This is a genomic window from Alteromonas nitratireducens (genome assembly GCF_040812025.1).
GTDB classification, from domain to species: domain Bacteria; phylum Pseudomonadota; class Gammaproteobacteria; order Enterobacterales; family Alteromonadaceae; genus Alteromonas; species Alteromonas nitratireducens.
This window is the reverse complement of record NZ_JBFNPK010000011.1, coordinates 1-115,343: the sequence shown is the minus strand read 5'-3', so window position 1 is coordinate 115,343 and position 115,343 is coordinate 1. Positions and strand designations below refer to the sequence as shown.

Below are 115,343 nucleotides of genomic sequence, written 5' to 3'. Positions count from 1 at the left end.
TGCCATAATGAAAATGTCGCTTGTACTGGCGCAGAAACCACCAACGTCATTTTCCGTTCACTGAGCAACAGTGACATCGAACGCTATATAAAAGCAGAAACACCCTATGACTGCGCAGGCAGCTTCAAATCAGAAGGTCTCGGCATTCTGTTGTTCGAGCGCATCGACAGCCGCGACCCCAACGCCCTGATTGGCCTTCCCGTCATGCTGCTACGCGATATCCTGGCATCAGAGCTTGAAATCGACTTACTTAAGCTGGCGACTGAGGGCTGACATCTGTAACGCTGGCGCTGGGGGAGAGTGGTCACCGACAAGGCCCTCTGCCGCAGGGATGCGGCAGTGGAGCCCCCAAGGATGGGTGTACGGCGTGCCGAGGAGATGACCACTCTCCCTCGGGGTCAGCGTTGTCCGTCGGTGTCAACTCCCTACGCGCCCAGCACCTTGCTGAGTTCGGGGACGGAATGAACAATATCAAGGGGGTTATGGCGTTCAAGGTGCACCTGGGCGTGGACGCCGTAGGACACGCCGATTCGGTCCATACCAATGGCTTCCGCCATTTGCATGTCGTAGATGGTATCGCCAATCATTACTGCCTCGGACGCATGCACGTTGAGTTCATCCAGCAACTGCAGCAGCATGTCCGGTGACGGTTTTGACTCGGCGTCATCAGCGCAGCGGGACGCCGTGAAAAAGTGCCCGGTGTTCGTGTTTTGCCAGGCCCGGACCAGGCCGCGGCGCGCTTTTCCGGTGGCCACCGCCAGTGTGCGCTGCTGGCGCACCAGGTCTGACAGCATTGACTCTACCCCGTTAAATAAGGGACAGGGCGTCGCGTCTTTTTCCAGGAAAGCCTGTTTATAGGCCTGTACCAAGCGATCTGCCAAGGCATCATCGTTAATCTCAAACAGCTGCTTAATGGCTGGCTTGAGGCTGATGCCGATAATATGCCCCACCGCATCGGCATCGGGTACCGGCATACCGCAATCACGGGCGGCAATCTGCATGCAGTTCACGATTTTACCGGCTGAATCCATCAGGGTGCCGTCCCAGTCAAAAATCACCAGTTTATGACGCATTGCGCAATACCTCGAGCGTATGAGTCAGGTTGTCATCGAGCGGCGCAGTGAATTTCACTGGCTTCTCGTCACGCGGATGTAATAGCGAAATACTGTGGGCATGCAGGAACAAACGATTCAGCCCTGCTTTTTGCATTGCTTCATCAAAGCTGGCGTCACCGTATTTTAGATCACAGGCAATAGGATGGCCTGCGTGCAGACAGTGCACCCGAATCTGGTGCGTACGACCGGTGATCGGTGACGCTTCAACCAGCGTAGCACCAGCAAAACGCTCCAGGATCCGATAGCGGGTTTCTGATGGTTTGCCATCGTCACTGACACTGACCATGCGCTCCCCTGACTGCAACACATTCTTTTTCAGTGGCGCCTTTACTTTAAACCGGTTCTCCGGCCATGTCCCTGAGACCAGCGCCTGATAGCGCTTGTCCATTTGCCCGGCCCGCAGTTGTTCATGCATATGCCGCAGCGCGGAACGCCTCTTTGCAATCAGAATACAGCCCGATGTATCACGGTCAAGACGATGCACCAGCTCCATGAATGTGGCAGAGGGGCGCAGTGCACGCAGCCCTTCAATCAAACCAAAACTCAAACCACTGCCACCGTGCACGGCCATGCCAGAGGGTTTATTCATAACAATGAGCCGGTCGTCCTCAAACAGGATATGCGCTTCCAGACTGGCAATTATGTCCAGCTTTGGTGACGGCGCAGGTGCGCCTTCGGCAACGCGAACGGGCGGTATGCGCACAACATCGTCGGCGCACAGTTTGTATTCTGGTTTTACCCTGCCCTTGTTGACCCGCACTTCGCCTTTGCGAAGAATGCGGTATACCATGCTTTTCGGTACACCTTTGAGACAGGTACGCAGAAAATTGTCGATACGCTGACCGGCCTGATCGGCCTCAACGGTGACAAAACGGACTTTTTGATGTGCTTCATTTTTCATGGCGCGGAGTATACAACAAGCCTCATCTGAACTCACCGCCTTCTTAACACAAAGATAAAAAGCAGCGACTCAGCGCAGTCCATACCAATAACCGCTTGCCTGAGGGCCTGTATTAGTGCGATAATTTGCGACCAACAGCCTGATTTGAAAAGGTTGTTGACGATCGGTTTGAACTACATTGTCAAACGAAACAGTAATACTATCAACACATTGAGATAACTGTATTAAGGCCGTAAATGAGTGCCTTGCAGGTCCCGTCGAAACCGGTAAAACCGGCAGACGCCACCGTTATTTACAGGTATTACAACGTAACAATACAATCGTTCGCCGTTTAGCCAGACAGAATTGAATTGACTATCATCCCGGTGCGCTAGTAATGCCGGGGTGGTGAAAATGTAAAAAATAACAGGGGCTGTCGCTCCCGACACCGAATAAACAGCATCGCCCGAGGAATGTTCCGGGGATACTTACGGTAATGCGGCTTACAACAAGATCCCCGCCCAGTCGTGAGACTGCACGGTGAGATATTGCACACGTCATTTTAATTTTGTGTCTGAACGGCTGTGAATTAACAGAGTTAGATACAATGAAAAGAATGCTAATAAATGCAACTCAGCAAGAAGAGTTGCGCGTTGCCCTGGTGGATGGGCAGCGGTTGTACGATTTGGATATCGAAAGTCCCGGGCACGAACAGAAAAAAGCGAACATCTATAAAGGAAAAATCACCCGCGTAGAGCCGAGCCTCGAAGCGGCGTTTGTCGACTACGGTGCTGAGCGCCACGGTTTCCTTCCCCTCAAAGAAATTGCCCGTACCTACTTCCCCAAAGGTTATAAATTCGAAGGCCGTCCAAACATCAAAGATGTGATCAAGGAAGGCCAGGAAGTCATCGTACAAATTGACAAAGAAGAGCGCGGCCAGAAAGGTGCAGCGCTTACCACCTTCCTGTCACTGGCCGGAAGCTATCTGGTGTTAATGCCAAACAATCCGCGAGCGGGTGGTATTTCACGCCGTATTGAAGGTGATGAGCGTACCGAACTAAAAGATGCGCTTAGCCGTCTCGACCTGCCAGAAGGCATGGGCCTGATTGTCCGTACCGCCGGTGTAGGCAAATCCTATGAGGAACTTGAGTGGGATTTACGTGTTCTGCTGACACAGTGGGAAGCCATTTCTAAAGTTGCGGATGAGCGCCCTGCTCCTTTCCTGATCCATCAGGAAAGCAATGTTATTGTTCGCGCAATTCGCGACTACCTGCGTCGTGATATTGGTGAAATCCTGATTGATAAAACCAGTATTTACGAGCAGGCACTGCAGCATATCCAACTGGTACGCCCTGATTTTGCCAACCGCGTAAAACTGTACAAGGGTGATGTGCCGCTGTTCAGTCACTATCAGATTGAAAGCCAGATTGAGTCGGCATTCCAGCGTGAAGTGCGCCTGCCATCAGGTGGCTCTATCGTCATTGACCCTACAGAAGCGCTGACGTCGATTGATATTAACTCGGCGCGCGCTACTAAGGGCGGCGACATCGAAGAAACGGCTCTGAATACCAACCTTGAAGCGGCCGATGAAATTGCCCGTCAGCTTCGTCTGCGTGACTTAGGCGGTCTGGTGGTGATTGATTTCATCGATATGACGCCGGTACGCCACCAGCGCGAAGTAGAGAATCGTCTGAAAGAAGCAGTGCGAAGCGATCGCGCTCGCATCCAGCTTGGCCGTATTTCGCGCTTTGGTCTGCTGGAAATGTCACGTCAGCGTCTGCGCCCATCACTCGGTGAGTCAGCGCACCATGTCTGTCCGCGCTGTTCAGGGCACGGCACTATCCGTGGTACAGAGTCACTCGCGTTGTCAATTCTGCGGATCCTCGAAGAAGAGAGCATTAAAGATAATACCGGACAAATCGAAGCGCAGTTACCGGTGCCGGTTGCCACTTATCTGCTGAATGAAAAGCGCAAAGCCATCCAGACACTGGAAAAGCGTCATGGCGTGTCGCTGCTGTTACTGCCAAACGCAAACCTCGAAACGCCCCACTATCAGGTGACTCGCCGTCGTCAGGACGAAGTGGTCTCTGACGCGAGCTATAACCTCGAACTGATTGCGCCGACGGATGCCGAAAGTGACAAACCGGCAGCCACAGAGATCAAGCGTGAAGAGCCAGCGCTTCAGGGTCTGATTGCACCAACACAGGCGCCAGTTGCAGCACCCGCTCCGGCCGCGAAAGAGACTGTCCAGGCACCTTCACTGATCGCCAAACTGGGCAAGTGGCTGAAGTCTCTGTTTGCAGAAGAAGAAAAAGAACAGGATAAAAAGCCGCAACGCCGGAATAACCGGGGTGGTCAGAATCGCCGCAATGACGGACGCAATGATAACCGCCGCCGTAATAACCGCAAGGGTGGCCGTCGCAACGATCCACGGCAGAACAAGGCTGAAGACGAAGACAATCGTAAGAAGCCGGTAACTGAACAGGACGATAAGCAGCGTAAACCATCACGTAAGCCGCGCAAGCCGCAGCAACAGCGTGATGACAACAAACCCAGAAAAGAAGAGGTTGCTGAGTCAGTCCCGGCCAGTACCGACAATGACGCTGGCAACACGAAAAAACGTGAAGTCGCTGAGCGCCGCAAGCGCCGTAACGTTCGTCGCAGTGTACGTGTTCAGAAAGATGGCGACGCGCCATCGGTCGTGACGACGCAGGAACAGCAGACAGCGACCAAGCCGGCTGAAAAGCAGACACCGGCGCCACGCAAAGAAAAAGCCGAGTCGCAAAAAGTCGATGAAACCCTCGTCAATGATGCGACTGACAGCGTCACCGAGGCAGCGGCATCAGCGCAGGCGACTGAAGACAAGCCTGCGTCTAAGCCACGTCGCAAAGCTGCAGCGTCAGCGGATGACACCGACAAACAGGTGCCGGCGCAGACAGACAGTGCTGACAGTGAAACGACAGAAGCAGAAAATGCAGTGACTGACTCTGCTGCAAATACCGACACAGATGATCAGGCACAGAACAAGCGCGAGAGTCGCGGTCGTTCACGTCGCTCTCCCCGTCATGTTCGTGCTGCGGGTCAGCGTCGTAAGAAAGAAAGTCAGCAGGCTGATGAGAATGCTGATGACAATCATAGTGTGGCTGCACTTCAGGATGAACTGCCGTTTGATGCACCAGAGGCACCATCTGAATCTGCTAAGGAGACGTCACCTGCAAGCCAGGACGACGCGGTGAGTGCCGACGAGGCACGTTCTGACAATCAGTCGTTATCCGGTCAGGTAGAAATTGATCTTGACGACAACGCGGCCCCGGAACCTGTTGCCGAAGCACCTGCAGAACCAGCAGTTACGCAAACAGAAAATGTGGCAGAAGCACAGGCGGACACCGCAGCGCAACAGGACGTCAAGGCGGACGCTTCGCCAGACACTGCCAGCGCAGAGCAGGAAAAAGCGCCAGTATCTAAGCCAGCTAAGACTGCGACCAGTGCGACTCAACCTGTTGTTATTGCCAGCAGTCGTGGGCGTGTTAACGTCTCACACCCGATGGCAACACCACAGAGCGTAGAAGATGAGCTGGGCAACCTGACAATTGTCGCGCGTGCTGATGAGGCCCGCCCTGCAGTTAACGTGTCTGGTCGCCTGGCAACACGTGCCAGTGCAACATCTTCCGCTACGGCGCCGGCAACGCTGCCCGCTTCCGTGGAATAACGCGGAAATCGTTAAAAAGCCGCACCCTTGTGCGGCTTTTTTGTCGCTATGACACAGCCAGCCTCCGCACACTACCTTCACGATGCTGAACAGCATCTGTCCGCCCGCTGTCTTCGCAGTGCCCTTATTCAGCCGCTGTGGAGTGGCTATGGAGAGTGCTTTCGCGCGTGGTTTGAGGGTTACCCGACACCGTTGGTCGTCAAAGCGGTGCAGCCACCAGATACTGCCAGCCACCCAAGAGGCTGGGACCATCAGGATGCACACGACCGGAAATGCCTTTCTTTTCAGATAGAACGCACCTTTTACCAGTTTTATCAGCCTCGTTTACCTGACACCTGTCAAACACCGGCACTGGTGACAAGCAGTGAAAACCACAAGGACGGACGGCTCAGCGCATTGGTGCTGATCATGGATGACCTGGATGCACAGGGCTTTTACCGACGTGAGCAAACCCTGTCACCCGAGGCATGCCGGCCGGTACTTAACTGGCTCGCCCACTTTCACGCACACTGGCTGCAGGACTCTGCTGATAATTTATGGCAAACCGGCTGTTACTGGCACCTCGCAACACGCCATAAAGAATGGCAGGCCATGCCTGCCGGCAATCTGAAAATGCAGGCCAGCGCCATTGACAAAATGCTGGCTGACTGCCCTTATCAGACGGTACTACACGGTGACGCAAAAGTAGCTAATTTTTGTTTTAACGAAACCTTGAGTGACTGTGCTGCCGTTGATTTCCAGTACACCGGCAAAGGCCCCGGAATAAAAGATGTTGCCTATTTTCTGGGTAGCGCTCTGTCATTACAGGATCAGATGGACGCGACGACCTTCTGCCTCGACATCTATTTTACTGCGCTGGACAAGGCGCTTGACAATGGACCTTTCGCGCCGCAGCGTAAACACATTATTGCCACATGGCGTTCACTCTATCCGTTTGCCTGTGCCGATTTTCATCGCTTCCTGTCTGGCTGGAGCCCCGGGCACCATAAAATCAATCCGGCGCTTGAACAACAAACCCACGTCGCACTGTCAATGCTCGTAAACAGCTGAACGCCGCAAAGGCGGGTTTTTAGTATACTGACTGCGCAATTTACAGTAGCGTAGTAAGCGGACTAAAACACAACAATAAAAAAGGTTTATCAGGCCATGGAACAACAATCCTCCTCGCTGGTTCAGCGAATTCTCAACCGTGTTGAAGTATGGGGTAACAAGCTCCCCGACCCGGCAGTGCTGTTTTTGATGTTGCTGGGTATTGTCTGGCTACTGTCTTTTCTGCTGTCAGGGGTTGATTTTGGCGTCGTCGACCCACGTAACGGCAACGCACTGACCATTAATAATCAGTTGTCAGGTAGCGCGCTGACGCAGTTTATGTCGTCCATGGTGACCAATTTTTCCCACTTCCATCCGGTTGGTGTCGTTCTGGTTGCGATGCTGGGTATCGGAGTGGCTGAGTACTCGGGTTTTATCAATGCCGGTCTGCGCGCGTTGTTGTCTGTAACGGCAACCTGGTTGCTCACGCCGATGATCATTCTCATTGGTATTGTCAGCCACTCCGCGGTTGATGCAGGTTATGTTCTGGTTATTCCTCTCGGTGGGGTTATTTTTTATGCTGCAGGCCGCCATCCGCTGGCGGGGATCGCCGCCGCGTTTGCGGGCGTTTCAGGCGGGTTCTCGGCAAACTTTGTGCCCTCGGCGCTGGATCCGATGTTGCAGGGCATTTCACAGGCCGGGGCGCAGTTGCTCGACCCATCAGTCACGCTTAACCCGCTCAACAATTATTATTTTACAACCGCGTCGGCATTGGTCATCACCCTGCTTGGCTGGTTTATCACCGACAAGCTGGTTGAACCCAAACTTAACAACAATCCGTTAGATGGCGATTTGTCCGACCTCCCCTCTATGGAGCCATTGCAGGACGGCGAACGCCGTGCGCTGCGCTGGGCATTGTTTGCGGTGGCAGGAGGTATTGTGTTACTGGCGGTCACCGCCTCGCTTGATACCTCTCCCTGGCGTGGTGACGACGGCTCTCTAACGTCATTCAGTGCACCGCTGATGCGCTCTATCGTGCCGCTGATTTTCCTTTTATTCCTTATTCCAGGCCTGGTCTATGGTGTGGTAATAGGCACTATCCGCACTACTGCACAATTTGCCGAAGGTATGACCAAAGCCATGCAGGGCATGGGCTACTACCTGGTCATTATGTTTTGTATCGCCCAGTTTATTTATGCGTTTGGTCAGTCAAACCTGGGGATCCTGCTGGCGGTGAAAGGTGCAGCGGCTCTGCAAGCCATGGCATTACCGGGCAGTATTACCATTACCGGTATTATTCTGCTGACAGGGCTTATTAACCTGTTTGTCGGTTCAGCCTCAGCAAAATGGGCGCTGCTTGCCCCCATATTTATTCCGATGCTGATGCAACTGGGTATTTCACCGGATCTGGCTCAGGCTGCCTACCGGATTGGCGATTCCTCGACCAATATCATTACACCACTGATGCCCTATTTTCCTCTGGTGGTTGTCTTTTGCCAGCGTTACGTCACCAACACCGGCATTGGCACCCTGACCTCCATGATGCTGCCATTCTCGGTAAGCTTTATCATTGTCTGGTCGCTGTTTCTGATTGCTTACTGGAGTCTGGGGATCCCGCTGGGGATCCAGGCGTCCTACCAGTATATCGCGCCTTAACGTCCCGCCTGTGCCCGGCGTGTTCCGGGCACACATTTCCTGTACCGGTTTCTTGCATTTCATACTGGCAATCCGCTAACGTGTGATGACAGCGCTTACAATTGCACGAGGTTTATCTATGCGTCCAGTTTTCACCCCTCTGATAATAGGCATCGCTCTGTTTGTCGCACAGCAAACAGCGGCAAAGTCTGGCGATGAGCCCGTGCCCGTCAGCCTGCAAAAAAACGAACACGGGTATCAGATTGTGCGCGGGGGAACACCGTTTTTCATCCGCGGCGCGGGCGGAAGTTCACGTCTGGAACAGCTTGCCGAGTCTGGAGGTAATGCCATTCGCACCTGGAGTAGCGATAATGCCGAAGAAATTCTTGATCGCGCACACAAGGCAGGTCTGGTGGTTATGCTCGGTCTGCGCCTGGGTCATGAGCGTCATGGTTTCGATTATAACGATAAAACCGCTGTCGCCGCACAGTTCGAACGCGTTAAACAAACCGTCCTACGTTATAAAGACCACCCGGCGTTGCTCGCCTGGGGGATTGGTAACGAGGTTGATCTGTTCTACACCAACACTAACGTCTGGTTCGCCGTTGAAGAGATTGCCGCATTTATTCAAAAGCATGATCCTCATCACCTGGTGACTACCGTCACGGCGGGTATCGACAAGCCAAAGCTTGACCTTGTTCTGTCGCGTGTCCCCAGCATCGATTATCTGAGCATTAATATTTATGGCGGGCTGGAAACCCTGCCCGCCACCTTGCTTGATTATGGCTATGACGGTCCGTTTGTTGTGACAGAATGGGGGCCAACCGGTCACTGGCAGGTTGAAAAAACCGCCTGGGGAGTGCCCATTGAACAAACCAGCACCGAAAAGGCAGCCTCTTATCGCCAGCGCTATCAGGATGGTATTGTTGCGGCGCCGGGACGGGCGCTTGGATCGTTTGCTTTTCTGTGGGGACAGAAACAGGAAACAACGCCCACCTGGTATGGCGTGTTTACTGAAAATGGACAGCCAACAGAAGTCGTGGATAGCCTGACCTACAATTGGACCGGTCAGTGGCCAGACTGGCGGGCCCCCTCAATTCATTCGCTGCGTCTGCAGGGCCAGTCTGCAAAAGACAGTATTCAGGTAGCCGCCGGCGAGGCAGTCTCAGCTTCAGTGATACTGGATACCCGCTCAGATCCCTCGCCGTCCCTGCGCATTGAAGTGCTACCGGAGAGCACCGACATCAAGGCAGGCGGTGATCCCGAATCCCGTCCACAGTCGGTCACAGATCTGAATGTTCAGCATGACAGCAACGGCAACATCACATTCCATGCACCACAGCAACGCGGTGCTTACCGGTTATTCATTTATGTCACCGACAGCCGGGGTCATGTCGCCAACGCCAATATTCCGTTTTATGTATCCACCGCGGACTAGGCCGATGGACTAAGCAGCTCGCTGATGTGTTGCATCACGCGACTGACCACTACCGATGGCCGTGCCGTGACCCGATATACGTGATAAAGCGGCTCCTCAACGGGGGTTCGCAGGGAATGGACGCGAATACTTTCTTGCGCGCTAAAACCGTCTATCGCATGCGCCGGGAGCACGGTAAATCCAAGCCCCCGGGCTACCGGCTCAAGTATAAGATGGATCTGGTTTGAAAAGCCGCGTCGGGGAAACTGGTCTACGTGACGATACTGATGAAAATTAGCGCCTAACAGCAGGTTGGCGTGATGCTCACCATCCGGGTGACCGATAAATCCCAGCTCCATCAGGTTGTCCCAGGTGGCCGCCGTCATTGAATGTGGCGTTACCAGTCGTAACGCTTCTGTCGCCAGCGGCGCATAACTCAGCCGGGCTGACTCCGGGGGATGCGTCATTAATCCAATGTCTGCACGTCCCGACTCGACGGCGCGCTGGATGTCACTGTTTGGTGCAAAGCGATAGTCAATAACCAGCTCAGGGTGTGACGACTGGACACTGAGTAAATGCGGATACACGGCCAGCCCCACACTGCCTGGCGACATAATGTGAACACTTCCCGCATAAGGCTTGTCATGTCGCGCAGCCCCTTCCAGTCCCGACAAGGCCAGCAATATGCGCTGAGCCTCCCGGTAAACCTGCTCGCCGGCAGACGTTAATGTCATGGTTTTGCTGGTTCTTTCAAGCAGACATTCACCATACGCCTCCTCCAGCTTTTTCAAGTGCTGGCTGACCCCGGACTGGGTCATATGAAGATAGCTCGCGGTACGGGTAAAGTGACGCGTTTCTGCAAGAGTACAAAACGTTCGAAGCCACACCGGATTAATCATAATTCGTAATCACTTTTACAATAAATGATAATTTCAAATTATGACATATTAATACTTATACTGTCTGCATATTGAAACAGAGGAGTTTTACTATGCAGCAAGCTTATCCACGCACTTTTTCCCATATCGGTATCTCCGTTCCCGATCTCGACAAAGCAGTGGCATTTTATACTGACGTACTGGGCTGGTACCTCATCATGAAACCCACTGAAATTACAGAAGATAACAGTCCGATTGGCGAAATGTGTACCGATGTATTTGGTAAAGGCTGGCAGTCATTTCGTATTGCCCATCTGGCTACCGGCGATCGTATCGGCGTAGAGATTTTTGAGTTTAAAAATCAGCAAAATCCTGACAACAATTTTGAATACTGGAAAACCGGAATCTTTCATTTCTGTGTCCAGGACCCGAACCTTGAAGCGCTTGCAGAGCGTATTGAGGCTGCTGGCGGTAAGCGCAGAATGGAAAAACCGCGCTACTACTATCCGGGTGAAAAACCATACCGCATGATTTATATGGAAGATCCGTTCGGCAATATTCTTGAAATATACAGCCACAGTTATGAACTGACCTACAGTGCCGGCGCCTACTGATGCCAGTATGGTTTAACCGCTGATGCACATTTATTTATGTTCTTAAGGTTTTGTTAATGTAATGAAACTAGCATGACCAGGTACATTGAGGAGTATCTGGTTATGCTGTCAACGGCTTCACCTGTCACCCATCTATCATTTCGCTGCCAGTTTCCGGGCCGCCATGCCTACCGGCTGCTCATCGCGACCTGGCTTACGGTAGTACTAAACCAACCACTATTTGATTTTTTACCCGGCCACTATGTGCTCAGCACGGGTCTACTGCTGTGGTTCATGAACAGCATCTTTGTGTATCTGCTGACCCCGGGAAGGCTTTTCGTTCCGGGCATCATTCTGTTAACCCTGACCAGTAGCGTTGCCAGCTATTTTATCTCTCATTACGGCATTGTAATTGACCGTTCGATGATACAAAACGCGATGGAAACGGACAGCAGAGAGGCGCTGGAACTGCTGACCCCACAATTTTTCCTCACCGTATTTTTTGGTATGTTGCCCGTCCTCGCCCTGGGCAAGGTGTGCCGTGCTAAACGCCCGGGCGCAAAACGCGTTGCGGTTTATGTCGGCATGTTCGCCGGGCTACTGGTTACCATGGGTACCGTAGCCGGGGTTAATTATCAGGAATACGCGGGCTTTTTTCGCCAGAACAAGCAGGTTAAACACATCGCTATCCCACTGAATGTAATCAGTGCGACCGAGTCCTATGTACGTAATAATGTGCTGGCAACACCACTCCCCTTCAAGCAGATCGCGCCCCATGTGACCCACAGTATTGCGTCAGCGCAACCTGAAGTGCTGGTCGTGGTGGTAGGTGAGACAGCCCGCGCCGATCACTTCCCGCAAAACGGCTATGCCAGAAATACCACACCGCAACTGAGCGGGCTCAACCTGATTAATTTTGGTCACGTGTCGTCCTGTGGTACAGCAACCGCGCATTCACTTCCCTGTATGTTTTCATGGATGGGGCATGAAAACTATGACGAACGCATTGCCATGAGCAGTGAAAACGTGTTTGATATTATGCAACGCGCCGGGTTTATGACAGCGTGGTACGACAACAACAGTGGCTGTAAGGGGCTGTGCGAAAGGATGCCAACCACCAACTTTTTTGAGCTGGATACCTGCAGTGATGGCTGTACCGATGACATCCTGACGACCGGACTACAGGCCTTTATTGAAGACGTGAAACGCCAGGGGCAGCATGGTGTGGTTATTCTTCACCAGCAGGGCAGTCATGGCCCCTCGTATTACAAACGCAGTCGCCCTGCCGATAAGCGGTTCACACCTGAATGCACCAGCGACACGTTTTCCGACTGCACGCAGGATGAGATAATTAACGCCTACGACAACAGCCTGGTCGAAACCGATGCACTGTTATCTGCGGTTATCTCACAACTGAGTGACTCCGGTTTGCCGGCTTCCATGCTGTATGTATCAGATCATGGTGAATCGCTGGGGGAAAATGGGGTTTACCTGCACGGCTTACCCTACTGGATGGCACCAGAGGAACAAACCCATATACCAATGATGCTGTGGTTATCAGACACGTTTTCGACAGTCCATGGCATCGATGAGGACTGCCTGAGCAGCATGGCTGGTATGCCACAAAGCCATGATATGCTGTTCCATGCCATTTTGGATCTGACCGGGGTGGACATTGAAACCGCTGAGCCCGTACCGGACGGTCTTGCGCAGTGCCGGAGCGCTGTCTGATGCGTCGGCTATGTCTCGCTGGTTGTCTGCTGACGTCGTTGTCATCCGCGGCCGCCGGACAGGACTCCTTCACGGCCTTTTGCAAGCTCTATTCGCCTGAGGACAATGTCGACCAAACGCCCGTGACGGTATACCCAATCAACATTGGTAAAATTACGGTTGATAACCGCCCTATCTTTAATGTGGACGCTGAGGATGCGTTTTTTCTTCATGATTTTGCCAACTGGTTACACATCAACACCAGAAAAAGCGTCATTCTTGAACAGCTCTCAGTCAGTGAGGGTGAAACGGTCACCAACAGCGAACTGGAAGAAGCTGAGCGCATTTTGCGCGCTAAATCGTACATTCGTGATGCCCAGGTAACCTACCCTGAGGAATGCTCTGACGACACCCCGCAGGATATTCAGGTTACGACATGGGATACATGGAGCCTGCTGCCCACCATTGATTTTGGACGCAGCAGTGGCGCCAACAAATTTGCGATTGGGATAAAAGAGGAAAACCTGCTGGGTTATGGCATCCGCTCGTCGGTTAAGTTTAAAACCGATAACCAGCGCACCGGCTATCATGTGGTACTGTCAGCCCCCCTTCCCTGGGCACCTCAGAGCACATCCACCCTGATCGCTGACAATTATGATGACGGCCATCTTTATGTGCTGCGCTATGACAAACCGTTTTACCAGATGTCCGGTGAGGAGATGCACCTGATATCGGGTGTTAACGAACTCAAAACGCTGAATATTTTTCACAATGGGCACATTGAGGACAAATACGAGAATACCACCAACCAGGTGTCGCTTGCCTACGGCTGGCTGGACTCCCTGTCTTCGCTGACAACATCACGCTTCACCGTGGGTATTGACTATGAATCCCAGTCCTTCAGGACGCTGCCTGTCGACGATAACACCACTGGCCTGACACCGCCTCCCGCCGCTTTCAAGCGCCTTATCCCATGGGCGGGCTGGGAATATATTCAGCACTATTACTCGGTAATGCAGGACATTAACCTGACCAATCAGAACGAAGATATCAATCTGGGGCTCAGTGCCTCCGTCAGAGCCGGACCAGTCGTCAATCACAATGCCGCCACATCCTGGTGGCTGGATGGCAGTCTCTCCAAAGGCTGGGGTGACCAGGACGCGCTGCTTGTCACCACTGTTGGTGCGAATACCCTGCTGAATACCGACCTGGCAGACCGCGTGTCACTGCATGCCAGTGCCGAATACTATTATCGCCTGTCTGAAGACTTTCGCTGGTACACCAAAGCCGAATTGCGCTATCAGAACCGTGTGTTCGCGGAAAAAGCACTGGCTCTGGGCGGCGAAACCGGATTGCGGGGCTTTCCGGAAGACTATCAGCATGGCACCCGGCTGGCGCTGCTTACAAACGAACTGCGCATGTACCCGGACATTCAGGTCTACCAGTTGTTTGATGTGGCCTTTGTTGGTTTTGTGGACATTGGCAAGGCGGATGGCGACAGTCGTACGGCAAATGTCAGTGACAGCTGGCTGGGTAGCGCCGGGCTCGGCTTCAGGCTGTATTCATCGCGGTCAACCAATGCCAATGTGGTACATATTGACCTTACCACACCCTTTGGCACGACCCCGGATATAGACAACTGGGAAATTGGCTTTCGTGTCACAAACCGGTTCTAATCACCGTCAGTGTTCAGACCGTGGCCGGCGTTCCTGCCCATTCTGCAATGCGGTTACGGCCGTTTCGCTTCGCGTCATACAACGCCATATCGGCATGTTCCAGTGTTTGCTGCCAGCTTGCTTCACGCCCGTCGGTTAACGCCAGTCCCGCACTGATGGTAACGCGGATGGACTGCGCCTTCTCCTGCAGACAGGGCGTCTGGGCTACCGAGCGACATATTCGTTCTGCCAGGCCGGAGGCCTTTTCCTGAGTGGTGCCGCTAACCAGTAATAAAAACTCCTCACCGCCGAGCCGAAACAGGCTGTCATGGCCGCGCACATGTGAGGCTATCAGCGCACTCACCTGTTTGATGACGCGGTCTCCGACAACGTGGCCATGGTTATCATTGATGGTTTTAAAATGATCTATATCCAGCATGATAAACGCCAGTTGTTCTCCATGACGCTGTGCGTGACTGAGTGCTTTGTCTGCCAGTGTATCCAGTGCTTTTCGGTTGAGGCAGCCGGTAAGGTGATCGGTCACTGCCGCCTCTCGCAGGGTCAGCTCTTTTTTCCACGACACGACAACCATAAAACACACGGTAAGCAAAAAGTAATAGCCAATCAGCAGCAGTGAGCCTGATGTCTGTAGTGCCTGATCGCCCATGAAGGTCAGTCGCTCAGTCCAGCTTACCAGCACAAATATGCGCAGCGCGTAAATGATAATAAATAAACCGATGACTGCCATCAGCGGATAAAACACCTTTCCCCATCTGCGCGTGCGGTATTTCCACAAGGCCGCCACTGCAGCGCCACCCAGCGCAATAACCAGTGGAGAAAAAATAAGTAGCCTGGCTTTAACAGAATCGGCGATACCAGGGATGAAGTGAATTAAGAACGCAAACAGAAAAATACCCAGAGCAAACCGCCGCATGGTGCGGCCTGTCACCAGCCAGCTCACGCCACTCAGCACAAATGCATGCCCGGTAACGTAACAGGCATTAATCAATGCCACGAGTTCCACAGGAGGATAGGTCAGAGGGTGAACCAGAAGGACGGTTGCGTTGGACGAAAGAAACGCTGCACCAGCAAGCACCCAGTCAAACAGGCATTTTTCGTCGCGACTGACCAGATACATGGCCGCCATTGTCATCATCATTATAATGCTGACCAGCGTCATGATAATAACCAGCGTCAGGTGTTCCATATCACTTTACATCCATGTTAAGTACATACAGCAGTGGCGTTATATTAACCACATCTCATATTAAAACACAATTCAATTAACGCGGATGCAGGAACGTTGATCAGCAACAATGCTTTTGCTGCCCGACTACTCTACAGTGCTCAGAGTACATAACGTAGACAAACCACCTGAAAATGAATACGTTGACATCTGCAATGACGAGCGGTTGCACCGCACAAGGATGACACATGGCCACCAATGAACATACTGACGCGCCGAGGCTACAAGGGCTCACTGAGTCAGAAGCGGCTGCACTGCTGGCAGAATATGGCCCGAATGCCTTACCTGCGGCGCCTTTACCGGGCATGCTGCATTTGTTTTTCAGGCAGTTTTTAAGCCCATTCATCTATATTCTTATAATAGCTGCGGTCGTGTCCTTTGCGCTTAACAAACTGCCCAGTGCAGTTTTCATTGTCATCGTGCTACTGCTTAACGCCCTGATCGGAATGATTCAGGAATATTCCGCCCAGCGCGCTGCCAGCGCGCTGAAAAATATGGTGAAAGGTACTGCGCATGTTATCCGTCAGGGCCAGGTTGCAACCATCGACAGCCTGATGCTGGTGCCGGGTGACATCATCCTGCTGGCCTCCGGCGATAAAGTGCCTGCCGATGCCGAACTGGTGTCGGCACAAAACCTGGCGGCAGATGAATCCATGCTGACCGGCGAATCCCTTGCAGTTGCCAAGTCCGCCTCGGCCACCTCGTCGGCCGATGATCCGTTAACCGCGCAGCCAAACCGCTGTTTTGCCGGCAGTATAATTACTCAGGGCCGTGCAATGGCACGCGTCACACACACCGGGATCCGCACACAGCTTGGTCAGATTGCCCATAGTATCGTAGCCGAGCGGGTGTCCGAACCACCACTGATGATCCGGGTCCGGACTTTCACCTATCAGCTCGCTGCGGGTATCTTACTGGCCATTGCGGCATTGACGGCGCTGATGCTGTTTCGTGGCGGCTATTCAGGGACCGACATTGTTCTGATGACCATTGGCCTTGCAGTCTCTGTTATACCTGAAGGTCTGCCTGCCGCCCTGACCATCGCGCTGGCAATCGGGATGTCGAGGATGGCCAAAAACAACGTCATTATTCGTAAGCTGATGGCGGTAGAAGCATTAGGCTCGAGTACCTTTATCTGCTCCGACAAAACCGGCACACTGACGGTGAATGAACTGACGATACGCAAAGTCGTGCTGCCGGATGGCACGACTTTTTCAGTATCGGGGGAAGGTGTTGCCCCCGGTGGCGACGTGCAGCAGGACGCCGCCGACCGGGCCGAAAAATCCCGTCTGCAGCAGTTGTGCAAAGCCGGCGTGCTTGCTAACGAGAGCCATCTTGACTATGCCGGTGGCGAGTGGGTATCCAACGGCGATATCGTCGATATTGCGTTTTTGGTACTGGCCAAGAAGCTTGGTATGTCTATTTCACAATTGCGCTCAGAACAGGCACAGATCGCCCTCATCCCGTACGAATCCGAAAATGCCTACAGCGGCAGTATTCATGAAGCCAACGGCGAAACCTACCTTTATGCGAAAGGCAGCCCGGAGAAGATGCTGTCAATGTGTAGCCAGATGCAGTGTAAAGACAGTATCCGACCAATTGACCACGCCTTGCTGGAAGCCCAGTTCACCGCACTGGCCCAACAGGGATACCGCATTATTGCGCTGGGCTGTAAGACGTCAGACAACAACCACCATTTCAGCGAGCTGACGTTTCTCGGCATGGTCGCGATGATCGATCCGCTCCGGCAGGAGGCGAAAGACGCCATTGCCGCGTGCCGTGACGGCGGTATCGAGGTGGCCATGGTGACCGGCGATCATCCGGCAACGGCTTGTGCCATCGCCGGTGAACTGGGACTAACCTGTAGCCAGGACAGCGTGATTACCGGTCCGCTGATAAAACAGGCCAACAGCCAGCAGGAAGCTGACACGCTTATCAGGGCATCTCGCGTATTTGCCCGCATTGAACCCAAACAAAAAGTACAGATTGTGGACAGCTTTATGCGTGCCGGCCATTTTGTTGCCGTCACCGGCGATGGGGTAAACGATGCGCCGGCGATGCGTCAGGCAAACGTTGGAATTGCAATGGGCAAACGCGGCACTGACGTGGCCAGGGAAACGGCCGATCTCATCATTACCGATGACAATTTCGCGTCAATTGTTGCCGGTATTAAACAAGGTCGCGTTGTCTATAACAACATTCGCAAAGTCATCGCACTGCTGGTTGCAACCGGCTTCTCCGCGATATTGCTGTTTTTTCTGTGTGTTACCGCCGGCCTTCCCATGCCGTTACTGGCCGTGCAGCTTCTCTGGCTTAACCTCGTCGCCAATGGTTTTCAGGATGTCGCGCTGGCGTTTGAGCCTGCAGAAGGCGATGAACTGTCAGCCCGCCCGCGCTCGCCCCACGAACCTATTTTCGACCGCCGTCTGCTTGAGCATGTGCTGGTGAACGGGCTGGTGATGGGCACAATTGCTTTTGGATTGTTTCAGTGGCTGATCTCATCCGGACAGGGTGTTGAACATGCCAGAAACCTGACGCTGATGCTGATGGTCCTGTTCGGTAATATTTATGCGCTGAACAGCCGTTCAGAGACACGTTCTATTGTCTCAATGCCACTACGGCGTAACCTGTTTCTGGTGCTCGCGGTACCAATTGCACAGTGTGTGCATATCGGCGCCATGTATACGCCGTGGCTGTCCAATGTACTGCAGTTAACTCCCATCACCTTGTCAGAATGGTTAATGTTGCTGGGAATGGCACTGAGTCTTCTTCTGATTGAGGAGGGCCACAAGGCGCTCATCCGGCGTCGTCTTATATCGAACAGTGACCCGACCGACTGAACATGCTACTCTGCCAGTCACAGTTGCATCAGTGTGCACTGTTTTTTGGATTTTTAAAGAAGCAACTAACAATGATAAGAAAGCTTTTTTTTGCCCTGCTGGTAGCTGGGCTTTGTGTCGCGGCGCTATGGTATCTGGGTATTATTGATGCCCGCCATTCGGCGTTATTCGTGGGTGTTTTTGCGTTTGCCAATCTTATTTACGGCGCGCTGGCTAACCGGTTTGCCGCCCCCACTGACGAGTTTGGCAAACCAGAAAAGTCCCTGTTTCGCTAACGGCGTCTACCAGGTCAGGTCATCCGGGATCTGGTAATCGGCATACCAGTCATCTTCCTCTTCCGCGGATGGTGTTTCGCGGGTGTCATCCGCACGATATACTACGGTAGCTTCGTCGCGCTGGGCAATTTTATCTGCCACCGGCGTGGGTACCAGTTCATAACCATCATCAAAAGACACAACCACAAGGCGTCCCTGGGTGACAAGCTTATGTACCTCATCACTCACGTACATGCGTTTTATCACGTTGTCATGAGTGAAATTCAGTACCGTATCGCCCTTACCTTTTGGCTGACGGTTGACGTCGACTAACTGCCTGACCTGCGCAGCAATTGAACGTTGCTGCAGCTGCTGCTGACGCGCCTGATTGAGAGCACGATCGCGCGCCTTTTTCTCTTCAGCAGCCTGCTGCGCCGCCAGCGCAGCTTCATCGGTCACTGCCTGTTTTTGTTTATTTTTCAGCTTTTGCTTTTTGCGCTTCTCAGCGCGGGCCTGGCGGGCAGATGACTTATCCGCCAGACCGGCTTTCAGAAGTTGGTCCTGCAATGATGCCATGCTGCCCTCTATTTCTTTTTCGCTGCCGGTTTGCGGGCTGTCTGCGCTTCCCACTTACCGTCCTTGTACCAGGCAGACCAGCCTGTTGCCTTGCCACTGTCGGTTTCAGACATGACATACTGCTGCTTGGTTTTACGGCTGTATCGGACTATCGTCGGATTGCCATCAGGATCGGCTTGCGGTGCATCGGCCAGATAATAGAATTTCGGCGAAATTCTGTCCCTGAAACGCGCAAGTTCGGCGACTTTCGGCGCACGGGTCTCCCGGGATTTAGGAAAGTTGTGCGCGGCCAGAAAAATACCTGATGCCCCGTCGCGAAGCATAAAGTGTGCATCTGAATTTTCACAGGGCAATTCTGGCAGATCGACCGGATCTTCTTTCGGTGGCGCAGGCTCACCGTTGCGTAATAATTTGCGGGTATTCTTACATTCGCTGTTTGTACAACCGAAGTATTTACCAAACCGGCCGTTTTTCAGCTCCATGTCGCTGCCACACTTGTCGCACTCAATCACCGGACCATCATAGCCTTTGATCTTAAACGTACCCGTTTCAATCAACGTGCCCTTACAGGTCGGTGTGTTACCACACACATGGAGTTTGCGCGTCTCGTCAACCAGGTAACTGTCCATTGCCGTACCGCACTCCGGGCAGCGTTTCTTGGCGCGCAGCGCTTCGGTTTCCATTTCTTCTTCATCATCTACCTTCACGACTTCGTCGCCCGGCGTCAGATTGAGGGTATTGGTACAGCGCTCCTTTGGTGGCAGGTTGTAACCAGAGCAGCCTAAAAAGACCCCGGTACTTGCCACGCGGACATTCATTTCACGACCACACTTGTCACAGGTAATGCCAGAGGGCACCGCCTGATTTAACCGCATACCGCCCTCTTCCGGGTCTTTTTCGGCATTCAGTAACTTGTTGTAAAAGTCGTCGTAAAAAGCATTCAGTACGTCTTTCCAGTTTTTATGCCCTTCGGCGATGTCATCGAGCTGCTGCTCCATGTTCGCTGTAAAGTCATAGCTCATGAGATCGTCAAAGTTTTCCATCAGACGGTCATTGACGATTTCGCCCATTTTTTCGGCATAAAAACGTTTGTTTTCCAGGCGTACATAGCCACGATCCTGGATAGTCGAAATGATACTGGCATACGTTGACGGACGTCCAATACCCCGCTTCTCCAGTTCCTTAACCAGTGACGCCTCATTGAAACGCGCGACCGGTTTTGTGAAATGTTGTTTAGGGTCGAGCGCTTTCAGATTCAGTACATCGCCCTGCTTTACGTCAGGCAGTAACAGATCTTCCTCGCCCTTGCGACGCAGTTGTGGCTGCACGCGCGTCCAGCCATCAAAGCGCAGAACCCGGCCCTTAGCCGTCAGCTCATAGTCTCCGGCGGCGACACGAATGGTTGTCGCGTCATATTTTGCTGGCGTCATCTGACAGGCAACAAACTGTCTCCAAATCAACTCATAAAGCCGCTGAGCGTCTCTTTCCATGTCACTAAGACTCTCAGCCTTAATGGCCACGTTAGACGGCCTGATCGCTTCGTGAGCCTCCTGAGCGCCCTCTTTACTGCCATAGCGAATCGGTGACTCTGGCAAATACTTCTCACCAAACTGATTACTGATGTAATCGCGGCAACTGTCCAGCGCTTCCTGACTAAGGTTGGTCGAATCGGTACGCATGTAGGTGATATAGCCCGCCTCATACAGGCGCTGGGCCATCATCATGGTTTTTTTCACACCAAAACCCAGCCGCGTACTGGCGGCCTGCTGCAGTGTCGATGTGATAAACGGGGCTGACGGGCGGCTTTGCGTCGGCTTTGACTCGCGGCTCTGCACCACATAGTCAGCCTGATTAAGCTGCGCAAGCGCAGTATCGGTCTGCTGCTTGTTTTTCGGTTTAAAGGTGTCGCCGTTGTGCTTCGCGACCAGCATGCGCAGGGCATCACGCTGGGTTGTTGTCAGGTCGGCGTGAACGTCCCAGAACTCTTCTGGCACAAACGCTTTGATCTCACGCTCCCGCTCAACCACCAGACGCACAGCCACCGACTGCACCCGGCCTGCCGACAGGCCACGGGCAATTTTCTTCCACAACAGTGGCGAGACCATAAAGCCCACCACGCGGTCGAGGAAACGTCGTGCCTGCTGTGCATTCACGCGATCAATATTAAGCTCGCCCGGAGAGGCAAACGCCTCCTGAATTGCGTTCTTGGTGATTTCGTTAAAGACGACCCGCTGATACTGCTTGTCTTTTTCACCCAGTAATTCACGCAGGTGCCAGGCAATGGCTTCCCCCTCACGGTCCAAATCCGTTGCGAGGTAGACTGTGTCTGCATTTTTGGCGAGTTTTTTCAGCTCATTGACGACTTTCTCTTTACCCTGCAGAACCTGATAATGGGCTTTCCAGTCCTGCTCAGGATCGACACCCATGCGGTCAACCAGCTTTTTATACTCGTGTCGACGAAGATACGCCTCGCGTTCTTCATCACTCATTGCTTTCAGTTCTTTTGCACTTTTCTTGGCGTCAACATGACCAAGTGCTTTGGTCGGGAGATCGCGAACATGGCCTACCGAACTTTTTACGATAAAATCTTTGCCGAGATATTTATTTATCGTTTTCGCTTTGGCCGGCGACTCGACTATGACCAGTGATTTTGCCATAAGATTGAACTAAACCTGTTGATTTTTAAGGACTAAATTAGCCAACTTGTGTGTGAAGGGGCGGTCTGTATGCGGCCTAGCAACGCCCGTGCTTTTTTAACATATATCTACAAAGTGAATGGAAAACAAGATCTTCTTCATAGTTATTCTTTTACTTGGTTTTTTGGCACACAATATCTGTTCATTATTCAACCACATCAATTGGCAAGCCCAATAAAACCCGTATAATGCCGCTCATCTGACACCGTCTGCGTCAGGCTGTTTACACCGGAAACGCCCGCACAACGGGTATCTGGTCGTTGCCCTGAACACCGGCTTTTGTGCCACTTAAAACTGACAGAGGGACCCTATGAAGCAAGTTGAAGTTAATTTCGATGGTCTGGTTGGACCTACCCATAACTATGCCGGCCTGTCGTTCGGCAATGTCGCGTCACAGAGTAACGCCAATGCCGTAAGCAGCCCGAAACAGGCTGCCAAGCAAGGTCTGGCAAAAATGAAGGCGCTGGCTGATATGGGCATGGTTCAGGGTGTGCTCGCGCCGCAGGAGCGCCCCGACATCGTTACGCTTCGCCGGCTGGGTTTCACAGGGTCTGATGCGACGGTGCTTGAGCAGGCAGCCAGGCAGGCAAAAGAGGTCTTTCTGGCCTGTTGTTCCGCATCAAGTATGTGGACGGCCAACGCAGCCACTGTATCTCCTGGTGCCGATACCGCAGACGGTCGCGTGCACTTCACGCCGGCCAACCTGACCAACAAATTTCACCGTTCGCTCGAGCCCGCCGTTACCGGGCGTATTCTGCAGGCGACCTTTGCCGACGAGAAGTACTTTGCGCATCACAAGCACCTGCCCGACAATGAACATTTTGGCGATGAAGGTGCAGCAAACCATACCCGTTTGTGTCGCGATTACGGTGAAGCTGGTCTGGAACTGTTCGTGTATGGTCGCCATGCCTTTGATTCGAGCAAACCGCAGCCAAAACGCTACCCGGCTCGACAAACGCTGGAAGCGTGTCAGGCGATCGCGCGATTGCACGGGCTCGACGATGAGCAGGTTGTGTATATCCAGCAAAACCCGGATGTCATTGACCAGGGTGTATTCCATAACGACGTGATTGCCGTGGGCAATCAAAACGTGCTGTTTTTCCACGAACAGGCTTTTCTCAATAAAGCGGCAGCACTGGACGAAGTCCGCAGTAAGTTTGGCGAACACCCACTGCACTTTATTGAAGTGAAAACCGATGAGGTGTCCGTACAGGATGCCGTACAGACCTATCTGTTTAATACCCAAATCATCACCCTGCCTAATGGCGACATGACCATCATTGCACCTACTGAATGTCAGGAGAACGAGGCTGTCAGCCGCTATCTTGATAAACTGGTCACCCTGTCAACGCCTATTAAATCGGTGAATTATTTTGACGTGAAACAAAGTATGCGTAATGGCGGCGGTCCGGCGTGCCTTCGTCTGCGCGTTGCACTGGCAGAGCAGGAGCTGGCCGCGGTCAATCCAAATACGCTGATTAATGATGCACAGTTTGCGCGTCTGAATGCCTGGGTCGACAAGCATTATCGCGATGAGTTAAATGAAGATGCACTGCGTGACCCTCAGTTACTGACGGAATCCCGCACCGCACTGGATGAGCTGACGCAGATCCTGAAACTGGGGTCGGTCTACCCGTTCCAGCGCGATTAACTGCCAACAGAAATAAAAAGCCCGGGATAAACCCGGGCTTTTTTGTTTATTCCGTATCGGTACACAGCGTACCGGTTCCAAATGGACTGTCTGGTGGTACTTCAGCCTCATCGTCCAGATCATCCGCCGCTGCCGCAAAGCGATAACGGACAGAAGCACTGGCTTCACTTCCGGTTGACTGTGCAAACACCGCAACCACCGACTCATAGAATGCGGCATAGGCACGCGGATAACGCAGTTCCAGCGTGGCCTGGCCATTCTCATCGGTAACCGCATCGCCCGCAAAGCTGATGGTACCGATGATGCCCGGCGTCAGCTCATTATCCCCGTTGGTATCTTCACCGGCATCCAGAATACCGTTGGCGTTAATGTCCTCGTTTGAACATGACGCCGTGTAGCTTGGGATCCAGACATCACCTGTCCACGCCCAGAACCCTTTACGGTAAACACCGCCATTACTGAACTTGACCGGCGTTGAGGAGGCAGTCAGCGTAACCCCACTGACCGGACGACCTACCGAGTCAGATACAAAGACCGCAAACTCTTTCATGTAGGTGGCATTATCCGGCGAGATAATAAGGTTACCGGTACCCACCGACACGTCAAATGCGCGGCTACCCACCGTCAGCACAACAATGTCACTGATAGCAGTATTGCCTGAAATAGCCGCGGTAATTTCGACCGCGTCCTGACTGGTAACAGACCCTGAGGTAAAGACCGTTGACGCTACGCCATTGCTGTCTGTGGTCGCCTGCGACGGTGAAATCGATCCTGTGCTGGTATCGTTCACGTTAAAGGTGACCACTGCATTTTTCACCAGATTACCGTCTGCATCACGCACAATCGCCGTGATGGTGCTGGTCTGGCCGTCAGGGCCGATCAGGTCAGGGGTAGCATCAGCCTGAATCGTGGCCGGCTCTGTGGCGATAAACTCAATTTCGACACGCGCGGTGACCACAGGCTCGTCGTCTAAATTGTAGCCCGTTGCAGTAATGGCCGCGACGCCGGCATTATTTGAGCGAAGTGTAAAGCTGGCACGTCCGCTTGCATCTGTAGTATCGCTCTCGCCACTAACAATCTGGCCTCGCGATGTCGAGAACGTTACGGTACGTAAGTCTCGGGGACTGCCGTTCTGATTCCAGGTCACGGCAATTACCGTATCCTGATTCAGCGGTACGTCATCCGACGGCACCGTGGTAAAACTAAACTCGTCCTGCTGTACGGTCAGTGAGAAGCTGGCTGACGCATTCAGCGCTTCCGCGGTAATCGTATCTGCGCCCGACTCTGTCGCGGTATACTCTACCGTCGCCTGACCATTTGAACCGGTTGTCACCGTATCGGCGCTCAGCGTTCCGTTTCCGGCCGACACCGTGATCGCCTGGTTGGGGATCGCAACACCGTCGGAATCCTGAACGCGCAGGGTGTACTCCACCGTATCGTTGAGGATAACCGAGCTGGTACCGTTGATAGTCACTTCGGTACCAGAGATAGTGATATCCACCGTCTGCGACAATACGCCGGTCTGGGCGGTAACAGATACCGTGCGGTTGGCGGCATTATTCTGTGTTGACAGCAACGCGCGCGCCGTACCATCGGCTGCAGTGACCGGCTGAATCAGCTGTAGTTCAACACCGGCGTCATTACTGGCGAAAAAGCTGACTTCAACCCCTTCCATCAGCACACTTTGGGCATTTTTCACCAGTGCAATCAGCTCAACGCTGTCTGAGCCACTGGATGGCAACTGAACAGAACTGGTAAATAACTGCAGAATGGCCGGCTGCAGACCGCCGCTGCCACTGCCCGAGGAGCTGAACGTCGTGGTTCCCACCTCACCGCTTGGCAGGGTCGCGGTAATCTGGCCGTCACCGGCAGATTCGCCCACAGTAATACCGAGACGCGCAACGCCGTCGTCATCGGTTCGTGCTGTACCTGTGTCGTTGGTGAAATCAGCCAGAGCGGGATCACTCAGACTGAACGTAATCAGAGTATCCGTTACCGGATCACCATTACTGTCCTGCACCGTTGCGACGATTGTCAGCGGGTTATCCACGCTCAGGGCCCTGTCGGTATTCCCGTCACTGTCCTGCACCGTCAGTTCAACACTGATAGTCGGGTCATCTGTGGTGTCCCCATTGTTAGCAGGGGTGTCACTCCGTGACACTGAGCCGCCGCCACCGCAGGCGACAAGTAGGAGAAGTGCGCCAAACAGTGTCAGCGACTTTATCAATCCACGCATAATCGTTCCTGAACCTCTTCTTGTTAACAATTTTTTGGGACGTTTAACGTTTAAAAACGGTAAGAATCTGGCACACTACCCCGGCTACAAAAATATAAAATACAGGCACAGGGAATATTCATGTCTCAATCTGCACACAAATATAGTCTTACCGCCAGAATCTTTATCGGCATGGTTGCCGGAATCATAATTGGTGCGTTGCTCCAATTGCTCTTTGATGATAGCGGAGATTTAACTTTTTCGGTATTTGGATTCAGTGTTTCCACGTATGACATTCTTGTAGAAGGTATATTTTCCGCGCTCGGACAAATATTTATCGCCAGCCTTAAGATGCTGGTTGTCCCGCTGGTGTTTGTGTCACTGATTTGTGGTACCAGCACATTATCCGATCCGAGCAAGCTGGGCCGGCTTGGCGCGAAGTCTGTTGGCCTGTACGTTTTTACTACTGCCGTCGCGATTACACTGGCTATCAGTATGGGTCTTTTAGTATCGCCGGGAGAAGGACTGGACCTGAGTACCGACAACAGTTTCGAAGCTCAAACCCCACCGAGCTTATCGGAAGTGTTTGTTAACATGTTCCCGACCAACCCGATTAACTCCATGGCCGAAGGGAATATGCTGCAAATTATTGTTTTTGCAGTACTGTTCGGGATTGCGATGGCAATGACGGGCGATGCTGGTAAACGACTGAGCAATTTTTTCGAAGACGTGAATACCGTTATCATGCGTCTGGTCACTATCATTATGAACCTCGCACCTTACGGTGTGTTCGTTCTGATGGCCAAGCTGTTCGCCACAATCGGTGCAGACACTATTTTTAGTCTGGCTAAGTACTTCTTCCTGGTACTGATTGTGCTGCTACTGCACGGTGTCGTGACCTACTCGATTCTGCTGAAAACATTCACCGGGCTGAATCCTCTGACACTGCTGCGTAAAATGCGCGATGCTGCCCTCTTTGCCTTCAGCACATCAAGCAGCAGCGCTACCCTGCCCGTTACGATGGAAACGGCACGCAACAAGCTGGGTGTTGGTAACTCTGTGTCATCCTTTACCCTCCCGCTGGGCGCCACCATTAACATGGACGGCACAGCGATTATGCAGGGCGTCGCCACGGTATTTATTGCTCAGGTGTATGCGGTTGACCTGACGCTGGGTGACTACCTGATGGTCGTGCTGACCGCAACACTCGCGTCGATTGGTACTGCAGGGGTGCCGGGGGTTGGCCTGATTATGCTGGCAATGGTATTGCAGCAGGTAAATCTGCCGGTCGAAGGCATTGCGCTGATTATTGGTGTTGACCGGTTACTCGATATGACCCGCACCGCGGTGAATATCACCGGGGATTGTATGGTCTCGTTGGTTATTGCCAAAAGCGAAGGCGAACTGGACGAGGCCGTCTTTAATGACCTCGATGCCGGCGACAAAGAGGAAGATGTCGACTTCGAGCATTTTGACCGTAATGCATAACAGTAAAAAACGTGGCGAAAGCCACGTTTTTTCATCCGTTAAGCGCCTGCGCAGGATTAACGCTGACCGCTTTGTGGGCCGGGTATAAGGTCGCCAGTACACAGAGCACCAGCGCAACAACCACGGTCACTATCACATCCGATACAGCGAGTTCACTGGGCAGAAAGTCAATAAAGTAAATGTCTCCGGACAGCAGCCTGATGCCCAGAAATGATTCTGTCGCCGCCACAATCGCCGACAGATTGGGGGCCACTACTAAGGCCAGCGCGGTGCCACTGACAATACCGGTGATACCGTTTATCAGCCCCTGCAGCACAAACGTCTGTCGAATCAGCGCATCACTGGCTCCCATGGTTTTAAGGATCGCGATGGACGCCTGTTTTTCTCTGACCGCCATCACCAGAGACGACACAATATTGAAACATGCCACGGCGATCACCAGGGTTAATGCGATATAGACTACGCTGCGTACCAGTTGAATATCATCGTATAAATGACCCTGGGTACGGGTCCAGTCTGACATGTAGACCGCCTGAGGAAACGCATAGCCGATGTCGCGCATAACCTGCGGCGCGGAAAACGGATCATGCAGAGTAAACCGCAGGCCCTTGGCACCCGACAGAATGCCCGCCGCTTCAGAGGCTTTTCGCAGATGCATAAGCCCTACCGAATTATCCAGTTCTCCGCCGACAGACAATGCTCCGACAACCATAAGTGACACAGTTTCCGGCGCTTTAAACGACAAGTCTCCGGTCATTGCAGGAATGAGTAGCTGAACGGTATCGCCACGCTTTATTCCCAGCTTGGCGAGTAGTCCCTTGCCCAGCAAAATCCCGTCATCGGCCTGCGAGAATGCTTGCCAGTCGGCACTGTTTACCTGCTCTTTGAGCATCAGAGAGGAGGCTGTCGCGGCATCAAGCCCAGTGATCTCCGCGGCTTTCAGCTCCCCTTTAAACTGCACCATACCGGTTACTTTGGTATAGGGATGAACCTCGGCAACCCGGGGATCCTGCGCCAGCCGGTAGCGCTGCGCTTCCCAGTTTTCAATACCGGTATTGGTTGTACTGTAAAGTTCACCGTGCGGAATGATAGCCAGAATACGCTGTGTCAGTTCACGCTCAAACCCGTTCATCACGCTAAGCAAAACGATAAGGACAAAACAGCCCAGACCAATACCCAGTGTCGAAGAAAGTGTAATAAAGGACAGGAAACCACTCTTTCTGGCGCGACGAAAGCGCATCGCCAGTTCCCATGATAGCTTCACTCAGGCCTCCGTCAGTGACTCGGTGTACAATTCCCCATCCTGAATAGTCAGGACCCGGTCCATTCGTGCTGCCAGCTCACGGTCATGGGTCACCACCACAAAGCTGGTCCCCTGAGCCTGACTGAGCTCTGTCAGCAAGGCGTAGACTGCCTCTCCGGTTTTGTGGTCAAGGTTACCGGTTGGCTCGTCAGCAAGCACCAGCGAAGGCCCGGTCACCAGCGCACGGGCAATGGCAACCCGCTGGCGCTCACCACCAGACAACGCCGCAGGTTGGTGATGATGACGATGCGCCAGACCGACACGTTCAAGCAGCACCGCGGCTCTGTCGGTTGCTTCACTGGCTTTCATTCCGCCAATCAGTAATGGCATGGCCACATTTTCCAGCGCGGAGAATTCAGCCAGCAGATGATGAAACTGATAGATAAAGCCCATTTCACGATTGCGCATTGCCGCCAGCGCCGGGGCTGACATAGTTGCCAGTGACTGTCCTTTAACGCGGACGTCCCCCGATGTTGGGCGGTCAAGCCCGCCGAGAAGATGCAGCAATGTACTCTTACCCGATCCGGAGCTGCCCACAATGGCCACCTGTTCACCGGCAGACACAGAAAAAGACACGTTGTGAAGCACCCGGGTTTGGGTATCCCCGTCATGATAGGTTTTAGACAGATCGTTACAGACCAGAATGTCCTGCATGGCAATGAATCAACTGAGAGTAGATGTGTTGTCGAATGGTAACGCGTTAGACACGGTTTCGCTACGTCATAACAAGCGAAAAAGACATAAAAAATAAAGAGATGGTACGTAGGCGACATGCCCAAAATGGCGGAGCGGACGGGACTCGAACCCGCGACCCCCGGCGTGACAGGCCGGTATTCTAACCAACTGAACTACCGCTCCGGATTGTGGGGTGTAAAATGAAATGGCGGAGCGGACGGGACTCGAACCCGCGACCCCCGGCGTGACAGGCCGGTATTCTAACCAACTGAACTACCGCTCCAGGACCGAATTCATTTTACTCTGGGAAGATGGCGGAGCGGACGGGACTCGAACCCGCGACCCCCGGCGTGACAGGCCGGTATTCTAACCAACTGAACTACCGCTCCGCATATTTCCAGATTTTTCAGTGAGTTATAAGGTTAAGGTGATAACCCCTGCCCTCACTGCGGCGCAGATAATACGGTTTCACCCCTAGTGAGTCAATGGTTTTTTTTAATAAAATCGTCATCAGCGCGCTGTTTGACGGATTATTCGCCACACTGACCACTTTTGCGACAAAGCGAGTAAAAATGACAGCTAGACCTCGTCATTATCCTGCTTTTTTTTACCAAGCGGGAGCAGGCGCCTGAGCTTATCCACCAGGCCCGTTTTGGGCACTTCGCCGGCATCTTCTGCGCGCGCTGTTGCGCTGCGTGCGGCCCGCTTCCTTAACATCACAATGCCTATCACCATGCCGCCGACCAGCAAAATCGAGCCATTGACGGCCACCAGCAGGGTGACCAGCGTGCGGGTATCCATCTCATCTTCAGGCGGGCGTTCTGCAGGTGCTGGTGTCACCGGCACCGCATTCTGCGCATCGGGCATCAGCGCGTCACTGACCGTTTCCTCAGGCATCGTCCCGGTGCTCATGTCAGCCACCAGCGGGTCGATAATTTCCGGTTCGGGGGCTTCTGCCAGAAAGGTATATTCGGGCACATCAAGAATGAAATCCCGGCCATTTTTCGTCGTACCGTATGCGGTAAGTTTTACCCGAAAGATCCCTTCTTCATACGCAGCAATAAGGTGCTCTCTGACGTTATCACTGGGCTTGGTCAGGGAGAAGTTCTGGATATCGCCATTGGGGAAACGAACCTTGCCATCAACCAGCAGTGAGCTGATGTCTACCAGATCACGATCAACATCAATGACCAGTTTATGGTAACCATCGCCGCCCCCATTCACCTCGGCATTCACACTGACCGGATTAGGATACAAACGCAGAAGCTCGGTCTGCTGCTCACGGCTGAATAGCGGCGTGCTGACCCTGAAGACAGGACGCCATTCACCCGGCGCGATGGAGAGGTTGAACTGGCCTGTGAAAACACCGTCGAGGGGGGCTTCATCCATGCCGCGACCATTATCCTGGAACGTTGCAATCAGCTGACTGTCAGCGCCGAAATTGTCGAAATTAGGGTTGTTGGTGCTGATAAGCTCAATCGTCAGTTCAACAACATCGCGAAATTCTGCATCTTCGATGGCCTCACCGGCATTGGTCAGATACGCAGTAGACTTGAGGATTTCGCCTGAAAATACAATCGGAGGCAACGGATCCGCATGCAGCTCAATGTCAGACACGACCATCACACGGCTGTTCGGTAAGATTCGACCGACCGCCTGCCACGGACCCGGGACCGGGTTCTTTATCCGCACCATGTCGTAGGTCTCAGCGTCAAACCACTGGATCCGCCCTTCTTTGTCTTCGTTATCTACCTGACTCTGGAATATTTTCGAGCCATCCGGACGCACCAGAACAACGGGCACGGAGCCGTATTCCCGAAAGAACACCATGGTGACTTCGTCCACTTTGTAGTCGATGCGGAAGCGGTTCTTGAGCAGCTCGATCGCATTTTCGTACTCGCTGCCCAGGGTACTGATTGGCGACACAACAGGCGCTGAGTCCCCCTGCGCCTGCCCGGCTTCATCGGTCTGCTGTAACGCAAAAACGCCTGTACTGAAGAGTAAGGCTGTCAGTAGTGAGCCGAACTTCGTCACCCGAACTCCCGTTATTCTGTCGTTTGTGCCTGCCGCCACAAACAGTTACCAGCACTGTTTTCAACAATATCCAAACGTGCCTCGTGTTGTGCTAATTCATCGGCAGATGCCTGAATTACCTTTAATTTATTTCCGTTGCGGGTAACCCGCCGAATGCCTCCGGCCTGGTCGTTGTCATCGCCCGCCGAGCGTCCCGCAAGATTAAGTGCGGTTTGCCCGCCGGTCATCAGCAGATACACATCAGCCAGAATTTCGGCATCCAGCAAGGCGCCGTGTAGTGTACGGTGGCTGTTATCGATGCCATAACGTTTACACAATGCATCCAGGTTGTTTTTCTGTCCCGGGTGCATCTGACGCGCAAGAACGAGGGTATCCAGCACACTACAGATGGCATCTGTTTTAATCGTGCGGGTGGTTGGCTCCATCGCAAACTCATGATCCATGAAACCGACGTCAAATGGCGCATTGTGGATCACCAGTTGCGCCCCTTTAATAAAGGAAACAAAGTCCTGGGCTACGTCGGCGAATACCGGTTTATCAGCAAGAAATTCATTGGTGATCCCGTGTACCTCAATGGCTTCCTGCTCAATATGACGTCCGGGATTAATGTACACATGGAAATGGTTGCCGGTGAGTTTCCGGTTGATGAGTTCCACACACCCTATCTCGATAATGCGGTGTCCTTCTTTCGGTTCGATACCGGTGGTTTCCGTATCTAGTACTATCTGACGCATTGACTCAGCCTGCTGTTATCAAAATTTATTGCCTGCCAGAGCGGTGGCAATGTCACAAACAAGTCCGTAGTATATCAGCCCCGCCGCGACAGGCTATGGTCAGTTTAAAAAAGGAGTCAGCGTGACGAAAAAAACGGTTGAGGTGTATACCGATGGTTCGTGCCTGGGAAACCCGGGTCCGGGCGGTTATGGCGCCGTACTGATTTATAAAAAGCACCGTAAGGAACTGTCTGACGGTTTTGCCTGCACCACCAACAACCGCATGGAGCTGATGGCCCCCATTGCGGCGCTGAACAGTCTGAATGAGGCTTGCCAGGTAGACATTACCACTGACAGCCAGTATGTAAAAAATGGCATCAATCAGTGGATCCATAACTGGCGAAAAAACGGCTGGCGGACGGCCGATAAAAAGCCGGTAAAAAATGCTGACCTATGGAAACAACTGGACGAAGCCGTATCCCGCCACACGGTGACCTGGCACTGGGTAAAGGGCCACAGTGGACATCCTGAGAACGAGCGTTGTGACACCCTTGCCCGCGACGCCGCCAGCAACAATCCGACGCAGACTGATCCGGGGTTCAGTCCGCAGTAGCGATTACCAGCGTAACAGGAGTTTGCCGCAGGTCTGATTATCCTCCAGCCGCTGGTGAGCTGTTGCCGCGTCTGCGGCATCATACACGGTATCGACATTCACGCTCAGCTCGCCGCTTGCAAACGCACTATAGCAGTCGCGATGAAATGCACTGACGAGCTGTGTTTTGTAGTCATCGCTGCGGTTTCTGAGTGTCGAGCCTTCAATTTTCGCCCGCTTCCCCAGCAACAGTGCCATATCAAGCTTGTCGGCATAGCGGCCAGCCAGCATGGCAAGACAGACAATATGCCCATCCCGCTTGAGTACAGACAAATTGCGATTGAGGTAATCCCCGCCCACCATATCGAGCACCATATCCACGCCATCTGGCCATTGCTCATTCAGCACTTGCGCAAAATCATTCTGACGGTAGTTGACAGTGAGCACCGCTCCCGCCTGACGGCACTGCGCCAGCTTGTCGTCTGAAGACGCGGTTGTCGCCGCCTCTACCCCAAAAAAGCGACACAGTTGCAGTGCTGCCAGACCAACCCCACTGGCGCCCGCATGAATAAGCACACGCTGGCCGCGCTCGATACCAGCAATGGTTTTCAGACACTGATACGCGGTAAGAAATACTTCGGCCAGTCCGGCAGCGTCAACAAGACTGATGTTATCCGGAACGCCAAGCAGGTGGTGCGCATTAACGATGACCTCTTCGGCATAGCCGCCTCCTGCCACCAGTCCGCACACCCTGTCGCCTGCGCGCCACTGTCCGACGTCATCAGCTACCTCGGTGACCACGCCGGATACTTCCAGCCCGAGGATGTCACTCTCTCCGGGCGGTGCCGGATAACGGCCCTGACGTTGCAGGGTATCTGCCCGGTTTACACCGGATGCAGCGACCTTTACCCGCACCGTGCCAGCGCGCAGCACAGGCGCGGTGGTCTCTGCTACGCAGAGGTCTGACGGTGCCGGACCGCCGTACTGGATATAACGCATAGTCACCTTCGCTTACGGTTGGAATTACGCTGATTACGTGCAGTACAACCGGCAGGGTCACTAGTTCAGCGATTCGCCTTCCGTTATACTGCGCGCCAATTAAGTAGAATCAGGTTACCACAACATGTCAGCCACCGTCATTTTACACGCCGGCCGTGATAAATCCCTGCGCCGCCGCCATCCCTGGGTTTTCGCCAGCGCCATTGCCGCGGTTAAAGGCAAAGCCCGTAGCGGAGATACCGTTAACGTTGTCAGCGACAAGGGCGAGTGGCTGGGTCGCGGCGCCTACTCACCCGAATCTCAAATCCGCGTGCGTATATGGACATTCGAACAGGACGAAGCCGTGGACAATGCATTTTTCCTGCGTCGTCTGGACGATGCGCTGGCCCTGCGACAACGGCTGTTTGATCCGGCACTGACCAACGCTTACCGTCTTATTGCATCGGAATCTGACGGATTACCCGGTATCACCGTTGACCGCTATGACAATGTGCTGGTGTTACAACTGTTAAGTGCCGGTGCGGAAAAACACCGCGATAAACTGGTGTTCGCACTCAGGAAAAAAGTGCCTGATGCGGTTATCTACGAACGCAGTGACGTCGACGTGCGCGAGAAAGAGGGCCTGCCAGCAGTGACCGGGGTCATCTCAGGCGATGTACCGGACAGAGTGACCGTGACAGAAAACGGCATGAAAATTCTGGTTGATGTGAAGAACGGTCACAAAACCGGGTTTTATCTGGACCAGCGTGACAGTCGTCTTGCCGCACGTCGCTACGCAGACAAGGCGAGTGTTCTTAACTGCTTCAGCTACACCGGCACGTTCGCGTGTGCAGCCCTGTCAGGTGGCGCCACCCATGTCACCAACGTAGACGTGTCTCAGCCTGCCCTCGATATTGCCCGGGAACATGTTCAGATAAACGGGTTTTCTGAGCAGCAGGTGACCATGGTGAATCAGGACGTGTTTGAGGCGCTGCGCGATTATCATCGTGCCGGCACGCAGTTTGATATGGTGATCCTCGACCCGCCAAAGTTTGTCGACAGCAAAGCTTCTCTGAATCGCGCATCAAGAGGCTATAAAGACATTAACCTGTATGGTATTCACGCCGTAAAACGCGGAGGTCTGTTGCTGACCTTCAGTTGTTCCGGTCTGATGCCGGCAGAGTTGTTTCAGAAAATTGTGGCTGACGCCGCGCTGGATGCCGGCCGGACCATAAAAATTATCGAGCGTCTCAGTCAGGCACCAGATCATCCGGTGATTGGCAGCTTTCCCGAGGGCTATTACCTGAAAGGGCTGATTTGCGAGGTGATTTAGGCCTCACCAAAGGCAATCAAACGCCGCACCACAACGGGTGGTGCGGTGTTGTCCTAATGAAGTCGCTTACTTCATTTCTGAAATTTCTACCCCGATGGTACAGCTGCCTTCGGTTTCCGGCATACAGCGAACGACCGTTGCGACAGCTGACAACGACGGTATCTGTGAGCTGTTTGAGTCGATGGCTACCGTGACTTCGGTACCCACTTCAATAGAAGGCTCGGCGACCTCCAGTGACATTCCGGTTGCACTGATATCTTTACAGACGGCCTGTAAAGTACGGCTGGACTCTTCGTCATTCACCTGAATCTGACACGGTGAATTCACCATCATCCTGAAAAAGTTACGCTTATCGTCGTATCCCAACATACCTACCTCTCCTAACCTCGGTATTGTGAGCCTTTGTTTATGCGCCAGCGCCCCTTTTTCTAAAGACGTTTTGGCGAAATACTAAACCGTTATAGGTTGCCCGGACGCGCTTGTCAATGGACGTGTTACGCATCCCTGATAAAAGCATAGACCGGTTCTGTTAAAAGTCTTCCAAATAATTGACGATCCGTTTGGCAGAAATAGGATAGGCGGTCCCAAGCTGCTGAGCGAACAGCGAAACACGCAGTTCTTCCAGCATCCAGCGCACCTCGACGAGTTCTGCCGGTTGCTTATCTGCGGGATACTTACCTTTGACTTTTTCCCATTGCACCACCACTTTTTCAATGGTCATCTGCTGCAGCCGGTCACGGTTAGGATCAACGGGCAACTTTTCCAGTCGGCGTGCCAGGCCTTTTACATAGCGGTTCCAGTCATCCAGACGCACTGCCCCGATGTCTGAGACAAAACCCGGATACACCAGCGACGCCAGGTGCGCCTTACAGTCTCCCAGCGCGTTAACCATCGCCAGCGGCACATTACCTTTCATTTGTTTCTGACACTGGTGCGCCAGTGTCAGTCCCTGTTCGACCTTTTGCGCAATCTGCAGCACTGTGTCGTTAATCTCACCGCGCACTTTATCGACACAGCGGTCAAAGTCCGCTTTACTGCGAATGTCATGACCGATGTCGCTGGCATAGGCCGATACCAGGGCATCAATACCCGCGAGGATACAGTCGTCGATTAACGCTTTTACCTGGCCAAACGGGTTGAAGTACAAACCGAGCTTGGCTTTGTTCGGCAGCTTCTCCTGCAAATACCGAAGCGGTGATGGCATCGCATTTTTTATCAGCACATTGACCCCCTGCCGATGCAGCCTGCGCGCCTTCTCAGGTTCGTCAATCAGCTCAATGTCGGCATGTTCTCCGCGCGCGACCAGCGCCGGATAAGCCTGAACCTCGAAGCCAGCCAGTGACTGGGTAAAGCTTTCCGGCAGGCTGTCAAAGTCCCAGTCAGTGATATTTTTGCGTTCCAGTTCAGGCGTTGCCGCCGCTTCAAAGGTTTCCTGTACCTGCCCCTGGCACTGTTGTTTTAGCTGGTGTAAATCATCACCCCGGGCAATGATCTGCTGTTTATCGTTCACCACCGCAAAATGCATAATCAGGTGGCGTTCAAGCTGGGACAGATTCCACTCATCCTCTGCAATATCCACTCCGGTCATGCGTTTGAGCTTAAGGCTAACCGCTGCCAGCAAGGACACCGGGCGCCCCTGCTTATCGGTCTGACTGATATCTGCCAGACAGGCGTCAGCAAAATTTGGCGCGGGTACGAAGTTACGCCGGAGCCGCTTGGGCAAGCTTTTTATCATTGCGACGATACGTTCATGACGCAGTCCCGGCACCTGCCAGTCAAAACCAATATCTTCTACCTGGTTGAGCAACGGCAGCGGGATCATCACGGTCACGCCGTCATCATCGGCATTGGGTTCAAAGTGATAACGCAATGGCAGGGTAATATTGCCCTGACGCCACTGGTCAGGAAACGCCTGCGCAACCGCCATTTCAGGCTGCTGACGGTAAACATCCTGCTCGGAAAGTTTCAGGCTGTCTTTATCTTTGAGCTGTTTAAACCATTTTTTAAAGGCCGCTTCGTTATTGACGTCAGCAGGGATTTTTGACGCGTAAAAGTCAACCAGTTGCTGTTCATCCACCACCAGGTCACGCCGACGGGTCTTTTGTTCCAGCTCGTCGACTTCTTCAAGCAACGCCTGATTGTGACTCAGAAAGTCATAACGCAGCCGGGTCTCACCGGCGATCAGGGCTTCGCGGATAAACAGGTCATGACACACCACCGGATCGAGCGTGCTGTAGACAACCTGACGCCGCATGACGATAGGCAGTCCAAACAGCGTGACTTTCTCCCAGGCCATAACCGCGCCCCGCTTTTTCGACCAGTGAGGCTCGCTGTAACTGGACTTGGTGACGTGTTTTGCCAGTGACTCCACCCATGCGGGGTCGATACGCGCAGCCATTCTGGCAAACAGCCTCGACGTTTCCACCAGCTCTGCTGCCATCACCCATTTGGGCTGCGATTTGGCAATGTCTGAGCCGGGGAAGATCATAAATTTCGTATTCCGGGAGCCCAGATATTCGCGGTCTTTGTCTTTCATCCCGAGATGTGACAACAATCCGCTACACAATGCCTGGTGTACTGCTGCATAGTCCGCTTCCTGACGGCTGATCCCCATCCCCAGCTCAGCGACCGCTTTTTTCAGCTGACTGACGATATCCTGCCATTCGCGCATCCGCAGGTAGTTAATAAAGTGGGTTTTACACCATTTTCGAAGCTGATTCTGACTGAGTGCCGACTGTTGCTCACGAAATGCTTTCCACAGATTAAGAAGACTGATGAAATCAGAATCCTTGTCGGCAAACGCGCTATGCTTTTCATCCGCCTGCTGGCGTTTTTCCTGTGGCCGCTCGCGGGGATCCTGAATCGACAGCCCGGCTGCAATCACCATCACCTCACTCAGGGCATTGGTGGTTTCCGCCTCAATCACCATGCGCGCATAGCGAGGGTCAATTGGCAGTCTGGCGATTTTCCGTCCCAGCGGGGTGAGCACCGGCCGGCCTTTTTTGCGCGCCATGGCTTCAATTTCTTCAAGTAACCGGAAACCATCATTGATGTTGCGCCCGTCCGGCGGCTGGACAAACGGAAACGCACTGATATCACCAAGTCCCAGTGCCAGCATTTGCAATATAACCGAGGCCAGGTTGGTTCGCAGAATTTCCGGATCAGTAAACTCGGGCCTGCCAAGGTAATCTTCTTCGCTGTACAAACGAATACAAATACCGTCCGAGACCCGGCCACAGCGCCCTGCCCGCTGGTTGGCTGACGCCTGGGACACCGGCTCAATCGGCAAGCGCTGAACCTTGCTTCTGGCACTGTAACGTGAAATACGTGCCATCCCGGGATCGATAACATATTTAATTCCCGGCACCGTCAGTGAAGTTTCTGCCACGTTGGTCGCCAGTACAATACGCTGCCCGGTGTGCGACTGAAAAATGCGGTTTTGCTCGCTGGCCGACAGTCTTGCATACAAGGGCACAATCTCAGTATTGCGGTACTGCTGACGCATCAGTGCATCCTGGGTGTCACGAATTTCCCGTTCGCCACTGAGAAAAACCAGAATATCGCCGGGCGCCTCATTACGCAGTTCATCAACCGCCGCAACAATGGCGTCGGTCTGATCAATATCGTCACCCAGCTCCTCAGGCGGCCGGTATCGGATTTCTACCGGGTAAGTACGACCGCTGACCTCAATGATCGGGGCATCGTTGAAGTGACGGGAAAAACGTTCAGGATCAATGGTCGCCGAGGTAATAATCAGTTTCAGATCGGGCCGTTTCGCGAGAAGTTGTTTGAGGTAGCCGAGAAGAAAATCAATGTTCAGACTACGCTCGTGCGCCTCGTCAATAATGATGGTGTCATACTGATTGAGGAAACGGTCGCTTTGCATCTCTGCCAGTAGCATTCCGTCGGTCATCAGTTTAACGTAACTGTTTTCACTGACCTGGTCAGAAAAACGAATTTTAAAGCCCACTTTTTCACCCAGCGGGGTATTCAGTTCTTCTGCTATGCGACTGGCGACGCTTCTGGCGGCAAGCCGCCGTGGCTGGGTATGGGCAATCAGCCCATCAACACCACGCCCCAGTTCCAGGCAAATTTTGGGTAACTGCGTGGTTTTCCCTGACCCGGTTTCACCGGCGACAATCACAACCTGGTGACCGGCGATCGCGGCTTTGATGTCATCCTTCCTGTCGCTGACAGGTAACGGTGGGTACGTGACCGCGGGCAGGTGTTTTTGTCGGTGTTCACGTGCAGTCCGGGAGGCCGTAATATCGTTCATCAGGGCCTGCAAGGTTTCATCATCTGTGCTGAGCGTATTGCCTGCCTGCTTGCTTAATTGTGTCAACCGACGCGACAGGCGAAACCGGTCCCGCCCCAGGCATTCAGAAAGCTGTGATCTTAGCTGTGATAACGGGATTAACTCAGCATGCGAACTCGACAAAATTTTCTCCTTCCTATCAGATGGTCGTCGATCCTAGAAGAAGTGGACGCACGGATCCACTGTCAACAATAAACCTGAACGCCAGCACAACAGTAACGTGACGACAGAAATACAGACGTATCGGTGTATTGGATTAGAGCCTGTTGACCTTTGCTGTATAATTTTGCAACGATTGTGCGGCATTTCTGCAACGAAGCGCGATTGTGGTGTAGTTTCTCTACATGAATGAGTGCTGAGGCAGCAAAAATGCCGCACAATCGTTGCCCAAAGGGTTCGTCCTAAACGCTTTTTACTCATTGTTGCTTATTTTTGACTTAATACATTAGGCCTGCAAATAAGCGCCGCGATTAAAAAGCGTTTAGTTAGAACAAAATTCATACAGCAAAGGTCAACAGGCTCTAGTGTTCTTCACCCAGCAGATCGACCGGCGCCGAGGCAAATCGGGGGTAATTAAACACAATAGCGGCAATGCCAAATACGAAAATCAGCATGGGATACCAGCTGTATGGGGTAATGGCAAGTGGCGAAATACCCACCACCGCGGCGGCACTCAGCAATTGTGCGCCATACGGAACAAGCCCCTGAAATGCACAGGAAAACACGTCCAGCAGACTGGCCGTGCGGCGCGGGTCGACGCCGTACTGGGCGTTAAGATCCCTGGCGATGGGCCCTGCCGTAACAATCGCAATGGTATTATTCGCCGTCGTAATATCCAGAAAACTGACCAGCCCGGCAATACTGAATTCAGCACCGCGTTTACTACGAACCCGCCTGGTTAACATGCTGATAAGCCAGGTAATACCGCCATTGGCGTGCATCAGCGCCACAATGCCGCCAATGGTAATGGCGATCATGGCAAGGTCCTGCATCCAGCCCATGCCTTTTTGTACTGTTTCCATCACGGTAAGCAGATCCATCTGTTGCTGCGCCAGTCCAACCAGTGCGGCACTGACAATGCCTGTAGTCAGCACCAGGATCACATTCAGTCCCATCAGCGCACTGGCAATAATCAGCAGATAAGGCAGCATGCGCCACGCATCATACGCACGGGCATCGGGCACGCTGGCAACATCTACCGGAATAAACAGCAGCAGGGCCAGCGTGCACACAGAGGCGGGTACCGCCACCAGCAGGTTTGCCCTGAACTTGTCTTTCAGATTCACGCCCTGACTACGCGTAGCAGCAATCGTGGTGTCTGACACAAAAGACAGGTTGTCTCCGAACATGGCGCCACCGACCACAATGCCGAGCAGCATTTCGACCGGCAGGTTCAATGAGGTGGCCAGACCGGCACCAATCGGCGACAGTGCGGTGATGGTTCCCATCGACGTGCCCATAGCAAAAGAAATAAAACAGCAAATCAGAAAAAGGCCCGGCAGGATAAGCGTTTCAGGAACCACAGTCAGTGCGAAGTTCACCGTAGCGTCACGGGCACCAATATCAATAGTGAGCGCATAAAAGGCACCGGCCAGCAGGAAAATCAGCACCAGCAAAATAATATTATGATCGCCGCCGCCACGACAAAAAATGTGCAGCTTTTCAGTAAATGATAGTCGCTCGTCCTTAGGATTAATGAACAGTGCCAGACCGGCACTGATAAAAAATGCCACCAGAATAGGCATCGCCGTAATGTCTTCGGCTACAACGCCGGTCGCCACAATCAGGCACACAAACAAAAAAATAGGCGCCAGCCCCATCAGGTTGGCCTTACTTGCGGTACTCACAGACATTAAAACTCTCTTGCAGCATTACACCGACGGCAAGGATAAGGGGTTTTACTGAGGTGTCAAAGAAAAGCATTCGAAAGAAAGGCCCGCGCCTTTCTCTCGCATGCAGAACGCGGGTGTGGGGTGAAACTAGCTTGCCACCTTCTGGTGATAGCCATCACGAAGCTGCACATCAATGGCTTTTAGTACACTGGTACGGTTGATCGTGCCAAGCAATACGCCATCATCATCCACAACGGGGTAAACCCGTGGTTTCTCTTTGATGAGTAGCTGCGCAAGTTCTATCACCGACATATAGGGTTTAATCGTGAGTGCTGGTGTTCGCATGATGTCAGCAACGCGGCACACCTGCTCGCGGTAATAGCTGGACTCGATCATCCGTGCAATACAATCCTGTTCAGACAGGAAACCAACCACCTTACCTTTATCATCAATGACAGGGCCACCTGTCTGGCCGCTTCGCAATAGTGTTTCGACTGCCTCAGCAACCGGCATTTGCAGTCCCAGTTTTACCGGGTGTGTGTTCATGTAGTCGCTGACCTGAAGTGATTCCATCTTGCCTCCCCGCACATTCACCAGCGCGCTGGTGACCTGCGTTATTGTTATAGTGGGTTACTCTGACCGCCCGCGGTAAACCTTCTCTGTGAGTCAGGGTTACCGGGACGACCTGTGGCACTGATTACAGCCCACACTTCAAGCCTAGATGGTGTCTTTTAAAACGGCTATTTTTTTACCGTTTTTTTTAACTCTGGATTGTCCTCTGTCAATACCATCAGGGTGTGAGCTGTCCGCTCTCACTGATGTCCTTATAAATGCCGATGACGTAGTTACCGTCGCGATCAACGCTTGCCCGGTACATACCCGCCGAATTAAATGGCATAGCAATATTGCCACGTGCGTCGATCGCAATGATACCGCCATCACCGCCAACCCCTGCCAGTACCTTATTGATCACCGTATCTGCGGCCTCATTAAGCGGCACACCCTGGTACTTCATACGCGCGCAAATATCTGCTGCGACGTTGTAGCGAATAAAATACTCACCGTGGCCGGTCGCCGACACTGCACAGCTGTCGTTGTCGGCAAATGTGCCCGCGCCAATAACCGGCGAGTCACCGATACGGCCATACCGTTTCGCCGTCATCCCGCCGGTAGACGTTCCTGCGACAATATTGCCGTCTTTGTCCAGCACGACCGCGCCGACGGTGCCAAACCGCTCGTTCCCCTGCTGACCTCCGCTATCCAGCCCGGCTTTTTCCATGCGCGCTTTAACACGTAGCAGCGCCTTATGACGAAACTCGGTATCAAAAAGGTGATTATCAACCGGTGCCAGTCCCTGAGACTCGGCAAACGTTTCCGCGCCTCTGCCCGCCAGCATGACATGTGGTGACGCTTCCATTACGCGCCTTGCCGCCTCAATCGGGCTGCGTATGGTTTTTACTCCCGCCACTGCCCCGGCATTACGGGTACCGCCATGCATCAGCGACGCATCCAACTCATGTTCACCGTCATAGGTATACACGGCGCCAATACCGGCATTAAACAGTGGCGATGATTCGAGGATCTGAATAGTTTCAACCACGGCCTGTTCACCCGGCGCGCCGGCTTTTAATAACGCATAGCCATGACTGACCGCATCCTTTAGCGTCGTCAGATAGGCTTTTTCCTGCTCCGGTGTCATATTTTCCTTAAGAATAGTGCCCGCACCACCATGAATGGCAATGGCAACCTGTGGCGGCGTGTCTGCCCAGGCAGAAAACGCAATAAGACTGGCCGTCAAAAGTGCTGATAGCGATTTGTACATTTTGGCTCCCGTTCGTCGTTGTTTTCTGTCACCCTACTTGGTCAGGTGAGCAATAGCATCTGCAAATGCGCTTAACCGCTGATCTCATAAGACAAAGTTATCCTGCCAGATCATAGTAGCGTATCTGCCTGACAGGGTTGGCGTGCGTTCTGCCAGCGTGTACACTCGCGCACCATTGATTGCTGTTATCGAGTATGACAGAGTCACTACTCGGTTTACTCCTGAATAAATAACAACACCGGCATCCCATGCAAGCACCTACTCTTCTCTGGCACGACTACGAAACCTTTGGCGTCAGCCCCAAAAAAGATTTGCCGTGCCAGTTTGCGGCTATCAGAACCACTCTGGATCTTGAAGAAGTAGACCGGCCGATCAACATCATGAGCCAGATTGCCAACGATTACTTACCGCATCCCGACGCCTGTCTGGTCACAGGTATCACACCGCAGCAAACCCTGCGAGACGGGATGATTGAAGCTGAGTTTGCCCGGCAGATATACGCACAGATGGCCATGCCGAACACCTGCGTTGTCGGTTATAACAGTATCCGGTTTGACGATGAGGTAAGCCGCTACCTGTTTCACCGCAACTTTTATGACCCGTATGCCAGAGAGTGGCGCAATGGCAACTCTCGCTGGGACATTATTGACCTTGCCCGGGCGTGCTATGCCCTGCGCCCGGATGGCATTACCTGGCCGGTAAAAGATGACGGCAGCCCGAGTTTCCGGTTGGAGGAACTGACCGCCGCAAACGGGATTGAGCACGGTGATGCACACGATGCATTATCAGATGTGCGGGCAACCATCGGCCTTGCCCGCCTCATAAAACAACAGCAACCCAAGCTTTTTGACTATGCGTTTTCACTGCGCATGAAGCAGAATGTTTTGCGTCAGATTGACCTGAGCAAACCGTCTGTATTGCTGCATGTCTCATCTAAACTGCCGGCCCGTCACGGCTGCACTACCTGGGTGATGCCGCTTACCATGCACCCGAACAATCCAAACGCCGTGATTGTGGCCGACCTGTCCCGTAATCCGGACATTTTATTGCAGGCCTCACCTGAGATACTGCGCAACAACCTGTATGCCAAATCTTCAGAGTTGGACAGTGAGGACGACCGTCCCGGTCTGAAGCTGATCCACATAAACCGCTCGCCGTTTATTACAACCGGCAAGGCCATGACACCTGAAAATGCACAGCGACTGGGGCTTGATCGCGATACCTGCCTGGCCAACTTTAAGCGGCTTGCGGCTGCCAGCGGTCTGGCTGAAAAGGTGACGGCGGTTTACAGCGACAGCATGGAAGACGCAGAGGAAGATGTCGACTTTGCACTGTACAGCGGCGGCTTCCTGAATAATGAAGAGCGTAGTTGGTGCGATCAGGTCATTAACGCGGATCCGGACGCATTAGCCGGGCTGGCAGAACTGACACAAAACACACGCTTGCGGGCACAGCTGTTCCGCTATCGCGCGAGAAACTACCCGCACACCCTGACTATGGACGAAATGCAACGATGGCAGCGTCACCGTCAGGCAAGACTGACCGACCATCAGTCTGACGCCTCAATCAACCTGGAACACTTTATGGTAAGGCTCGAATCACTTGCCCATGAGGTCGCAGACAACCCGGATAAACAGGCGATATTGCGTGCACTGTATCAATACGCCCAAAACCTTTGACCTGCGACGGCGATACGCTATACATTACACTTAAGGTCCCGCGGGACTGGCCGATACAACAATAACTCTCACACGTGTTGATGGAAGTAGTGATGAAAGGCGTACAGTTACATTTTGACGATGCAGATAACGCACTCGAATTAACCCTGAAACCGGCCGAGTTCGAGGCAGAGCTCAAAACTGCAGACATATTCAGCCTGATCACTGAAAACGGCTACGACCGACTGTACATCTCCGAATCCAGTGTTAAAGCGGCCTGCGAGAAAGCCAATCACTTTTTCAAAACGAAAGACTTAACCGACGTTGTCGAAAAGATTGGTGAACGTCGCAACGCCGAGGTCGAGTTTCGTATCCCAGAGGACGCCATGGTCGCCACCGTGGTGCTGACGACCCCTTATGGCGGCAAACTGCCTACCGTTGACACCATTAAAAAGCTGGCCGTTAAGAATAACATCAAGCGTGGTCTTGGCGTTAAACGCATTGAAGCATTGCTGCTGGAAGCCAAAAGTGCTCCACAGGGCGCAATTATCGAACAAATAGTCGCTAAAGGTCTTCCACCCCGCGACGGCAGACCGTCTAAATTCGTCCCTCTGGTGCCTAACGCACTGGAGCGGGTACTGCGTCCTCAGACCGGTAAAGATGGCCGCGTCGACATGCGTAACCTGGGTGAAGTCATTTGCGTCAAGGCCAATACCGAGGTGCTTAAGCGTACCGCGCCGACGAAAGGCAGGACTGGGTTCGACGTACGAGGCAATGTACTGGAAGCCAAGACAGGCGACTGGCTGGACTTTAAAATGGGTAGCGGAACTGAAGTCAGCCCGAAAAATGAAAACATTCTTATCTCATCTATCGCCGGCATGCCGAAATACCAGAACCAGGTGATGAATATTGATGACACCTTCATCAGTAACGGGGTTAATGTGGGTACCGGCCACGTCAACTATGAAGGTGCCGTGCTGGTTAACGGCGATGTTACTGAAAAAATGGTTATCAAGGCTAAAGGCGATGTCACCATTAACGGCTTTGTAGAGTCAGCCTATATCGAATCGGGTGGCGATATCATTGTCACCGAAGGTGCCATGGGTAAAGTGAATGAACAGGCAGCTGAATTCAGTTGTCAACTGGTCGCCGCCGGCAGCATTCATGTACAGCATGGTCAGGGAATCGATTTAAAATGCGGCCAGAACGTGACGGTTACCCGACAGCTTGCCTACAGCCGGATATTTTGTGGTGGTTCAGTAACAGTTGGCCAGGTTGATAACCCGCAGGGTAACCTGTTTGCCTGCGAAATTATCAGTCAGGATAAAATTATTGCAGGTACGCTGGGGGCGGTCTCCGGCAGTACCTTAAAAGTCGACTTCAGCAGTGGTTATAACCTGTTGCTGGAGCGGCGTGATGCACTGGAAGACCTGTTAAAACAGCTTCGTGACAACAATCACCGTCATAAAGAAAAAATCAACATCATTAAAAGTAAGCAGGTACCTGCCGAGCTACGTCCAAGAGTAGATGAAGTCATCGACCTGTATAAAAGTGAGAGTGCTCTGCTGAACTGGATAGAAACACGTATGCTGGAAATGAAAAATGCCAAGGATGCGTACCAGAATAGTATTGGCCTGGTGGCAAATAAAAAGCTGTACTCCGGCGTCACCGTAAAGCTGAACAACCGGTCATGGCGCTCTGAGCGAGAGTACCAGCGTGCCAAAGTTTACTACGAGTCGCATCAGTGGCACTACGAGCCGTTGGTGTAACACAACGGCCATTTTTGTGAAGCGGGTCATCCGAATACCTGCTGATTTATATCGGGTATACAATACCCACGTCCGACGGGTACAACGCCGCGTACCCTTATAAGAGACACGCTGGCAGTGAAAACTATTACCTACGCAGTAATTGCGCTGTTTTTTGGGCTACTGACTGATATTTCCTCTACATCGTACATTTACGGCGTGCTCTGCCCTGTCCTCACCACGGTTTTCACGCTATTTGTGGTATTCAGGTTATTGCCCTCAATTAAAGGATCTGGCGGAAGCGGCGGTGATGGCGGCAGCGGCGGCTTTTTCGGTGGAGGTGGCGGCGGTGACTGCGGTGGTGATGGTGGTGGCTGTTAGCAAATAGCCTTAATGCCCCTACTCGTTCCCCTTTGATTCTGTATCACGCTTCGCCTGCAACAACGCAATTTTTGCCTTTACAACCTCTGGCATCGCTTCACCGTTATGCGCTGTCATGTTCACGGGCACCTGTCTGCCTATGGCGTTTAACATCGCGTCAAATGGCTGCACACTGCCCCGGTGAAGCACCGCCACGCGAGATACGGCCTTGGCATGAAGCGTGTCTGCGGCCATAAAGTTATGTTCCAGATACAGATACTTTTTATCCCAGTGCAGCAGCGAAGTGCGCACCGTGATTTTTTTCATCGGCGGTATTTCGCGAATATACGTCATTGTCTGACTGGCCAGCACCGACCGCCAGCCCGCTTTTAAAAACAAACGGGCGGCACCAATCTCGGCGAAGTACTGTACCCGCGCCGAGTCCAGCCATACACAGTAACGGCTGTTTGTCAGGTGAATATTAAAATCACACTCCCAGGGCCAGACCCGGAATACCGATAACACCGCGTCGTCCGGCGCCGTGTTTTGCCGCCAGGGACGCTTAAGGAGTAGTAAAATAAAACGAAAAAACGTGGTCATTGCACTGTGGTCCGTCGTCAGGGCTGTGGTTGTCGGTCGATAGCATACCGCCGAACAGGGCGTTGCGGTTACCTTATTTTACTGCCTCATGGCGTTTGTCGGTATCGAGACGTTCAATAACATCGTCGATCTCAGATTCAGGCACCGGTTTTGAAAAATAATAACCCTGCAAATAATCACACTGATGGCGCTGAAAGAACCGAAGCTGTTCTTGCGTTTCAATACCCTCAGCAACACATTGCATGTTGAGACTGTCAGCCATGCGCAATGTAGCAAGGATAATCGCTTCATTGCTTTTATTTTTACCAATGTCACTGACAAAACTTTTGTCGATTTTAATCACGTCGATTGGAAAATCCTTCAGATACTTAAGTGACGAGTATCCTGTACCGAAATCATCCAGCGCTATCACATAGCCCTGCGCTTTCATTTTCGACATGGCAGACATTGCCCGCTCATAATCAGACATCAGTGCGCTTTCTGTAATTTCAAAACGAATACATGATGGCGGAATTGAATGCTCGCGCAACAGCTCAGTCAGCTTATTGAGATGTAACTCCGACATGAAGTGACGTGCAGACAGGTTCACCGACAGGTAAAACGAACGATCATTTTTAAGGTGCCGGGTTAACATACTGATCCCCTGCGCCATCGCTTCCAGCGTCATATCAACAATCAGTCCCAGATCTTCGGCTACCGGGATAAATATGTCAGGAGAAACCATACCGTCATCCGATGGCCAGCGCATCAGCAACTCAAACCCTTCCACCCTGTTACTCTGACAACACACGATCGGCTGATAAAAATTCGTGAATTGTCTGATGGAATGCGCGTGCTTAACGCGGTTTTCCAGCATCAGTTTGGCCTGCACCTGCTGATTCATGTGCTCAGTGAAATACTGGAACCCGTTACTGCCCTTCTCTTTGGCATGATACATAGCAATATCAGCACTTTTCAGAAGCTCATCGGCGCTGGTGGCATCCTCGGGATACAGTGCAATACCGATGCTGGCAGACACGCTGACCCTGTGGGCAAGTAGTTCAACCGGTTTTTCAATGGCAGCAATGATCTCTGCCGCCAGATAACCAAGTGTATCTGCCTGTTCGGCTTCTTCAATCATGACCACAAACTCATCCCCGCCCAAGCGTGCAACCGTGTCAGATTCTCTTAACACACTGGCTATTCGTTCACTGATTTGCCTGAGCAGTTCGTCACCGGCATCATGGCCCAGGCTGTCGTTAATTTGCTTAAACCTGTCCAGATCAATGAAAAATAATCCAATATGCTGATTATCCCGTCTCGCCTTATCCAACGCGTGTTTTATCCGGTCCAGTAGCAGCGTTCGATTTGGCAGGCCTGTCAGACTGTCGTAGTTTGCAAGGCGCCTTAGCGCTGCCTCGGCTTCTTTCTTCTCGCTGATATCCGACAAAATAACGAGATAACGATCGACCTCATTATGTTCACTGACACTGGCCACTGTCGAGATACTGACTGCAACGTCATACTGCTCGCCGGTGAGAGACGTGATGTGGGTCTCGCCACTCCAGTATTCGCCCGGTTTAAGCTCTCGCATCTTGCGCCAGTATTCATAGTGTGACGGTTGCTGGATACGTAAAATGCGTTTAATTTCTTCCGGCGTATCCCGTTTTGGATCCACCCCCAGCGCATCATTAAAGGCCTGGTTAGTGATAACGGGTTGCATATCCCGGTCAAAAATGACCACCCAGTCCCGGGTATGCTGAAACGCCTCCCCAAACAGCCGGGCTTTCTCGAAGTTGTCCATCGACTCGGTAATGTTGGTGTAGGTTCCCACCATCATGGGCTGTAACGGATTGTCTGCGCGCTCAACTAACGAGCCGACATCCCGGTACCAGTAATAATTCTCGTCAGCCCCCTTCAACCGATAGGTAATGTCCAGACCTTTGTCACTGCCCGCAACCGCGTTTTTCCAGTTCATCTGGTAGTGTTTTCGGTCCTGAGGGTGAATCAGGGCAACATGTTCACGCAGCGTGTGGGCACCCACGCCGCTGTAGCCAAGCTCCTGGCCAAGCCGTTGCTGAATAATGGTGTCGGTCTCAGCCTGCCATTCCCACACATTACTGTTACTTGCCACTAGCGCCATCGACAACCGGCTCTCACTTCGCAGCGTTTCCAGATGGGCCGCTCTGAGTATGGCATTTTGTCGCTGGCGCCTGATAAACAGTGCACTGAGCAGAACAACCGCAATAAGGCTGTATACCCAATACGCCAATGGAGATAAAAACGGCGGATAATTGACCGTCAGTGTCAGCGTGCTGACCGGCCCTTTTTCTCCGTTTTCAGGGTCAATCACTGACACCTGTAAGGTATATTCACCGGGAGCCAGTGTAGGAAACGAAATTTCTGGCTCTTTTGAGTCCGGATAGTCGACAGCCGTTTCACCAACCAGTGATACGCTGTATCGCGTATTCTTCCTGTGTTCAAACTGCATATTCGAAAACAACACCTTAATACCGACATCATCATGATTTAACGTAAAATGGTGGTCATTAAGTGTGGTCAGGCTGTCTGACAGCGGACGGGACACCAGACTGATATCCGAAAATACCACGTCACGTTTGGTGACATCAGAGGATGTCAGGGTAGCAGGTTCAAAAACTGACATACCTTTTTGCGAGCCATACACCAGTCGCCCGTCGCCCAATTCTGCATCGGCGCCAACGTTAAATTCATTCGTCAGCAGTCCATCCTCGACCGTGAACTGACGAAACTGCAGCGAGTCAGGATAGAACTTTAACAGTCCGGCGTTGGACCCCATCCACAGGTTTCCACTGTCATCCTTTTTCAGCCCGAAAACGTCGTTGGTCGGCAGTCCGTTTTGCACGTTCAAAAAATATCGCTGTTCCAGCGTTTCTGCATTCAGGCCGTATAATCCATGGCCGGGATAGGCTATCCAAAGAGTACCCTGGTTATCCGTCACAAAATCGGTGGGCGATATGACATACTTCGAATACACCTTCTGTGCCTTGTGTAGCAGGCTAAGCTGCTTATTCTTCCAGTTGTAGCGCCAGACTTCTCCGGCCATGGCAATCAGGACAGATTCATTGTTCCCGTCTACATCAGGATAAAAACCAAAGAACTGATCAGCATTTAATGTGCTGTTGATTTGCTCACTTTCGATAACCTTGCCCTGCTGCCAGTCGACCTGCCAGAATCGCCTGTCTGACACCACAAGCCCATAGCGTTCGCTAAGTGGCATTATCCCGTATGCCTCATCAGAGTTCAGGATCCCGGCGTCGTTTACAGACAGATTAAGTGCTACAACCTGACGTTTCACGGTGTCAAATTTTTTAATGCCAGCGCCGGTTAAAAGCCACAAGTAGCCTGGCTCAGTTGCCGGTTTGATGGTCCAAATCGTGCCGCTTGTAAAGACGGCTTTTTCTTCATCACTCACCAGATAATGTTCGGCGTGACCACTGGCAATATCGACGTAGTTAAGCCCATTGTGTGTGCCTACCCACAAGTGCTGCTGATCCTCGACATAAATATCGTAAACCTGTTCGTGACTGAGCGACGGGCCCGATTTCTCGTTCTTTGTTATGTTGGTAAACAGCGTGGCTCTCTGTGACCACAACAGTGCACCGTCAGTTTTCGTGGCAAGCCACAGGCGGCCCCCATCTACTACCTCAAGATCGGTAATATCATCATCAGACAACAATAAACGTGAGTCAGTGGGCTTTAATAGGTGGGTAGCCTGTCGCGTATCGCCGTCGAAAAGGAATAACCCCTGGTCAGTTGCCAGGTAGTACTCCTGCTCTGACGCATATTTCACATCCCAGATATTGAGCGTGTCGACCACACGGGTTGCCTGGGGTGCTGGTGTATCACCTGTCACATAGCTGATGAGCGGCGCAAGCGGAAAACTGTACAACCCTTCAACTGCGCCTAACCATAACTCGCTGTTACCCTCAATATGAATAAATTTCGTATTCATGTTGTCCAGATTCGGTGGCGTGCTGCCAAGATGATCAATGTGCACAGACTGGTTTGTGCGCAAATCCACGCCAAAGAAACCGGTAGAGGCCGCGATAAAAAGCGCCTGTTTGTGTACGGCCAGATACCTGACCACCTCGCCGGCGTCTGCTTCCTGCTCTGAAAGCGTAAAAAGTGTCTTAATTTGCCGGGTGGGTATATGGTAACTGACCACGACGGTATCAAGTGCGATAACAAGGGTGTCGTCATCCGTCTGTACGAAGTGTGACGCGCCCTGATACCAGTCGTCGTAGCCCGGATACGGTAACTGCAGCATGGTTTCAGCCACACCGGAGTCCCGGTCAAGCCGCATGATGCCGTTACTGAGTGTACTAAACCACAGGTAACCTGACTTATCCTCAAACAGCGAATAAATCGCATCGCTGCCTATTTGCTCATTGTTCCCCCGAACCTGTCGGATGTGATAGCCGTCATAGCGGTTTAATCCGGCCTCTGTGGCTATCCACAAAAACCCTTCGCTATCAACTAACAGGCTGTTAACCGAGTCCTGGGACAGGCCGGTAGAGGTAGATAACTGGGTAAATCGCGGGTCAGAAATAAGCGGAGAAGATACCGCAGAAACACTTATCAGGTTCAGTAAAATGAGGCAATAACAGCGGAGGCTCTGATGTTTCAAGAGTGTTCTGAAACGTGCTAAGACAAGCGCAGCAGCTTGTGACAACGTGTTTTCCACCTTTACCTCGTTCTACGACTGAAACTCAGCCTACTTCAACAGAGTGCTTTGGGTGATGTTGCAAACGCACTGTCCTGCAAAAGGGTACCGTCAGCTACGCTTACAAACATATTTTATTACAAATGTGTTACGACATTAGCACGAGCGCCTCATTCAGACAACTGATTAGGCGGTACCTGGCGGGGTGAAACTTCAATAAACGTATCTCGCAAGAGGATACATAAAGCGACGTGCTATCAGCTCTGGTTAAGGATAATCACAAGGTAAACAATGACTTGTCAGTCTGCCACAAAGGTTGCCCCATCAGCGCGACGGCGGGTTTGGTACAGTGCTTTTACTGTACGGTCATACCATTCCATAAAGCCCTCGGCACTTTTCACACTCGACACCGCAGCAACCACGGCCATACCTTCCTTATTGCAGGCGGGGGACTGATCAATCGCATCGACCAGGCGATCACTGAGTTTCTTTGCCGCATCAACATTGGTCTGCGGACACATGATCACAAACTGTTGCGCGCCAAACCGGGACACAACATCCACTTCCCTGACCGTGGTAAGACACAGGCTGGCCACCACTTTTAACAGGTCGTCATATTCACGGACATTGGTATGCGCCTGTCCATTTTCGAGTTCAATCACAATCAGGCTGGCAGAGGTCTGGAACCGCTGAAAACGCGAGACTTCCTCTTCGGCACGCTGAATCATCTGATTGCGGTTATACAATCCGGTGACGGGATCGTGGGATGACAGAAATTCCAGCGTGCGGTTCTTTTCCAGCAACGAGGTTTTGAGCGCCGCTATCTCGTTGTCTTTTTCTTTTATCTGCAGCGAATAACGACGACGAAGTCTGGTCTGCCAGACGACAAAAAAGAGCGCCATAATAATGGCCGCACCCAATACGAGATAAGGCCAGACAACGTGGTGGTCACGTACTTTGATGGTATTCCACTGGCGGAAAATTTTTACCCGTTCGGCTTCAGGCACACTACGAATACTGTCATTCAGGCGCGGGATCAAATCATCCGCATAGGCCTTGTTAACGCCGAAACGCAGCGAGTCATGCGGCTCGGCATAGCCCACCACCAACAGATTAGACAGCCCCTGATTGCGAATATGGTAATTGACACTCAGCAGTGAGCCAATCATCACATCAACATCACCATCGGCCACGCTCTGCATTGCAGCCACTTCACTGGCATACGGCACGGTTTTAACCTGCGGGTAGTAGCGGTGCAGGTAATCGGCATGCCGGTAACCCGGAATAATGCCGACAGTTCTGTCGCCCAACCCTTCATATCCCTGTAGCATCGGCGTGCCGGCTCTCGCCACGATCACATTGGGCGACTGAAAATATGCATCAGAAAAAGTGAGAAATGCATTACGCGTGGCAGTAATGTTCACCATCGACACCATCATGCACTGACCGGTACGCACAAACTCCAGGGACTCCTGCCAGTTACTTGTTGGTACAAGTTTAAAAGAGATATCGGCCTGTTCACCGATTTTTTTCAGATATTGTGCGGAGATACCGACATGTTCACGATTTCGGTATGCTTCATACGGCGGCCAGTTGGGATCGATACAGTAGGTAACTTCGGTCATTGCATATGCCGGAGAGCCCGCCAACAGCCAGGTCAGCATGACAATAGAAAAAACGTAGCGGAATAACGATCCGGTCATAATAGTTTCACTGACTAAAAAATAGTCTTAAAATCAAATAATTAAGAGTTCCAGCCTACCCTGATTCGCTGACTGCATGCAACTGACAATCCTGTCGATTGCTACGTTACCTTATTCCGCTGCTGATAGCTCGTCTGAAGATAGGTTTTTTCACGCATGATGACCGCCAGTTTCTCTACCGCCAGCCTGATGTCCTCAAAAGACAGATACAATGGTGAGAAGCCCACACGCAGCACGTCCGGTGCCCGGAAGTCAGCAATCACGCCCTGCGCTATCCACGCCTGACAAATCGCATAGCTGTCGATGTGGCGAAGGGCAATCTGGCTGCCCCGCTGTGCGGACGGTGGTGACAGCAACGTAAACGTGTCGCTGATGCGGGCATCGTCCAGACACGACAGAAAATAGTCCATCAGCGCGAGCGATTTCTCACGTATCGCCTGCATGGATACATCGTCGAACACACTTAAAGCTGCATCCAGCACGCTCATCCCAATCACCCCGGGCGTACCCGACAGGTTTTGTATCACCCCGTCAGCCGGTGTATAGCCGGGCTCAAACCGAAACGGGGTGGCATGGCCCATCCAGCCCGATAGTGGCTGCTGATAGTCAGCGTGATGACGTTTAGCTACATAGATAAACGCCGGCGCGCCCGGGCCGCCATTCAGATATTTGTAGGTACAGCCAACCGCAAAGTCGACCTCACAGTCATCCAGCGCCACTTCAAACGCGCCGGCACTGTGAGCCAGATCCCATAACATCAGTGCACCGCACTGCTGCACGTCGCGGGTCACTCTCGCCATATCATGCTTAAAGCCAGTGCGGAAGTTGACCTGGGTTAGCATGACCACAGCAACATCATCATCCAGCCCGGATGCCGGGTCCTGCTCATCGATAAAGCGCAGCGTGTACTGGTTACCAAGCTGTTTTATCAGGCCTTCTGCCATATAGATATCGGTTGGAAAATTATCTTTAGTGGTGGCGATTACCCGCCGCTCAGGTCGCATGGCGAGGGCTGCAGAGAGCACTTTATACAGATTCACGGAAATCGAGTCACAACAAACAACCTGTCCTGCGGCTGCGCCAATCAGCTGGCCAATGCGATCTCCCACTTTGGCCGGCAGGTCAATCCACTGATGAGTATTCCAGCTTTTGATCAGATCCTGCCCCCATTGTCGCTCCACTACGTCGCGGGCGCGCTCGCGGGCGGCAACCGGCAGTGGTCCCAGTGAGTTTCCGTCCAGATAAACGGTGTGTTCAGGCAGAATAAAGGCGCTGCGTTTGTGGCGCAGCGGATCAGTCATATCCAGAGGATGCAAACGGTTACTCCTTACGCAAAAGATGATTCATCAGACGGGCAAAAGCCTGTGACGACGGATGCAGCCAGTCAAAGTGCCCCGCGTCCTCAACCAGTTCACGCTCAACCCCCGGCCACTGTGATTGTGAAACCGGCACAATACCATCACTGCTGCCCTGCATAAGCAAAACCTGGTCAGGCATAGTGTACTGTCTGGGGTTGGCTTGTTGGTACGCGTGCTGACGCTCATCCGGTTCGCCGCCCATAAATCGTGGTGTGGCAGTCTGACAGCTGTTACTCCCTCTGGCGTAGGCATTAATGTCAGTAATGGCTGCCAGACCAATAACACGGGTAAACTCAGCATCGAACTCGCGTGCCGCCAGCAGGGCCAGGTGGCCGCCAGCCGAATGACCAAGTAAAAATGACGGTGAGGACGACACCAGGTGCTGCCCGGTCAGAACCTGCAGCGCTGTTTTAATATCATTCAGGCTGCCTGGCCAGCCACCGCCCTCATTACCTGTCCGCCGGTATTCAATCCCGTATACGGCAAAACCGCGCTGGGCCAGCGCACTCAGGAACCCCTCACTGTGGGCAATATCATACGCACTGAGCCAGCAGCCTCCGTGAATAAATACCACCGAACCTGTCTGCTCGGCCGCTGCTGGCGCCCAGTAACGGATAACCTGCAGTGGGTCATCACCGTAGCTGAAAACTGTTGTTGCTGGCGTGACAGGCAGGCCAGTGACCGACGAGTAGCTGACATTGCTGAGTGTGGCTGCGCTGGCCTGCGGCACGATTAACCACATCAGCAGGCACAGATAACCAAGGCGTTTCGTCATGATTTACTCACAAAAATGGCACCATCATGGTGCCATTGTGAATAAAAATACGTTTAATGAAAAGGTGCGATTACAGCATTTCAACGGCCACAGCAACCGCTTCACCGCCACCAATACACAGTGACGCAATCCCTTTTTTGCCGCCGGTGTTGTTAAGTGCATGCAACAGGGTAACCAGAATACGCGCTCCTGACGCGCCAATGGGATGCCCCAGTGCACAGGCGCCGCCGTTCACGTTAACCTTGCTGTCATCCAGCCCCATCTTACGAATAGCCAGCATGGTGACCATGGCAAACGCTTCGTTTATTTCAAACAGATCGACGTCGTCTTTGGACCACCCGGCTTTCTCCAGTACGCTTTCCATCGCGCCAACCGGCGCTACTGTGAAGTCTTCCGGCGCAATAGAGTTGGTAGCATGAGCAACCACTTTCGCCAGCGGCGTCAGGCCCTGGGCACGTGCCGCAGATTCTGACATTACGACCAGTGACGCCGCACCATCAGAAATAGAACTTGAGTTCGCAGCAGTGACGGTACCGTCTTTCTTGAACGCCGGACGCAGTGACGGGATTTTTTCAGGACGTGCGGTACCCGGACCTTCGTCAGTATCCACCACCACATCGCCTTTGCGGCCAGAGACGGTTACCGGCACAATTTCATTGCTGAACTTACCACTGGCAATGGCGTCGTTGGCTTTAGACAGTGAACTAAGCGCAAACTCGTCCATGTCATCACGGGTAATGCCTTCCTCGTCCGCGGTTTCCTGCGCAAAACAGCCCATGGCCTTGCCATCATAGGCATTCTCGAGACCGTCCAGCATCATGTGATCAAGCACCTGACCATGGCCCATACGGTAGCCAGAACGCGCCTTAGGCAACATGTACGGTGCGTTACTCATGCTTTCCATTCCGCCGGCAACCACCACCGAGGCACTGCCTGCTTTAATCAGGTCGTGGGCCAGCATGACAGCTTTTAAGCCAGAGCCACACACTTTATTAATGGTTGTCACACCAGCACTGAGCGGCAGTCCGGCTTTTAATGAAGCCTGGCGTGCCGGTGACTGACCCAGCCCCGCTGGCAGGACACAGCCCATAATGACTTCATCAACCTTACTGATGTCGACATTCTCACAGGCGGCTTTAATGGCAATTGCGCCAAGTTCAGTGGCAGGCATCGCAGCCAGACTACCATTGAAAGCGCCCATTGGCGTGCGTTTGGCGGCGACAATTACGACAGATTCGTTACTCATGATGTTGTCCTTTGTTTCCTAAAACAATGCTGGCTTATCGTGCACTGCGTACAGATTTTTAGACACAGTACTTTGGTTGTACGGTTCAGCAACAGGCCGAACAATTGACGTTAGCAAAATGTTACTTTACCTTAACGTAAATTGTAATTAACGTTAACGTAAACCCGAACACTCAGTGTCAAGGAATGCTGCCACATTCAGTCCGGCCATCAACAATATGCGGGGCTGTACGTGCGGGACAGGCGTTACAGTGTACGCTCCGGGGTATGTGTATGACAGAACACGCTGACAATATAACTTACACCATCGGCGAACTGGCCCGTGATTTCGACATCACACCGCGCTCTATTCGCTTTTACGAGGAACAGGGGCTGCTCAGCCCAAAACGGACCGGACAGAACCGGGTCTACGACGTTAAAGATCGAGTCAGATTAAAACTCATCCTGCGCGGTAAGCGCCTTGGCTTTTCTCTTGCCGAAGTGAAAAGTCTGTTTGAAATGTATGACACAAATCCGAATTCAGCCGTACAACTAGAAGCCATGCTGGAATTAACCGAGCAAAAACGTGCCGTGCTTAATCAGCAACTGGAAGATATCCGGATGCTGATGAATGAGCTTGATGAAGTGGAAGCACGGTGCCGGGAAGAGCTGGCAGAGATTAAAAGAGGAAACATCGCATGAACACTCCCTACCCTACTCTGAACTTTGGTCTTGGCGAAGACATCGACATGCTGCGCGACCACGTTTATCAGTTCGCGCAAAATGAAGTAGCCCCACTGGCGGCAAAAGCTGATGAGGATAACCAGTTCCCTAATGCGCTGTGGCCAAAGCTGGGCGAAATGGGCCTGCTGGGTGTCACCGTATCTGAACAGTATGGCGGTTCAGATATGGGTTATCTTGCCCACACCGTAGCCATGGAAGAAATCAGCCGGGCCAGCGCCGGTATTGGTCTTAGCTATGGCGCGCACTCTAATTTGTGTGTCAATCAGATTTACAAAAACGGTAACGACGCGCAGCGTGAAAAATACCTGCCGAAGCTGGTGAGTGGTGAGCACATTGGCGCACTGGCAATGAGTGAACCGAATGCCGGCTCTGATGTGGTCAGTATGAAACTGAAAGCCGAGAAGCGCGGTGACAAATACATTCTGAACGGCAACAAGATGTGGATCACCAACGGTCCCGATGCCCACACGTTTGTCATTTATGCGAAGACCGATCCACAGGGCGGCTCTAAAGGCATCACCGCCTTTATCGTTGAGCGCGATTTCCCTGGCTTCAGCCGCGCGCAAAAGCTGGATAAGCTGGGCATGCGCTCATCCAACACCTGTGAACTGGTGTTCGAAGACTGTGAAGTCCCGGCAGAGAATATCCTCGGCGTTGAAGGCGGCGGTGTAAAAGTACTGATGAGCGGCCTCGATTACGAGCGTCTGGTACTGTCAGGCGGTCCACTGGGCATCATGCAGGCGTGTATGGACGTGGTCGTACCGTACATCCACGACCGTAAGCAGTTCGGTCAGTCAATCGGCGAATTCCAGCTGATTCAGGGCAAAATTGCGGATATGTATACGCAAATGAACGCGGCCCGGGCTTACGTTTATGCCGTTGCACAAAGCTGTGACCGTGGCGAAACCACGCGTAAAGATGCCGCGGGTGCTATTCTCTATTCTGCAGAACTGGCAACCAAAATGGCGCTCGACGCTATCCAGCTGCTGGGTGGAAATGGCTACATCAACGAATACCCGACAGGCCGCCTGCTTCGCGATGCCAAGCTATATGAAATTGGTGCAGGCACCTCTGAAATCCGCCGTATGCTGATTGGTCGCGAACTGTTTAACGAATCTAAATAACTGTTTTTACCCTAACGACAAAACCACCACCTGACCGTTGTCGGTGGTGGTTTTTTAAAGGACACAGGAGGGTGTATGCCCGTTCTTCAATCCACAGTAAATACCAAATCTGAAACCTTTGTCGTCAACGCAGAGCACATGCAGGCACAGGTCGATGATCTGCTGGAAAAAATAGAAAAAATTTGTCAGGGCGGCGGCGAACAGGCGGCTGAGCGTCACACGTCGCGCGGAAAACTGCTGCCCCGCGATCGCATCAACGCGCTGCTCGATGATGGCTCTCCGTTTCTGGAGATTGGTCAGCTGGCCGCCTGGGAAGTGTACGATGACTATGTGCCGGCAGCGGGCGTGATCGCCGGCATTGGACGTGTCGCTGGCATTGAGTGTATGATTGTGGCGAATGATGCCACCGTGAAAGGCGGTACGTATTATCCGCTTACCGTCAAAAAGCACCTGCGTGCACAGACAATTGCGGAAGAAAATCATCTGCCCTGTATCTATCTGGTGGACTCGGGTGGTGCCAACCTGCCCCGTCAGGACGATGTATTCCCTGATAAGGAACACTTTGGCCGTATCTTCTTCAATCAGGCCAACATGTCCGCCAAGAACATTCCGCAAATCGCCGTGGTCATGGGCTCCTGTACAGCCGGTGGCGCTTATGTACCGGCGATGGCCGACGAAAGCATAATTGTAAAAGAACAGGGCACCATCTTTTTGGGTGGACCGCCGCTGGTAAAAGCCGCAACCGGTGAGGTGGTCAGCGCCGAGGAACTGGGTGGCGGTGATGTACATACCCGGGTATCCGGTGTGGCCGACCAACTGGCCAACAACGACCATCATGCACTGAAGCTGGCCAAAGATGCGGTATCCCGTCTGAACCGAACCAAGCGTATCGAGATGGATGTCCGTGCCCCGGTAGAGCCGCTTTATGATGCCAAAGAAATCTACGGCATTATCCCGAAAGACACCCGTCAGACGTTTGACGTGCGGGAAATTATTGCGCGCATCGTTGACGGCTCTGAATTTGACGAATTTAAACCGCGTTACGGCACCACCCTGGTCACCGGTTTCGCCCGCCTTTACGGCTATCCGGTCGGTATTGTCGCCAATAACGGTATTCTGTTTGGCGAGAGTGCGCTAAAAGGCGCGCACTTCATTGAGCTGTGTGCGAAACGCAAGATCCCGCTGATTTTCCTGCAGAATATCACCGGTTTCATGGTCGGCAAGCAGTATGAGACCGGCGGTATTGCGAAACACGGTGCCAAAATGGTGACCGCCGTTGCCTGTGCCCAGGTCCCCAAACTGACCGTACTAATCGGCGGCAGCTTTGGTGCCGGTAACTACGGCATGTGTGGCCGTGCTTACGACCCGCGTTTCCTGTTTATGTGGCCTAATGCCCGGATCTCAGTAATGGGTGGCGAACAGGCCGCCGGCGTGCTTGCTCAGGTAAAACGTGATCAGAAAGCCCGTAACGGTGAAACCTGGTCAGAGGAAGAAGAAGCCGCATTTAAACAACCGATTATCGACACCTACGAGCACCAGGGACACCCCTACTACGCGTCTGCCCGCTTGTGGGATGATGGCGTGATTGATCCGGCCGATACCCGCCGTGTACTTGGCATGTCCCTTTCAGCGGCACTGAACCGCCCTATTGAAGATACCCAGTTCGGTATTTTCAGAATGTAAGTGTTGCAGGAGCGAATTATGGTTAATCCCCCTATTTCTTACCATGTCGACGAACGCGGCGTCGCCTATGTCACGCTGAATCGCGCTGACAAGCACAATGCGTTCGATGATGAAATGATCAGTGCACTGACCCTGCACTTTGAACAGGCAGGTCGCCAGGACAGCGTTCGCGCGCTGGTGCTGCAGGCTGAGGGCAAGAGCTTCAGCGCCGGTGCCGACCTGAACTGGATGAAACGCATGGCCAGCTATACCCGCGAGCAGAATGCCGCCGATGCTATGGGACTGGCCACCATGCTGCACACGCTCTACACGCTGCCCAAGCCGACCATTGCTCGGGTGCAGGGTGCCGCGTTCGGTGGCGCGGTCGGGCTTATTGCCTGCTGCGATATGGCAATTGGCAGCAAGCTCAGCAAATTCTGCCTGAGTGAAGTCAAGATCGGCCTTATCCCGGCCACCATCAGTCCTTATGTCATTGAGGCAATGGGTGCTCGCATTTGCCGCCGTTACTTCCAGACCGCAGAAGTTTTCTCGGCCCGCCGCGCGCGTCGCCTCGGGCTGTTGAGTGAAGCGGTTAATGAAGAAGAGCTGGACAGCACAATTAACGATATCCTTGGGCACATACTGAAAAACAGTCCGCAGGCGGTTGCAGGGGCGAAAGCCCTGGTTCAGGAGGTCGCCGGCAAGCCGGTTGATGCCGCGCTGCTGGAGCGTACCAGCAACCTGATTGCCGATATCCGTGTATCCGAAGAGGGACAGGAAGGCCTGCACGCATTCCTGGAAAAACGTCGTCCCAACTGGCAGGAGACGAAAAATGATTAAAAAACTGCTTATTGCTAACCGCGGCGAGATTGCCTGCCGGGTTATGAAAACCGCCCAACAGCTGGGTATTGCAACGGTGGCTGTGTATTCGGATGCCGACGCCAACGCCCTGCACGTGAGCATGGCTGATGAGTCGGTACACATTGGTGCCGCTGCCGCCAAAGACAGCTATCTGGTGATTGATAAGATTATCCAGGCCGCGAAAAGCACCGGCGCTGACGCGATACACCCTGGCTATGGCTTTTTGTCAGAAAATGCCGCATTTGCCCGCGCCTGCGCCGACAATAACATTATCTTTGTCGGCCCGCCTGCTTCCGCGATAGATGCCATGGGTTCGAAATCCGCCGCCAAAGCAATTATGGAAGATGCCGGTGTGCCGCTGGTTCCCGGTTATCACGGTGAGGATCAGTCTGAGGCTATTCTGAAGAAAACCGCCGATGAAATGGGCTATCCGGTGCTGCTAAAAGCGGCCGCCGGTGGCGGTGGTAAAGGCATGCGTCAGGTATGGAAGGCCGAGGAGTTTTCCGAAGCGCTGGCAGCCGCCAAGCGTGAGGCGATGGCCAGTTTTGGTGATGACAAAATGCTGGTCGAAAAGTACCTCACCCGCCCTCGTCATGTTGAAATTCAGGTATTCTGTGACACCCACGGTAATGGCGTTTATCTGTTCGAACGTGATTGCTCTGTCCAGCGTCGCCACCAGAAGGTGATTGAAGAAGCGCCTGCACCGGGCATGTCAGACGCGCTGCGCCGCACCATGGGTGAAGCGGCAATCAAGGCCGCCCGGGCTATCGACTATGTGGGTGCCGGTACGGTCGAGTTCCTGCTGGATGAAGACGGTTCATTCTACTTTATGGAAATGAATACCCGCCTGCAGGTAGAGCACCCGGTAACCGAATATATCACCGGTGAAGATCTGGTGCACTGGCAGCTGGATGTGGCTGACGGCAAGCCGTTACCTAAGCAGCAGGACGAACTGCGCATCCAGGGGCATGCGTTTGAAGCCCGGATTTACGCTGAAGATCCGGACAATAACTTCCTGCCCTCAACCGGTAAGCTGCGTCTGCTGGTACCACCAAAAGAAAGTCGTCACGTGCGTGTGGATACCGGCGTGGTGGAAGGCGATGAGGTGTCGGTGTATTACGACCCGATGATTGCCAAACTGGTAGTGTGGGGTGAAAACCGCGATATCGCACTGAATCGTTTGCTTAAAGCCCTGCGTCAGTATCACATTGATGGTGTCACCACGAACATCGAATTTTTGTATAACGTGGCGGCCAGTCGTCCGTTTGGTCAGGCCGAGTTAACCACCACGTTTATTGAAAATCATGCTGACATGCTGTTCGCACCGGCTGCAGGCGTGAATGCACAGCGCCTGCCTGTCATAGCACTGGCGGTGATGCTGAATCAGCAAAAAGACACGGCTGCACACCATAACGGTGTGTCGTCACCGTGGGATCTGGCCGACGGCTGGCGCGCCAATATGAAGCATATTCGCCACATCGAACTGGATGCCGGCGACGGTAACGTTACTGTCAGTGCAGAGCCGCTGGAGCGGCAGGGTCAGCATGGCTGGCTGATGCGTCAGGGCGATCATCAGTGGAAAGTTGATGGCTCTCTGGACGGTAACAAACTGACCGTGACCATTGACGGGCATCGTCAGACCTTCCAGATGGCAGTTAACCATGATCAGTTTGTGCTGTTTGCCGCTGACAGCGCCTGTCATTTCCGTCATGTACAGCCTGATTTCGGCGATCTGGACAGTGGCGCCGACAATGCCGATTTTGCCGCGCCAATGAACGGTACCATCGTTGAACTGCTGGTATCGCCGGGCGATAAGGTAACCAAAGGCACCAGTCTGCTGGTGATGGAAGCCATGAAGATGGAACACAACATCAAGGCGCCGGTTGACGGCGTGGTGAGTGAGTTCTTCTTCCAACCGGGCGACCTGGTAGACGGAGGCGCCACGCTGCTGGCGTTCGACGCCGATGACTAATCGCTATCCGAAACAGGTCAGTATCGTGGATGTGGGGCCGCGTGACGGCTTGCAGAATGAGAAACAGCAAGTCACCACCGGCGATAAAATCACGCTGGTGCACAAGCTGGCTGACGCGGGTGTCAAACGCATCGAAACCGGTGCGTTTGTGTCACCGAAGTGGGTACCGCAAATGGCCGATTCTGCCGACGTGTTCGCGGGCATTCAGCGCCAGTCGGGCGTGATTTACTCTGCCCTGACCCCGAACATCAAAGGTTTTGAAAACGCCATGCTGGCAAATGCTGACGAAGTCGCCGTATTTGGTGCGGCATCAGAGTCGTTTTCACAGAAAAACATCAACTGCAGCATCGATGAGAGTCTGGCGCGGTTTGAGCCTGTCATTCGTGCGGCGCGTGACGCTGGCGTGCGCGTGCGCGGTTATGTGTCCTGCGTACTCGGCTGTCCCTACGAAGGTGACATTTCACCTGAGGCGGTTGCGCATGTGTCGAAAACCCTGTTCGATATGGGCTGCTACGAAATTTCACTGGGTGACACCATTGGCACCGGTACACCGGTGAAAACAGCACAAATGCTGGATGCCGTGATCCGCGAGGTACCGGTCTCTGCGCTGGCCGCACATTTTCATGACACCTATGGCCAGGCGCTGGCCAACCTGCTGGTGGCGCTGGAAATGGGCGTCAGCACCATTGACGCTGCGGTGGCCGGGCTTGGTGGCTGCCCTTACGCGAAAGGCGCAAGCGGCAACGTAGCAACCGAAGATGTACTGTACATGCTGGAAGGCATGGGTATAGAAACCGGCATCAGCATGCCAAAATTACTCGACGCGACCCGTTCCATTTCCGCGGTTCTGAACCGTGCCCCGGTCTCCAAGGTGGCGAACGCGCTGCTCGCCAGGTAAGTTATGCCGGATAGCCTGACCACAGGCTATCCGCCTTTTACTCCCCACCTTTTTCCTTTGGCAATGCCACACTCAGTAACACCGCGACCACCAACACGGCTGTCATGATATACACCACAGAAAACGAGAGTAGTGGCGTCAGCGCGGCGTACAGCGCCCCAAACGCCAGCAGGATGATGCCAATGGCGGTATTCGAAAACGCAACCAGCTCAGTTCTTCCCTGGCCTTCTTTCACGTCCAGGCTGTAAGTTTTACGCCCGGTACGCACCCCCGCATGGGCAATAGACAACACGAAGAACAGCGCACCTGAAATCCACAACGACTGTACATCAAGCACCAGTAATCCCACACACGCAAGAACAGCCAGGCCACCAGACAATTGCAGTGTACGCACGGCACTGCGATCAGCCAACGCCCCCCATACCATCGACGAGAGCATGGTCGCCCCCGCCTGGGCAGCCAGGTACAGTGGTAGCAGGCGCTGCGCATCGTACCCGCTTTCCAGCATAAAATACGGGGCAACCAGGGCAGAATGCACGAACAAACCACGCACCAGAACAAACCGGTAAACCACGGCATCAAACTGCCAGAAGCTGGTATGCCGGGAGTTGTCACTGTTCTCGTTTTCTACATACGTTTTAAGGCCAAATACGAAAACGAAACTCAGAAAAAAGGCCAGCGCGGCAATTACAATGAGACCTGTGGTCACGCCGTCACCCAGCTGCTTCTGGAAATACACCAGCGGGACGGCGACGATCAGTGTGGTCACGCCCGACACCGTAGAGGCAATCCCAATCAAACGGCCTCGCTCGCCTTTTGGCACCACACTGGCTTCAATGTCTTTGAAGGTAAGCGAACATGCAGAGCGTCCGAGACTCAAGGTGACCAGCGCCGCCAGAATGGTATAACCTGCACTGCTACCGGATAAAGTGAGCGCGCTTAGCACCATGACCATGACAGACGCAATCTGAATTAACATGCCGGTTCGCCATACAGGATGGCGCGGCGCATAACGCCGCAGCAGCATGCCTAGTGCGGCCTGTGGCAGTAATGCACCAGATTCACGAATCGGTACCAGCCAGCCAATCATCCAGGGGGGCGCCCCCACCATCAGCATCAGTGCCGGTAAGGTACTTTTGGCAGAGACCAGTAAATCCGCCAGCTTGTTAAAGGCCAGTCCGGTGACCAGTTTTGCTTTATCACTGAGCGTCACAGACGCGCCTCCCAGCGGCTCAACATCACAATAGAATAACAACAAATACGGAACGTAACTGCAAAAAGATCAGTGAGTTAGCTCAATGTAGCGCAGAGAGACGGGCATAAGAAAGGGCCTGGAGCGCGAACCACGAGGCCTGCTCCTGACCATAATACAGACGCGGGAAACGATTATCCCTGGTTTTCAACCACGGTTTTCAAATTTTCCAGGCCGAGCTCAAAGTCTGGCCCAATCAGGCTGTCCATCATCAGCACAAAATAGCGGTCAACCGGGTTTCTGCCAACTGAACCGGCATCAATCCAGACCACCCGCGTCCCTTCGTCGACCGGTATCATTTCCATGGTCCCGGTCGAGCCCATATCAAACTCAGGAAAATACAGACGATACACCACCTTGCGGTTATGCTCGAGCTGCGTGATCTCCATTTCGCCATTGCCTTCCGTGTCACTGCGCCACTCAGACCGCATACCAATAGCGCGATCGGGACCGGCATAGGAAATTTCCATCTGCGGATCCCGCTTAAACCATACGCCCCATTGCTGCCATGCTTTCAGGTCAACCACATACGGGTATACCGACGAGGCCGGCGCATTAATAACAATACTGCGCTCAATGGCATAACTGGCGGGGAGGAAAAAGCCAACCAGAGTAAACAAAATCAGTACACCAGCGACTAACAGGATCAGTTTTTTCAGTATTGCCATGGTGGGCTCCCTTGCGGTCCATGTGAACTATCACTCAAATGCATTCTATAACATAGATTTAACAAATGGCACGGGCTTTTTGTCAAATTCTCCGCTCAGATAATGTAAAACCAGGGCTATGACAGTACCGGCATCAACCTCACTGACCCAGCGTGTCGGACGGCCAGCACGGTCATCAATGCGCGTTTGTCCCGCCTTCGGCGTGGCGGTTTCCGCCACCAGAGGCGCAGTACGTTCGCGATAACTGTCTGACGGCAGTGCCAGCATACTGACCGACAGCACATCCCAGAGGAAGTAGGTGAACTCATAAGACGGGATAGCAGTTACCGTGGCTGCCCAGAATTGTCCCGCCAAGTCAGATACCGGTGAATGCTGTTGGGCCAGCCGGATAAGAAAGTCACGGTCTACCGGCAGCGCATTCGTTGCATCAAGTGGCACCAGCAACAGGTTCAGACCGCTATCGATTAGCGTTTTTGTGGCATTAGGGTCCCAGTAGGCATTCCATTCTGCCGACCCGTTATGATCATGCATCGCCACATTGCCCCGCACACTGACTGCCCCGCCCATCCAGATCACCTCATCAATGGCAGATGTACACTCTGGCGACGTGTTGATCACCGCTGCCAGATTGGTCGCGGGCCCGGTCATCACTACCGTAACCGCAGAACCACTGTCAGCCAGATAATCAGCCAGCCACTGATGCGCTGGCTTTTCGCTGACATTGTCAGCCACCACCTTAGTACGCAACATCAGCGGCAGAGAATGACAAACACGCGGCTGCGCGCGCCAGTCTGGCGGAAACGGATTCGGCCCGCACAGAGTCCCTACTGCCACCGGAATATCGGCATTACCGGTTAACGATAACAGCAGGCGGGTACTTTTCAGCGCATCATCGGGGTAGCAGTCTGCAGGTGTGATTAACACCCCGACGACCTCAATATCCGGTAAACGTAACAGTAAAAGCAGCGAAATCAGATCATCAATGCCGCCGTCGTGATCAAAAATCACTTTTCTGGTCATCAGGATGCGTCCTTTTTATCGAAAACCGCTAGTGTAATAACTTGCAATCCGGTTAGATAGTTAATAGCTTTTTAAATATTGTTATGTAATAGTAAAATTTACATAATGAAAGCGCTTACAAAAATGCTTTCTCGGGATTTCCGACACACATTTACGCCAGGAGGCCTCAATTATGGCAGACCACAGCTCACGTTATATCAGTAATCTCACCCGTGATACCTACGCACTTATTCTCGCCGGCGGTAAAGGATCGCGATTACATGAGCTGACCAACTGGCGCGCCAAACCGGCCCTGTATTTTGGCGGAAAGTTCCGCATTATCGATTTCCCGCTGTCCAATTGTATTAACTCTGGCATCCGTCGCGTCGGTGTTGTTACCCAGTACAAGTCGCACTCTCTTATCCGTCACCTGGTGCGCGGCTGGGGACATTTTAAAAAGGAACTCGGAGAATCGATTGAAATTCTGCCGGCATCACAGCGTTTCTCTGAAAGCTGGTATGAAGGCACCGCCGATGCGGTATTCCAGAACATCGACATTATCCGTAATGAATTACCCAAATATGTCATGATTTTATCCGGCGACCACATTTACCGCATGGATTACGGTGACATGCTGGCCCACCATGTCGAAACCGGTGCCAAGATGACCGTTTCCTGTATGTCAGTACCGGTAGAAGAAGCCGCTGGTGCGTTTGGCGTGATGTCGGTGGATGAAAGCCTGCGAATTCATGGTTTTGAGGAAAAGCCTGCCAACCCTACCCCGCTACCGGGCGACGCGTCGCGCTGTCTGGCGTCGATGGGCAACTACGTCTTCGACACTGAGTTTTTGTTTGAACAGCTCAGTAAAGACGCAGAAAAAGAAGGCTCGCAGCGAGACTTTGGCAAGGACATTATCCCATCTATCATCAAGGATCATCCGGTCTATGCGTTCCCGTTTGAAAAGAGCGGTAACGACGACGCCTACTGGCGCGATGTGGGTACCATTGACTCGTTCTGGGAGGCGAATATGGAAATGGTCGCACCGGTGCCACAACTGAACCTGTATGATCGTACCTGGCCAATCTGGACTTATCAGGAGCAACTGCCGCCAGCTAAATTCGTATGGGAAGATAAAGATCGCCGTGGTGAGGCGATTAACTCTGTGGTGTCAGGGGGGTGCATCATTTCCGGCTCCACACTGCGAAATTCTATCTGTTTCTCCAATGTGCGCGTCCATTCTTACGGACTGATCGAAGAAGCCGTTATCCTGCCTGACGTGGAAATAAAGCGCCATTGTAAGCTACGCAAGGTTGTGATTGACCGCGGCTGTGTTATTCCGGAAGGCACTGTGATTGGTTACAACCATGATGAAGATCGCGCCCGCGGCTTCCGTGTGTCTGATAAAGGGGTGGTTCTGGTTACGCGGGAAATGCTGGGGCTGCCGGTAGGCGGTATTCGCCCGCCAAAAGGCTGAGTCAGGCGTTACCCGCCTGCTCCCACTGATTTATCTGTGACACCAGAAAGTCAGCCACTGCTTTAGGGTGCTCGAGCGGAAACATATGCCCGCCGGGCAACCGCGTGTGTTCCAGTTTATTGGCTTTAATAAACCGGTTGCGCATAGCCGGTACGCACACATTGGTGTGCTCGCCGGTTACCAGCACCGCCGGGCACCGCAGTTTGCCTGAAAAAGACGACAGATTGTGAGGCACATGACGGAAAATCGCCGTTTCCACCTCGGGCCTGAAACCCAGTACCCAGTCGTCTCCATCGCGCTCTGCCACGGCGTTAACGTAGTCTGCTATACAGCGCCTGTCCATGTGTTTAAACAAGCCTTTCTTAGCAAAATACGCCACCAGATCCGTGTCCGCAGGCCAACGCGCATTGCGCGATTTGGATAAGCCAGCTGGCGTCATCTTATCAATCAGTGGTGTCATTTTTGCGAGTCGCACGGCGTGACGGTAAGGCCCGGTCACCAGCGGTGGGTCAAGCATGATTAACCCACGAAACAACTCAGGCTGCTGACAGGCCGCCATGTAAGACACCACAGCACCGAACGAGTGGCCGACGGCATAGACTCCGCCCCCGACGTTGTGCCGTTTTACGTTGTCGATCACCTCCTGCACCAGGTTTTGCCAGTTCTTATTAACCGGATAACGCGGTGAATGCCCTAACCTCTCAATACTCAGGCATTGCCAGTCGGATGGCAGGTAACCAAACAGTGTTCGGTAACTGCCCGCAGGAAAGCCGTTAGCATGTGCAAAATGAAAGGTCACGGGTGAGGGTTGACTGGACACACAAACTCCTGTTAGCAACGACAAAGGGACAGCCCTGTCGCTGTCCCTTTTAATTCAAGAAAAACCGACTAGGAGAGATGAGACGCTTCGCGCTGTTCCGCCAGATCCCAGTCTTTCTCAATTTTACGGCTGGTCCAGAAAAAGACAATAATAGATAGCACGTACGGCACAACCAGATAGACTAACGCCATGCGTAATGCTTCTATTTCTCCGAGGCTGGGCATCAGCGCTTCACTGATAATCCCCGTGATCGTAGGCCCGCCCCCTAACGCGATAATATTAAGAACGAAGAAAAACAGTGCCGTCGACATCGCTCTCACGTTCACCGGCGCCAGCGTTTGTGCCATAGCAAAACACGGACCGAAATACATACCGCTGGTGAACAGCAATACCGTCAGCAAGGCAACGGACAGCCACAGATCCTGTACCTGCAGCGAATAATAGAATGCAGGCACACCAACTATCAGGGCATAGGCTGGTAGCAGTGCATACGCCTTACGGTTTTTGGCCCCCCATTTATCCGCGATAACACCGCCAAGCCATACGCCGGCGGCATAGGCTGTACCGTTGGTGATCCCGAAGACGACTAACAGCAGGGTAATGTCGAGCCCGGAGAAAGCACGCACATAATAGTCAATGATCCAGGTCGAAATGGCATAGTTACCGAACGAGCCAAACGAAATGCCCAGTGCCATGCCCCACCAGGTGGGTATTTTTAGCAGGGTTTTGACAGACTCACCCACCGAGGGGCCTGGCTTGTCCGACACTTTGGTTGCCCCGGTCCGCTGTGGCTCTTTAACCGTGAATTTCAGCAGCAGCGCCAGCGCAACGCCTGGCAGCCCCACGCTGATCATCACCGTACGCCAGTCAGCAGCGCCACCCTGTAAAAAGAACGCAGACGCAAAAAACGCGAGCATGATGCCAAAAGGAATACCCAGCGAATAGATGGCCAGCGCGCCAGCACGTTTTTCCTTTGGAAACAGATCTGAAATGATACTGTGAGACGGTGGACTACCCCCGGCCTCTCCAATCCCGACACCAATACGGGCCAGCGCCAGATGCAGGTAGTTCGCTGCCAGCCCCGATGCTGCCGTAAACCCGCTCCAGAGGGTTAATGAAATACCGATAATATTGACCCGGTTATAGCGGTCTGCAAGCCACGCAATAGGAATACCCACGATGGTGTACAGCAGTGCAAAGTAGATGCCCTTCAGCCAGCCAAGCTGGGCGTCGTCCAGCCCAAGATCGGCTTTAATAAAGGGCGACAGGATGCCGATGATTTGCCTGTCGATAAAGTTGAACGCATATACCAGTGTCAGAATAAACAACACGTAGTTTCGGTATAGTCGCGTTGGTTGCGTGGTGGCTCCCGATTGCATTACCGCCTCTGACTTCATTGCCGGACCTCATCAATGGTTTAGCTTCCAGTCTAGGCAGTCGCAGCCTCAGATAACAAGTCAATGTTATTTATTTGTTAACATAAATAAGAATGTAGTGGTCTGGATTGGCGGCTTCCCGCTTATAAGATAGGATATCGGCAAATACTCATCGGACCAGAATCATGACAGTAGATGACCTGCTTTCTCTCCCCGCGCTGACCGAAACCGGTCACCAGCGGTGGCAATGTAACAACCTTATCATTCCGAAAGACTGGGCACAGGGGCGCACTGCATTTGGCGGGATCTCAGCCGGTATGCTTTACAGCGCGATTCGTCAGCGTGTCAGCGCTGAACGGGTGCTTCGCTCATTCACCACCAATTTCATCGGTCCGCTGGCGGTTGACGAGCCGTTTAGCATTGAAGTCACGCTGCTGCGTGAAGGGGCCAACGTATCGCAGTTTATTGCACAGGCGATGCAGAATGACCGTGTTTGCGTGATGAGTCAGGCCTGCTTTGGCATTGCGCGCAAGTCGTCGGTCGAGGTGCCGAATCATGAGCGTCACGACATGGCACCGCCTCAGAAAGCCAAGTTCATCCCGCAAATTCCAAAAGTCACGCCCAAATTCCTGCGTCATTTCGATTTGGCCATTGATGAGGGCGGCGTGCCGTTTACGCGGAGAAAAACCAGCGTATACCATGGATTTATGCGGTTTAAAAAGCCGCCTGCCAGCATTAATGACGCCCACATCATTACCATGATCGACGCCTGGCCTCCTACCCTGCTACAAATGATGAAGCTGCCGGCACCCGCCAGTACGGTCAGCTGGAACCTGGAATTTGTCCACCCGCATAAGCCGGTTGCACCGGATGACTGGTTTGCTTATAAAGCCCATACCCGGCATGCCGCAGATGGTTATGGCCACACCGAGGCGACCATCTGGGATAAAGACAATGAAGTGATTGCGCTCAGCCGTCAGACCGTGGCAATTTTTGACTGATCAATAAAGCATGAACGCGCTGGGATTAAACAGCGAAATCACCGAGATGCACTGCAGGTTTGTAATATCCAGGGCATCTTCAAGATCTTCTCTGTCCAGATCCAGCGCTTCGTGCTGTGCCGGGTCGAGGTTGTTATAACTGGGATAGATATCGGGATTTACATTATCCAGCGCCAGTACATAACTTAACTGAAGGATCTTCGCGTCGAGCGAGGTCATTTGCGCATGAGGCAGGTTAATGGCCGCAATGGGCGCATAAATACTTTCAGGGATCCCCCAGTTTTCGATCAGGCGCGACGACAACGCGGTGTAACTGAAGCCAAGGGTGGCTTCCTGCAAATCATGGGGAGCGACACGGGCGTTAAACTCCAGACAACGACGCGCCTTATCCGGCGCCAGCGCCACAATCACCAGCTCACCAATATGGTGCAGCAGGCCGGCAACAAACAGTCTTTCAGGCTCACGGTATTTTTGCTGGTCGGCGAAATACTTCGCCAGCAGACCACAGGACACGCTCTGTTCCCAGAATTTATCCATATCAATGACTTTTGCATCAATATCGCTGAACGCGTGACTGACACCGTACGCCAGTGCCAGATCATAGGCCGACCGAGTGCCGATAACCTGAAGGGCTTTGCTGATGGTTTCGACTTTGTTGGGGAAACGGTATAACGCCGAGTTTGCGACTTTGAGCAGTTGCGTGGCAAGTGACGGGTCAAAGGCAATGATATCGGCAACATCGTCGATACTGGCGGCCTCATCGTCCATACAGGCTTTCAGCCTGGTTACTGAATCGGGCAGAACAAACAGTTCGCTGGCTTGTGATACCGTCTCTTCAATGTTCATCATTGCGGCAAACTCCGGGTAATCCTACCACTCCATGGATTACTAAGTTGGTCCCTGTAACATCAATGGGTGATTATTCCACGCTACCTTGTCTAAGATATAGGCTAATCTCATTGAAGCGGCAATATTTTCTCACCATTAACGCGTAAATGGTAGCGTCGGAAAGCGTTTTAACGCCGGTTTATCTGCGTTTCCAGTTGCCGGCGTAATGCTTGGGCAGAAAAGCCGCTGTGACGGCCGGTTTCCCTGCGCTGCTTTTCAGCCCCTCGAAGCAATGACTGCATGGCCGCATTCCACGGGCACGGGATACCAAGACGCTGGCCTTCACGCACGACCGCCCCATAAAGGTAATCCTGTTCTGTCGTATTGCCTGCCTGAATATCCCACCACATGGAGGTTTTGACATTGGGATCGATAGCCAGCATCTGTGAGGCCAGACGGGAAAACAGCCAGTCAGGCAGACGTAACAGATGTGGCAGCCAGTGCCCCGGCAGTTTTGCCACTTTAGGCAGTGGCCGTCCGGCGGCTGCACAGACCGTCAGTAACTCTGCCATAAGATCAGCAATAATGCGGCGGTAGCCACGTTCTGACAGCATCGCTTTGACCGGAATATCAGCCAGCGCATTGACGCCGTTGCCAAGATTCAGCTGTAACTTGGCCCATTGCACGGCTTCAATGTCATCGGCAACCGCTACCGGCAGCATGGCATGCTGCAGCGCCTTCTGCAGTGCACCGGCATCGTGGTGTTGTTCAATAACCAGGGTGCCCTCTGAGCCCCGGTGCAACCTGTCTGGCTCCTGCCACACCACATTAAACGGCACCATTACGCGCAATACGGTGTGATGAGGAAATGCTGCCTGCACACTCTGGTGACTGCCAATGCCATTCTGGCAGCACAGGATCCGGGTTTTAGGGCCGGCAATCAGTTTCAGCGTCTCGATGGCGCTGTCTACCGCCGTGCACTTTACCGTCAGCCAAATCACATCCGGCGCGCCGCCGGTGTTACTGGTGATATCATGCAATGGCAGCGGACCGCAGCGGCACTGTTTACCGGTGTAATCTGACACCTGCACCGCAGAAGAAAGGCGCTTTGCCCAGCTACCGCGTGCGACCACACTGACCTGTTCACCATTCTCACTAAGCATACAACCAAGATAGCTGCCTATCAGGCCACTGCCGACAATCACATGATGCATAATACGCCTCTGGTAAGGAACACTTCTCCGGGTGCGTCAGACGATCGGCTCTGCTACACTCCGCTGGCAATTAATCTCCACTATACTGTTACTATGTCCTCATTCTCAATATCTGCTGTAATTATCGGCTATGTCTGGCCAGAGCCGGATTCCTCTGCCGCTGGCCAGAACATGATGGCCCTGATGCGTCAGCTTACCGATGCGGGTATGCAGGTGACGTTTATGACTGCGGCGGCCGACAGTGCGCACAAAGCCGATCTGAGTGCGCTGGGAGTCAGCGCAATCCCGGTGTCACTGAATTGTTCCAGTTTTGATGAGCAACTGGCTGAGCTCAATCCATCGCTGGTTATTTTTGACCGTTACATGACGGAAGAACAGTTTTCCTGGCGGGTGCGTCGGGCCTGCCCGGATGCGATCCGGATCCTCAACACCGAAGATTTGCATTTTCTGCGTAATGCCCGTCACGACGCAGTAAAGAGCGGCCTGCCAGCCAGTCAGGCATCGCTTAACACCACACTGATGCAGCGGGAGCTGGCCAGTATTCTGCGCAGTGACCTGACCCTTCTGGTATCACGTGAAGAGCAGCGACTGCTGTCCCAGGAGTTAGGTGTACCGCCGGATCAACTGGTCTACCATCCGCTTCCGGTGATTGCTGCAGAGAATGAGCCTCGCGGTTTCGATGCACGCAGCGATTTCGTTTTCATTGGCAATTTTCGCCACGCCCCGAACTGGGACGCCGTACTGCAGCTACAGCAATGCTGGCCGGCCATTCGTAAAGCGCTGCCCTCGGCTGTATTGCGTATTTACGGTGCTTACCCGCCGAAAAAGGCGACGGCAATGCATAACCCGGCTCGCGGCTTTTTCATTGAAGGCTGGGCAGATGATGCCAGCGAAGTTATCCGTCAGGCTCGCGTTTTGCTGGCCCCGCTGCGGTTTGGAGCCGGAGTGAAGGGTAAGTTGTTAAGCGCCATGGCACTGGGTACACCAAGTGTGACCACATCAATTGGCGCAGAGGGCATCGCCAGTGCCACTGACTGGCCCGGTGCAGTCAGTGACGACGCTGACGAGTTTGCCCGTGAGGCGGTGGCGCTGTATACCGACCCGGCGCGCTGGCAACATGCTCAGGCTGCCACGCAGCCATGCATTGCGCAGTATCTGAATCAGCCCGACGCCGATACCCTGCTGGCCCGGCTGGACGCACTGCTAAAAGATCCGGATGCGTTTCGCCGCGCCCGCTATCTGCAGGGCATGCTGTGGCATCATACACTGCGCAGCACGCAGTACATGTCGCAATGGATTGAAGCAAAAAATACCCACGACTCAGGACAATGACCGCAGGCGCGCAACAACATGCCGGATACCGTTGTTGCGTGACTGGCTGAGATACCGTTCCAGACCACATGCGCGCATAAATCCATCATAGTCAAACGTGAGCTGTTGCTGGTGCGACAGCCGATTGGCCTGTTCCAGCAGAATAGCCAGTACACCACGCAGTATTTTGCTGTCGGAGTAGGCCTGAAACGGTGCATCAGCGGGACCGCACCGGGCAATCCATACCTGACTGTCACAACCATCGACGCGGTTTTCCGGCTGTCGCCCGGACTCGGGAAGAACGCTCAGCGATTTTCCCGCCAGCATGATGGCGCGTACTGACTCGTCCCAGCCTCTCGCCGCCATTAATGAGCGGGCAAGTGGACCGGGCTGGAACTCGCTATTCGTCACGGATGTCGGCCAGCATGTCCGCGGCAGAAACCAGATGATCGTTTTCAGCCCCGACCACGGGAAACACCAGCAACGCCACTGCATTTTTGTCCAGGCCTGGCAGCCAGGTGTCACAAAATGCGGTCAGTGGTACTGCAACAGGCTGTGACTCGCCGGTTTGCTCACCCGCTGCAGTTTTGTCATCGCACCAGCGCTGCGCCAGATCGCGATGGGGAAACACCGGTAACAACGTCTGTCCGGCCTCTTCCATCATTAAAAAGCCCGCGTCGCCCTGCAACAGCCAGACCTCGTCTGATTTGGGAATGTAGGTTAAAAACAGCGCATACCGTGATTCGGAGTCCAGCTCCAGCGATTGCGCAATGACGGGCGCAGCAAGTTTTTCGGTCAGAGAGTTTGGGAACACGTGTTGTTACCGGTGGCAAAATGATGGTGCGTGATTATACGTGGGTGATCAGACAATTACATCCCCGACAACCGCCGTGCAGACTTTAATTCTGCACTGACTGTGCGTATGCTCAGTGTATTACGTCCCCTTTTAAAGGTCCGCATGGAACCGGATATTCTGACAACCCTGCGCGCACATACACGGCCCCTGCAAGCGGCACTGGAAAGCCGCTACCCTTTTTGTCACTTTTTGCAGGACCGCCCGCTGGAAGTAGGTGTTTATGCCGACGTGCTTATCGTTTTATATCAGTTTCATGCGATGAGCCGTCACTGGCTGTCCGGCCCGCGAGTGACCACGCCGTTTGCACTGTCTACCGACAATGTCCTTGCGGCACTCGACGCAGACCTTAACGCCCTGGGCATTCAGGCTGACACGCTGCTCTGCCCTGCACCGCTGGCGGTCGTCGGTTCAGACAGCGCCTGTGCCATTGGCGCACAGTATGTCTGGCTGGGGTCCTCACTGGGCGCAATCCGGATTTGTCAGTGGCTCAAACACACAGCCCCCACGCTACCGCACCAGTACTATACCCTGATGAAAACCCAGAGCCGCGGATGGTCCCGCTTTACCGCAACCCTGGGCAGCCGTTGTCAGCAGGCAGGGGTCAGCGATACCGCCGTGGCGAGCGCGGCCAGTGCACTGTTCGACGCACTGCTTCACCTCGCGGCAGAGCGCGACGTCACGGGACAGGTTACGGTTAAGTCAATCGCGAACATCTGATACGATATTGCTACTTTTTCTTAAGTTTGCAGCAGTATGAAAATCATTTCTTTCAATATCAACGGCATCCGGGCCCGCCTTCATCAGTTACAGGCCATCATCGACAAACACCAGCCTGATGTTATTGGCCTGCAGGAAATCAAAGTCCACAACGACGCATTCCCGGTAGACGACATCCGCGCTATGGGATATCACGTGTACTTTCATGGCCAGAAAGCCCATTACGGTGTGGCTTTCCTGTCCAGACAGGAACCAGAGTCCGTTACCTATGGGTTTCCGACTGACGATGAAGATGCACAGCGCCGTATGATCATGATGACACTTAAAGACAGCCAGGGGACACCCGTGACCCTGCTGAACGGCTACTTCCCACAGGGGGAGAACCAGGCGCACGAGACAAAATATCCGGCCAAGCGTAAGTTCTATCAGGATCTGATGAGCTACCTCACCACCTCGCACAGCCCTGACGATAATGTGATCATCATGGGCGACATGAACATATCCCCGTCTGATCGGGATATTGGTATTGGTGAACAGAACCGCAAACGCTGGCTGAAAACCGGTAAATGCAGTTTCCTGCCGGAAGAGCGGGAATGGTACGACCGCCTTTATGCATGGGGACTCACCGACAGTTTCCGGACACTTTACCCTGACACAGACGACCGTTTCTCGTGGTTTGACTACCGCTCACGGGGCTTTGATGACAATCGCGGCCTGCGTATCGACCATATTCTGTGTACCCGTTCTGTGCAGGACCAGCTGAGCGACGCGGGGATAGATTATGAACTGCGGGGTATCGACAAGCCGTCTGACCATGCCCCTGTATGGGCAACCTTTGGACTGTAAGACAGGAGCGAGCCTTGACCTCACTACAACTTACCGGTTATCTGCTGTGGGGCATCAGCCTGGCTGCGATCCTTCGCAGCCTGAGCTTCAGTGAATTCAAAACCAACCGTTTACGCCAGCACCTGGTGTTTGGCAGCGCGGCCGCGTTATTCGTCCTCTGGCTGTTTCGCGCCGGTATTTTTGACGGACTGGATGTGCATTTTTTATGGCTCAGCGCGGTCACCCTGACACTCGGTTTTCGCTATGCCATTCTGGCTGCCTCTCTGACCCTGACCGGGATCACCGTAGCCGGGTTCGAAAGCTGGCAAATGCTGGGGGTGAATGCCGTCACGGGCATTCTGGTTCCCGTTGCCGTCACCTACGTGATTTACAGCGTCACGTTCCATCGCATTCCGCGCAACCTGTTTATCTACATTTTCCTGTGCGCGTTTTTCCCGGCAGCAATGAGCATTGCGCTGAAAACCGCATTACTGGGCGGCTACTACCTTACCGACGATATTTATAACTGGACCACGGTCAGTGATAATTACCTGCTGCTTATTCCCCTGCTGCTGTTTCCTGAAGCGCTTTTAAACGGGATGACCATGACATTGCTGGTTATCTACAAACCTGAGTGGGTGTATACCTTTCACGATAAGTTTTATATTGATGGGAAGTAAGCCATCGGAAGCGGACCACAACCTATGACAGCACATCACGCCCCTCCCCTTAAAACCATCGGCCTGCTGGGCGGGATGAGCTGGGAGTCCACAGCAACCTATTACAGCCTGATCAATCGCCTGGTAAACCAGCGTCTGGGCGGATTACATTCTGCCCGGATACTGCTGAGCAGTGTTGATTTTGCCGAGGTTGCGCTGCAACAACAGCAGAACGACTGGGCCGCATCTGCAGCGCTGCTGCGCGAGCATGCCAGAAAACTGGAAACCGCCGGCGCCAAGCTTATTGTGCTGTGTACCAACACCATGCACAAAGTGGCTGACGAGATTGCTGCCGGCATTCAGATCCCGTTTTTGCACATTGCCGACGCACTGGTGCAGGCACTTAACGCCGATGGTATTACGCGTATTGGCTTACTCGGCACCCGCTTTACCATGCAACAGGCGTTTTACCGCGAGCGCCTGCAAAGCAAGGGGATTGAGGTGCTGGTGCCCGATGATGCACAGCAGGATGAGGTTCATCGCATTATTTTTGATGAGCTGTGTGCCGGTACTTTCAGCCCGGCCTCTCGACAGCGCTATCTTGACGTGATTGACGAGCTGTCACAACGGGGCGCTCAGGCCGTGGCGCTGGGCTGTACAGAAATTGGCTTACTGGTGAAGCCAGAGGATACGGCCGTACCGCTTTATGATACAACCACACTGCATGCCAGTGCAGCGGTCAGCGCTGCACTGAACACAGAAAGGCTTCGGACCGGTTAGTTTTTGCTGTCAAACAGCAAATCCATGACGTCAGACAATTCGTGCTTGCCCTCGCGTAGTTCCTCTTCGCTCAGACCGGCGAGTTCATGAGGGAAGACCAGCCACTCGTCACTTTCGTTTACGTAATAATCCGGCACGATCTCGGTTTTGTTGTTCTGTGGTTTGTACCACGGACACGCAATACGAATGTCTTTGGGCATGTTCAGGCGCATCAGCTTTTCAATTTGCTTGATGAGCGCATCAACACTACGGCCACTGTCAAACACATCGTCAACAATCAGCAGCTTGTCACCGGCGTTGGCATTTTCGACCAGGTAGTGCAGACCATGCACACGAATCTCTTTGGACTGCTGGTTGATCCCGTAGTAAGACGAGGTTCTCACCGCAATGTGATCCGTGGCCACATTTTTAAACTCAAAAAACTCCTGAACAGCAATGCCAATCGGTGCACCGCCCCGCCAGATCCCAATAATGAAGTCAGGTCTGAATCCGTCCTCAAACACCTGAGCCGCCAGGCGGAACGAATCCTGGAGCAACGATTGCGAGGTGATAAAGTTCTTGTTCATGTCGTCTCTTAAGCCGGTTTAAAAAAGGGCGGGCAGTATAGTGAATTTACTGGCTTTTTGCATCCTTAATCATTCTGCAGTGCCGTCGCCGGCATCACCCGGCTGGCGCGGATCGCCGGATACACACTGGCCAGCAGACACAAGCCCAGTGCGAAAAGGGTAACCATCACAACCTGGCCCGGCTCCATCACCACTGGTACGCCTTTACCGTCGGCTGACAGCGCCAGCGGCACGTTGAACAACGCAAGCACGTTATTCAGTTGCAGGGTAATTACCACGCCCAGCACCACGCCAATCAGTGCGCCTTTGGCACCATTAAACAGGCCGTTAAGCATGAAAATACGACGTACACTGGCGCGGGTCATACCCTGGGACTGCAATATCGCAATGTCGCCCTGTTTTTCGGTGACCACCATGACCAGCGCAGACACAATATTAAATGCAGCCACCGCAATAATAAGCAGCAGCATCAGAAACATCATGTTCTTTTCCATTTTCACCGCATCGAACAGCGGCCCCTGACGGGCACGCCAGCTTTCGGCATCCACTCCCTGCCCGGCCAATGCGGAAACAACCTGCTGATAAGCAAAGGCGTCATCCAGAAACAACCGGGTGTCAGGTGGTGTCGCGGCGGGCTGTCGCAATAACCGGCGTAAATCATCCTGATGCAGATAAACCACCTTGTCATCAAGCTGGGATCGCATATCGAAAATTCCGCCAACCGTCACCAGGCGCTGGCTCGGCAGCCGGCCAAAAGGGGTGTAGACACTTGCGCCGGCCACCAGAACACGCAGCCTGTCACCCACGTTTACTTCCAGTTGCGTAGCCAGTGCCCGTCCGATGATGACAACAAACTGACCCGCCGCAAGATTACTGAACCGACCTCGCTGAATCAGCTCGGCCACCAGCGCGTTACGCTGCATGCCTTGCGGATCAACGCCCTGCAATTGTACTCCCCGAAGTCCCCGGCGTGACTGCACCACCCCTTCGGTTTCGCGGTAGGCCATAACCCCACGTACCCCGGCGATGTCACTGAATGGCAAGGCGTCGGGTGCGGCTTTTACCAGAACATGCGGCACCATGCCCAGTACCCTGGCCTTAAGCTGTGCTTCAAAGCCGTTCATCACCGACAGCACAATAACCAGCGCACACAGCCCCAGTGCTATCCCGGCAACCGAAAAGCGATTAATGAACGACACAAAGCTGTTGTGCTTGCCGGCAGTGGCATAGCGAAGGGCAATAAAGGCTGAGGGTGGTCTAAACATGCACAGGATCAGTAATTGCGAAATGAACGGTTAATAACAAACCAGAGCGCGGGATGACAACGACAGGCTGCCCGTGACGCGCATCGACACCATAGTAAAGTGGTTAGTCTACGTGTAAGCTACTGAGCGTACAAGAAATGGTTGGCGGAGAGTTTTAATGGATGCGATGACGCTGGAACAAAAACAGGCACAGTTCGACGAGTTTTTCCTGATGGCATACCGTCTTAATGTGAATGTAAAACTGCTCGACGAGGGCACGCCTTTACCTGCGTCTGACCAGCTCGAATCCGTTATGCCCTATGCGTTTCGTATTGCCGGCGAGATGGCCAGCATTGAAGCCCAGGCGTTACGCCCGCTTCGCCATCTCAGCGACCATGCTGAATCGCTCGCCGATTATCTCAATCATCAGGCGCGAAAAATTGACCTGATGATGTCATACATTCTGCATCAGCACGACGAAGAAACGTTACGCTACCAGACCGTAAAATTTGGTGGTGGCGGCCTCATCATTCAAAGCACAGACGCGATGGATGTGGGCAGTATGGCGGAAATTCGCATATTTCTGGACACCGAAGCGGCAGCCATCTTTTGTTTTGGTGAAGTTATCGCTTGCGAGTCTGCCGGGAATGACTACCATATTGCGTTCATTTTTAATCGCATCAGGGAGCAGGATCAGGAACTGCTCGTCAGAGCCAGTCTGCACCTTCAGACTCAGGAGCTCCGAAAACGTGCGCAATCGCGCCAGACTCCCTGACAGGCAAACAGGCTTAACTGACTGATACAGGTGACATGACAGCATCCATTCTTTCTTTGCCACTGCCCGCCGCCAAAAAGCAGGCATCTCATCAGGACCATCAGCACTGGGGACAACTGCGCGGCAGTAGTCAGGCACTGGCTATCAGTCAGGCGGCAGCACAATACAAGGGCCCGGTAGTTCTGGTCACCGCCGACACGCCATCGGCGCTCAGACTGGAAAAAGAAATTGCGTTTTTCTGCGCCGCAGACCACCCCGACATTACGCTGTTCCCTGACTGGGAAACCCTGCCCTATGACACGTTTTCACCGCACCAGGATATTGTTTCCCAGCGCCTGAAAACCCTGTATCAGCTGACGCAGCAAAGTCAGGGTATTTTCATTGTTCCAATCAATACGCTGATGCAGCGTGTCGCACCGGTTGACTACCTGGCCGGACATCTGCTGATGCTGAACAAGGGCGATACACTGGAGCGAGAGACATTCCGGCGTAATCTGGAGCAGGCCGGTTATCTGCATGTCAGTCAGGTGACGGCGCACAGTGAATTCTCGGTCCGCGGCAGCATTATTGACCTGTTCCCAATGGGCAGTGATAAGCCGTTTCGTATTGATTTGTTCGATGATGAAGTCGACAGTATTCGCTATTTTGACATTGAGACACAGCGTTCTACCGATGAAGTCAACGAAATTCGCATGCTGCCGGCACGTGAGTTTCCAACCGATAAGGCCGCCCTGTCGCTGTTCCGCCAGCAGTTTCTTGATCGTTTCGATGCCAGTAATGCACAGGAATCTGTCTTTTCGCAGGTGACCAAGGGCACCATGCCTAGTGGCGTGGAATATTATCTTCCGCTGTTTTTTGAAAAAACCGCCACGCTGTTCGACTACCTGCACCCGGACGCCATGCTGCTCCTGCACGGTGACGTCAAAGACGCCAGTGAATTTTTCTGGGCTGACGTGGAAGAGCGCTACGAACAACACCGCTATAATCTGGCGCGTCCTTTACTAACGCCGCAGGAACTGTTTTTACCGGTTAATGAATTATTCGGTGCGATCAAAGACTGGCCACGCGTTTCTCTGCACGCAGACAGTATCGAGGAAAAGGCTGGTGCGTCTAACCTTGGCTGCGAATCACTGACCGATATTGCAATTAACGCACAGAAAAAAGAGCCCGCAGCACGGCTTAAATCTGCACTCGACGAGGCAAAAGACCGTGGCGCCCGCACGCTGTTTTGTGCCGAGACGCCGGGACGCAGGGAAACCCTGATAGCGCTGCTCGCGAAGGCGGGGATCAGGCCGGTATTGTGCGACAGCTTTGATACGTTTTTAGCCCAGCACGATGCCATCGGCATTACGACCGGTCTGGTCGAGCACAGTTTTCGCTGGCACAGCGGCGAAGGTGAGCTTTTGTTCATCACCGAAACCGAACTGCTCGGACAAAAAGTCTCGCAGCGCCGCCTCAGAGAAAAGCGCACAGCAACCGATGAAAGCGCCATTATCCGCAACCTTGCCGAGCTGTCTGTGGGTCAGCCCGTGGTACACCTTGAGCATGGGGTTGGCCGCTATCTGGGCTTACAGACCCTGGATGCGGGCGGCGTCGCCACAGAATACCTGTGTATTGAGTACGCCAAACAGTCCAAGCTGTATGTACCGGTGTCATCGCTGCATGTGATTTCACGCTATACCGGCGGTGACGTAGAGCACGCCCCTCTGCATTCGCTGGGGTCTGATGCCTGGTCCAAAGCCAAGCAGAAAGCAGCGGAGAAGGTGCGCGATGTGGCCGCCGAATTGCTTGATGTATATGCACGGCGCGCCGCCAAACCCGGTTTTGCTTACAAGATTGACTGGGACGAATATCAGGCATTTGCCGACAGCTTTCCGTTTGAGGAAACGCCTGACCAGATGCAGGCCATCAATGCGGTCATTCAGGATATGGGCAGCCCACAGGCCATGGACCGACTGGTGTGTGGTGATGTCGGTTTCGGTAAAACCGAAGTCGCGATGCGCGCCGCCTTCCTGGCCGCCAGTCAGGGGAAACAGGTGGCGATTCTGGTTCCCACCACCCTGCTCGCGCAACAGCACTATGAGAACTTTAAAGACCGCTTTGCCAACTGGCCGTTCCGGATTGAGGTGATGAGCCGGTTTGTCAGTGGCAAGGCACAGAAAAGCGTGGTCGATGGTATCAGCGAAGGTCAGGTCGATATTGTTGTTGGTACCCACAAGCTGTTGTCGGGTGACATTAACTTTGCCGATCTTGGGCTGGTGATCATTGACGAGGAACACCGGTTTGGCGTGCGCCAGAAAGAGAAGCTGAAATCGCTGCGCGCCGATGTGGATATTCTGACGCTCACCGCCACTCCCATTCCACGCACCCTGAACATGGCCTTGTCGGGCATGCGCGACTTATCGATTATCGCTACGGCACCGGCTCGTCGTCTGTCGATTAAGACCTTTGTACAGCAGCGCAACAAAGCGGTGATCCGCGAGGCCATTATGCGTGAAATCCTGCGCGGCGGGCAGGTTTACTTCCTGCACAACGAGGTCGAATCGATTGCCCGCACCGCCGAGGAAATTGCCGGGATTGTGCCCGAAGCACGTATTGCCGTGGGGCACGGCCAGATGCGCGAACGCGAACTGGAAGCGGTCATGAGTGACTTCTATCACCAGCGCTATAATGTGCTGGTGTGTACCACCATTATCGAAACCGGTATTGATGTACCGACCGCAAACACCATTATCATGGACCGTGCCGACCACCTGGGTCTGGCGCAGTTACACCAGTTACGGGGCCGGGTTGGCCGTTCGCACCACCAGGCGTATGCCTATCTGCTGACACCACATCCTAAACGCATGACACGTGATGCAGTAAAACGTCTTGAGGCCATCTCACAGCTCGAAGATCTGGGTGCCGGTTTCGCGCTGGCAACCCATGACCTTGAGATCCGTGGTGCCGGAGAACTGCTCGGTGACGACCAGTCAGGCCAGATCGCCAGTATTGGCTTTAGTCTGTACATGGACATGCTTGATCAGGCCGTAACGGCACTTAAGGAAGGCCGCGAGCCTACGCTGGACGATGCGCTGTCGGCACACACCGAGATTGAGCTGCGTATTCCGGCCTTATTACCGGAAGATTACATTGGTGATGTGAATATGCGCCTGTCGCTCTACAAGCGCCTGGCCAGTTGCCAGAGCAGTGAGGAAATCGACGAGTTCCAGGTTGAATGTATCGATCGCTTTGGTCTGCTCCCGGATGCAGCCAAAAACCTGGTTCAGATCGCCCATTACAAACTGCAGGCGCGCACGCTTGGGATCCATAAGGTGGATATGTCGCCGCAGGGTGGTACTATCGAGTTCAGGGAAGATACCCGTGTTGATCCGGGCTTCATCATTAAACTGGTCCAGACCCGCTCTGACACGTTCAAATTTGAAGGCAGTCAGAAGTTACGGGTAGTCAAAACCACCGACAGTGCCCAGGCGCGCCTGACCCTGCTTGGTGATTTGCTGGCTGAATTTGCAAAGGAGACACGCTAGATGTCAATGCCGTGGCGCGCAGTTATCGCACTGCTTCTGCTCTGTCCGTCAGCCTACGCTGACGACGACTGGTGGTTTGATATTGAAGTCATCGTGTTTGATCGTAACCAGGCGATCACCGCCCTCAGCGAGCAGTTCGATTATGCGCCGTCGCTGGCGCCAGCAAACGCAGACTATGACCTGCTGTCTGCGTACATGATGCCGGATATCACGCCCATCGCACGCACACTGCCAGACTGCGATGCCCCGCCATTTTTGTTGTGGCAGGCTGCGCCAGCGCTCGATGATATCATCACCGCGTACCGCGAACGTCAGGACGCACTGATGCCCACCGGCTTGCCTGACATCACATCAACAAATCCGGATTTGCTCGCAGACAGCGCAACCGACAGCGACGTTGCCACGTCGTTGACCGTAGCAGCGTCAGCAGATGACGCTTCTCCCGTTCAGGACAGCGCGAGCGAGAACATCAGCGAGCCAGTACCCGTTGTTTCTGACAGTGATATTGCCCGCTACTGGCTCGATTTTCATACCGACTTCTCTGCTGACTACACTCAGGTACCGGCTGTGACGTCCTGTCTTAGTGAGCCTGACTGGCTGGTATATAAAAACGGACAGTGGCAGCGTCAGGCCATTGATATCCAGATTGCTGCGCCCGAGCGCGTACCGCTGTTACCCGAGGGTAACGACTGGTATCGCGCAGCGCAGCCCCATCTGCTGCCGTCTGGCGTACGTGAACTGACATCGCTGTCACAACAAATCCGCAGTACCCGCGGTCTCACGCGTCTGCTGCATACTGTCTGGCGTCAGGAAGTAAAATTTGGTCAGGATAACGCCGCCACGTTTCGTCTGGTCGCCGGTGAGAATTACGCGTCCCGTTTTACGGCTGACGGCTATGAAAAGCATCAGAATGACAATCCCGGCATGCCCGAGTCAGACACCGCAATAACACCATCAACGTTATTTGATACGCTTGATAGCCGCCTGGCAGCCCCCGATACGGTGTCGTTCTCCAGAATGATGGCGGCCTCGCCGGAGAACCCGTCTGACGATACGCTGGCAGACCAGACGGTACGCCAGGCTCCGCTGTGGCAGATTGACGGCACGATTAAAGTCTTCCTGCGTTATGTCAACCGTGTGCCTTACCTGCACATTGATAACGCGCTGTTTTACCGTCAGCCGGTTCCCGTCAACGACAGCCTGGATGTACTGACAGCGGAAGCGGTCACGCCGGAGTATAAGCTGGTATCCGTCCCGTTCAGTCAGTTACGACGGGTTATCAGTAAACAGGTCCATTATTTCGACCATCCGTTGTTTGGCATGATTGTGGAAATCCGGCGTCACGAACGCCCTGCCCCAGAACCTGCGGATGAAACACAAGAGCAGACAGACGAGTAACATGAAAATATATACCCGTGGCGGCGACAAAGGCAGTACCCAAATCTACGCAGATAAACCCATGCGCGTGGATAAAGACGACATTATTCTGGCGTGCTATGGCGATCTGGACGAACTCAACAGCCATATCGGACTGCTCATCAGCCTGGCTAATGACGTTGAAAGTACCACGTTGCACACCATCCAGCGGCAGTTGTTCCAGGCCGGGTTTGCGATTTCCGCCACGTCATCGTTAAGTGAAGAGGATGTCAGTGCACTAGAGTCAGCAATAGACAGGCTGACGCATGAACTCGCTCCACAGACACAATTTATTTTGCCCGGTGGGTGTCAGGCGGCTGCACAGGCACATGTATGCCGGGCAGTCTGCCGACGCACCGAGCGAACGATTACTGCATTAAAACGGGTTCACGACGTGCCGGACGTTCTTGCGGCGTATATCAACAGATTATCAGATTATCTGTTTACGCTTGCCAGAACCCTGAACCATCGTGCTGGGCTCTCCGACACATCATTGTAAACGGCGTTTTACTTATTTACCCACCTCAAAGCTCACAGACCAGGCGGGATCACTGACTTTTGACAAGTCTTTGATTTCCGTTACCGGACGTGCACTCATTTTATTCGCCAGCGCGGATGAGGTGCGGGTTGCGCCATAAGACGCGGCAAAGTTTGCAATGCTCTGATCATTACAGACAACATTATCTGCTACCTGACTGAAGCTCAGACGATAGTGACGAATATCGCTGCGCAACTGGATCAGATCGTTGTTCATTGACGCTTTGCAAAAACCGATCAGTACGGCTTCGGTATTTTTATCCATGGCCTGGGACTGCACTGATAAACCCAGCGCGACTGTACCTGCCAGCACAGCTGCCAGACGACAGGATGTGCGAATATGACCGTTCATGTCATTCTCCTTAAATAGTGTGATGTCACATAGTATGAAGTGGCTGATTTGGGTTCAGTAAACACTTCACCCTTTCAGCTTGCGCGGGAAACCAAAAATGTCGATGACACGGCACTGACGTTTACCTGACCGGCAGGACGAAACGATTTTTTTTTACTGACAGCCACATGACAGCGCTTTTTTTTCTTATTTCAGACAGACAGTTAGAGCCTGTTGACCTTTGCTGTATAATTTTGCAACGATTGTGCGGCATTTCTGCAATGAAGCGCGATTGTGGTGTAGTTTCTCTACATGAATGAGTGCTGAGGCAGCAAAAATGCCGCACAATCGTTGCCCAAAGGGTTCGTCCTAAACGCTTTTTACTCTTTGTTGCTTATTTTTGACTTAATACATTAGGCCTGCAAATAAGCGCCGCGATTAAAAAGCGTTTAGTTAGAACAAAATTCATACAGCAAAGGTCAACAGGCTCTAGGTTGTCTCACACGCACATCGTGATTTTTTCGCCTGTCATCGTTTATTTTTTAACCACAAGGAGGAAGCGCTTACACTATAATTACGTACTGCAGTCTTGTTGTATTTCTAACAACGTAACGAGGTCGTCATTGTGACACCCATACAGAAGTTTAACGGACTGGCTTACAATCAGCGGACGCGGGAACTGACCACAGCCATCAACGATGAACCCAGCTTACTGACGAAGCAGTCAGGCGAGTTGCTGATGCTGTTTTTGCAGGCCGACGATCACACCCTGACCCGTGATGAGATCCGCGCGCAACTGTGGGGACACGCGCATATTTCTGATGATGTGGTTAACCATGCTGTGTGCCGGTTGCGTAAAGTCCTGCATGAACTCGACCCGGCTGAACATATTTATATTGAAACCTTGCCCGCCACAGGCTATCGCCTGCATGGCTGCGATACGCAGCTGGCCAGCCCAAAGTACCAGCAGGTACAACGCTGGATTGTGCTGGCCTCGCTGTTTTCCCTGCTCTGAATTACAACCGTGTCAGCATGACCACCGCGGTCACGATTACTCCCAGCAGAATATTCAGGATGAACCCCTCGCGCGCCATATCCGGAATACGCAATAACCCGCTGCTATAGACAATCGCATTGGTCGGGGTAGCCACCGGCATCATAAACGCACAACTGGCGCTGATAGCGGCAGGCATCATCAGCAGCAGCGGATCAATATCAATGGCCACAGCCGCGCTGGCAAGGATAGGCATCAGCAATGTGGCCGTTGCCGTATTCGATGTCACTTCGGTCAGGAAACTCACCGCCAGACACAGGGTCAGCATCAGGCCTACCAGCGGCAGCACAGACAACCCGGTCAGACTTTCTCCCAGCACCTGGCTCAGACCAGAAGAGGAAAACGCACTGGCAAGACAAAGCCCGCCGGCAAATACCAGCAGTAAGCCCCACGGAATCGATTCTGCGGTATCCCAGTCAAGCAGGTATACCTTATCCCCCTCAGGCGTTATTTCGCCGGACGGGATCAGGCACATCAGTACAACGCCGGCGAGCGCGATGGTACTGTCTCCGACACTGTCCATGCCCAGCCAGGCGGTCCAGTACTGCCGAAAAACCCAGGCCAGGGCGACCAGCGCAAATACCCACAACACGCGTTTTTCGGCGGTTCGCCACTGCCCGGTTGCGGGCAGGTTAACGGCTGGCAGTGCACTGATACCGCGGGTCAGCCACAACGCCATCACCGGGATCGCCACAAGAACGATAGGAATACCGGTTTTCATCCAGTCCAGAAAACTGATTTCAAGCCCGGTTTCCTGCTGATAAAGACTCATGAATATGATGTTAGGCGGCGTGCCGATGGGGGTACCAATTCCCCCTACGCTGGAGGCGTAAGCAATACCCAGTAGCAACGCCGTGCTAAGGCGCGGATCATTGATACTGGTTACCACCGCCATCGCAATAGGCAACAGCATGAGCGCGGTAGCGGTGTTTGATATCCACATACTCAGCACAGCAGATGCGAGCATAAATCCCAGCACCAGACGTTTGGCACTGCTGGCGCCGGTCAGCCGCAGCATATAAACCGCCAGACGCCGGTGGACGCCCGACTTTTCCAGCGATTTTGACAGCATAAACGCGCCCATTAAAAGAATGATCACATGATTGCCCAGTGAGCTGGCTGCCTGCTGGTAGCTCAGGATCCCGGCGGCCGGAAAGGCCACAAACGGCACCAGTGCCGTAACGGCGATAGGCAGCGCTTCGGTCACCCACAGGGCGGCAATCAGCACTGTGATGGCTGCTGTCAGCGACATCGGCAGCGTCAGTTCACTGAACCGGGTCAGTACAAACGTAATGGCGGCAAGAAACAGCGCCAGTGCAATAAAGTGCCCTTTCACCTTAGTCATAACGTCTCCGCAATGCGATAGCTTTCTGGTACGCGGCCGCCGCGTCGGCCGGTAGTGCCCTGCCCGTCATCCGCTGACACCGCGTACTGTCGTAACCGGTATGCGGCAGCGTATCTAAAATACGCTCTGCGCCAGCGGGATTGTTACACGCCAGCAGCATGGTGCAGCCCGCCGCCAGCGCGGCTTGCGCCCGCTCAGGGTAGCCGCCTGCCACCGCCGCGCCTTCCATAGATAGGTCATCTGAAAATATCACGCCGTCAAAGCCCATCTGCTGGCGCAGTATTGTCTGCAGCCAGACCGACGAGAAACCGGCGGGTGCATCGTCTACGGCAGGAAATATGACGTGCGCAGGCATAATTGCATCCAGCGCCTGCTCAGCAATAAGCCGCTCAAACACAATCATGTCCTGTGAAGTGATCTCACTCAGTGCACGGCTATCCACCGGCACCGCTATGTGCGAGTCGGCCTGAACACTGCCATGACCGGGGAAATGTTTACCCGTCGCTGGCATATCGCATTGCCGCATACCGTTAATCAGTGCCCGGGCAAGGGTCACAACCTCATCTGCATTGTCTGCGAAGGCCCGGTCCCCAATCACATCAGAGATACCATTGATATCCAGTACCGGCGCAAAACTGATATCGATGTCCGCCTGCTTCAGCTCGTAGGCCATGATGGTGCCGCAGGCATTCGCCAGCGCGCTGGCTTCATCGCTGTCTGCCGTCCGGGTCAGTAAATCTCCCATCGCCGGCAGGCGCGTAAACCCCTCCCGAAAGCGTTGTACCCGTCCGCCTTCATGGTCAACGGCTATCAGCAGCGGTTTTCCTGCTGCTTCACGGATACTGCGGGTCAACTCCCGTAACTGTTCGGGATCATGGTAATTCCGGGCAAATAAAATCACCCCGCCGGTCAGGGGATGGGCAAGTTTTTCTTTTTCATCCGGCTGCAGTAATTCCTGCTGACAATCTATAATTAGCGGTCCCATGTATTCTGTGGCCCTCACATCCTAACCATTGATAAGCATTTGCTTTTTTTATTGTTCTGCTGTGGGTAGGATAGAGAAAAAAACGGAGTAATACACGTGCAACAGTGGATTAAATGGACGCTGGTCAGCCTGATCGGCCTGATTGGTGTGGCCATGCTGGTTAGCTGGTTGTTATTGCGGGCCAGTTTACCCGTACTGGACGGTGAATCACAAAGTAGCGCCGTCCGCGCACCGGTATCACTGGCCAGAGACACCCTGGGCCAGGCTGTGATCCAGGCCAACGACCGTCAGGATGCCGCGTTTGCGCTGGGTTTCGCACATGGCCAGGACCGTTTTTTTCAGATGGATCTGCAGCGCCGTGCTGCAGCGGGCGGACTGTCTGAATGGGTAGGTCCTGCCGCCCTTTCCGTTGACAAGCGAGCCCGCTTTCATCAGTTCAGAAAACGTGCGGCGCAGGTAATTGAACAACTACCTGACTGGCAGCGCGTTCTGCTACAGCGTTATGCCGACGGCGTCAACGCCGCCCTCACTGAAATGGCGCAGCCGCCGTTTGAATATCTGTTATCAGGCATGGCAATCAGGCCGTGGCAGGTGGAAGACAGCATTCTTGTGGTGTTCAGTATGTACCTGGATTTGCAGCGCAGTCAGGTCGATATGGACATGGCCCGCACTGTCCTGGCCTCCGAATTTGGTCAGCCAATGCTGAATTTCATTATGCAGCCGACGCGCTACCAGGCAGCGCTGGATGACAGCTGGCTGGAAACCGGGACCGTCAAGCTTCCGCCCTACCCGCTGGGAACCCAAACCGCATCCACATACGATTATCAGGAGCCGCCCGACATTGGCAGTAACAACTGGGCAGTGACCGGTGCGCTGACAGACAATCAGGGCGCGTTGCTGGCCAATGACATGCACCTGACCCTGCGCGTACCGATTATCTGGTATCGCGCTCAGTTAAATTACCGGGTTGACGACACCGCCGTGCAACTCACCGGCGTATCGCTGCCGGGGTTACCGGGCATTGTGGTGGGCACCAACGGCAAGGTGGCATGGGGCTTTACTAATGCGAACCTGGACACGGTGGACTGGGTACGATTACCGGACGATGTCAGAACCTGGGAAGAGCAGGAGTTTATCGCCGTGGGAGATGGTGATGAAATCATGACACTGACGGTCAGTGAATTCGGCCCGGTGCGTGATGTTGACGGTGAGCGCTTTGCGCTGTCCTGGGTTGCACATCAGCCTTACGCGGTTAATCTCGCTATTACCCAACTGGATACCGCAAAGACGGTCGACGATGCCATAGCACTGGCAAGCAGCATGGGTATTCCAACCCAGAATATGATGCTGGCAGATGCTGACGGTAATGCCGCCTGGACGCCGGCAGGCGCCCTGCCTGCCCGTCCGCATGCCAGTGACATTGCAATTAGTCCGGCGCAGTACAGTGAGGCCTGGGCGCAGGTGAATCATCAGCGCCCGGTAGTAAAAAACCCACCGCAGCAGCGGCTCTGGACCGCCAATGCACGCGTTATCAGTACGCAGGATCTGGCAACCTTTGGCGACGGCGGTTATGCGCTTGGTGCTCGCGGCTATCAGATAAAACAACGCCTGTTCGAGCGCGAACGCTTCAGTGAAACCGAGTTCTATGCCATTCAGCTTGATAATAAAGCCGACTTTCTTGTCCCCTGGCATGATCTGTTGCTCGCTTCGCTGGCAACCGAAGCAGAGACCTTCAGTGACGATATCCGTTACCTGAAAAGCTGGCAGGCGTGTGCGTGCGCAGAGTCTGTCGGATATACCCTGGTCAGGCATTTTCGCTCATCGCTGACAGAAATGCTGATGGGTAATCTGTTTAACGTACTGGAAGACAAAGACGTAAACACGGCGCCGCTTCTGCGGCAGATTGAGCCTGCTTTGTGGCAGTTGCTGTCGCAGCAGCCGGACGACTGGCTGCCTGATGGCTTCAGCGATTACACTGCGCTTATCAAAGCGGCATACCGCAACGCCCGTGATGAACTGCTGGCAACGTATGGGAAAGAGAACGGACTGGCAGACCTTACCTGGGGCAGGGTCAATGCGCTGCGCATCGCCCATCCTTTTGCCCGCCAGATCCCACTGCTGGGTGATCTGCTGAATATGCAGGAAACGACAGGATTTGGTGACAGCTACATGCCAGCCGTACAAAAAACCGGCTTTGGTGCATCTGAACGCTTTTTTGTTCAGCCGGGACATCTGAAGAATGCCATTCTGACGTTACCCGGCGGGCAGTCAGGGCATCCCCTGTCACCGTTTTATCAGGCCGGATACAGCGACTACATCAACAATGCGGCAACGCCGCTATTGCCCCAGAAATTACTGCATAAGCGCGCATGGCTGCCAGCAACGACTGAGTAGCCGCAATACAGCCGGTCACTGCCGTTGGCGGTGGCTGGCCTCAGGACGCGTCTGGCAACAGCTCAGGATTAACTTGTTTGTAGCGCTCCCGCCAGACGGCTTTTGCCTGTTCAATCTCGTCGGCGGTCGGCGCTTCACCGTTGGCCAGCGTAGTTGCAATGCTGTAGATGATTTTGTCACGCTTTTTCAGCAGACTATCGGCTTTGGCGAAGAGGTTTTTAGCCTCCGGATACGCGGCCTTTAAGTCCTCTATGCCTTCCAGCCCAACGAACCGTGCTTCAAACGCCTCGTTGAACAGCGCGCGCTTCGCATTAAATATTACGTAGTCGCGGGCCTGCTGCGATGCCAGCCAGGCCTGGTCCTGCTCTGACAATTCAGCCTCACGGGCCACATCCTGCGCCTTTTTCAGCCAGGCATCGATGGTCGTGTCGTCATTATCCCGAACCCCTTGCTTAATGCCCGCTTCAAGATCTGTCGCATTAAGAATATCCATGACGGTGATAACCGGTACTGTCTCTCTCGCGCTATCGTTGGTCTCATCCGACAAATAAAGCAGTCTTCCGGCCACCGCAATCACAATGACGACCAGCACCAACAGCACCTTGTTCATAGACATCTCCTACACCGTAAACTGTTAATATCAATTTTGCGGTGTCAAGAATAACACAGCCGCAGCAGGCATACCTCCCTCACCATAACAGCCATTTATCGTAGTTAACGGCGCACGCCCTCCAGGCTGATGCCGTTGATCACTATCTGCATATGGCCTTTACCCACACGAATGCTGACCTCGTCGGTGTAGGTCAAGCCCAGTGTGCGGTTGCTTTTCGCCGCAAGCAGTTCCTCGTTCATAAATAATCTGCCATCAAACTCATGCAGGGTAACGGTATCGCTGTCGGCGCCGAGGTGCTTTTTCAACTGGCCGGGTTCGAAGGTATAGCTGCCAAAATCCGCGGTAAAGGTCGAAGGATCTGCCAGGTGTGTGCGCTGTGGCAGATCAACCGGCTGACCTTTCGACAGCAGGAATACGTCGCGCAACATCGGCAGAATTGGCGTATTGCCCCAGTTTGAGGTTATCGCGATAAAGTCGCCGCGCTCTGGCGAGCGGATCATCACACTTTTGGTGCCATAACCACTGCCTGCAGAAAAATACAGACGTTCATCGCCAAACGTTTTTATACTCCACAGGTAACCTTCATATTCCCCTTCCCCGCTTTGAATATGCGGGGCAAACAGCTTGTCTGTCAGCGCGGCAGGCAGCAGGGTATGTTCCTGCAATGCCACCATAAAGCGATACAGATCGTCGGCAGTAGAATACAGGCCGCCGCCCGCATTGACGCCGAGGTGCTTGGTTCGCTGCGCATGGGTCAGGCCGGTCGGCGTCAGCCGGTAAGGCACCGCCTGGTTAGCAACCACCGCCCGGCCACGGTAAACCCCGGTATTGGTGAGTTTGAGCGGCGTAATAATCTGCTGAGTAATGACATCCGCATAGTCCATGCCGGATACCGCCTCAAGCACCGCCCCCAGCAGCGTTACCCCACTGTTTGAGTAAGCATATTGCTCACCAGGAGAAAACTGCAGAGCCTGTTTGTCGACCAGCTCCCGGGCCTGCTCTTGTAATGTCAGTTCCTGATACCATTGGATCCCGGACTCTCTTGGCAAACCTGAGGTGTGGGTTAACAGGTGATGAATGGTCACCTCATCACGCCACGTGGCGGTGAGGTACGGCAGGTAAAGCCCTACCGGTTTATCCAGCTCAAGTTTGTTGTCTCTGACCAGCATCAGAACAGCGACACCCGTAAAGGTCTTTGATATCGAATTGATAGAGTTTCGGGTGGATGGTGTCATGGCAATATCAAAACTCCGGTCCGCCAGCCCGATACTTTGCTCAAACACGGTTTCTTCATCCCTTACGACTTTTACGGTACCGGAAAAGCCATGCACCTGGTGATAGGCATTCAGCAGTGACGCCATTTCCGCCTTATCCTGTGTCGCATCAGCCGTCGCGTACGCCGCATTAACCGCCAGCATCATGCCGCCGGATATCAGTAAAAGACGGCAAAGATTATTGATAACCCCTGATAACATGCCTACTTTCATAACTACACTCCTTTTTGGGTATGGCAGCTTATCTTTTCATAAACATTTTTATCTTTACACAAAGAAACTATTGCAGAGTGTGTCTGGCGTCTCAAATTGCAGGTTAAGCTTATGAATAAAATCACGTTTTTGAGATTTTCGCCGAGTGGTCTGATGACTTTCATCAGTTATGCAGAGATATAAAAACTGATCATTGTTATTTTTTAAGCACTCTTTTTATGATGTTCGTTAACAATTCAGCAAGAGTATTAACATGGCTAAAATCCCTCGCGATAAGAATAACGACTATACCGTGGACATGGCTGACGCCCGGCGGGACTTTGTGGCATCACAAACCAATACCGAACTACACCACCTCGGACACTATTCTGTCGAGCCTGGCACGTTATCAGGCAATATCGAAAACTTCAGTGGCGTGGCACAAATTCCGATTGGTTTCGCAGGCCCCATGCTGGTCAACGGCGAACAGGCGCAGGGTGAATTCTACGTTCCTATGGCAACCACCGAGGGCACGCTGGTCGCCAGTTATTCCCGCGGCATGCGATTAACCCGCGAGTGCGGCGGCATTACTACCACCGTGCTGGATGATGCCATGCAGCGCGCCCCCATGTTTTCGTTTAATGATGCAAGGGCATCACGCGCATTCGGTGAATGGGTTGATGCCCATTTTGATGAAATTAAAGCGGTTGCCGACAGCACCACCAGCGTCGGCCGGTTGTCTGACATTGAGCAATATGCCGCCTCCAAGCTTCGCTGGCTGCGCTTTAATTACCGCTGTGGTGACGCAGCCGGCCAGAACATGGTCAGCAAAGCAACACGCGCGGCCTGTGAATGGATAAAGGCGCAAAATCCACCGGGGCTGGAGCATTTTGTACTCGCCGCCAACATGGACACCGACAAAAAGCACTCGCATCTGAATTCCCTGCATACCCGTGGCAAACGCGTGGTGGCCGAAATTACACTGGAAAAGCAGAAGATGCAGGACATCATGCACTGCTCACCTGAGGCCTTATACCGCCAACGTCAGTATTCCAACATGGGCGCAATGATGGCAGCCAGCGTGAGCAATGGCGCCCATTTTGCCAACGGCATCACGGCACTGTTTATTGCCTGCGGTCAGGATGTGGCTAATGTTGCCGAGTCTTCCGCCGGTTTTACTTACGCGGAGATACTGCCTAACGGAGACTACTATTTCTCGGTAACCATTCCGTCACTGGTAGTGGCCACCTTTGGTGGCGGAACCGGTCTGGCAACACAAAGAGAATGCCTTGATGTGCTGGGCTGTGTTGGCAGAGGCCAGGTTAACAAGTTCGCTGAAATCGTGGCAGCCACGGTGCTGTGTGGTGAGTTGTCACTGGGTTCGGCCGTGGTCGCCGACGAGTGGGTGTCGAGTCACGAGCGACTCGGCAGAAACCGTTAAGCGACGGGAAAAATCAGGCGGTTGTGGACGCGCTGGGTCGTCCGCGCTGCTTCTGTAACCGGCTGTAGCTGAACATTTCTTCTCTCGCCAGCTTGCTGTAATAAATCAGCTTTTTTTCATCTTCTACGGTGAAGCGACGCGCTGTCGGGCTGACAATACATAAGGCGCCCAACGGCAGACCTTCACGGTTTCTGATAACCGCTCCGGCATAAAAGCCAACTTTCATTCCAAACGTCACCAGCGGATTATGCATATACACCGGATGACGGCGGGTATCTTCTATCACCAGGATCTCATCTTCCAGGATGGCATGCGCACAAAAGGAGACGTCACGATTGGTTTCGGTCAGTTCACTGCCGTGTTTTGACAAAAACCACTGGCGGTCAAAATCCACCAGCGATAACAGCACCAACGGTACATCAAACACTTCTGCAACGCTTTTCGTGATCATATCCAGCCGGGGCGATGGCGGCGTATCGAGCAAACCGGTCGCATGCAACGCGTCGACTCTGGCATATTCCAGGTCATGCAAGGGCGCCCAGTAACGCGTAGCATCATCTTCTGCGATCATAAGCATCCTCGTTAACTACGCAAACATGCATCGTTGGGTTGTTCATATTTCAGGTAACGTAGCCAGACATAGGCTCAATACATCACAGCGCAGCAAAAAGATTACCCGGTCGCTTTATACTTTAGTCTATATTGACGCCCGATAGTCGCGACAAAACAGACCGCTTACGGCGGCACAAATAAAAAACGCCGCACTAATGCGACGTTTTTTATTCATGGGCGGGCAAAACTATTACTCAGAGGGGGTGGAGTTCTCTACCCTGCTTTTGAGTTTTTGACCTGGCCTGAAGGTCACTACACGACGGGCTTTGATTGGAATATCTTCACCCGTTTTGGGATTTCGGCCCGGGCGCTCGTTTTTATCCCGCAGGTCAAAATTACCAAAGCCAGACAGTTTCACTTGTTCACCGGACTCCAGCGCTTCTTTGATTTCTTCAAAGAACATTTCCACCAGATCCTTCGCATCACGCTTATTAATACCCAGTTTTTCGAATAAGTGTTCAGCCATCTCGGCTTTGGTTAGTGCCATAGTTTACTCTCTTAACGCTGCCCCGAATTCAGATTCCAGGCCCCGCACCACTGTATCTACCGCATGTTGAATGTCAGCTTCTTCCAGCGTTTTTTCCGGGTCCTGCAGATGCAGTGACAAGGCAAGACTCTTGTAGCCGGGCTCAATTCCCTTGCCTTTGTACACGTCGAACAAGTTTAGGCCAACTAGTTGATTTACGCCAATTTTTTTAGCGTAAGAAAGTATGTCCCCTACTTTCACCTCATCTTTTACCGTAATCGCGATATCACGACGGTTTGACGGGAAACGTGACACCGGCATTGCAGCAGGCAGTTTACGCGGGCTGATGGCGTCAAGCTCAAGTTCAAAAACAAACGCACGCCCGTTCAGGCCAAGCAGTTTGCTGAACTGAGGGTGGACGGCTCCCACATAGCCAATACTGCGGTCATCCAGCATGATCTCTGCTGACATACCCGGATGCAATGCACTGTGATCTGCCGGTGCGAACGAAATACGGTCGCTGTGGCCCGTTAATGCTAACAGCGCCTCGACATCGCCTTTGGCATCAAAGAAGTCAACCTGTTCATCGCCGTTATCCCAGTGCTCAACGGCGCGACGACCGGCCAGCACACCACCAATAACAGGCTGCTGGTTGACTCCGTTTGGCGCGTCCGGGTCTGGCAAAAAGCGTAACCCGGTCTCAAACAGACGAATACTGTTTTGCTGACGCTTCTGGTTATACGCTGCAGCACCGAGCAGCCCCGGCCACAGGCTGACACGCATGACTGACATATCCGCCGAGATAGGATGCGGCAGCACCATGCCTTTGTGCTGTGGAAACAGCGCATTTTGTACCTTCGGATCGACAAAAGAATACGTGATGGCTTCATGGTAGCCCCGCGACACCAACAGCGACGTAAAACGTGATACCGGTAATACAGCTTCATCACCCGCCAGCATGGCCAGGGTTGCCGTTGGTGAGACGTTAGGGATGTTGTTGTAACCGTACACGCGTGCAACTTCCTCTATCAGATCTTCCTCAATGGCAATATCGAAACGGTAGCTTGGCGCTACTGCCTGCCAGCCTGCGTCTGTTTCAGTCACTGCCATACCAAGACGATTCAGCATTTCGGTGACTTTGTCATCGTCAATTGCAATACCCAGCACACGGGTCAGGCGCTCGCGGCGCAGCGTGATGGTTGCGCGCGTCGGCAGTGAAGCCTCATCAACGGCTTCAGCAACCGGCCCCGGCTGACCACCGCAAATGTCTGTGATCAGTGCCGTAGCACGTTCCATTGCCTTACGCTGCAGCGCCGGATCGACACCTCGTTCATAGCGGTGTGAGGCATCGGTATGCAGACCATACTGACGGGCACGTCCCATAATGGCATCACGGCTGAAGAAGGCGCTTTCCAGCAGAATGTCTTTAGTGTCAGCGTTCACACCAGAATGCAGACCACCAAAAATACCCGCCATCGCAAGCGGTTTGTTGTCATCGGCAATCACCAGCGTGTCGCTTTTCAGTTCAACCGTTGACTCATCCAGCAGGGTCAGTGATTCGCCCTCGCTGGCCAGACGCACGTTAATGCCGCCGTCAATAGCGGCAAGGTTAAAGGCATGCATAGGCTGGCCTAATTCGATCAGCACGTAGTTGGTGACATCAACAATCGGGTCAATACTGCGGATGCCGCTACGGCGCAGTTTTTCCTGCAGCCAGAGCGGTGACGGTGCAGTCACATCTACCCCTTTGATAACCCGCCCAAGGTAACGCGGACACGCATCCGGCGCTGAGAGCGTAATGTTCAGCGTATCATCAATCTCCGGGGCAACGTCATCAATCTGTGGTTCACACACATCCAGGTTATTCAGAACGCCCACTTCCCTGGCGATACCACGCACACCCAGGCAGTCCGCCCGGTTCGGCGTCAGATCAATTTCGATGGTGCTGTCGTCCAGGTTCAGGTATTCACGGATATCTTTGCCTACCGGCGCATCCTGTGGCAGCTCAATAATGCCATCATGATCATCACTGATCCCCAGCTCGGAGAAGCTGCACAGCATGCCCATCGAAGGTTCACCACGCAGCTTGGCTTTTTTAATTTTAAAGTCACCGGGCAGTACTGCGCCTACTTTGGCTACCGCGACTTTCAGGCCCTGGCGACAGTTTGGTGCGCCACACACAATATCCAGCAGCTCGTCGTCACCCACGTTCACTTTGGTAACACGCAGCTTATCGGCATTCGGATGCTGGTCACATTTCACAACGCGTCCCACAACGACGCCGGTGAACTCAGCCGCCACCGGTTCGACACCGTCAACCTCAAGGCCGGCCATGCTGAGCTGTTCAGAAAGTTCTGCTGTTGTCAGAGACGGGTTAACCCACTCCCTTAACCATTGTTCACTTATTTTCATGATAATACTTTGCCTTAACTAAACTGCTTCAGGAAACGTAGGTCGTTTTCGAAGAACGCACGCAGATCGGTAACGCCATAGCGCAACATGGTGAGACGTTCGACACCCATTCCAAAGGCAAAACCGGTATATTCTTCAGGGTCTATCCCTACCGCTTTCAGCACGTTCGGATGGACCATGCCGCATCCGAGTACTTCCAGCCACTGACCGTCCTTACCCATCACATCCACTTCCGCCGACGGCTCTGTAAACGGGAAGTAAGACGGACGGAAACGCACTTCCAGCGACTCTTCAAAGAAGTGATGCAGGAAGTCGTGCAGAATGCCTTTCAGCTCGGTAAAGCTGACATTTTTGTCTACCATCAGGCCTTCTACCTGATGAAACATCGGCGTGTGCGTCTGATCGTAGTCGTTACGGTAAACGCGTCCCGGGGAAATAATGCGCAGCGGCGGCTTTTCTGCTTCCATGGTCCGGATCTGTACACCGGAAGTCTGCGTGCGCAGCATCAGATCAGGGTTGAAGTAGAAGGTATCGTGGTCCGCGCGCGCCGGATGGTTTGCCGGAATATTCAGGGCATCAAAGTTATGGAAACCGTCTTCCACTTCGGGACCGGTTTTAACAGCAAAGCCAAGCTCGCCAAAAAATGCTTCAATACGTGCAATAGTGCGGGTAACAGGATGGGCATTACCCGGCGTGACCACGCGCCCTGGCAGCGTGACGTCAACCGCCTCTTCCGCCAGTTTGCGGTTCATTTCCTGCTGACGCAGGGTTTCACCTTTTACGGTGATCGCCTGTTGAATTTGTTGTTTTGCCAGATTGATCTTCTGGCCCGCCAGCGGGCGTTCTTCGGCAGACAGTTTACCCAGCCCTTTCAGCAGGTCTGTCAGTTTGCCTTTTTTGCCCATGTACTCAACACGCACCGCATCAAGCGTGGCAGCATCTTCTGCTGCGTCAATGCGACCCTGCGCCTCATTGACGATTGATTCAAGCTCCATAATGTCCCCAGTATGGCAATTTTCAGTTCATGATAAAGCTGCGTATTGTACACAACAGGGGCCGCACAGCACTACCCTGTCAGGCAGATAAACTGCGAAAAATGCACAACTTTCACGTGATGGGAAGGAAATGTTCAAAGTGCCAGGGATGATAAAAGCCCCCTATCACTCCTTAAGCAACGGCAATAACACGTTAAAGGCGGGATCGGCAGCATCGCCAATCAGCTCAAATACAGTCATCTCGGTGCTTCGCAGCGCCGCCCCGAGTGTCTGCATGCGCGCCAGACCGGCGGAGCGGTCAGCGGCACGACGTGACGAGCAGCCGTCGGTCATCACACTCACCGAAAAGCCACTGTCTATCAGCCCCGCCACGGTATGATAAACACACACATGGGTCTCGATACCACAGACAATCAGATGAGACCGGCCCGTTTGCGACAGCGCAGACGCAATGTCCGCATTTTCACAGGCATTAAAAGTGGTTTTGGCAAACGGCGTGTGCCCTGCCAGTGCATCAGCAACCGGCTTGACGGTTGGCCCCAGGCCTTCGGGATACTGCTCGACCCACAACACAGGCAGGTTCAGCGTTCTGGCAGCATGAATAAGCATCACGATACGTGCTGTCACTGCCTCTGCATCGACAACCTGACGGGCCAGCCTGCCCTGTACATCGATAACCATTAACGCGGTATCGTCCCGTTGCAATAAGGTTGCGGGCTGACTCATTCTGATTTCTCCTCGCTTTTTAGTCCTGCGCTCAGCAAAATGGTTTCCAGCTCTTCGGTAATTTGCTCCTGGCGAAGGTGATTGCGCTGTTTTTCCAGCGTCAGGGTCTGATCATCAACATTGTTCAGCGCATTTTCAAGGTGTTGTAGCCGGGTCTGATTTTCACTGAAAAATGACAGGGTCAGCACATGGTTCAGTCTGGTCAGAATATATTCACTCATGGCCTGCGCATAGAACGCCTCAGGACTGAGATTCAGGATCGGAGAAAACCCCTCCTCAGCGTTGTTGTCCGGGTGAGCCAGACTGCCCAGCAAAGGTTCAAAACGGGGCGATGACGATGTGCCGTCGTGATAAAGCACGGCAACCTGTTCCGGCGTCATTGGTGAATCCGGCTGGCTGATTAACGATGTCAGCGCCGACAGCACACTTTCGATTTCTGCAAACACACTCGCCGCCTTGAGTGGACTGACGACACGCGGTTCCTGCTCAAGCTTTACCGACAGCCGGTAGCCGACCGGATAAATCTGGCAATCCGACAGTCTTCCGTCTTCCGTCAGCGCATGTAGCTCATCACACAGACGTGCATTGAAATTGCCACAAAAGCCCCGCTCTGATCCAAGTATGAACAGCACCGACGGCGCCTGTGGTGCAGGCAGAGATAGCTGCGGGCTGCCCGCAATCACCCGCACTATTGCCTCCTGCATAGTGTTAAGCCCTTCCGTCTGGCTTTCTACACACCCCCTCGCCTGCTGACTTTCCAGCAGCGCAATAGACTTCAGACTGCCGATGATCAGTGCAATGTCACCTAACTGGTCCATGCGGGTTTTGAGTGCGCGGGCATTGGTCATGTCAGTGACGCCCGCCAGTTTGTCAGGGCGTCGACCCAGGCACGGCGCTCAGCGTCCAGATTCAGCGACAACCCGCCGACGACCTCTTTCAGGTTTACCAGTGCCTGCGGTATGTCAGACGGTGTCACGTCATCAAACCAGTGCTCGTTATACGCCAGTAGCCAGGCAAGATTAAATGACGGCGTCACCGGTGCCAGCCGGTTTTGTTTAAGCAGCACCTGAAGTACGCGTCCACGCTGCAGCACCTTTTCCATTCCGGGCTCAAGACGGGTGCCAAAGCGGGTAAAAATTTCCAGTTCGAGAAACTGCAGGTAGTCCAGCTTAATCCGACCGGCTTCCCGTTTAATGGCTGGATGCTGGGCGTTGCCGCCAATCCGCGATACCGACCGGGAAATATCGATAGCGGGTCTGAAACCGGCATTAAACAATTGGTCTGTCAGGTAAATCTGTCCGTCAGTAATTGAAATAAGATTGGTCGGAATGTATGACGCAATTTCGCCCTGCAGGGTTTCAATGACCGGCAGTGCGGTCATGCTTCCGCCACCAAATTCCGCCCCAAGACAGGTTGCCCGCTCCAGCAGCCGCGCATGCAGGAAAAATATATCGCCCGGATACGCCTCCCGTCCCGGCGGCCGGCGCAGCAACAATGACAACTCTCTGTACGCATGTGCATGGGTGGTCAAATCGTCATACACCACCAGCGTATCGTGCCCTTTGTGCATCCAGTACTCAGCGAGTGCACAGCCGGCATAGGGTGCCAGGTATTTTTCTCCGGCCAGCGCACTGGCCTCACTGACCACCACCGTAGTGTAGTCCATGGCACCAGCGTCGCGCAGATACTGAATTGTGGCCGCCACCGCCGACCGGCGCTGACCAATCAGCACATACACGCACCGCACATTGCGGCCTTTCTGATTAATCACAGCATCAATCGCCAGTGCGCTTTTTCCCAGCCCCTCGTCACCAATAATCAACTGACGCTGGCCTTTTCCAATGGGGATCAGGGCGTCCACAATTTTAATGCCGGAATACAGCGGTTTATTCACAAAATCGCGCTGATGAATAGACGGCGCTTTGGTATCAAGCACGTGGCGGTCAGAACAGTCTGCCGGCGGCTTGCCGTCAAGCGGTTCCGACAGCGGCGACACCACCCTGCCAAGCAGGGCATCGCCCACAGGAATACTCATCTGCTGCTTTGACAGGCTAACCACGGTACCGGCTGCCAGCGCCGTGGTTTGTTTAATCAGAATGGCACCAAGGCGGTGCTCATCAAGATGAAAAACCAGCCCGCGACTACCGTCCTCAAACAACAGGATTTCATCCATGGCCGCAGACGGCAGACCGTCAATCCAGGCAATACCATCTCCCACTGAGATCACGCGTCCGGTCTCATGAATGCGCGGTGTGAATGCGTAATTGCTGAGCTTGTCGGCAATTTTCATGAGCGGGGAATGGTGTCGGGTTTCAAGCGGATTAACTTTCATGCAGCAACGCTTTAAAGAACGCCAGTTCACTGTTCAGGGTGGCCTGAATACGAAACGCATCCAGCGCAATTTCTGCTCCCGCGATCAGCGCGGGTTCCACCCCGAAGTGACACTGAAGCGCGTCATTCCCGGCGATTTTTGCAAGCGCCGCCGCCAGTGCCTGCTGTAACGGTGCGGGCAGCGCATACGCCGTGGTTACCATGGCGCTGACCCCGGCTTTGTCAGCCTGTTCGCGCAGGGCTTTTTTTCTGGCGTCGGGTAACGCTGACAGGTCTTCAATCAGGCGCTGCACTATCTGCTGTTCCAGCTCAGGTCCGGCAAACCTCTGCAGCAGGCGTGATACAAACTGGCCACTGAGGGTTGCCGCTTGCTTTTCCAGAGCGAGCCACGCTTCGTTTTGTTCGTGTGAAAGCAGCGCCTGCCTGCGCGCCTTCTCGGCCGTCATCTCCTCGTCAAGCCGGGCCATTTTTTGCTCACGCAGTTCTGCTATACGTTTTGCCACGTCGGCTTCACGCGTTTGGTAGTCCTGCTCCAGCCCGGCAAGCCGGGTTTCATACTCGCGCTTTATTGCGTCTGCGTCCTCATGATGCTGCCTGGCTTCTTCCAGCGTACTTTCAATACGCTGACGGCGCCGCTCGATGGCTTCGATCACCGGACGATACAAAAACCGCTTCAGCAGCCACATCAACACGACAAAGTTGATGAGCTCCAGAATAAACGTGGTGCCGTTCAGTTCCACAGCGGGTCTCCGTTATCAGATAAGCGACAGCAGCGGATTTCTGAACAGCACAATCAGTACAATGACCAGCACGTAGATAGCCAGCGACTCAATCATGGCCAGACCGATAAACAAGGTTCGCATGATGGTTTTCTCTGATTCCGGCTGGCGGGCCAGCGACTCCAGCGCCTGACTGATAGCCTTACCCATGGCGATGGCCGGCAACATAACCCCCAGGCCAATTGCAAGTAACGCGGCGACGGTAGATGCCACCACCAGAAGTGTCATGTCATTCATGAAGGGGTTCCTTTTTTCTCATTGTGTTTTTCAATATTTTCCTGCTGGGTTTGTATGGCACTGGCGATGTAAATCAGCGCCAGTACGCCAAAAATGTAGGCCTGCACCAGCGCCTCGACAATATGCAGCATTAACAGCGGGACCGGTGCCAGAAAGCCCGCCACCATCAGCACCAGCAGCGCAGCGATTTCCAGGCTCATGATGTTGCCAAACAGGCGTACCGCCAGTGCCAGCGTGCGGGTCAGCTCACTGATGATGTGAAATGGCAACAGCAGGGGTGATGGCGACAGGTAATGACGCAGATACTGCTTCAGGCCGTTCGCGCGAATGCCGTACCAGTGAACAGAAAAGAAGACGATGATGGCGAGCGCGCTGGTCACTGACAAATCCCGAGTGGGTGATTCGAGCCCTGGAATAAGGCCAGTAAGGTTGGAGACAACCAGAAAGATCCACAAGGTGCCAATCAGCGGCGTCAGCGGCTTTGCGTAATCGGGCTGAACGGCCGCCACGGCATCTTCTATTGAACCGACAATGCCCTCCAGCATGCTCTGGCGCATACCCGGATGCAGCGTCAGGTGACGGGTGAGCACAAAAGCAAGCACCACCAGCAGCAGGGTAACCCCGACACTGGTCAGTACACTTTTGCTGATATCCAGCGGCCCCAGCGTCAGCGACCAGTCACTGAAAAGCGCGTTATCGGTCATGCGGCTCTCCATCCGTGTCGCGAATATAAAAATACACGTTAAACGCACCAACAAACACGCCAACAATGATGAGGCTCACTGTCCATCTGGTCGAGAAGCCCTCCAGCCGGGCGTCCAGCCAACTGCCAAGATAAGCACCGGCCACCAGCGGGATCACGAACAGCAGCCCGAGGGTTCCCAGCAGCCCTAACTGCGAGAGAAAATGCCGGTCTCTGCCGGCCTTTTGCCACTGCCTGCTCTGTCGCGCGACGCGTTTTTCCAGCGATTTCCTGTCCACCTTCACTGCCAGCGCTCCATGTCGACCATATGACGCAGCATCGACTGCTCGATGCGCTCAAGGTTGGATTTACTGTGGTGCAGGCTGTCTTCTGCCTGAGAAAAATGAAGACGCAGTTGCTCAGCCATTGTGGTGTGATCGCGACCGAGCCAGTATTGATGGGTATGCAGGGTCAGTGCGCGCTGCCGGCAGTGCAGCAAGCCGCCCGGCGTCGCCAGATAGCGGGTCTCGCCGTTAACCAGACGCAGCGTGGCCATACCGACACTGAGCACAGTCATAAACTCAGCATGACCGGGCAGCAGACAAAACCTGCCGGAGTCGTCATCACCAATAAAGGCCGTTACATTATCGAGGGTTTCATCACCGTAAGCCGCATAAATACGCAGGGTGTATGGCTGACTCATGACGCCTCCCCTTTCATACTGCCACGCATGTAACAGGCCTTTTCCGGGATATCGTCATACTGACCGCTTAAAAACGCCTCACAGTCATCCAGCGTGTCGTCCAGCGGCACACTGACACCCGCCACGCCGGAATGGGCTTCGGTAACAAAAAACGGTTGTGTGAGATAACGCTGCAGCTTTCTGGCACGTTTCACCACACGCTGGTCTTCCTGTGAGAGTTCTTCCATGCCCAGCATGGAGATAATATTTTCCAGTTCTTTATAACGACTTAAATGTTCACGCACCTGTTGCGCAATGCGATAATGCCGCTCACCCAGCACATAGGGATCGACCAGCCGGCTGCCGGACGCCAGCGGATCAACCGCCGGATACAGGCCCTGGCTGGCGGCCGCGCGTGAGAGAATAACGCGCGTATCCAGGTGCCCCAGAATTTCACTGACGGCCGGATCGGTCATGTCATCGGCCGGTACATAGACCGCCTGCACCGACGTAATCGCCCCTTCCGGTGTCGAATTGATCCGCTCTTCCAGCTCAGACACTTCCGATGCCAGCGTGGGCTGATAGCCAACGGTAGCGGGCATGCGGCCGAGCAGGCTGGATATTTCACTGCCTGCCTGGACAAACCGGTAAACGTTATCCACCACAAACAACACTTCCTTGTGAAGTGTATCGCGCAGATATTCTGCATAGGTCAGTGCACTTAACGCGGCACGAAAGCGCACGCCCGGCGATTCATCCATCTCGCCATAGACCAGCACCGAATGCTCCAGCACATTGGCCGCCTTCATTTCATGCCATAACTCATGACCTTCACGGATCCGCTCGCCAATACCACCAAACACCGACAACCCTTTGTGCAGATGGGCAATAGCGTGCATAAATTCCATGATCAGCATCGTCTTGCCAACACCGGCGCCACCAAACAGGCCGGTTTTTCCGCCCCGTACAAACGGGCAAAGCAAATCGATAACCTTGATACCGGACGGCAGGATCTCGTCGGTAATCACCGACTCACTTAAGGGACGCGGCGGCGTATGAATGTCACGATAATCACTGATGTCCGCTGCAGGCAGGTTGTCGAGCGGCGCGCCAAAGATATCCAGTACCCGCCCGAGACAGGCCTCACCGACCGGCACCCGCACCGGCGCGCCGGTGTCATACACCACGGTGCCGCGCTGTAAACCGGTACTGCGGTGTAAGATGATGGCGCGGATGTGATCATCATCGAGATGCTGGTGCACCTCAAAAAAGTAGGTATCGCCGTTCACCCTGGCCATCAGCGCGCGATTGAGCGGAGGCAGACGCTGGCATCGCACCACAATCACCGGTCCCTGCACCTGGGTTACTTCACCAATTGGCTGCTGCGTTGTTGTCACTGCCATCCTTTCCTGCAAAACATACCTTTTTGCTCCCCTTTATAGGTTGTAGCAGTGATAGTTATAGTAGGAAAGAAAACAACGAACTTTGATCCCGAATAACTTTTCTGCGAATGATCAGCGACATGGCTTGTGCAGTTGTCATACACTGACAGCGCATCGCCGAAATTATCAGGACCAGTAATGAAAAATAAAAACAAACCTGGCGACACGCCGGCTACTGTCAACATGCCTACCCCTCCACCCCCGCAACAGCGCCATGCGCCCCTGCCGTGGAGCCACCCCAAGTCGGACCGGCATGATGCCAGCATTGATGCCAGAATTCGGGCGATACTTGACAGCCCAAGCTACCGTCAGGCCGATCAGGACATTGATTACCTAAACACCGATGCCACGCGCGGCACACGATTGCTGATTGATTATCAGAAAGCCGAAAACCTGCTGACCGAACACAATATCCAGCACACGATTGTGGTGTTTGGCAGCACCCGTATTACCGACGAAGAAACGGCCCATGCCAGTGTCGAAGCACTGAATCAGCAGCTTGCGCAAACCCCTGACGATGTCATTCTGCAGCAACGCCTGAAAGTTGCCCGCCAGTTACTCATCAAAAGCCGGTACTACGATGTTGCCCGGCAGTTTGCCCGGCTGGTCAGCGAGGCCAGCAAGACACTGCAGGACGGTCAGCTTCTGATCATGACCGGTGGCGGCCCGGGCATTATGGAAGCGGCCAATCGCGGCGCGTTTGATGCAGGCAGTAACAATATTGGTCTGAACATTAACCTGCCCCACGAACAATACCCCAACCCCTACATCACGCCCGAACTGTGTTTCCGGTTTCATTATTTTGCCGTGCGTAAACTGCACTTTTTGCTGCGTACCCGCGCACTGGTGGTGTTTCCCGGCGGCTATGGTACGTTCGACGAGTTGTTTGAAACCCTCACCCTGATGCAGACCCGAAAGCTCAGACCGATGCCGGTTGTACTGGTGGGTGAAGCCTACTGGCGCAAAGCCTTCGACGTGGATTTTCTGGTTGCCGAAGGCGTGGTTGATCCGGAAGACCGGGATTTATTCTGGTATGCCGAAACCGCCGACGAAATCTGGGACAGCATTTGCCGCTGGCACCGGCTAAACGGGACACGTCTGCCCTGCGACTGCAGTGAAGACTGATGCGGGCAACGTGGGCACAAAAGGTTATGCCAGCGTTTTTACCATAAAGTATTTGCAACCTGTTCTGGGATAGCCTTGCTGTGCCCACTGCACGTCGTAACCGTGTTTTTCGTAAAACGGCCGGGCCTGAAAGTTCAGGGTATCCAGCAGGCACTTTGTACAGCCACGTTGTCTGGCGACCCGTTCAATCTCGTTGAGCAACCGGCTGCCAATATGCTGACCGCGCAGCGATTCGTCAACCCACAGGCGCTCCAGCAACAACCAGTCGCCAAACGTCCGGCCTGACGCGCCAGCCAGCACATTGCCATTATCGTCTTTCATAGTCACAGCCAGAGGAAGGCGCTCGGTCACTTCCCAGTTGGCCATGTTAAATTCAACAATTCGCTGGCTGAGAAAATCGATCAGTGCCGGATCCGGATCGTCATGCAATTCTATTTTCATTGTGCAGTTACCCTTTCGACGGTGAGGCGTCTGCGGTGAGGTTATACTCGCTGGCTACGCCATTCACAATGCGCGCTATACCCACCATGCTGCCCGTCCTGTCCGCCGTCCATTCGCAGCGAAGCTGACCTGTGCCTTTTCTCAGTACCCCACGCCAGCGCGGCTGCTCGGCACTGAACGCGCGATAGGCATCGGTCAGCTCCCAGCCACGGGCCTGATACTCGTCAAGTATGGTGGCAAACGTATCAGCCGGTATCGCCTGTATTATCAGCAGGCCACGACGTTTAAATCTGGCTTTTTGCAGCGCATGGCGCAATGCATTAAACATGGTTGTTTCCATTCTTACGGTCCGCTCACATTGTTACCACGAAACCGCGCGGCTGCAAATGGTACCGGTGTCGTCTTTTGTGGCCAACCGGACAGTCAGCGATACGCGCTGCGTTACTGCCAGCCCCTTCTGCCTGCCGCATAAGTCTGCTAGGCTTGACGACCATTTTGTAAGGGACCATAACAATCACGATGCGGTTTATTATTCATCTGGGCTTGGGTAAAACCGGTACCACGTCGGTACAGCGGCATTTCAGAGAAAACTTTTCACGTTATCAGGATGAGGGCGTGCTGTATGCCGGTCTGCGCTTTGAAACCCTGGGCAAAGACAAGCAGTGGCAGCGCGGTGCCGGCACCTATCGCAAACTCAGTCCTGATGAATTGCTTGGCGAGTTCAAACAGGCCACACAAAAGTATGTGTCATATGCCAGTGACCGGCAACTGCACACGGTGGTGCTGTCAAACGAGTCCTTTTCAACTGAGCTCCCCCGCCTGAAGCCCTACTTTGACTGGCTGATGCAGCATCACGACGTTCACTTCGCCGTGTATGTCAGAGACATTGATTCGTGGGTCGCATCAGCGTATGAGCAATGGGGTATCAAGGATGTAGCGAAAAAAGGCAACGTGCCGACATTCAGACAATATCTGGCTACGGCGCCCTACCGGCAGCCTGGCAATGTACTGCAGACTATCAGGCAGTACGGCTATTTGCCTCGCACCTATATTAAGAACATGCGGGCAGCCAAAAATAACGACGTGACCGAAGATTTTTGTGCGTACTTTTCCCTGCCGCTCATCGTCAAACCGATACGCGACAATGAGGCGCCCGACGACAACAAAAAAGCCCTGTTTTTTCTGATGCAGCGCTATTACCACAAAAGGTTTAAGGTTCGCAAAGTCGATAAGTTATATGACGCCCTGACGCACAAAGGCGAGGAGCAGCACCAGTTCATCACTCAGTTTTACCCGCGCATTCAGGATGCCAACATCGACAGCATCGCCAAAGAAAAAAGACGCGTAAATCGATATCTGCCTGCTGATGAGCAATTTAGTGAGGACGTGGCGTTTAAAAAAGCGGATCCCCAACTTGCACCACTGTCTTATAACCTGCTGAGTGCGTATGTTCAGTGGATGAACATCACAGAACAAGCCGACCCAAACGTGCTGATTCAGGCGGCGTCCAGGCTGGAAACGGTCGACCTTACCCTGAGTTACAACCTGCTTGCCCAGGCCAAAATATTCAGACCCAATGGTAAAGTGGTCAACGCACGCATGGAAGAATACGCGGCACTGCTGGCCAGAGGCGTAAAGGCTAAACGTTCAGACGGCATTGTTAAAACCCTGATAAAGCGTTTGAAACGCAGTTAAGCTATCGCATTTTTTTGGTTCAGCCAGTCTTTGATCGACGCCTGGTAGCCTGTGACGACCGCAAACGTTTTGCAGTCAGTGAAAAGCGTATCAAGCTTGTCTGACGTCGTTTCTGACAATGCTGTGCCCTTGTAGCGAATAGCCGCGAGTTCTTCTTCACCATTCGTCTGTACGAGCAGCAAGTTGAGTTTTACCAGACGGGCCATCTCTTCCTGAAACTGGAAAAACTCCCTCAGGTGTGTGGCTTTTACGGTAGCGTCTTTATTCCCGCCTCCGGGAGAGAGTATTTCATCAATAAGACGATTAAGCCGCGAACGTGCTGCAATAGCGTTATCCATTACGTTTAACCATGGTGTGTCTTTTTGCTCTAACACATGCAGGAAGTATAGGGTTCGCGCTTTATTAAAGTTAATAAAACCGGGCCACATTACGTCTTCACTCGATATACTTAGTGCCCTGTCAAAGTGTTCACAGGCCGTGTTGAGATACAAAATCGTATCTTCTTTAACAGAGGGACGCAGTTCGTCAGCTTTTGAATTAACAAAATCCAGCCCTTCCAGTGACAGAATATCGGTATTTCCCATATTCAGCCCGTCCCGGATAAGGTGCATACCTTTCTTGTTGTAATACAATCCAAGGTAATTGTGATAGATAGTTCGGGTAACCGGGTTTCTCAATATGGGCCCGCGAACATGCAGTAAATCAGCATGAATGTTGAAATCACCGTCCGCGACAAACCGCTGATAGGCCACAACGGCTTTAAAGAGTTTTATTGACTCTGTAATTTGGATGGCATTGCCTTTACTGACGGCGTGAAGAGCATCGCGCTGTTTATCAATAGTCAGTAGAATTTTGTCCATACGCTTTTTGTAACGGCCCTTATCCGTATCTGACGCGTTGAAAACCGCAGGGAAAAGCACGATGAGGTCAATCAGATATTGCAACGTGTCAGCAAACATTACCGCCGTATCAGATTCATACTTGAGCTTACTCTCCATCGACTCAAAAAGTGCATTTTCGAGCGTTTTTTCATCCTTTGCCTGATAGTGATTGATCAGTTCAGGGAGAGATGTCACATAGTGCTCGTTATCAAGAATATTGCCTTCCATTTTGCTGATGTTATTTACGCTATCAATCGATGTGTATGTCCTCACCGCAATGAAAAGCGCAAGCACCGCGATACAGAATCCTACGATGAATATAGTGAAGTTCAGCAGATCCTTCCCTTCTTTGAGGTAATAGACCCATATCGCCAGACCGGCGGACAATACAACCAGTATGAAAATTGAGGTATACAGCAGCGTAGCTCCACGCATAACACTTGTCCTTTTATCTATTCTGTTTTGCCCAGCAATTAACGCTTGTTCAAACTACACCCGACGTGTCATAAACACGCTGTGCGGGTCGGGCTGATAACTGCCAAATGGCCCGCAGTCCTCAAAGCCGTGCCGGCGATATAAACGCTGGGCAGGGTAAAAATACGGCTGTGTGCCGGTTTCCAGACTGACCCGGCAATAACCACACGCTTTCGCATGCGCTAGCACATGGGTAAGCAGGCTACCTGCCACTCCCTGATTCCGGTAAGCCTGTGCGGTACGCATCGACTTCAGCTCGGCATGCTGGTCATCCAGGTGTTTTATTGCCAGACACCCGGCCAGGTTGCCATCAATCCAGCCACTATAAAACCGGATCGCCGGTGACTTCAGTGCGTCGATATCCAGCGCATGGACACTCTCGGGTGGCGATGTGGCATACATGTCACGCAGGTGTTCTTCCAGCAGCGCAATCACGTCGCCGCTGCTCAGGTCGTCGGGTGTAATGTCCACGTTTTGTTTCACTCGCTGTCAGTCGGTAATGACCGGTTTATCGTGTATTGTTCGTGCGCGCAGTGCACACCATGGCTACGGTGTAAGCTGCAAATGATACTCGTGCTCATCCTCACCAACCAGCTCAAACCCCATGGAATAATACAATCGCTTTGCGGGATTTTGTTTGAGTACCGTCAGCCTGACAGGCTTTTCCCCTGCCCGCTTTATTACATCGGCCAGTATGGCACGGCCGTAGCCTTTGCCCTGGTGCGCTGGCAGAAGCTGGAACTGCATGACATACACTGAGGCTGGCTGGTCCTCATACTTGAGCAGCCCAACACACACCCCGTCGAAATAAATAAGATAGGAGTGCTCATACTGGTGGGCAACCCGAGCTTTGTGCTCAGCCGCGGTCAGATAAAGGCCAGCGGCCTCAAGGTGCTCGTTCATGGTTTGCAGGCGAAGCGCCAGCAAAAACTCTGCATCCTCTTGCGTTGCCCTGACCAGTTGATAGTCCATACGTCCTCTTTACTAAAATACAGGAACGCCGGGCACCGGGTTAGTTTTCGATGCGCCCGGGTTCGGCAAATTTTGCTTTGGCATAAAAAAATGCCGGCAGTGGCATAAACGACACCATCATCATGAGCAGCAGATACGTGACCAAACCCACGACCTGCAAATACACAACCACGCCCATCAGCATCATCAGCGCACCCGATATCAGGATACTGTTACCCACAACGCCGCCGAAACCATCCGGATTGGATAGCGAGGAAAAATCCACCCCGTTAATCAGGCTGTGTTGCTTTTTCACTGCGATAAGGTAACCCAGCACCACCAGTACAAGGCCAGACAGTACACTTATGATTAACAGAAAAAATAACACGTTCATCTTATCTCCTTATTGATGATTGCTTTTCCAGATTCCGGCTTAGGGTAACCGCTTTTCGACTTTCCAGGGAGGATTTAACCGCTTGTCGCCAGCCCAGTACAGTTTAATTTTGTTGCCGGACGGATCTCTGAGTACAGCCTCTTTCCACAGATACCGCTGTTCCTGTGGCAACTGCTCAAACACTATGCCCTGCGCTGTAAGGCGCTGACACAAGGTGTCCAGATCCTCATGCTCAAAATAAATAACAGAATGATTCTCACCGGCATCGGGCGCCAGCGATAACGAGAATGTGGCATTGCCGTCGGGACATGAAAAGCGCGCGTAATGGGGGGTATCGACAATTTGTGTAAAGCCAAGGCGAAGATAAAACAACACCGCGTCATCCATGTTTTTCACAGGCAAGGTAACCTGATTAAGCTCCATTTCGTCTCCTGTAGTATCGAATAAATTTCACTATGGCATACGCCAGACACCGTGCCGAGTAGCACCATAGTCATTTGTCAGAGCGAATCACCAATGATGTACATTGCGCCCAGAAACCATGCCCATAAAAGCGCAGGAAGTAAACCCATATGGAAAAGGTGAAACCACTTTGAACCTCTGTGCCTGACCAGGCTAAAGACAATAGCGGCGAGTGGTACTAAACACAATGCCGTATATTCCTGCATGTAACGAAAACCACTCAGGCTTAGTTTGTTGATTAATATAGCCAGCCCAAACGCCAATAAAATGGAAATGCCATGGGCACTGACAGAGAGTCTGGTGATGATGTAAACCTCCCCTAATTAGTTACACCCATAATTAGAGGTTTCGGCCAGTTCATGCTTGGTTAAATATTCCCATGGTGTCAGATCATTCAGCGCATCATGGGGGCGCTCTTCGTTGTATTCAGTCATCCAGCTATCCGTCAGTTCACGCACTTCATTGAGTGTTTTGAAGACATACATATTGAGTATTTCGTCGCGGTAAGTCCGGTTAAAACGCTCGAT

At 53.2% G+C, this 115,343-nt stretch carries 99 protein-coding genes and 3 tRNA genes (1 of these 102 running past the window's edge); 39 read left to right on the top strand and 63 right to left on the bottom strand.

The genetic code is table 11. From position 1 onward, the window contains the following. Window positions 1–273 carry the final stretch of a Maf family protein gene (locus AB1N33_RS11180; RefSeq protein WP_411271631.1) on the top strand. 339 nt of this gene lie to the left of the window's left edge, so only the last 273 of its 612 coding nucleotides appear in the window; its start codon lies beyond the left edge, outside the window; the stop codon is at window positions 271–273. Between the two features lie 152 nt (window positions 274–425). On the opposite strand, the gene AB1N33_RS11175 is transcribed toward AB1N33_RS11180, so the two are convergent. Both AB1N33_RS11175 and rluC read right to left on the bottom strand, forming a co-directional pair. Further along, on the bottom strand, window positions 426–1,073 hold the full coding sequence (locus tag AB1N33_RS11175; RefSeq protein WP_411271630.1) for an HAD-IA family hydrolase: 648 nt from the start codon (window positions 1,071–1,073) through the stop codon (window positions 426–428). Continuing rightward, window positions 1,063–2,016 (bottom strand): 23S rRNA pseudouridine(955/2504/2580) synthase RluC, encoded by a 954-nt coding sequence (gene rluC / locus AB1N33_RS11170; RefSeq protein ID WP_411271629.1) that lies wholly within the window; start codon window positions 2,014–2,016, stop codon window positions 1,063–1,065. The genes AB1N33_RS11175 and rluC overlap by 11 nt, the downstream gene beginning before the upstream one ends. A gap of 586 nt (window positions 2,017–2,602) precedes the next feature. On the opposite strand from rluC, the gene rne reads away from it, so the two are divergent. The 4 genes from rne (at window position 2,603) to AB1N33_RS11150 (ending at window position 9,806) form a co-directional block, all read left to right on the top strand. Then, entirely contained in the window at window positions 2,603–5,704 is a 3,102-nt protein-coding gene (gene rne, locus AB1N33_RS11165; protein WP_411271628.1) for a ribonuclease E, read from the top strand. Between the two features lie 48 nt (window positions 5,705–5,752). Next, window positions 5,753–6,754 (top strand): phosphotransferase, encoded by a 1,002-nt coding sequence (locus AB1N33_RS11160; RefSeq protein WP_411271627.1) that lies wholly within the window; start codon window positions 5,753–5,755, stop codon window positions 6,752–6,754. A gap of 96 nt (window positions 6,755–6,850) precedes the next feature. After that, the gene (locus AB1N33_RS11155) at window positions 6,851–8,389 is read left to right on the top strand and encodes an AbgT family transporter (protein WP_411271626.1); all 1,539 of its coding nucleotides are present in this window, start codon (window positions 6,851–6,853) and stop codon (window positions 8,387–8,389) included. Between the two features lie 118 nt (window positions 8,390–8,507). Beyond that, the gene (locus AB1N33_RS11150) at window positions 8,508–9,806 is read left to right on the top strand and encodes a glycoside hydrolase family 2 TIM barrel-domain containing protein (RefSeq protein ID WP_411271625.1); all 1,299 of its coding nucleotides are present in this window, start codon (window positions 8,508–8,510) and stop codon (window positions 9,804–9,806) included. Here AB1N33_RS11150 and AB1N33_RS11145 read toward each other — a convergent pair. Then, window positions 9,803–10,684: a LysR family transcriptional regulator gene (locus AB1N33_RS11145; protein WP_411271624.1), complete on the bottom strand. Its 882-nt coding sequence runs from the start codon at window positions 10,682–10,684 to the stop codon at window positions 9,803–9,805. The two genes, AB1N33_RS11150 and AB1N33_RS11145, sit on opposite strands and share 4 nt — an antisense overlap. Before the next feature lie 92 nt (window positions 10,685–10,776). On the opposite strand from AB1N33_RS11145, the gene AB1N33_RS11140 reads away from it, so the two are divergent. The 3 genes from AB1N33_RS11140 (at window position 10,777) to AB1N33_RS11130 (ending at window position 14,642) form a co-directional block, all read left to right on the top strand. Further along, window positions 10,777–11,277, top strand: a complete 501-nt coding sequence (locus AB1N33_RS11140) for a lactoylglutathione lyase family protein (protein ID WP_411271623.1) — start codon at window positions 10,777–10,779, stop codon at window positions 11,275–11,277. 72 nt (window positions 11,278–11,349) lie between these two features. Continuing rightward, the gene (locus tag AB1N33_RS11135; RefSeq protein WP_411271622.1) at window positions 11,350–12,987 is read left to right on the top strand and encodes a phosphoethanolamine transferase; all 1,638 of its coding nucleotides are present in this window, start codon (window positions 11,350–11,352) and stop codon (window positions 12,985–12,987) included. Beyond that, window positions 12,987–14,642, top strand: a complete 1,656-nt coding sequence (locus AB1N33_RS11130; RefSeq protein ID WP_411271621.1) for a ShlB/FhaC/HecB family hemolysin secretion/activation protein — start codon at window positions 12,987–12,989, stop codon at window positions 14,640–14,642. The genes AB1N33_RS11135 and AB1N33_RS11130 overlap by 1 nt, the downstream gene beginning before the upstream one ends. A gap of 13 nt (window positions 14,643–14,655) precedes the next feature. On the opposite strand, the gene AB1N33_RS11125 is transcribed toward AB1N33_RS11130, so the two are convergent. Further along, window positions 14,656–15,828 carry a GGDEF domain-containing protein gene (locus AB1N33_RS11125; RefSeq protein ID WP_411271620.1) on the bottom strand — a complete coding sequence of 391 codons (1,173 nt, stop codon included), beginning with the start codon at window positions 15,826–15,828 and terminating at the stop codon, window positions 14,656–14,658. A gap of 227 nt (window positions 15,829–16,055) precedes the next feature. On the opposite strand from AB1N33_RS11125, the gene AB1N33_RS11120 reads away from it, so the two are divergent. After that, window positions 16,056–18,707, top strand: coding sequence for a cation-translocating P-type ATPase (locus tag AB1N33_RS11120; protein WP_411271619.1), 2,652 nt, complete (start codon window positions 16,056–16,058; stop codon window positions 18,705–18,707). A 71-nt stretch (window positions 18,708–18,778) separates the two neighbouring features. After that, window positions 18,779–18,982, top strand: a complete 204-nt coding sequence (locus tag AB1N33_RS11115) for a hypothetical protein (RefSeq protein WP_411271618.1) — start codon at window positions 18,779–18,781, stop codon at window positions 18,980–18,982. A gap of 6 nt (window positions 18,983–18,988) precedes the next feature. Here AB1N33_RS11115 and AB1N33_RS11110 read toward each other — a convergent pair whose 3' ends face one another. Both AB1N33_RS11110 and topA read right to left on the bottom strand, forming a co-directional pair. Continuing rightward, window positions 18,989–19,537, bottom strand: a complete 549-nt coding sequence (locus tag AB1N33_RS11110; protein ID WP_411271643.1) for a DUF2058 domain-containing protein — start codon at window positions 19,535–19,537, stop codon at window positions 18,989–18,991. 8 nt (window positions 19,538–19,545) lie between these two features. Then, window positions 19,546–22,194, bottom strand: a complete 2,649-nt coding sequence (gene topA, locus AB1N33_RS11105) for a type I DNA topoisomerase (protein WP_411271617.1) — start codon at window positions 22,192–22,194, stop codon at window positions 19,546–19,548. Between the two features lie 349 nt (window positions 22,195–22,543). Between topA and astB the strand changes: the two genes are divergently transcribed. After that, a complete protein-coding gene (astB, locus tag AB1N33_RS11100) occupies window positions 22,544–23,884 on the top strand; it encodes an N-succinylarginine dihydrolase (RefSeq protein WP_411271616.1) in 1,341 nt (446 codons plus the stop codon). Between the two features lie 46 nt (window positions 23,885–23,930). Here the strand turns inward: astB and AB1N33_RS11095 are convergent, their stop codons facing one another. Further along, window positions 23,931–26,120, bottom strand: coding sequence for an Ig-like domain-containing protein (locus AB1N33_RS11095; protein WP_411271615.1), 2,190 nt, complete (start codon window positions 26,118–26,120; stop codon window positions 23,931–23,933). A gap of 120 nt (window positions 26,121–26,240) precedes the next feature. Here AB1N33_RS11095 and AB1N33_RS11090 point away from each other — a divergent pair, with 120 nt between their 5' ends. Further along, window positions 26,241–27,587, top strand: coding sequence for a dicarboxylate/amino acid:cation symporter (locus AB1N33_RS11090; RefSeq protein WP_411271614.1), 1,347 nt, complete (start codon window positions 26,241–26,243; stop codon window positions 27,585–27,587). Between the two features lie 31 nt (window positions 27,588–27,618). Here AB1N33_RS11090 and AB1N33_RS11085 read toward each other — a convergent pair whose 3' ends face one another. The 7 genes from AB1N33_RS11085 to dnaQ all read right to left on the bottom strand — a co-directional run bounded on the left by AB1N33_RS11085 (window position 27,619) and on the right by dnaQ (window position 32,333). After that, complete coding sequence (locus AB1N33_RS11085; RefSeq protein WP_411271613.1) at window positions 27,619–28,851, bottom strand: lipoprotein-releasing ABC transporter permease subunit; 1,233 nt, start codon at window positions 28,849–28,851, stop codon at window positions 27,619–27,621. After that, a complete protein-coding gene (gene lolD / locus AB1N33_RS11080) occupies window positions 28,852–29,544 on the bottom strand; it encodes a lipoprotein-releasing ABC transporter ATP-binding protein LolD (RefSeq protein WP_411271612.1) in 693 nt (230 codons plus the stop codon). 127 nt (window positions 29,545–29,671) lie between these two features. After that, window positions 29,672–29,748: transfer RNA gene (locus AB1N33_RS11075), tRNA-Asp, on the bottom strand. A 23-nt stretch (window positions 29,749–29,771) separates the two neighbouring features. Next, window positions 29,772–29,848, bottom strand: a tRNA-Asp gene (locus tag AB1N33_RS11070). A 29-nt stretch (window positions 29,849–29,877) separates the two neighbouring features. Next, a tRNA-Asp gene (locus AB1N33_RS11065) sits at window positions 29,878–29,954 on the bottom strand. 190 nt (window positions 29,955–30,144) lie between these two features. After that, window positions 30,145–31,599 carry a TIGR03503 family protein gene (locus AB1N33_RS11060; RefSeq protein ID WP_411271611.1) on the bottom strand — a complete coding sequence of 485 codons (1,455 nt, stop codon included), beginning with the start codon at window positions 31,597–31,599 and terminating at the stop codon, window positions 30,145–30,147. Between the two features lie 11 nt (window positions 31,600–31,610). After that, entirely contained in the window at window positions 31,611–32,333 is a 723-nt protein-coding gene (gene dnaQ, locus AB1N33_RS11055; protein WP_411271610.1) for a DNA polymerase III subunit epsilon, read from the bottom strand. 121 nt (window positions 32,334–32,454) lie between these two features. On the opposite strand from dnaQ, the gene rnhA reads away from it, so the two are divergent. Further along, on the top strand, window positions 32,455–32,925 hold the full coding sequence (gene rnhA / locus AB1N33_RS11050; protein ID WP_411271609.1) for a ribonuclease HI: 471 nt from the start codon (window positions 32,455–32,457) through the stop codon (window positions 32,923–32,925). A gap of 3 nt (window positions 32,926–32,928) precedes the next feature. Here the strand turns inward: rnhA and AB1N33_RS11045 are convergent, their stop codons facing one another. Further along, window positions 32,929–33,903 (bottom strand): NAD(P)H-quinone oxidoreductase, encoded by a 975-nt coding sequence (locus AB1N33_RS11045; protein WP_411271608.1) that lies wholly within the window; start codon window positions 33,901–33,903, stop codon window positions 32,929–32,931. Between the two features lie 124 nt (window positions 33,904–34,027). On the opposite strand from AB1N33_RS11045, the gene AB1N33_RS11040 reads away from it, so the two are divergent. Then, window positions 34,028–35,215 carry a class I SAM-dependent rRNA methyltransferase gene (locus AB1N33_RS11040; RefSeq protein WP_411271607.1) on the top strand — a complete coding sequence of 396 codons (1,188 nt, stop codon included), beginning with the start codon at window positions 34,028–34,030 and terminating at the stop codon, window positions 35,213–35,215. Window positions 35,216–35,281: 66 nt separating this feature from the next. Here AB1N33_RS11040 and AB1N33_RS11035 read toward each other — a convergent pair whose 3' ends face one another. The 5 genes from AB1N33_RS11035 to AB1N33_RS11015 form a co-directional block, all read right to left on the bottom strand. After that, entirely contained in the window at window positions 35,282–35,584 is a 303-nt protein-coding gene (locus AB1N33_RS11035; RefSeq protein WP_411271606.1) for a PilZ domain-containing protein, read from the bottom strand. A gap of 160 nt (window positions 35,585–35,744) precedes the next feature. Continuing rightward, a complete protein-coding gene (hrpA, locus tag AB1N33_RS11030) occupies window positions 35,745–39,653 on the bottom strand; it encodes an ATP-dependent RNA helicase HrpA (protein WP_411271605.1) in 3,909 nt (1,302 codons plus the stop codon). A 398-nt stretch (window positions 39,654–40,051) separates the two neighbouring features. Then, complete coding sequence (locus AB1N33_RS11025; protein WP_411271604.1) at window positions 40,052–41,383, bottom strand: Na+/H+ antiporter NhaC family protein; 1,332 nt, start codon at window positions 41,381–41,383, stop codon at window positions 40,052–40,054. A 126-nt stretch (window positions 41,384–41,509) separates the two neighbouring features. Next, window positions 41,510–41,935: a CBS domain-containing protein gene (locus AB1N33_RS11020; protein ID WP_411271603.1), complete on the bottom strand. Its 426-nt coding sequence runs from the start codon at window positions 41,933–41,935 to the stop codon at window positions 41,510–41,512. Window positions 41,936–42,152: 217 nt separating this feature from the next. Next, window positions 42,153–43,184 (bottom strand): isoaspartyl peptidase/L-asparaginase family protein, encoded by a 1,032-nt coding sequence (locus AB1N33_RS11015; RefSeq protein WP_411271602.1) that lies wholly within the window; start codon window positions 43,182–43,184, stop codon window positions 42,153–42,155. Between the two features lie 248 nt (window positions 43,185–43,432). Here AB1N33_RS11015 and sbcB point away from each other — a divergent pair, with 248 nt between their 5' ends. The 3 genes from sbcB (at window position 43,433) to AB1N33_RS11000 (ending at window position 46,971) form a co-directional block, all read left to right on the top strand. After that, a complete protein-coding gene (gene sbcB, locus AB1N33_RS11010; RefSeq protein ID WP_411271601.1) occupies window positions 43,433–44,863 on the top strand; it encodes an exodeoxyribonuclease I in 1,431 nt (476 codons plus the stop codon). A 92-nt stretch (window positions 44,864–44,955) separates the two neighbouring features. Then, window positions 44,956–46,611: a flagellar assembly protein A gene (locus AB1N33_RS11005; protein ID WP_411271600.1), complete on the top strand. Its 1,656-nt coding sequence runs from the start codon at window positions 44,956–44,958 to the stop codon at window positions 46,609–46,611. A gap of 117 nt (window positions 46,612–46,728) precedes the next feature. Next, window positions 46,729–46,971, top strand: a complete 243-nt coding sequence (locus AB1N33_RS11000; protein WP_411271599.1) for a hypothetical protein — start codon at window positions 46,729–46,731, stop codon at window positions 46,969–46,971. 18 nt (window positions 46,972–46,989) lie between these two features. Here the strand turns inward: AB1N33_RS11000 and AB1N33_RS10995 are convergent, their stop codons facing one another. From AB1N33_RS10995 to AB1N33_RS10970, 6 genes are all read right to left on the bottom strand, one after another. Further along, on the bottom strand, window positions 46,990–47,550 hold the full coding sequence (locus AB1N33_RS10995) for a thioesterase family protein (protein ID WP_411271598.1): 561 nt from the start codon (window positions 47,548–47,550) through the stop codon (window positions 46,990–46,992). 73 nt (window positions 47,551–47,623) lie between these two features. Continuing rightward, complete coding sequence (locus tag AB1N33_RS10990; protein ID WP_411271597.1) at window positions 47,624–52,198, bottom strand: EAL domain-containing protein; 4,575 nt, start codon at window positions 52,196–52,198, stop codon at window positions 47,624–47,626. Between the two features lie 335 nt (window positions 52,199–52,533). Continuing rightward, complete coding sequence (locus AB1N33_RS10985; protein ID WP_411271596.1) at window positions 52,534–53,937, bottom strand: diguanylate cyclase; 1,404 nt, start codon at window positions 53,935–53,937, stop codon at window positions 52,534–52,536. A gap of 101 nt (window positions 53,938–54,038) precedes the next feature. Then, window positions 54,039–55,238, bottom strand: coding sequence for a kynureninase (gene kynU, locus AB1N33_RS10980; RefSeq protein ID WP_411271642.1), 1,200 nt, complete (start codon window positions 55,236–55,238; stop codon window positions 54,039–54,041). A gap of 19 nt (window positions 55,239–55,257) precedes the next feature. Beyond that, window positions 55,258–56,070 (bottom strand): alpha/beta hydrolase family protein, encoded by an 813-nt coding sequence (locus AB1N33_RS10975; RefSeq protein WP_411271595.1) that lies wholly within the window; start codon window positions 56,068–56,070, stop codon window positions 55,258–55,260. A 70-nt stretch (window positions 56,071–56,140) separates the two neighbouring features. Next, the gene (locus AB1N33_RS10970; RefSeq protein WP_411271594.1) at window positions 56,141–57,316 is read right to left on the bottom strand and encodes a thiolase family protein; all 1,176 of its coding nucleotides are present in this window, start codon (window positions 57,314–57,316) and stop codon (window positions 56,141–56,143) included. 272 nt (window positions 57,317–57,588) lie between these two features. Between AB1N33_RS10970 and AB1N33_RS10965 the strand changes: the two genes are divergently transcribed. From AB1N33_RS10965 to AB1N33_RS10940, 6 genes are all read left to right on the top strand, one after another. Next, the gene (locus tag AB1N33_RS10965; protein ID WP_411271593.1) at window positions 57,589–57,996 is read left to right on the top strand and encodes a MerR family transcriptional regulator; all 408 of its coding nucleotides are present in this window, start codon (window positions 57,589–57,591) and stop codon (window positions 57,994–57,996) included. Further along, window positions 57,993–59,162 (top strand): isovaleryl-CoA dehydrogenase, encoded by a 1,170-nt coding sequence (locus tag AB1N33_RS10960; protein ID WP_411271592.1) that lies wholly within the window; start codon window positions 57,993–57,995, stop codon window positions 59,160–59,162. The genes AB1N33_RS10965 and AB1N33_RS10960 overlap by 4 nt, the downstream gene beginning before the upstream one ends. Before the next feature lie 75 nt (window positions 59,163–59,237). After that, window positions 59,238–60,845 carry a carboxyl transferase domain-containing protein gene (locus tag AB1N33_RS10955; RefSeq protein ID WP_411271591.1) on the top strand — a complete coding sequence of 536 codons (1,608 nt, stop codon included), beginning with the start codon at window positions 59,238–59,240 and terminating at the stop codon, window positions 60,843–60,845. Window positions 60,846–60,863: 18 nt separating this feature from the next. After that, window positions 60,864–61,664, top strand: a complete 801-nt coding sequence (locus AB1N33_RS10950) for an enoyl-CoA hydratase/isomerase family protein (RefSeq protein ID WP_411271590.1) — start codon at window positions 60,864–60,866, stop codon at window positions 61,662–61,664. Further along, window positions 61,657–63,657, top strand: coding sequence for an acetyl-CoA carboxylase biotin carboxylase subunit (locus AB1N33_RS10945; RefSeq protein WP_411271589.1), 2,001 nt, complete (start codon window positions 61,657–61,659; stop codon window positions 63,655–63,657). Before AB1N33_RS10950 ends, AB1N33_RS10945 begins: the two co-directional genes overlap by 8 nt. Then, complete coding sequence (locus AB1N33_RS10940; protein ID WP_411271588.1) at window positions 63,650–64,555, top strand: hydroxymethylglutaryl-CoA lyase; 906 nt, start codon at window positions 63,650–63,652, stop codon at window positions 64,553–64,555. The genes AB1N33_RS10945 and AB1N33_RS10940 overlap by 8 nt, the downstream gene beginning before the upstream one ends. A 37-nt stretch (window positions 64,556–64,592) precedes the next feature. Here AB1N33_RS10940 and AB1N33_RS10935 read toward each other — a convergent pair whose 3' ends face one another. From AB1N33_RS10935 to AB1N33_RS10925, 3 genes are all read right to left on the bottom strand, one after another. Further along, a complete protein-coding gene (locus AB1N33_RS10935) occupies window positions 64,593–65,768 on the bottom strand; it encodes an MFS transporter (RefSeq protein WP_411271587.1) in 1,176 nt (391 codons plus the stop codon). A 173-nt stretch (window positions 65,769–65,941) separates the two neighbouring features. Next, the gene (locus tag AB1N33_RS10930) at window positions 65,942–66,475 is read right to left on the bottom strand and encodes an SRPBCC family protein (RefSeq protein ID WP_411271586.1); all 534 of its coding nucleotides are present in this window, start codon (window positions 66,473–66,475) and stop codon (window positions 65,942–65,944) included. A gap of 45 nt (window positions 66,476–66,520) precedes the next feature. Next, window positions 66,521–67,495, bottom strand: coding sequence for a nucleoside hydrolase (locus AB1N33_RS10925; protein WP_411271585.1), 975 nt, complete (start codon window positions 67,493–67,495; stop codon window positions 66,521–66,523). 172 nt (window positions 67,496–67,667) lie between these two features. Between AB1N33_RS10925 and glgC the strand changes: the two genes are divergently transcribed. Then, window positions 67,668–68,948 (top strand): glucose-1-phosphate adenylyltransferase, encoded by a 1,281-nt coding sequence (glgC, locus tag AB1N33_RS10920; RefSeq protein ID WP_411271584.1) that lies wholly within the window; start codon window positions 67,668–67,670, stop codon window positions 68,946–68,948. Between the two features lies 1 nt (window position 68,949). Here glgC and AB1N33_RS10915 read toward each other — a convergent pair whose 3' ends face one another. After that, complete coding sequence (locus tag AB1N33_RS10915) at window positions 68,950–69,768, bottom strand: alpha/beta fold hydrolase (RefSeq protein ID WP_411271583.1); 819 nt, start codon at window positions 69,766–69,768, stop codon at window positions 68,950–68,952. 68 nt (window positions 69,769–69,836) lie between these two features. After that, the gene (locus tag AB1N33_RS10910) at window positions 69,837–71,165 is read right to left on the bottom strand and encodes a spinster family MFS transporter (protein ID WP_411271582.1); all 1,329 of its coding nucleotides are present in this window, start codon (window positions 71,163–71,165) and stop codon (window positions 69,837–69,839) included. Between the two features lie 164 nt (window positions 71,166–71,329). Here AB1N33_RS10910 and AB1N33_RS10905 point away from each other — a divergent pair, with 164 nt between their 5' ends. Further along, entirely contained in the window at window positions 71,330–72,145 is an 816-nt protein-coding gene (locus AB1N33_RS10905) for an acyl-CoA thioesterase (protein WP_411271581.1), read from the top strand. Here the strand turns inward: AB1N33_RS10905 and AB1N33_RS10900 are convergent, their stop codons facing one another. Both AB1N33_RS10900 and AB1N33_RS10895 read right to left on the bottom strand, forming a co-directional pair. Continuing rightward, the gene (locus AB1N33_RS10900; protein ID WP_411271641.1) at window positions 72,146–72,991 is read right to left on the bottom strand and encodes an HDOD domain-containing protein; all 846 of its coding nucleotides are present in this window, start codon (window positions 72,989–72,991) and stop codon (window positions 72,146–72,148) included. A gap of 170 nt (window positions 72,992–73,161) precedes the next feature. Further along, on the bottom strand, window positions 73,162–74,187 hold the full coding sequence (locus tag AB1N33_RS10895) for a 2-dehydropantoate 2-reductase (RefSeq protein ID WP_411271580.1): 1,026 nt from the start codon (window positions 74,185–74,187) through the stop codon (window positions 73,162–73,164). Between the two features lie 93 nt (window positions 74,188–74,280). Between AB1N33_RS10895 and AB1N33_RS10890 the strand changes: the two genes are divergently transcribed. Beyond that, window positions 74,281–75,519 (top strand): glycosyltransferase, encoded by a 1,239-nt coding sequence (locus tag AB1N33_RS10890; protein ID WP_411271579.1) that lies wholly within the window; start codon window positions 74,281–74,283, stop codon window positions 75,517–75,519. Here AB1N33_RS10890 and AB1N33_RS10885 read toward each other — a convergent pair. Next, window positions 75,508–75,909, bottom strand: a complete 402-nt coding sequence (locus AB1N33_RS10885) for a SufE family protein (RefSeq protein WP_411271578.1) — start codon at window positions 75,907–75,909, stop codon at window positions 75,508–75,510. The two genes, AB1N33_RS10890 and AB1N33_RS10885, sit on opposite strands and share 12 nt — an antisense overlap. Next, window positions 75,899–76,312 (bottom strand): DUF2750 domain-containing protein, encoded by a 414-nt coding sequence (locus AB1N33_RS10880; protein WP_411271577.1) that lies wholly within the window; start codon window positions 76,310–76,312, stop codon window positions 75,899–75,901. Before AB1N33_RS10880 ends, AB1N33_RS10885 begins: the two co-directional genes overlap by 11 nt. Before the next feature lie 144 nt (window positions 76,313–76,456). Here AB1N33_RS10880 and AB1N33_RS10875 point away from each other — a divergent pair, with 144 nt between their 5' ends. Genes AB1N33_RS10875 through AB1N33_RS10860 form a run of 4 tightly spaced genes read left to right on the top strand, consistent with a single transcriptional unit; the run spans window position 76,457 to window position 79,335 of the window. Further along, entirely contained in the window at window positions 76,457–77,071 is a 615-nt protein-coding gene (locus AB1N33_RS10875) for a biliverdin-producing heme oxygenase (RefSeq protein WP_411271576.1), read from the top strand. A gap of 36 nt (window positions 77,072–77,107) precedes the next feature. Then, on the top strand, window positions 77,108–77,917 hold the full coding sequence (gene xthA / locus AB1N33_RS10870; RefSeq protein ID WP_411271575.1) for an exodeoxyribonuclease III: 810 nt from the start codon (window positions 77,108–77,110) through the stop codon (window positions 77,915–77,917). 14 nt (window positions 77,918–77,931) lie between these two features. After that, window positions 77,932–78,576 (top strand): energy-coupling factor ABC transporter permease, encoded by a 645-nt coding sequence (locus AB1N33_RS10865; protein ID WP_411271574.1) that lies wholly within the window; start codon window positions 77,932–77,934, stop codon window positions 78,574–78,576. A gap of 24 nt (window positions 78,577–78,600) precedes the next feature. Next, on the top strand, window positions 78,601–79,335 hold the full coding sequence (locus tag AB1N33_RS10860; protein WP_411271573.1) for an aspartate/glutamate racemase family protein: 735 nt from the start codon (window positions 78,601–78,603) through the stop codon (window positions 79,333–79,335). Here AB1N33_RS10860 and AB1N33_RS10855 read toward each other — a convergent pair. Continuing rightward, a complete protein-coding gene (locus tag AB1N33_RS10855) occupies window positions 79,332–79,901 on the bottom strand; it encodes a phosphoribosyltransferase (protein WP_411271572.1) in 570 nt (189 codons plus the stop codon). The genes AB1N33_RS10860 and AB1N33_RS10855 overlap by 4 nt on opposite strands. A gap of 65 nt (window positions 79,902–79,966) precedes the next feature. Then, entirely contained in the window at window positions 79,967–81,166 is a 1,200-nt protein-coding gene (locus AB1N33_RS10850; protein ID WP_411271571.1) for a lipoprotein-releasing ABC transporter permease subunit, read from the bottom strand. Window positions 81,167–81,323: 157 nt separating this feature from the next. On the opposite strand from AB1N33_RS10850, the gene AB1N33_RS10845 reads away from it, so the two are divergent. Genes AB1N33_RS10845 through AB1N33_RS10830 form a run of 4 tightly spaced genes read left to right on the top strand, consistent with a single transcriptional unit; the run spans window position 81,324 to window position 87,362 of the window. Beyond that, a complete protein-coding gene (locus AB1N33_RS10845) occupies window positions 81,324–81,920 on the top strand; it encodes a PilZ domain-containing protein (protein WP_411271570.1) in 597 nt (198 codons plus the stop codon). Window positions 81,921–81,955: 35 nt separating this feature from the next. Then, complete coding sequence (mfd, locus tag AB1N33_RS10840; RefSeq protein WP_411271569.1) at window positions 81,956–85,447, top strand: transcription-repair coupling factor; 3,492 nt, start codon at window positions 81,956–81,958, stop codon at window positions 85,445–85,447. Then, the gene (locus AB1N33_RS10835) at window positions 85,448–86,845 is read left to right on the top strand and encodes a CsiV family protein (RefSeq protein ID WP_411271568.1); all 1,398 of its coding nucleotides are present in this window, start codon (window positions 85,448–85,450) and stop codon (window positions 86,843–86,845) included. It abuts the gene before it with no gap. A gap of 1 nt (window position 86,846) precedes the next feature. Next, window positions 86,847–87,362: a cob(I)yrinic acid a,c-diamide adenosyltransferase gene (locus AB1N33_RS10830; protein WP_411271567.1), complete on the top strand. Its 516-nt coding sequence runs from the start codon at window positions 86,847–86,849 to the stop codon at window positions 87,360–87,362. Window positions 87,363–87,374: 12 nt separating this feature from the next. On the opposite strand, the gene AB1N33_RS10825 is transcribed toward AB1N33_RS10830, so the two are convergent. Next, a complete protein-coding gene (locus AB1N33_RS10825) occupies window positions 87,375–87,752 on the bottom strand; it encodes a DUF3718 domain-containing protein (protein ID WP_411271566.1) in 378 nt (125 codons plus the stop codon). A 604-nt stretch (window positions 87,753–88,356) separates the two neighbouring features. On the opposite strand from AB1N33_RS10825, the gene AB1N33_RS10820 reads away from it, so the two are divergent. Next, window positions 88,357–88,746 carry a winged helix-turn-helix domain-containing protein gene (locus AB1N33_RS10820; protein WP_411271565.1) on the top strand — a complete coding sequence of 130 codons (390 nt, stop codon included), beginning with the start codon at window positions 88,357–88,359 and terminating at the stop codon, window positions 88,744–88,746. A gap of 1 nt (window position 88,747) precedes the next feature. Here AB1N33_RS10820 and AB1N33_RS10815 read toward each other — a convergent pair whose 3' ends face one another. Together AB1N33_RS10815 and nagZ are read right to left on the bottom strand one after the other, a co-directional pair. Continuing rightward, on the bottom strand, window positions 88,748–90,130 hold the full coding sequence (locus tag AB1N33_RS10815; RefSeq protein WP_411271564.1) for an SLC13 family permease: 1,383 nt from the start codon (window positions 90,128–90,130) through the stop codon (window positions 88,748–88,750). Further along, complete coding sequence (gene nagZ / locus AB1N33_RS10810; RefSeq protein ID WP_411271563.1) at window positions 90,123–91,115, bottom strand: beta-N-acetylhexosaminidase; 993 nt, start codon at window positions 91,113–91,115, stop codon at window positions 90,123–90,125. The genes AB1N33_RS10815 and nagZ overlap by 8 nt, the downstream gene beginning before the upstream one ends. A 96-nt stretch (window positions 91,116–91,211) precedes the next feature. On the opposite strand from nagZ, the gene AB1N33_RS10805 reads away from it, so the two are divergent. Then, window positions 91,212–93,509: a penicillin acylase family protein gene (locus AB1N33_RS10805; RefSeq protein ID WP_411271562.1), complete on the top strand. Its 2,298-nt coding sequence runs from the start codon at window positions 91,212–91,214 to the stop codon at window positions 93,507–93,509. A 40-nt stretch (window positions 93,510–93,549) separates the two neighbouring features. Here the strand turns inward: AB1N33_RS10805 and AB1N33_RS10800 are convergent, their stop codons facing one another. Continuing rightward, window positions 93,550–94,119, bottom strand: coding sequence for a hypothetical protein (locus AB1N33_RS10800; protein WP_411271561.1), 570 nt, complete (start codon window positions 94,117–94,119; stop codon window positions 93,550–93,552). Between the two features lie 104 nt (window positions 94,120–94,223). Next, window positions 94,224–95,609 (bottom strand): serine hydrolase domain-containing protein, encoded by a 1,386-nt coding sequence (locus tag AB1N33_RS10795; protein ID WP_411271560.1) that lies wholly within the window; start codon window positions 95,607–95,609, stop codon window positions 94,224–94,226. Between the two features lie 253 nt (window positions 95,610–95,862). On the opposite strand from AB1N33_RS10795, the gene AB1N33_RS10790 reads away from it, so the two are divergent. Continuing rightward, window positions 95,863–97,029, top strand: coding sequence for a hydroxymethylglutaryl-CoA reductase (locus AB1N33_RS10790; RefSeq protein ID WP_411271559.1), 1,167 nt, complete (start codon window positions 95,863–95,865; stop codon window positions 97,027–97,029). Between the two features lie 13 nt (window positions 97,030–97,042). Here AB1N33_RS10790 and AB1N33_RS10785 read toward each other — a convergent pair whose 3' ends face one another. The 13 genes from AB1N33_RS10785 to atpD all read right to left on the bottom strand — a co-directional run bounded on the left by AB1N33_RS10785 (window position 97,043) and on the right by atpD (window position 108,348). Further along, window positions 97,043–97,600, bottom strand: coding sequence for a GAF domain-containing protein (locus AB1N33_RS10785; protein ID WP_411271558.1), 558 nt, complete (start codon window positions 97,598–97,600; stop codon window positions 97,043–97,045). 231 nt (window positions 97,601–97,831) lie between these two features. After that, window positions 97,832–98,128, bottom strand: a complete 297-nt coding sequence (gene ihfA, locus AB1N33_RS10780; protein WP_411271557.1) for an integration host factor subunit alpha — start codon at window positions 98,126–98,128, stop codon at window positions 97,832–97,834. Between the two features lie 3 nt (window positions 98,129–98,131). Beyond that, complete coding sequence (gene pheT / locus AB1N33_RS10775; protein ID WP_411271556.1) at window positions 98,132–100,519, bottom strand: phenylalanine--tRNA ligase subunit beta; 2,388 nt, start codon at window positions 100,517–100,519, stop codon at window positions 98,132–98,134. Between the two features lie 14 nt (window positions 100,520–100,533). Next, window positions 100,534–101,514, bottom strand: coding sequence for a phenylalanine--tRNA ligase subunit alpha (gene pheS / locus AB1N33_RS10770; protein ID WP_411271555.1), 981 nt, complete (start codon window positions 101,512–101,514; stop codon window positions 100,534–100,536). 165 nt (window positions 101,515–101,679) lie between these two features. Then, a complete protein-coding gene (locus AB1N33_RS10765; RefSeq protein WP_411271554.1) occupies window positions 101,680–102,240 on the bottom strand; it encodes an isochorismatase family protein in 561 nt (186 codons plus the stop codon). Next, on the bottom strand, window positions 102,237–103,088 hold the full coding sequence (locus tag AB1N33_RS10760; RefSeq protein WP_411271553.1) for a F0F1 ATP synthase subunit gamma: 852 nt from the start codon (window positions 103,086–103,088) through the stop codon (window positions 102,237–102,239). Before AB1N33_RS10760 ends, AB1N33_RS10765 begins: the two co-directional genes overlap by 4 nt. Continuing rightward, a complete protein-coding gene (locus AB1N33_RS10755) occupies window positions 103,085–104,572 on the bottom strand; it encodes a F0F1 ATP synthase subunit alpha (RefSeq protein WP_411271552.1) in 1,488 nt (495 codons plus the stop codon). The genes AB1N33_RS10760 and AB1N33_RS10755 overlap by 4 nt, the downstream gene beginning before the upstream one ends. Then, window positions 104,562–105,311, bottom strand: a complete 750-nt coding sequence (locus tag AB1N33_RS10750; RefSeq protein ID WP_411271551.1) for a F0F1 ATP synthase subunit delta — start codon at window positions 105,309–105,311, stop codon at window positions 104,562–104,564. The genes AB1N33_RS10755 and AB1N33_RS10750 overlap by 11 nt, the downstream gene beginning before the upstream one ends. 15 nt (window positions 105,312–105,326) lie before the next feature. Further along, window positions 105,327–105,587, bottom strand: coding sequence for an ATP synthase F0 subunit C (gene atpE, locus AB1N33_RS10745; protein WP_411271550.1), 261 nt, complete (start codon window positions 105,585–105,587; stop codon window positions 105,327–105,329). Continuing rightward, window positions 105,584–106,291, bottom strand: coding sequence for a F0F1 ATP synthase subunit A (locus AB1N33_RS10740; RefSeq protein ID WP_411271549.1), 708 nt, complete (start codon window positions 106,289–106,291; stop codon window positions 105,584–105,586). The genes atpE and AB1N33_RS10740 overlap by 4 nt, the downstream gene beginning before the upstream one ends. Further along, a complete protein-coding gene (locus AB1N33_RS10735) occupies window positions 106,281–106,568 on the bottom strand; it encodes an AtpZ/AtpI family protein (RefSeq protein WP_411271548.1) in 288 nt (95 codons plus the stop codon). The genes AB1N33_RS10740 and AB1N33_RS10735 overlap by 11 nt, the downstream gene beginning before the upstream one ends. A 2-nt stretch (window positions 106,569–106,570) precedes the next feature. Then, a complete protein-coding gene (locus AB1N33_RS10730) occupies window positions 106,571–106,972 on the bottom strand; it encodes an ATP synthase subunit epsilon domain-containing protein (protein ID WP_411271547.1) in 402 nt (133 codons plus the stop codon). Continuing rightward, complete coding sequence (gene atpD, locus AB1N33_RS10725; RefSeq protein WP_443983623.1) at window positions 106,969–108,348, bottom strand: F0F1 ATP synthase subunit beta; 1,380 nt, start codon at window positions 108,346–108,348, stop codon at window positions 106,969–106,971. The genes AB1N33_RS10730 and atpD overlap by 4 nt, the downstream gene beginning before the upstream one ends. A 183-nt stretch (window positions 108,349–108,531) precedes the next feature. Between atpD and AB1N33_RS10720 the strand changes: the two genes are divergently transcribed. After that, window positions 108,532–109,518: an LOG family protein gene (locus tag AB1N33_RS10720; RefSeq protein WP_411271545.1), complete on the top strand. Its 987-nt coding sequence runs from the start codon at window positions 108,532–108,534 to the stop codon at window positions 109,516–109,518. A 24-nt stretch (window positions 109,519–109,542) separates the two neighbouring features. Here the strand turns inward: AB1N33_RS10720 and AB1N33_RS10715 are convergent, their stop codons facing one another. Further along, complete coding sequence (locus tag AB1N33_RS10715; protein ID WP_411271544.1) at window positions 109,543–109,959, bottom strand: GNAT family N-acetyltransferase; 417 nt, start codon at window positions 109,957–109,959, stop codon at window positions 109,543–109,545. A 7-nt stretch (window positions 109,960–109,966) separates the two neighbouring features. Further along, window positions 109,967–110,299, bottom strand: a complete 333-nt coding sequence (locus AB1N33_RS10710; protein ID WP_411271543.1) for a hypothetical protein — start codon at window positions 110,297–110,299, stop codon at window positions 109,967–109,969. A gap of 179 nt (window positions 110,300–110,478) precedes the next feature. Here AB1N33_RS10710 and AB1N33_RS10705 point away from each other — a divergent pair, with 179 nt between their 5' ends. Beyond that, complete coding sequence (locus tag AB1N33_RS10705) at window positions 110,479–111,654, top strand: hypothetical protein (RefSeq protein WP_411271542.1); 1,176 nt, start codon at window positions 110,479–110,481, stop codon at window positions 111,652–111,654. Here AB1N33_RS10705 and AB1N33_RS10700 read toward each other — a convergent pair. The 6 genes from AB1N33_RS10700 to AB1N33_RS10675 all read right to left on the bottom strand — a co-directional run. Beyond that, on the bottom strand, window positions 111,651–112,970 hold the full coding sequence (locus AB1N33_RS10700) for a hypothetical protein (protein ID WP_411271541.1): 1,320 nt from the start codon (window positions 112,968–112,970) through the stop codon (window positions 111,651–111,653). The genes AB1N33_RS10705 and AB1N33_RS10700 overlap by 4 nt on opposite strands. 54 nt (window positions 112,971–113,024) lie before the next feature. Next, window positions 113,025–113,480 (bottom strand): GNAT family N-acetyltransferase, encoded by a 456-nt coding sequence (locus tag AB1N33_RS10695; protein ID WP_411271640.1) that lies wholly within the window; start codon window positions 113,478–113,480, stop codon window positions 113,025–113,027. Window positions 113,481–113,555: 75 nt separating this feature from the next. Further along, entirely contained in the window at window positions 113,556–113,981 is a 426-nt protein-coding gene (locus tag AB1N33_RS10690; protein ID WP_411271540.1) for a GNAT family N-acetyltransferase, read from the bottom strand. Window positions 113,982–114,021: 40 nt separating this feature from the next. Further along, window positions 114,022–114,354: a hypothetical protein gene (locus AB1N33_RS10685; protein WP_411271539.1), complete on the bottom strand. Its 333-nt coding sequence runs from the start codon at window positions 114,352–114,354 to the stop codon at window positions 114,022–114,024. 39 nt (window positions 114,355–114,393) lie between these two features. Beyond that, window positions 114,394–114,777: a VOC family protein gene (locus AB1N33_RS10680; RefSeq protein ID WP_411271538.1), complete on the bottom strand. Its 384-nt coding sequence runs from the start codon at window positions 114,775–114,777 to the stop codon at window positions 114,394–114,396. A gap of 362 nt (window positions 114,778–115,139) precedes the next feature. Continuing rightward, a partial coding sequence (locus tag AB1N33_RS10675; RefSeq protein WP_411271297.1) for an integrase core domain-containing protein occupies window positions 115,140–115,343 on the bottom strand: 204 nt, incomplete at its 5' end.

Excerpts from the sequence above, each read along its gene's own strand:
- AB1N33_RS11115 (WP_411271618.1), top strand. The coding sequence starts at position 18,779 with ATGATAAGAAAGCTTTTTTTTGCCCTGCTGGTAGCTGGGCTTTGTGTC.
- ihfA (WP_411271557.1), bottom strand. The coding sequence starts at position 98,128 with ATGGCACTAACCAAAGCCGAGATGGCTGAACACTTATTCGAAAAACTG.
- rne (WP_411271628.1), top strand. The coding sequence starts at position 2,603 with ATGAAAAGAATGCTAATAAATGCAACTCAGCAAGAAGAGTTGCGCGTT.
- AB1N33_RS10730 (WP_411271547.1), bottom strand. The coding sequence starts at position 106,972 with ATGAGTCAGCCATACACCCTGCGTATTTATGCGGCTTACGGTGATGAA.
- AB1N33_RS11040 (WP_411271607.1), top strand. The coding sequence starts at position 34,028 with ATGTCAGCCACCGTCATTTTACACGCCGGCCGTGATAAATCCCTGCGC.
- AB1N33_RS10830 (WP_411271567.1), top strand. The coding sequence starts at position 86,847 with ATGAAAATATATACCCGTGGCGGCGACAAAGGCAGTACCCAAATCTAC.
- dnaQ (WP_411271610.1), bottom strand. The coding sequence starts at position 32,333 with ATGCGTCAGATAGTACTAGATACGGAAACCACCGGTATCGAACCGAAA.
- xthA (WP_411271575.1), top strand. The coding sequence starts at position 77,108 with ATGAAAATCATTTCTTTCAATATCAACGGCATCCGGGCCCGCCTTCAT.
- AB1N33_RS11120 (WP_411271619.1), top strand. The coding sequence starts at position 16,056 with ATGGCCACCAATGAACATACTGACGCGCCGAGGCTACAAGGGCTCACT.
- AB1N33_RS10995 (WP_411271598.1), bottom strand. The coding sequence starts at position 47,550 with ATGACCACGTTTTTTCGTTTTATTTTACTACTCCTTAAGCGTCCCTGG.
- AB1N33_RS10795 (WP_411271560.1), bottom strand. The coding sequence starts at position 95,609 with ATGAAAGTAGGCATGTTATCAGGGGTTATCAATAATCTTTGCCGTCTT.
- AB1N33_RS10800 (WP_411271561.1), bottom strand. The coding sequence starts at position 94,119 with ATGAACAAGGTGCTGTTGGTGCTGGTCGTCATTGTGATTGCGGTGGCC.
- AB1N33_RS11125 (WP_411271620.1), bottom strand. The coding sequence starts at position 15,828 with ATGGAACACCTGACGCTGGTTATTATCATGACGCTGGTCAGCATTATA.
- AB1N33_RS11155 (WP_411271626.1), top strand. The coding sequence starts at position 6,851 with ATGGAACAACAATCCTCCTCGCTGGTTCAGCGAATTCTCAACCGTGTT.
- AB1N33_RS11095 (WP_411271615.1), bottom strand. The coding sequence starts at position 26,120 with ATGCGTGGATTGATAAAGTCGCTGACACTGTTTGGCGCACTTCTCCTA.
- AB1N33_RS10940 (WP_411271588.1), top strand. The coding sequence starts at position 63,650 with ATGACTAATCGCTATCCGAAACAGGTCAGTATCGTGGATGTGGGGCCG.
- rluC (WP_411271629.1), bottom strand. The coding sequence starts at position 2,016 with ATGAAAAATGAAGCACATCAAAAAGTCCGTTTTGTCACCGTTGAGGCC.
- glgC (WP_411271584.1), top strand. The coding sequence starts at position 67,668 with ATGGCAGACCACAGCTCACGTTATATCAGTAATCTCACCCGTGATACC.
- astB (WP_411271616.1), top strand. The coding sequence starts at position 22,544 with ATGAAGCAAGTTGAAGTTAATTTCGATGGTCTGGTTGGACCTACCCAT.
- AB1N33_RS11045 (WP_411271608.1), bottom strand. The coding sequence starts at position 33,903 with ATGCGTTATATCCAGTACGGCGGTCCGGCACCGTCAGACCTCTGCGTA.
- AB1N33_RS10930 (WP_411271586.1), bottom strand. The coding sequence starts at position 66,475 with ATGGCAATACTGAAAAAACTGATCCTGTTAGTCGCTGGTGTACTGATT.
- lolD (WP_411271612.1), bottom strand. The coding sequence starts at position 29,544 with ATGCAGGACATTCTGGTCTGTAACGATCTGTCTAAAACCTATCATGAC.
- AB1N33_RS10785 (WP_411271558.1), bottom strand. The coding sequence starts at position 97,600 with ATGATCGCAGAAGATGATGCTACGCGTTACTGGGCGCCCTTGCATGAC.
- AB1N33_RS10790 (WP_411271559.1), top strand. The coding sequence starts at position 95,863 with ATGGCTAAAATCCCTCGCGATAAGAATAACGACTATACCGTGGACATG.
- AB1N33_RS10945 (WP_411271589.1), top strand. The coding sequence starts at position 61,657 with ATGATTAAAAAACTGCTTATTGCTAACCGCGGCGAGATTGCCTGCCGG.
- AB1N33_RS11150 (WP_411271625.1), top strand. The coding sequence starts at position 8,508 with ATGCGTCCAGTTTTCACCCCTCTGATAATAGGCATCGCTCTGTTTGTC.
- atpE (WP_411271550.1), bottom strand. The coding sequence starts at position 105,587 with ATGAATGACATGACACTTCTGGTGGTGGCATCTACCGTCGCCGCGTTA.
- AB1N33_RS10755 (WP_411271552.1), bottom strand. The coding sequence starts at position 104,572 with ATGAAAGTTAATCCGCTTGAAACCCGACACCATTCCCCGCTCATGAAA.
- AB1N33_RS10910 (WP_411271582.1), bottom strand. The coding sequence starts at position 71,165 with ATGAAGTCAGAGGCGGTAATGCAATCGGGAGCCACCACGCAACCAACG.
- AB1N33_RS11020 (WP_411271603.1), bottom strand. The coding sequence starts at position 41,935 with ATGGAATCACTTCAGGTCAGCGACTACATGAACACACACCCGGTAAAA.
- AB1N33_RS10720 (WP_411271545.1), top strand. The coding sequence starts at position 108,532 with ATGAAAAATAAAAACAAACCTGGCGACACGCCGGCTACTGTCAACATG.
- nagZ (WP_411271563.1), bottom strand. The coding sequence starts at position 91,115 with ATGGGACCGCTAATTATAGATTGTCAGCAGGAATTACTGCAGCCGGAT.
- AB1N33_RS10965 (WP_411271593.1), top strand. The coding sequence starts at position 57,589 with ATGACAGAACACGCTGACAATATAACTTACACCATCGGCGAACTGGCC.
- AB1N33_RS10985 (WP_411271596.1), bottom strand. The coding sequence starts at position 53,937 with ATGACCGGATCGTTATTCCGCTACGTTTTTTCTATTGTCATGCTGACC.
- AB1N33_RS11130 (WP_411271621.1), top strand. The coding sequence starts at position 12,987 with ATGCGTCGGCTATGTCTCGCTGGTTGTCTGCTGACGTCGTTGTCATCC.
- topA (WP_411271617.1), bottom strand. The coding sequence starts at position 22,194 with ATGGCAAAATCACTGGTCATAGTCGAGTCGCCGGCCAAAGCGAAAACG.
- AB1N33_RS10765 (WP_411271554.1), bottom strand. The coding sequence starts at position 102,240 with ATGAGTCAGCCCGCAACCTTATTGCAACGGGACGATACCGCGTTAATG.
- AB1N33_RS11025 (WP_411271604.1), bottom strand. The coding sequence starts at position 41,383 with ATGTCTGTGAGTACCGCAAGTAAGGCCAACCTGATGGGGCTGGCGCCT.
- AB1N33_RS10850 (WP_411271571.1), bottom strand. The coding sequence starts at position 81,166 with ATGTTTAGACCACCCTCAGCCTTTATTGCCCTTCGCTATGCCACTGCC.
- AB1N33_RS10700 (WP_411271541.1), bottom strand. The coding sequence starts at position 112,970 with ATGCGTGGAGCTACGCTGCTGTATACCTCAATTTTCATACTGGTTGTA.
- AB1N33_RS11110 (WP_411271643.1), bottom strand. The coding sequence starts at position 19,537 with ATGGCATCATTGCAGGACCAACTTCTGAAAGCCGGTCTGGCGGATAAG.
- AB1N33_RS10950 (WP_411271590.1), top strand. The coding sequence starts at position 60,864 with ATGGTTAATCCCCCTATTTCTTACCATGTCGACGAACGCGGCGTCGCC.
- AB1N33_RS10895 (WP_411271580.1), bottom strand. The coding sequence starts at position 74,187 with ATGCATCATGTGATTGTCGGCAGTGGCCTGATAGGCAGCTATCTTGGT.
- AB1N33_RS10975 (WP_411271595.1), bottom strand. The coding sequence starts at position 56,070 with ATGACGAAACGCCTTGGTTATCTGTGCCTGCTGATGTGGTTAATCGTG.
- AB1N33_RS10860 (WP_411271573.1), top strand. The coding sequence starts at position 78,601 with ATGACAGCACATCACGCCCCTCCCCTTAAAACCATCGGCCTGCTGGGC.
- AB1N33_RS10835 (WP_411271568.1), top strand. The coding sequence starts at position 85,448 with ATGTCAATGCCGTGGCGCGCAGTTATCGCACTGCTTCTGCTCTGTCCG.
- AB1N33_RS10825 (WP_411271566.1), bottom strand. The coding sequence starts at position 87,752 with ATGAACGGTCATATTCGCACATCCTGTCGTCTGGCAGCTGTGCTGGCA.
- AB1N33_RS10960 (WP_411271592.1), top strand. The coding sequence starts at position 57,993 with ATGAACACTCCCTACCCTACTCTGAACTTTGGTCTTGGCGAAGACATC.
- AB1N33_RS10925 (WP_411271585.1), bottom strand. The coding sequence starts at position 67,495 with ATGACCAGAAAAGTGATTTTTGATCACGACGGCGGCATTGATGATCTG.
- AB1N33_RS10955 (WP_411271591.1), top strand. The coding sequence starts at position 59,238 with ATGCCCGTTCTTCAATCCACAGTAAATACCAAATCTGAAACCTTTGTC.
- AB1N33_RS10760 (WP_411271553.1), bottom strand. The coding sequence starts at position 103,088 with ATGACCAATGCCCGCGCACTCAAAACCCGCATGGACCAGTTAGGTGAC.
- AB1N33_RS11015 (WP_411271602.1), bottom strand. The coding sequence starts at position 43,184 with ATGTACAAATCGCTATCAGCACTTTTGACGGCCAGTCTTATTGCGTTT.
- sbcB (WP_411271601.1), top strand. The coding sequence starts at position 43,433 with ATGCAAGCACCTACTCTTCTCTGGCACGACTACGAAACCTTTGGCGTC.
- pheS (WP_411271555.1), bottom strand. The coding sequence starts at position 101,514 with ATGGAGCTTGAATCAATCGTCAATGAGGCGCAGGGTCGCATTGACGCA.
- AB1N33_RS11175 (WP_411271630.1), bottom strand. The coding sequence starts at position 1,073 with ATGCGTCATAAACTGGTGATTTTTGACTGGGACGGCACCCTGATGGAT.
- AB1N33_RS10710 (WP_411271543.1), bottom strand. The coding sequence starts at position 110,299 with ATGGAAACAACCATGTTTAATGCATTGCGCCATGCGCTGCAAAAAGCC.
- AB1N33_RS10905 (WP_411271581.1), top strand. The coding sequence starts at position 71,330 with ATGACAGTAGATGACCTGCTTTCTCTCCCCGCGCTGACCGAAACCGGT.
- AB1N33_RS11140 (WP_411271623.1), top strand. The coding sequence starts at position 10,777 with ATGCAGCAAGCTTATCCACGCACTTTTTCCCATATCGGTATCTCCGTT.
- AB1N33_RS11145 (WP_411271624.1), bottom strand. The coding sequence starts at position 10,684 with ATGATTAATCCGGTGTGGCTTCGAACGTTTTGTACTCTTGCAGAAACG.
- AB1N33_RS10815 (WP_411271564.1), bottom strand. The coding sequence starts at position 90,130 with ATGACTAAGGTGAAAGGGCACTTTATTGCACTGGCGCTGTTTCTTGCC.
- kynU (WP_411271642.1), bottom strand. The coding sequence starts at position 55,238 with ATGACTGATCCGCTGCGCCACAAACGCAGCGCCTTTATTCTGCCTGAA.
- AB1N33_RS10685 (WP_411271539.1), bottom strand. The coding sequence starts at position 114,354 with ATGAACGTGTTATTTTTTCTGTTAATCATAAGTGTACTGTCTGGCCTT.
- AB1N33_RS10890 (WP_411271579.1), top strand. The coding sequence starts at position 74,281 with ATGTCCTCATTCTCAATATCTGCTGTAATTATCGGCTATGTCTGGCCA.
- AB1N33_RS10690 (WP_411271540.1), bottom strand. The coding sequence starts at position 113,981 with ATGGACTATCAACTGGTCAGGGCAACGCAAGAGGATGCAGAGTTTTTG.
- mfd (WP_411271569.1), top strand. The coding sequence starts at position 81,956 with ATGACAGCATCCATTCTTTCTTTGCCACTGCCCGCCGCCAAAAAGCAG.
- AB1N33_RS11005 (WP_411271600.1), top strand. The coding sequence starts at position 44,956 with ATGAAAGGCGTACAGTTACATTTTGACGATGCAGATAACGCACTCGAA.
- AB1N33_RS10970 (WP_411271594.1), bottom strand. The coding sequence starts at position 57,316 with ATGAGTAACGAATCTGTCGTAATTGTCGCCGCCAAACGCACGCCAATG.
- AB1N33_RS10845 (WP_411271570.1), top strand. The coding sequence starts at position 81,324 with ATGGATGCGATGACGCTGGAACAAAAACAGGCACAGTTCGACGAGTTT.
- AB1N33_RS10740 (WP_411271549.1), bottom strand. The coding sequence starts at position 106,291 with ATGACCGATAACGCGCTTTTCAGTGACTGGTCGCTGACGCTGGGGCCG.
- pheT (WP_411271556.1), bottom strand. The coding sequence starts at position 100,519 with ATGAAAATAAGTGAACAATGGTTAAGGGAGTGGGTTAACCCGTCTCTG.
- AB1N33_RS11135 (WP_411271622.1), top strand. The coding sequence starts at position 11,350 with ATGACCAGGTACATTGAGGAGTATCTGGTTATGCTGTCAACGGCTTCA.
- AB1N33_RS10900 (WP_411271641.1), bottom strand. The coding sequence starts at position 72,991 with ATGAACATTGAAGAGACGGTATCACAAGCCAGCGAACTGTTTGTTCTG.
- AB1N33_RS11160 (WP_411271627.1), top strand. The coding sequence starts at position 5,753 with ATGACACAGCCAGCCTCCGCACACTACCTTCACGATGCTGAACAGCAT.
- AB1N33_RS10855 (WP_411271572.1), bottom strand. The coding sequence starts at position 79,901 with ATGAACAAGAACTTTATCACCTCGCAATCGTTGCTCCAGGATTCGTTC.
- AB1N33_RS10705 (WP_411271542.1), top strand. The coding sequence starts at position 110,479 with ATGCGGTTTATTATTCATCTGGGCTTGGGTAAAACCGGTACCACGTCG.
- AB1N33_RS10875 (WP_411271576.1), top strand. The coding sequence starts at position 76,457 with ATGGAACCGGATATTCTGACAACCCTGCGCGCACATACACGGCCCCTG.
- AB1N33_RS10680 (WP_411271538.1), bottom strand. The coding sequence starts at position 114,777 with ATGGAGCTTAATCAGGTTACCTTGCCTGTGAAAAACATGGATGACGCG.
- AB1N33_RS11090 (WP_411271614.1), top strand. The coding sequence starts at position 26,241 with ATGTCTCAATCTGCACACAAATATAGTCTTACCGCCAGAATCTTTATC.
- AB1N33_RS10715 (WP_411271544.1), bottom strand. The coding sequence starts at position 109,959 with ATGAAAATAGAATTGCATGACGATCCGGATCCGGCACTGATCGATTTT.
- AB1N33_RS11035 (WP_411271606.1), bottom strand. The coding sequence starts at position 35,584 with ATGTTGGGATACGACGATAAGCGTAACTTTTTCAGGATGATGGTGAAT.